The organism is Paractinoplanes brasiliensis, from assembly GCF_004362215.1.
GTDB lineage: Bacteria > Actinomycetota > Actinomycetes > Mycobacteriales > Micromonosporaceae > Actinoplanes > Actinoplanes brasiliensis.
In genome coordinates this window covers 969,207-1,081,203 of record NZ_SNWR01000002.1, presented here as the reverse complement: position 1 = coordinate 1,081,203, position 111,997 = coordinate 969,207, and the positions used below count along the sequence as shown (strand labels likewise).

Genomic DNA, 111,997 nt, shown 5'->3' with positions numbered 1-111,997 from the left:
GGTGTTCGCCGCCGGTTACCTGTACCAGGTGGCCCGGGCCCGGCGCATCCGCCACGGCGTACGCCCGCCCGGGCACACCGTGCGGACCTGGCTCGGCCTCGCCGGGCTGCTGGCCCTGTTCGGCCTGCAGGTCCCCGGCGCCGGTGACCACGCCCTGACCTGCCTGGTCTACATCGCCGCGCTGGCCATGGTGAACCTGCCGGTGACCCAGGGCGCCCCGTTCGCGCTGACCCTGTTCGCCGCCGCCGAGATCACCCCCCGGGTCGTGGGCGGGTGGAACGACGCCGGGTACGGCCTCGCCGTGCTGCTCGGGTCCCTCGCCTCGTACGGGATCCGGGCCGCCGTGGAACGCCAGGCCCGCCTGGCCGCCGCGCAGCAGGAACTCGCCGACCGGGCCGTGCAGGACGAACGGGCCCGCATCGCCGCCGACCTGCACGACATCCTCGGCCACTCCCTGACCGTGGTCACCGTCAAGGCCGAACTGGCGCAGCGGCTGCTCGACGTCGACCCCGCCCGGGCCCGTCAGGAACTCAACGACCTGGAGGGCCTGGCCCGCGACGCGCTCGCCGACGTGCGGGCCACCGCTCTGGGCGTACGGGGGATCTCCCTGCCCGGCGAGATCGCCGCCGCCCGGGAAGCCCTCACGGCCGCCGACGTGGAGGCCGACCTGCCCGGCGCCGCCGACGACGTGCCCAGCCGCAATCGGGACCTGTTCGCCTGGACCATCCGCGAAGCGGTCACCAACGTCGTGCGGCACAGCCACGCCCGCCACGTCGTTGTCACCCTCAGCCCGGCCGCGGTGGAAATCGTCGACGACGGGATCGGCCTGGCGCGAGCCGGGGCCTCCGGTTCGGGTTCCGCGGCGGCTGCTGCGGGGGCCGCCGGCGGTGCGGGCGCTGCAGGATTCGGCGGTGGGCAGGGGCTGGCCGGGCTGCGCAGGCGGGCGGAAACCGCCGGTGGCAGGCTCACCGCGGGCGCCCGCGACGACGACCAGCCCGGATTCCGGGTCCGCGTGGAGGTGCCCGCATGATCAAACTGTTGCTCGCCGACGACCAGGCCCTCGTCCGCGGCGCCATGGCCGCCCTGCTCGACCTGGAACCCGACCTCACCGTCGTCGCCGAGGTCGGCCGCGGCGACGAAGTGGTCGCCGCCGCCCGGGCCACCCACCCCGACGTCGCCCTGCTCGACGTCGAAATGCCCGGCCTCGACGGGGTCGCCGCCGCCCGCGCCCTGCTGGCCGCCCAGCCCGGCGTGCGGGTGCTGATGGTCACCACCTTCGGCCGGGCCGGCTACCTGCGCCAAGCCATGGCCGCCGGCGCCGGCGGTTTCGTCGTCAAGGACACCCCCGCCCGGCAACTCGCCGACGCCGTCCGGCGGGTCCACGCCGGCCTGCGCGTCGTCGACCCTGCCCTGGCCGCACAATCCCTGGCCCACGGCGACTCACCCCTGACCGAACGCGAAACCGGGGTGCTGCGCGCCGCCCGCGACGGCGGCACGGTCGCCGACATCGCCCGCGAACTGCACCTGAGCGAAGGGACCGTCCGTAACCACCTGTCCGCAGCCATCGGCAAGACCGGCGCCCGCACACGGGCCGAAGCCGTCCGCCTCGCCGTGGAGAACGGCTGGCTGCTCACCTGAGAACTTTTTCGTAGAGCAACCGATCAGCAACTCCACGTCACCGTTTCCCGCACCCGGCGCCCACAAAAGTCTCTCCCTGTCAGCACCGACAAGGGGGGAACCACCGATGAGCACCGTCACCCGCGACCAGGACACCCTGATCCGCGACAACATGGCCCTGGTCGGTCACATGGTCCGCGAAATGCTGTTCAAGGTCCCGCCGCACGTCCACCGCGACGACCTCGCCTCCGCCGGCTACACCGCCCTGGTCACCGCCGCCCGCGCCTACGACCCAGCCCGCGGCGTCCCGTTCGGCCGATTCGCCGCCCTGCGCGTGCGCGGCGCCCTGCTCGACGAGCTCCGCGGCCTGGACTGGGCCAGCCGCTCCGTACGCGCCCGCGCCCGCCGCGCCGAACAGGCCCGCCAGGAACTGACCACCCAGCTCGGCCGCACCCCCACCGACACCGAACTGGCCCAGCTGCTCGGCGTCGCCGTCAGCGAACTGGCCCACACCAACGACGACGTGCAACGCGCCGCCGTGCTCAGCCTGCAAGGCTTCACCACCGGCGCCGACGACATGATCACCGACCCCGCCCTCACCCCCGAGGAGATGCTGCTGCACCGCGAACGCATCGGCTACCTCACCGACGCCGTCGCCGTGCTGCCGGAGAAGCTGCGCCACGTCGTCGAAGCCTCCTACCTGCGCGAGCGGCCCCTGGCCGAGGTCGCCGCCGAACTGGGCGTCAGCGAGTCACGGGTGTCACAACTGCGCACCGAGGCCCTGGCCCTGCTCAAGGACGGCCTGAACACCCACATGAACCAGCAGGACACCGGCCGCGGCAAGGACGGCTGCGTCGCCCGCAAACGCGCCCTGTACGCCGCCAAGATCGCTGCCCGCACCACCATGGCCTCACGGCTGGCCGCCACCGACCTGCACGGGCTGCGCACCGCCGCCTGACCGCCCCACCGTCGCCCCACCCGCAGCTGTGACTGCCGCGGGTGGGTGCTCAGCCGTGCCGGGCGGGCCCACCGGACCGGGGGAGACCGGCCGGCCGGGTGATCCGACGCCCCGGCACGGGCGTGCGATCATTGCGGCCTTATGCAAAAACCCGCACCGACGACACCGCTGATGTGGCGGTTCATGCTCGCGCTGGCCCGGATCGTGGTGTTCCCGCTGTGCCGGCTGCGCGTCACCGGGAACGTGCCCGCCGAACTGCGGCACGGCCCGCTGATCCTGGCGGCCAACCACGTCAGCCCGTTCGACCCGATCGTCATGACCGCCGCGCTGCACAAAATGCGCCTCGCCCCCAAAATCCTGGCGACCGGGGGACTGTTCGACGCGCCCATCGCCGGCGCCGCCATGCGCCGGGCCGGGCACATCCGGGTCAGCCGCGGCAGCGCCCAGGTCGCCGACGCGCTGCCCGCAGCCGTCGACGCCCTCAAGAACGGGGCGATGGTGCTCGTCTACCCCGAAGGGCGCATCGGCCTCGACCCGTGGATGTGGCCGGAACGCGGCAAAACCGGCGTCGCCCGCATGGCCGCGGCCTCCGCAGCGCCGGTGCTGCCCGTCGCCCAGTGGGGCGCCCACGCCGTGCTGCCCTACACCACCCCCGAACACCTCGCCCGGTCACTGCTGCGCGCGATGCTGCGCCGGCCCGTCGTGCACGTCCGCTTCGGCACCCCGGTCGACCTGACCGGCCTCACCGGCACCGCCGGCGCCCAAGCCATGCAAGCCACCCGCCTGATCATGGACGGCATCCACGACACCCTCATGCCCCTGCGCACCGGCGAGATGCAGACCCCGCACCACGTCGACACCACCCGCATCCACGACATGTCCCGGGTACGGCCCCGGCGCCCCGCCGACGACCGCATCACCTCGTGAACCGCCAGGCAGGCGGCCCCACTCTCGCGGCCGCTCAGGCAACCACAGCGGGCACGGCCGGGGTGCACACCCAGGACGCGCTCGCCACGAGCCAAGGACCGCGGCACCAGGGCGGATCTACGCCCCGGCCGGAAACCCTGCCCCCACCCGGCTCACACGCGGTGCCTACGGCTTCTCGCCCAACTCCGCCAGACGTGCCTCCACCTCGGCCAGCTGTTCACGTAACCGGCGTGCCTGCTCCTCGGCCTCGGCCCGCTCGGCGGCCATGATCTGCTCGACGGCCTCCTGCACACCCGGCACGTCGACCAGCGCCACCATTCGCAACGCCTCAGCCGGGCGGATCACGTACGGCTTCGCCAGGGCCTTGGAACCCTGCGAGGCGGCCACCGTCCACTCACCCTCACCGTAGGCCAGGACGACCGTCAGCGCGGGCGCCGGTTTCTGCTTCGCCGCCCGCGCCGCCGGTTTCCGAGGCGCCGGAGCCGGCGCGCCCGGGGGAGCGGAGGAAACAGGCGCAGGGGCCGTCGATGAGGAACCTGACCGCGTCGCGGCCTTCCTCGCCGGCGCGGGTTGATCGAGCACGAACACCGGACCCGCCGGCGCCGGTTCCGGCTCGGGCGCCGGCGGCGGAACAGCCTTACGCGCCACCGCACCCTTCGGCGCCACCCGCAGATCACCGGGGGAGAAGGGCAACTCGTCACGCCCGAACCGCACCGTCACCCACTCGTCGGACTCGGCCGGATCACCCAGCCCCACCACCTGCCCGATCTGCCCCGCCACCTGCCCCGCAGCCTCGGTGAACTGCACCCGCGGCTTACGCCCGGACGCCAGCCCGTCCCGGATCACCTTGAGCTCGTCGGTGCTCAGCCCCGCCATCACGACACCTTCCGCCACGCCTTCGAACATCTGTATGACTCTTCTACCAGGTGCCCCCGACAGAACCGCGAACGGCCCCACCCCCACGGCGTGTTGCCCAGCCGCGCGGCCGCCTCGTCCGGGAACGGGCCTCAGACGTGGCGAAACGCGGTCAATGGAACAGTTTGAGCCCGACCACCCCGGCCACCACCAGCAACAACGACAAGATCCGCAGCACACCCGCCGACTCGCCGAGCAACACCATCCCGGCCACCGCCGTGCCGACCGCGCCGATACCGACCCACACCGCGTAACCCGTACCGATGGGAATGCTCTTCAAGCTGTAAGCCAGCCCCGCCATGCTCAACACCAGAGCCACCACGAAGACCACGCTCGGGACCAGGCGGGTGAAACCCTGCGAACGGCCCAAAGCCAACGCCCACACCGACTCCAGAACCCCGGAAACCACCAGAACGACCCAAGCCACGGCGACGCACCACCTTCACGCGGTCGTCTTCGCCTGCCGGGTACGACACGTCCTCGTCCGGGATAGCCGCTGCTGCGGTACCACCACCCACGCTAGCAAACCCACGGCGACCGCCCCGTGACGCAATACTCCCGCCCCGCCGGATCCCGCAACGTCGTCCAGTCACCCGGCACCCGCCGCACCACCACCGCCCCCAGCTCCTCGTGCCGGCGCACCTCCGCGTCGACGTCCGAGCACGCCAGGTCCACATGCACACCCGCCGGCCCCGCCCCGATCCGCTGCAGCAGCAACTTCAACGGCATCCCGTCACCACGCGCCAGATGCTCGAACTGCGGCAGATCCGACGGCCGCCGCTCCCACCCGGTCACCGCCGACCAGAACACCGCCTCACGATCAAAAACACTCCCCGGTACGTCGACACACAGCTGATCAACCGCACTGGCCTGCCCGCCCGGCCACGTCACCGGCTGCGGCCGCACCGACTCACCGGCCCAGCCCACCAGGCAGAACACCACCCCGGCGGGGGAGCGCAACACCACCAGACCGTCCTCGGCCGACACCACCGAAGCCCCCAGACCCACCACCTCGGCCGCCGCCGCCCCCACATCGTCCACATGCAGATCCACATGCGCCCGCGGGGGAGCACCCCGCAAAACCTGCACCCGCAGATACGCGTCCCCGGCCGCCGGCGCCAACGTCGCGAAGTCCCCCCGCCGCGGCGACAACACCGTGCCCGTCACCGCCACCCAGAACCCCTCCACATCCGCCGACGGCGAATCCAGGAACCCCGTGACCCACCGCACCTCCACCATCCGCCCCCTTGCGTAAACACCACCGGCCGACAGGGTAGAAACCAACAGCACCACGCCCCCGAGGAGCCCCCGCATGAAGTGGCCCACCCTGGCCGCCGCCATCACGTCCGAAGTCACCGCCAGCCTCGCCCTGCGCGCCGCCGTCGACCACCCCGCCTGGTACATCCTCGTCGTCGCCGGCTACAGCCTGTCCTTCGTGCTCCTGTCCGCCGTCCTGCGCCTCGGCATGCCCATCGGCGTCGCCTACGGCATCTGGGCCGCCACCGGCGTCGCCCTCACCGCCCTGCTCGCCGCCGCCATCTTCGGCGACCCCCTCACCTGGATCATGGGCGCCGGCTTCGCCGCCATCATCGGCGGCGTCCTCATGATCGAACTCGGTTCCCGGGAACAGGCCACCCCATGAGATGGCTCTTCCTCGCCCTGGCCATCACCCTCGAAATCAGCGCCACCATGGCCCTGCGCATCTCCGACGGCCTCCGCAACAAAAAATGGCTCGCCCCCATCCTCGCCGGCTACGCCCTGTCGTTCACCATGCTGTCGTTCTCCCTGCAAGCAGGCATGCCCCTCGGCATCGCGTACGGCATCTGGTCAGCCATCGGCATCGCCGGCACCGCCGTCATCGCCCGAGCCGCCTTCAACGACCCCCTCACCAAAACCATGAGCGCCGGCATCGTCCTGGTCATCACCGGCGTCCTGCTCGTCGAACTCGGCAGCCACTGACCCCCCGATCCGCCGGGCCGCCGGCACACTGCCGCTCAGTTCCGCGGCCCGGCGTTGCCCCCGGTCACCGACCTGCCCGACACCACCGAACACCTGACCGCCCGCGGCACCGGCCACCGTCGGCGCGCTCGAACAGCACCAGTAGGACGCCACACGCGAACCGCTGACCGCGAGCCGCCGATCCCGGGAGACAGGCCGGCCCGGCACCACACCGAAACGCCTCACCCTGGGCTCCGAGCCCTTTCAGCCCGGGAACCTGACCGTGGACGGCGACGGGGCGGGCCGGGGGAGAATCCGCGTAGGAGGATCCGGCCGGCCGGCCCCGCCGACACCCCACGATCACGCACATCGGACACGAGACGTGGCCACCGAGGCACGCGTTCGCCGGCCCCGGCCACATCGGGCCGGACGTCGACCACACCACAGCGGTCCCGGTCGGCCGTCCGAAGAAGTACTCGGGCGTGTGTCGTTGAGAAAGGACGGCCCGGCAACGTCTGGCTCGTCGTTCCATCGACCAAATCCCAGGTCGGTAAGACCGATTATGTTAACCTGAGAGCGAGCGGAGGTAGGCGACACACCCTTCGAGTAGCTCAGGATCGTCCTTGGCCGTGCCGATAACGCGGTTACAGCGAGAGCACAACAGCCCGCGCACCTTCATCGTGTCGTGGCAGTGATCGACCTGCAGCGGCAACGCGATTGCTTTCGTGCCGTCCTGTCGAAGCCGGCCACCGCTACGGGACACATCGATCTCGCTCTCGTGCGCCCCGCATGCTGCACATCGGTAGCCCTGGGCCGCGCGCAGCTCCTCATAGTCGGCGAGGCGCATCCGGTAGTGCCGCCACAAGTTGGCTTTGCGGTTGATCTCTGGCTCCTCCGACCGCTTCTTGCGCATGTACGCAGCATTGATCTTGCGTCGGCACTCCCGGCACAGAGCATCAGGTTTACCCGCACCCCACCCGAACTCTGCGTGCGGTTTCGACTCCCCGCAGCCGCGTTCCGGTGAACAGATCCTCGTAGGAATGTTCTTGAGCCGCCCTGGCTTGGCGTTGTGCGTCGGCATGACCAATGATGCACACATCCAACGTACCTACATAAGTTTGTATGCACATCATGTATAGTGTCGCATATGCATGAAAAACATGATGTTCCGGTCCTTGGTCTTGTTCAAGAGTTTTTGGCGGCGCGGGCCACGCGGAAGCCCTCGGTGCACACGCTCAAGGCGTACGAGCGGGATCTGACCTTGGTTGTCGGCCTGATGGACAAAGAAGCCGTCACTCTCGGTGACCTCTCCCCCCGCCTGCTGCGAGCAGCCTTCGCCCGTTTCGCGAGCACCCGGGCTCCGGCGTCGGTGGCGCGGGCGTGGACGAGCTGGAACGCGTTCTTCACGTTCCTGGTGACCGAGCAGGTGGTCCCCGGCAATCCGATGTCGGCGGTGGACAAGCCGCGTCCGGCGCCCCACTCCCCTAAGCCGTTGCGTGGTGAGGACACTCCCGAGCAGCTGTTGCGGGCGGTCAGCGCCAGGGATGACCGGCAGCGTGATCCGTGGCCGGAGCGGGATGTGGCGGTGCTGGCGCTGGCCCTGTGTGCGGGTTTGCGGTTGTCGGAGTTGCTGGCGCTGCGGGTGGGTTCGTTCCACGGGCGTCCGGGTGAGCGGCGGGTGGACGTGGCCGGTAAGGGTGGGCGGCCGCGGACGGTGCCGGTGGAGCCGGAGCTGGACGCGGTGGTGCAGCGGTATGTGGACAGCCGGCGGGTGCGGTTCGGGCGAGCGCGCGCGGATGAGGCGTTGCTGGTGGACCGTAAGGGCGCGCCGTTGCAGCGTGGGGGTTTGCAGTATTTGGTGAGTTCGTGTTTCCGGCGGGCCGGGATCAACGAGCGGGTGCCGCGGGGTGCGCAGTTGCATGCTTTGCGGCACACGTTCGCGACGCGGCTGGCGGAGGACGGGGCGAACGCGAGCGAGATCATGCGGTTGCTGGGGCATGCGTCGTTGGCGACGTCGCAGAACTACATCGAGGTGACGGCGGAGCAGCAACGCGCGGCCGTACGGGCGAACCGTACGAACCGCGCGTTGGGCGAGTTGGTGTAGCGGTCAGGCGACGGAGAGTTTGACTTCGATGTTGCCGCGGGTGGCGTTGCTGTAGGGGCAGACCTGGTGGGCGGCTTCGAGCAGTTCGAGGGCGGTGGTGTCGTCGACGCCGGCGAGTTCGGCTTCGATGGTGGCGGCGAGCTGGAAGCCGGGGGTGCCGTCGGCTTTGGGGCCGATGCTGACGTCGACGGTGATGGCGGTGTCGGTGAGGGTGACTTTCCGGTTGCGGGCGACGAGTTTGAGGGCGCCGTGGAAGCAGGCGGCGTAGCCGGCGGCGAAGAGTTGTTCGGGGTTGCTGAGGGCGCCGCCGGGGCCGCCCATTTCCTTGGGGACGGCGAGGTCGAGGTCGAGGACGCCGTCGCTGGAGCGGACGTGGCCGTTGCGGCCGTCGCCGGAGGCGGTGGCGGATGCGGTGGCGGATGCGGTGTAGAGCGCGGACATGGCAGGTCCTTTCGGTGGGTGCCGCGGGGTGCGGCCGGGAAGATCAGTGGGCGCCGCGGACGCGGCCGAGCAGGTGGATGAGCTGGTGGAATTCGTCTTCGGTCAGGTTCACGGCGCAGGCGATGCGTTCGGGCAGGTCGGCGAGGTCGTCGCGGAGGCGCATCGCGGAGGCGGCCGGGGTGACGGTGACGGTGCGTTCGTCGGTGTTGCCGCGGGTGCGGGTGACGTGGCCGGCGGTTTCGAGGCGTTTGAGCAGGGGCGAGAGGGTGCCGCTGTCGAGGTGCAGCTGCCGGCCGAGGTCGCGGACGGTGGTGGGGCCGTTTTCCCAGAGGGCGACGAGGACGAGTAGTTGCGGGTAGGTGAGGCCGTGGGGTTCGAGCAGGGGGCGGTAGATGGCCGTCATCGCGCGGCTGGCCGCGTAGAGCTGGAAGCAGACCATCTGCTCGAGCGCGGTGGAGGTGACCATGACATGGACGGTAGTGCGCAATTAGATTGTGCGCAACCGGTGTGTGGCGTTGATCGCAACTCTGTGTGATCCTTGCCGGCGTGCCGGACATCCGTTTCGTACAGCTCTCCCCCGCCGCGCTGACGGCGTTGATCAGTGGTGACCTGGTCGCGGCCAGCACGGCCGCGGGTGCTCCCCTGAGTCAGTTTCTCGTGGAGGAGGCCTGGTTGTGGCGTATCCGCCTGGCCGACATCGACACCGATCCGGCCGCCGCGGAATGGATCGCGCGGGCCGCTGTCGCCGAGCCGGAGGGTGTAACTGTCGGTCACGCAGGGTTCCACGGGCCGCCGGACGCCGACGGTGTGGTCGAGGTGGCGTACTCGGTGGATCCTCAGCACCGGCGCAAGGGGTACGCCAAGGCGATGCTGCGCTCGCTGCTGGAGCGCGCGGACGCCGATCCGCGGGTGACGGCCGTACGGGCGAGCATCCGGCCCGACAACACCGGGTCACGGGCCACGATCGCCGGGTTCGGTTTCCGCAAGGTCGGTGAGCAGTGGGACCCGGAGGACGGCCTGGAGGACGTGTACCTGCGGGTGAAGAAGGCTTAACGGTCGAGCTGGACGACCAGGGGCAGGTGGTCGGAGACGGGCGGGCGGGACGTGGCGACCTGCACGACCCGGCCGAGCCGGTCGAGGCCGCGGGGGTCGGCCAGGATGTGGTCGAGTTGGGCGCGGGGCATGGGGCTGGGGAAGGTCGCGGCCCGCCCGAGGGGCCGCCAGCCGCTGACGGCGCGTACGGGCCGGGCCGGCATGTTGAGGTCGCCGAGCAGAACCCTGGGCGCGGGCAGGGCGCGCAGGGTCCGTACGGCGTGACGTAGTTGCCGCAGGTTCCAGCCGGGCACGAACGACAGGTGGGTGGTGGCCACCGTCAGCGGCCCGCGGGGGGTGTCGAGGACGGCGGCGAGCAGCACGCGGGGTTCGTCCTTGAGCAGCCGCAGCCCGTTGTCGGGGTCGTAGATGGGTGAGCGCATGGGCGCGCCGGGCAGGGCGGTGATCTGCCAGGTGGTGACGGGGTAGCGGCTGACCAGGGCGATGCCGTAGAGGGGGTGTGCGTTGTCGTCGTCGCTGCGCCAGGGCTGCCACTGCTCCCCCGGTGTGCCGACGACGGCGGCGGCGAAGCGGTGGACCTGGGCGCCGAGGGCGTCGGCGGCGATGGCGGTGAGGTCGAGCAGGCCGCTGCGGGGCTGGGCCTTGTCGACCTCCTGCAGGCCGAGGACGTCGGCGTCGAGGTCGGCGATCGCTGAGGCGACCCGGTCGGCGTGTACCGTGCCGTCGGACAGCGATCGTCCGTGCAGCAGGTTGAAGGTGGCCAGGCGCACGAGATACGACCTTAGCCAAGTCGGAGGCGGGTGTGTTCATCAGAGCGTTGTGCTGCTCGGTGCTGATTTTCGTGGCGGTGGCCGCGCTGGGGATGTGGCTGCGGCGGCGGCGTGACCGGTGACGATAATGCGAGCATGACTCAGGATCTGATCGCCGAGCTGGAGGCCCAGGAGGCCGAGCTCGAGCTGACCCGTTTCGACAACGCCGACGCGTGGCGGCTGGGCAGCCTGCTGGTGGAACTGGCCTCGCAGCGGTCGCTGCCGGTGGCGATCGACATCCGGCGCGGCGCGCAGCAGCTGTTCCACGCCGCGCTGGCGGGCAGTGTGGCCGACAACGACCGGTGGATCGAGCGCAAGGTGCGGGTGGTGGAGCGGTACGGCGCCTCGTCGTTCCTGGTGGGCCGGCGTCTGGCCGCCAAGGGGCAGGAGCTGGACGCGGGCATGGGCGTGGACCCGGCCGACTACGCGGCGCACGGCGGGGCGTTCCCGATCCGGATCCGTGACGTCGGGGTGGTCGCGGTGGTGACGGTGTCGGGGCTGCCGCAGGCCGAGGATCACGCGCTGGTCGTGGAGGCTTTGCGGGCGTTCCGCCCGTAGGGCAGGGTCGCGGTATGAGAGTGCTGATCCTGGGCGGTTCCGGGTTCGTCGGGCGGGCAGTCGCCGACGAGGCCGTGCGCCGTGGCGACGACGTGACCGTGTTCAACCGGGGAACCAAGGCCCTCCCGTACGGGGTGAGGGCGCTGACCGGTGACCGTCTCGGTGACCTGGGCGTGTTGCGGACGGGCACGTGGGACACGGTGGTGGACACCTGGTCGGCGCGGGGTGACGCGGTGCGGCGTACGGCGGAGCTGCTCAGCGGCCGGGCCGGGCACTACGCGTACGTGTCGAGCCGGTCGGTGTACGCGGGAACCGGCCACGGCAAGGCCGAGCAGGCGCCGCTGGTCGGCCCGGACGACGACGGGTACGCCGGGGACAAGCTGCGCGGGGAGCTGGGCGCGGCCGTGTTCGACGGTCCGGTGCTGCTCGCCCGGGCGGGGCTGATCCTGGGCCCGTACGAGGATGTGGGCCGGCTGCCGTGGTGGCTGAACCGGCTCGCCCGCGGTGGGCCGACCCTGGCGCCGGGGCCGCGGGACCTGGGGTTGCAGTACATCGACGCCCGGGACCTGGCCGTCTTCCTGCTGGACACGGCGGCGCGGCGGGTCGCGGGGGCGTTCGACCTGGTCAGCCGGCCCGGGCACACCACCATGGGTGAGCTGCTCGACATCGGCAACGAGGTCACCGGCGGGCGGGCGCTGCTGCGCTGGGTGGACCCGGCGGTGATCGAGGCGGCGGGGATCGAGCCGTGGACCCAGCTGCCGATCTACCTGCCGCCCGGCGATCTGCACACGTTCCTGCACCAGGGCGACGTGTCCAAGGCGTACGGGGAAGGCCTGGTGTGCCGGCCGGTGCGCGAGACCGTCGAGGACACGTGGGCGTGGCTGCGGGGGTTGCCCGAAGGGGCGCCGCAACGTGCGGACCGGCCCCGGGTCGGCCTGGACCCGCAGATCGAGCAGAAGGTGCTGGCCGGTGACTTTGGCGCATGACGTTCACGGGTCCGGGCCCGAGGTGCTGCTGCTGCATTCCACGGTGGGTGACCGCCGCATGTGGGACCCGCAGATCGGCCGGTTGGGGGCGCGCCGGGTGATCCGTTGTGACCTGCCCGGGTACGGGGAGTCGCCGGTTGCGGCGGAGCCCGCCGACGTGGCCGCGCTGGTGCTCGAGCTGGCCGGGCCGCAACCGGTGGCGCTGATCGGGTCGTCCGGCGGCGGGCAGGTGGCGCTGGAGATCGCCGCGCGGTGGCCGGCCCGGGTGCGGGGCCTGGCCCTGCTGTGCGCGGCGGCGCCCTCGCTGGAGCCGTCGCCGCGGTTGCGGGCGATGTGGGAGCAGGAGGAAACGCTGCTGGAGGCCGGGGACGTCGAAGCCGCCACGGAGCTGATGGTCCGGTCGTGGGTGGGGCCGCGCGCCACCGGCGAGACCCGCGCCCTGGTGCGGCGGATGCAGCAGCACGCGTACGAGGTGCAACTGGCCGCCGCGGACGTCGACGACCTCGACACGGGCTGGTCGGTGGACACCGTCGCCGCGCCGGTGCTGCTGGTCACCGGGGCGCACGACCTGCCCGACTTCCACGACGTCGCCGCGGGCCTGGCCGCCCGGTTGCCGCGGGCCCGGCACGTGGAGCTGGACTGGGCGGGGCACCTGCCCAGCCTGGAGGACCCGGAACCGGTCAACCGGCTGCTGCGCGACTTCCTCGACTCGGTCTAGCGGCCCGGGACCGGGTCTCGGCTTCTGCTTCCCGGCGGCTCAGCGGAACCCCGCCTCGGCCACGTCGAGCCAATGCTCCACGGTGGCCTCGTCGTGGTGCCGGATCGACCAGTCGACCATGCGCAGGCTCATGTGCGCCCAGTACGCGTCGAACCGCCGGTCGGAGATCACGGCCAGGCGCTGGTCGACCGGGGCGAGCAGGTCCGGGTACACCCCGGCCAGCACGAACCGCAACGTGACCAGGTCGAAGTGGCGGTCGCCGCGGGTCGCGCCGTCCCAGTCGATCAGCCCGGTGACCCGGCCCTGCGCGTCGACCAGCACGTTGCCGGGGTGGTAGTCCATGTGCACCAGGTCGTCGCCGACCATCACCGAGCCCGCGGCGCCGACCTCGTGGACCCGCGCGAGCAGGGCCGCCGTGCGGGCCGAGTGCTCGGCCAACGGCTGATGCAGGCAGAACCCGGGGCCGTCACCGGTCAGGTACAGCTCGGCCGGTTTCGGGGCGGGCACGTCGGCCAGCAACCCGGCCAGCCGGTCGTTGAGGGTGAGCATCTGCCGCACCAGATGCGTGTCGGGCCGCTGCGGAGGTGCGCCGGGCAGGCGCTGCTGCACGATGACGCGGCGCCCGTCGACGTGGGCGGCGAGCTCGTGGCGGGCGGTGGGCACCCCGGCCTGGCGGGCCCGGTCGACCAGGGGGCCGCTGCGGGAACGGCCCTCGGTCAGCACCGAACGGCGCCCGTCGGGCCAGCGCACGTACGCGGCGCCGACCTCACCGCCGGGGGCCGGGCCCTCCAGTTCCAGCCGCACCCCGGTGATCTCGGCGATGCGTTCGAGGATGTGGGCGGCGTCCAGACGCGCCGATCGTGGCCAGGCACGGTGGACGGCTTCAGTCACTTCGGCCCCCGCCCGGTGACAGCAAACGCATAGCGAGCCGACCTTACCGCCCCGACGTCACCCGTTGGTGTCACAGATCCGTCAGTTTCTCCACCCGTACGGTCAGCTCGTCCACGGTCATCCCCGGCTGCACGTCGACGGTGGCCAGCCCCAGGGCGCGGGTCTCGGCGCGCAGCCGCTCGGTGAACAACCGGTCCCGTTCCAGCAGGTTCGCCAGCGCACGCGGCGGGTCGGAGGTCCGCGACGCGATCTGCCACGTCGACCCGCGACTGTCGAACGCTGCCCGCCGGAACTGCGATGCGGGCAGCAGCCACACCGCGCGGGCCGGGCGGGGCACCAGCGCGGGCAGCAACCGGAACCCCTCGGCGATCACGGGTTTCGGGTGGCGGGCGAGGTCGTCGAGGATCAGGTCGAAGCCTTCGCCGCGGAACCAGTGGAAAGTCTCCAGCATGACCTCGGGCGGGCGCAGCCACCGCTCGTCCATGGACATGCGCAGGAACGCCGCCAGATGCGGGCTGCTGACCGGGTCGCAGCGCGCCGCGTGGCCGGCCATCACCGCGTCGGTGTCGTACAGGTGCAGGCCGTGTTTCGCGGCGAGCCGCCGGGCGACGGTGGACTTGCCCGCGCCGCTGCCACCGCCGACCCAGATGACGTCGTCTGCCACGCGTACCGACACTACGCGGTATGAGCGAGATCCCCGCGCGGCTGTCCGTCGTGACCCTCGGAGCCCGTGATCTTCCCGCCCTGCGCGCCTTCTACGGCCGGCTCGGCTGGCGTGAGCGGGACGGCTCGAGCGACGAGTTCTGCTCGTACCTGCTGGGCGGGGTGCTGCTGGCGCTGTACCCCCTCGACGAGCTGGCCGCCGAGGCCGTCCCCGGCCCGCCCGGCCGGCCAGGCGCCTGGAACGGCGTCACCCTGGCCTGCAACGTGGACACCCGCGACGACGTCGACCCCGCGCCTCCGGGCTGCCCTGATCGCCGGCGCCACCGCGGTGGCCGAACCGGTCGACCGGCCGTGGGGCGGGCGTTCCGGCTACATCGCCGACCCCGAGGGCACCCGCTGGGAGATCGTCTGGAACGGCGGGGCCACGTTCGACGACCGCGGTGCGCTGCTCACCTTCTAGAGAGGGCCGGCTCGGCGCGGGCCCGCCGCCGTCCCCGGTGGTGGCTGACCGGCAACGCACCCGCCACCGGCGGCGTCGCCTGCAGAGTCACAGCTCGACGACTGCGGGGAAATCGAGACCGGGCCAGAACTCCCCCGCCGTCGCGCCTGCGGCCAGCAGGTCAGGGCCATGCCGTGGGCGCCGGCCACCAGCGGACGGCCACCGGTGAGCGCCGCGTGGCGGATCAGGGCCGCGTCGGACCGCGCCACCACCGACGAGTGCGGCTCCTGGCTCTGCTCGCGAGTTGTGGGCTCTGGCGCGAACACCGTGATTGATCTTGTGCGGGCGGGCGCGGTTATCGTGGTGCGGTGATCGACCTCCAGGTGCGCCGAGAGTCCCGCCAGATCGTGGCGCGTGCGCGTGGCTTCGAGTGGACTCAAGAGCTCATCGACCTCGATCCCGCAGCGTTTCCGATGGTCGCTGGGCTCTGTGCCTACCTCGACACGGTTTTCAACCAGCGCCAGATTCCCATCCTGCTGGCGGAGTTGGAGCGGCTCCCAACTGGGGTGATCCCTGAACCCGCCCGTGCCGAGGTCCGCCGGCTCGCGGCTCTGGTCGAGGAAGGTCAACATCTGTACTTGTGGTTCTGCGGCGACTGATCGGATGAACTCTTACTCGGCGACCAGAATCCGTTTACGGAGAAGATCGAATCCCGCTCGGCCATACATCTGACGCTTGATCATCTTGATCCGGTTGACGTTGCCCTCGACCGGGCCGGAGCTGAAGGGCAGGCTCAGCCCGGCGGTGACCGCGGCGAGGTCGGCGGTGAGGCCGCCAGCGAAGCGGCTGACTCCGGGTAGCGCGGCTTGTTCGGCCGCGGTGATCCACGCGGGGAGCCGTTCGCCGTGCAGGTGGGTCATCATGTCGGCGAACGAGCGCACCAGATCGACAGCGGAACGCAGCTCGGGGCACCGGTCGAGAATGCTCTGGAGCTGCTCGGCGTCGCGGCTGACGAGGTTGTCCGGATGCCGGCAGATCCAGCCGGTCACCTGCCGCACCGAGAGTGGGCGGGGCACTCTGGCCAGATCAGGTTTGCTGCGGTACTGCTCGACGAACTTGCGGACGATCTGGTAGTTGCCCATGAAACCCTGCACGGCGATCCCTCGATAGAGGACGCTGCCCTTGAGGCAGCCCTCACCGATGCGCCGGGCCAGGTAGGGCCTGAACGGATCGACCAGGCTCGGTCTGGGTTTCTGCCCGACCACCAGTTCCTGCCAGGTTGCGGCGTGGGCGTACTTGGATACCGTCCGGTGCGACCAGCCGAGATGTCGGGCGATCTGCCGGAAGCCAGCACCCTGTGCCAGCAGTTCGTGGACCAGGGCGTGATGGGCTCGGCGGCGTTCGGCCATCGCCCCGGTCGGCTCGGCAGTCTCCGTCTCGTCGGGCTCATCGAGAGTCGTGTCGGCGGGCTCGGCCAGACAGCTCTTATGCCGGGCGACGCACTTCTCCACGGCTGCGGCCAGGTTCTGCCAGAGGTGGAAGCGGTCCGCGACTTGTACCGCTTCCGGTGCCGCGCTGCGAGCTGCCTCCGCGTATGCCGAAGCCCGGTCCCGGCAGATCACCGCCGGCTTCGTGTGCTCCTGCAGCCAGGCCATCACTGGCTCGGCATCGCGTCCCACCAGTACATCCACGACTTTGCGCGTCTCGCAGTCGATCAGCACGGTGCCGTAGTTGTGTCCACGCTTGATTGCGAAATCGTCGACCCCGAGCACCGCGATGTCACCGACAGGCGGGTCGGGCAACGCGCGGACCAGGCGAAGAAGACGATCTCTTCCGGTCGCCACGCCCAACGTCCTGGCCAACCGGGCACCTGCCCGGCCGGCGAGCGCGAGTCCGATCGTCGCCAGCATCCGCCGGAGCCCTTCGCTCATGCGTGACCAGCGGCGAGTCAGGCCGTCGACCTGCTCGACGAAGGTCTTGCTCCGGCATTCGGGGTTATCGCAGAAGAATCGTCGCACTTTCAGCACGATCCGCACCCGCCGCCCAGCCATCGGCGCATCGCTCAACATCCGCCGATACCGCGAATGCAGAGCCCGAAACTCGCGGACATCGAATCCATACGATCGAGCGTCCACCTTCCGTGGTGTCGAAACAGGTGGATAAATCCCACGTCAGCGCCAGTCAGTTGGCTGTCAGGACAAGTCCCGGCTGGCAGTGAGGGATCGCCTGTATGCCTCCCAGAGTTCGTCTCCAGGGAGGGTGCGTTCGACCGCGCCACCATGATCCTGATCGGTAACCCGGGTTAGGGTGCGCCCATGAGCTTCGGGAAAGAGGCGAACCTGACGCTGTCCGACGGCCGAGCAATCGACTATCTCGATGCCGGCGATCCATCTGGACGTCCGATCTTCTTCCAACCCGGAAGCCCGAACACTCGGATCATGGGCAAGCTGTGGCATCCGGCGGCGCTGGTTGCAGGAGTCAGGCTTATCAGTGTGAGCAGGCCCGGCTATGGCGGGTCGACCGCGATCAGGCATCAGCCCATGCTGTCGACAGTAGGCCGCGACCTCGCCGAACTCGCCACCTTGCTCGGGCTTGACGAGTATGCCGTGATCGGCTCATCGGGAGGCGGACCTTACGCGGTGGCGGCCGCAGCCATCGACTCCCTGCGGGTGCGCGCCGTGGGCGTAGTTGCCGGCACCGGACCTTGGCGGGAACTCGCCGACCCATCGTCAGAGCCAGAGGAACGGGCGGTTCTGGCGTTGTTGGATAGAGGAGACCTGGCCGGTGCCCGAGCAGGCATGCGTCACCTTGTTGAGAACGTCTGGCAAGCGGACCTGCGCAGGCTCGACGGCGAGGCCCGCCTGAATGCGTGGCTCGGCGACGATCCGTTGGCCGCCGACGAAGCGTACCGAGCCATCATGGCCGACGCCCTGAGCGCGATCGTGGAAGGCACCGAAGGTGTGATCTTCGACGGGCTCGCTCACGGCGCCGGCTGGGACATCGATTTGCAGGCGGTACACGCTCCGGTCCTGCTCTGGTACGGAGGCGCGGATGAAAGCTGTCCCGTGACATACGGGCGCTGGTACGCCGAACAGATCACCCGCGCCAACCTCGTAGTCTTCTCCGAAGAGGATCACCTCGCCGTCGGTGATTCACACCGACCCGAGGTGCTGGCGGCCGTACTCGAGGCTTGGCAATAGCAACACATCCGCCGTCGAAGGCGGCAAGGCAGGCAACCTGGAACCAACCGCGAGCCGGACCGCGCGCCGCGTCGCGACGTAGTGGTGTCAAAAGTCGTGGACACACGATCCTCCGGTGATCAAGCGGTGCCCGAAGCGACGTTCAAACGGTGCCCAGAACCGCCGACGAAATCACGGCTCCGCACCCGGGTGGACGAGCCCGTCCACGTACGCGCGGGTCTGTTCGCGATGATCGTCGCGCCATGCGAAGGGGCGGCGCACCTCACCGGAACTCAGATCTCGGGGTACGGGCCGGTCGAAGGGCAGCGTCGGATCGGCCTGGGGTTCGCTGCCGGCCACAAGGGAGGCGCCGCGCGGGAAGGTGAGCGAGGAAGGGGCGGCCGGGCGCCACCGGTGCGGCGGGACGACCGGGTCGGTGACGGGCATCGCGTGCCGGATGAGGATCAGCTCGGTGGCGGCCGAGCCGGGTCCCGGGTGGATCAATGCTGGCGGGGCGGGGCGCCGCGCTGGCGCAGGTAGGCGAGGACGGCCTCGCGGGTGGTGCGCACCCCGAACAGGGCGCGCGCTTCGGCGATGCGGCGGTTGGCGGTGCGCAGGGACAGGAACTCGGCGGCGGCCGCCGCGGCGATGGTGTCGCCGGCGGCGAGACGGTCGAGCAGGGCCCGCTGCTCGGGGACGAGGTCGGCGACGGCGTTGTCACCGCCGGCCGGTTCGGCCGCGCCGTGCTGCACGGGGCCGAGGCGGGCCAGGTCGTCGAGGAGCGCGCGGCCCAGCGGCGACTCGGTGTCGCACACGGCGACGATCCCGGCGCCGCGGGCCGCGGCCAGCACCGCCAGTTGCAGGGTGTCGGGGTCGCCGATGCGGCCGTGCAGCACCAGGCGGCTGCCGGTCACGTCCCAGGCCGGATCGGGCAGGGCGAACCCGTCGCGGGCCACCCAGCCGTCCCGGGTGAGTCGGCGCAGCACGGTGTCGGCGTCGCCGGGGTTGGCGACGACGTGTCGGGGAGCGTCGGGCTGTCTGGTCACCGGCCATCCTTGAACGTGTCAGACATGTCATCGGGGGTGAGGTGGGTGAAGGCCAGGGCGGCGGCTTCCGTTCGGGTCCGGGCGCCGAGCTTGCGCATGCCGGCGCGGATGTGGGTGTCGACCGTCTCGGCGGAGATGCCGAGCTGGCCGGCGATCCGGCGAGTGGGTTCGCCGGCCGCGACCAGCCGCAGGACGTCGGTCTCGCGGCGGGTCAGCCGATCACCCGAGCGGGGGCTGCGGGTGTCGCGGTGCACGTTGTGGCGGCGCAGCCCGCGGCGGGCCCGGCCGGCCAGCACGGTCAGCCCGGCCGCGTCGGCGAGCTGTTCGGCCTGCAGCAGCGCCGCGACAGCCCGCCCCGGGTCGGTGTCGGTCACCCCGGCGGCGATCAGGCAGCGGATGCGTTCACGCAGGGCGACCGTTTTCCAGCCCTCGGCGGCGGCGGTGAAGCCGGTGCCGGTGGCCCAGGCGGTCAGCGTACGCCGGGCGGCCGCCGGGAGCCCGCCCGGCATCGGCGGGGCTGAATGGTCACCCAGGTCGTGGGCGGCCCAGCGGGCGGTGATGGCGTGCAACCCGGCGAGGAGCCCGTCCGCACCGGCGGGCGGGTCCAGGGCCCTGTCCGGTTGCCCGTCGAGCCACGCGGTCTCCTGCGCGACCCAGGCCGTGGCCGGGTGCGCCGGGGCGGCGTCCAGATGGGTGCGGGCCGCGGCGAGCAGCCCGCTGTCGGCCTCGATCAGCGCGGTCGCGGCGGTGGCATAACCCCGGGCCTCGTCCGGCACCGCCCGATCGGCAAGGTTGGCGGCCCGGCGCAGCACACCGTCAGCACCGTCCTCGGAAGGCGCCGCGCCGGCGGCCTGACCAAGAGCACCGTCCCCCGGACGCCCTGAGCCGGGACCACGAAGCGGAAAGCCGCTCCCGGGACCGGTCGAGCCAGGACCGGCCACGGAGCCCTCGATGGAGCCGCGCAAAGCCAAGGCCCAGTCGGCGGCCGCCGTGAACCGGGCCTGCCACCCGTACGCCAGGGCGTCCGCGCTTTCCCGGGCGGCGGCCAGGGCGGCGTCGGCCGACTCGGCCAGGCGCCCGTCGGCGGCGAGCTGCTCGACCAGCAGCCACGCCGACCACCGCCCGATCAGCGGATCGGCCGACCGGGCCGCCGCGGCCAGCGCCGTGTCCCAGCCCGGCGTGCGCAGCCGGGCCTGCACGGCGGCGAGGGCGGCCGCGACCCCGGGCGGCGGCTGCGGATGCCGCGCGGTGATCTTGCCGGCGAGGTCCTGCGCGGCGGACGGGTCGGCGGCCAGCTCGGCCAGCAGCAACACCCGGTCCCGGCCGGCGAGCACCGGCCCCGCCGCGGCGTCGGGCACCCCCCGGACGGCCGAACGGGCCCCCGCATGATCACCGGCCTGGAGCAGCGCCTCACCGCGCAGCACCTCGGCTTCCGGGCCCAGCGGTTCCGGGGCCGTGAGCACCCGGGCGGCGGCCGCGGCCCGGCCCGCCGTCAGCAGGGCGTCGGCCGCCGCGAGCCGTACGCGCGGGTCGACCGGCACGTCCAGTTCACAGGCGAACAGCAGCAGCGCCGCCCGGTCACCGCCGGAGGTCTGGTCGGCCGCGACCAGGGCCTTGCGGTGCGCGCCGGGCAGGTCACCGGCCGCGGCGAGGTGCCGGGCGGCCTCCGCCGGTGGGGTCAGCTCGGCCAGCCGGGTGTGCAGCTCGGCGCGGGCGGGGGCGTCGAGCAGCCCGGCCGCGGTCTCGGCCACGTACGTCGACACCGGCAGCAGCTCGTCACCGCCGGGCGCGGGCATGACCAGGCCGGCCGCGAGCAGGTCGGCCGCGCCGGGGCCGAGCAGCGCGGGCGGGGCGGCCCGGCCGAGCAGGCCCAGCGCGGCCAGGGCGGTGCGGGCCGGGCGCTGCAGGTCGGCCAGGGCGTTCGCGATCGCGTACGCCACCTGGTCGATGCCCGGCCCGGCGGCCGGCTTGGCCGCGGCTGCCTGCCGGGCCAGCGCGGTGACCGCGAGGGGGTTGCCGCCGGCCCGGTCCACGACGGCGTCGAGGATCGGCGGCTGCAGGTTGCCGGCGGTGCGCCGGGCCAGCTCGAGCGCGGCCGTACGGGTCAGGGGCGGCACCTCGGCCCAGGCGGCCGCGGCGGCCCGCAACGCGTCCTGCACCTCGCCCGGCAGCCGGTGCGGGGTGCGCAACGCGACCAGCACCCGGCAGAACCGGGCCAGGGCGGGCAGCGCGGCCAGGGTGGCCGGGTCGGCGTACTGCACGTCGTCGAGGACCAGCAGCCCACCCCGTACGCGGGAACGCACCGCCTCGGCCAGCAGGTGCACGTCGTGGGCGGGCAGCCGGGCCCGCACCGCCCGCGACAACGCCAGCGCGGGCACGGTCTGCAGCATCGCCAGCCCGCCGCCGGCGTGGACCGGGCCGGGCACGGCGGCCGCGAGCTCACGCAGCGCTGTGCTGCGCCCGCAGCCGGGCGGGCCGGTCAGCACGACAAGACCGGGACGGTGCAGCATGGTGGCGGCCTGATGCAGCGCTTCCGCCACCTGGTCCCCTTCCCCCGAGTTGCGTCGGTGTGCGTGGCACGAACACGGGATCCCCTGCTCGTGCGCTGTCCGTAGGCTGGACCCGCGGCGGGCGACCCTGGTGCCCGCCCCTTTTCGCGATGGGGAGGGTCTCAGTGACACCGGCCGTGGTCAGCACATTCTCCCCGACGATGTGCCCGGCTGACGAGTCATGGTGAGCGGCCCGCTGACCGCCAGCGTGGCTACGCTGTGTGATGAAATGGTCGCTCGGGTCGGTCTGGAGGCCGGTGGCCAGCTCATACAGATCCGCGACCGGCTCGGCGAACCGTTACGGGTAGCGATCGCCGGCCGCCTGAAAGCCGGAAAGTCGACACTCGTCAACGCGTTGATCGGGCGCCGGGTGGCCCCGACCGCGGTCGGTGAGTGCACCCGGGTGGTCACCCGGTTCCGGTACGGGCCGGCCGACCGGGTCGACGTGGTGTGCCGCGACGGCGAACGCCGGAGCCTGCCGCTGGACGACGACGGCATGATCCCGCAGCGGCTCGGGGTGCCCGCCTCCCGCGTCGCGTACGTCGACGTCACCCTCACCAGTGAGAAACTGCGCGACCTGACCGTGGTCGACACGCCCGGCCTGGCCTCGACCGACACGCTCGTCAGCGCCCGCGCCGAGGAAGCCGTGGGCACCTCGACCGCCCCGTTCGACGCCGACATCGACGCCGACTCGGCCGGTGAGGTCGCCGCCGCCGAGGCCGTGGTGTACGTGTTCACCCAGGCCGTACGGGCCGACGACCTGCGCGCCCTGGAAGCGTTCCGGGACGCGTCGGCCCGGCTCGCGTCCACCCCGATCAACGCGCTCGGGGTTTTCGGCAAGGTCGACACCCTGGTCGGCGGGGCCGGTGACCCCTGGCCGGTCGCGGGGCCCCTGGCCGACCAGCAGGCGGCGCTGCTGGCCCGTACGGTCTCCGGTGTCGTGCCCGTGGTGGGGCTGCTCGCCGAGACCGGTGAGGCGGGCCGGCTCACCGGCGCCGACCGTGACGCCCTGCAGCAGCTGGCCGGCCTGCCCGGCGCCCAGCTGAAGATCATGCTGGCGTCGGCCGACCTGTTCCGCAGCCGGCCTGCCCCGGTCGGCGCCGAGCAGCGGGAGCGGCTGCTGCAACTGCTCGACCTGTACGGCATCGGGTTCGCCCTGGCCCAGCTCGGCGCCGACCCGGGCGTGTCCACCGGTGAGCTGGTCCGCCGGCTGGTCGCCGCGTCCGGGTTCCCGCGGCTGCGCCACACCCTGGAAGAGACGTTCCGGTGGCGTTCGGACGCCATCAAGGCCGGCTGGGCGTTGTCGCGGCTGGAACGCCTGGCCGGGCACACCCGCGACGAACGGGACCGGGAACGGCTGCGCGACGGCGTCGAGCGGCTGCTGCGCGACCCCGCCTACCACCGGTTGCGGCTGCTCGACGCGGCCCAGCGGGTCGCCGCCGGCGCGGTGCCGCTGCCCGTCGAGTGGGAGCAGGAACTGACCCGGCTGGCCACCTCGGAGGACCCCCGCTGGATCCTGCGGCTGCCCGACGCCGGCCCGGGTGAGCTCGCCGCGGCCGCGGTCGCCGCCGCCAACCGGTGGCGGGTGTACGCGGTCGCCGGCGCCGGGCCGGCCCAGTCCCGGGTCGCGCAGGTCGCCCAGCGCGGCTTCCACATCCTCGCCCAGCAGGTACGCGCATGACGGATCTGACCCCGGTGCTCGACAGCACCGTCAAGGACACCCTGGCGTACGTGCGCACCCACGACCCCGACGCCGGGGCCGAACTGGCCGAGCTGCGCCGGCGCCGGCTCACCCGCCCCGAGGTGGTCGTCGTCGGCGAGACCAAACGCGGCAAGAGCTCCCTGATCAACGCGTTGCTCGGGGTGCCCGGCCTGTCCCCCGTCGACGCCGCCGTCGCCACCGCCACCTATCTGCAGTTCGTGCCCGGCAGCGAGCTGAGCGCGCGGGCATGGCTGCCCGGCGCGGCCGAACCGGTCACGATCGGCGACCTGACCGGGTGGGCCACCGGCGCGCAGCGGGCCCGCCGCATCGAGGTGACCCACCCCGCCCCGATGCTGCGCTACCTCAGCCTGCTCGACACCCCCGGCGTCGGCGGGCTCGACCCGGCCCACACCGCCGTCGCCCTGGCCGCGGTCGAACGGGCCACCGCCCTGCTGTTCGTGGCCGACGCGTCGGCGCCGCTGTCCAAACCCGAACTGGACTTCCTGGTGGCCGCCAGCGAGCGGGTCGACACGGTCGTCTTCGCCCTCACCAAGATCGACGGGTTTCCGGGGTGGCGGCGCATCCTCGACGACAACCAGGCCCTGCTGCGCGCCCACGCGCCCCGCTTCGCCGACGCGTCCTGGTTCGCCGTGTCCAGCGCCCTGGCCGAACTGGCCGTGCAGGCCGGCCCCGACGACGAGGCCGCCCTCGTCGAGGCGTCGAAGATCGCCGAGCTGCAGCACGCCCTGGTCGAACTGGCCGGCCGCGGGCACCAGCTGCAACTGGCCAACGTGCTGCGCGCGGCCCGCGGCGAGCTGGCCCGGCTCGAGACGGCCGCCGCTGATTCCGTACGGGCGGTGGAGGCCGACCCGGTCCGCACGGCGCAGCTACGGGCCGAACGCGCCGCCCTGGCCGCCCGCAAACGCACCGAGTCGCGGCAGTGGACGCTGCTGTTGTCCACCGAGACCCAGCGGGCCCGCGTCGAAACCGTCGGGCAGCTGCGCACCCGCGTCGCCGCCGTGCAGCAGGACTTCTCCGAACGCGTCGACAAGGGCCGCGGCGAGGCCCTGGCCCGACTGCCCGAGCAGCTCGACGCCGAGTTGCAGGCCGTCGCCGTGGAACTGTCGGCCCGGCTCGAGAGCACCTTCGCCGCCGTCGGTGAGAAGGTCCTCGCGTCGGTGTTCGACGACAGCGAACGCGCGGCCATGCTGGGCCGGCTCAACGCCACCCTGCGCCACGCCATGGACGCCGCCCCGCCCCGCGACGGTTCCGCCGACAACGTGCTGATCGCCCTGTCCGCCGGCGGGATAGCGTTCATGGCCGGGCGCGGCGCGATGCTCGGCGCGTCGGTGCTCGCCGTCGGCGGGGGGCTGCTCGTGCCGGTCGCCGGGATCGGGCTGGGCCTGGCCGCCGGCGGCTACGTGCTGTACCGCCGGCGGGTGCAGACCGACCGGCAGCAGGCCCGGATCTGGCTGCGTGACGTGCTCGGCGAGGCCCGCGCGGCCCTGGCCGACGAGATCGCCAACCGGTTCACCGACCTGCAGTACGCCCTGTCCGTCGCCGTCGACGACGCGGTGGAGAAAAGGCTGCGGGACCTCGACGCGCACATCGCCGAGATCGACGCGGCCGCCGCCGAGGACGCCGCGGGCCGGGCGAAACGACGCGCGAGCGCGCAACAGGAACTCGACGGGGTACGCGCGAAGCTGCGGACCGCCGATGCGGTGCTGGCCAAGGCCCGGGTGCTGACGCCCGTGCCGCACGACGAGGAGGACCGATGAGCGACCACCACGACTTCGGCGACCACGACGACTACCCGATCTTCGACACGCCCGAGGCGCACGACACGCACGACGATTTCGGCGCGCTCGACCCGATCGCGTACGACGATCACCACTTCGACACGCCCGAGTTCGACGTGCCCGAGGTGCACCACGACATCAGCGCCGACGAGACGCCGCCGGTCGACGAGCACACCGGCCTCGCCGCCGACGAGGTGGCCGCGGCCGAGCCGCTCGACGTGTTCCCGCCCGCCCTGGACGTCGGTGACCTGCCCGAACCCGTCGACGGCTTCCCGTGGATCGACACCGGCAGCCTCGGCGTCGTGCACGCCGCCGCTGCCGGGCACGCCGTTGATCCCGTACGCCCGGAGGAGCTCGCCGAGTACGCCGGGGTCGAGCTGAGCCCGGCGCAGGACCCGTGGGCCGCCCTCGCCGCCGACGAGGACCCGGCCACCAGCGCCCTGGCCCGGTGGTGGCAGGAAAACTGAGTATCCGGGCCCTCCCGTACCGCCGGTGGCAGGTGGCATAGTTTCGGCGCCAAGCAACGAGACCTGGAGCCGACCACATGGCCGCACCCGGCACCGCCTTCACCCCCGCAACCGGCCGCCGGGAGCGTACGGGCTGGTACTTCTACGACTGGGCCAACTCGGCCTTCTCCACCACCGTGCTGACCGTCTTCCTCGGCCCGTTCCTGACCACCACCGCCGAGATCGCCGCCGGTTGTGAGCTGGGCGCCGACGACTGCACCGGCCGGGTCCGCCCGTTCGGCCTGACCATCGCCGCGGGCTCCTTCTACCCGTACGTGGTGTCCTTGTCGGTCTTCCTGACGGTGTTCGTCCTGCCGATCATGGGGGCCGTGGCCGACCGTGCCCCCCGCAAGAAACCGCTGCTGGCCGGGGCCGCGTTCCTCGGCGCCGGCGCCACCATCGCCATGGTGTTCGTGACCGGCGACCGTTACCTGCTCGGCGGCCTGCTGTTCCTGATCGCCAACATCGCGTTCGGCGCCGCCATCGTGGTCTACAACTCGTTCCTGCCCCAGCTGGCCGGCCCCGACGAACGGGACAAGGTCTCCAGCCGCGGATGGGCCCTGGGCTACCTCGGCGGTGGCCTGCTGCTCGCCGCGAACCTGGTCGCCGTGATGATCCTGTCGGTCGACGGCGACGACCAGCGCACCATGGACATCGCCCGGTTCTGCATCGTCAGCGCCGGCGTCTGGTGGGCCGTGTTCACCCTCCTCCCGCTGCGCTGGCTGCGTGAACACCCCGCCGCCGACGCTGCCGCTTCCGCGCGGGGCAACGTGCTCACCGACGGGTTCAAACAGCTCGGGCACACCCTGCGCAACCTCAAGGCGTACCCGCTGACCCTGTTCTTCCTGCTCGCCTACCTGATCTACAACGACGGCATCCAGACCGTGATCGCGCTGGCCGCCCAGTTCGGCAGCGAGGAACTCGACCTCACCCAGTCCACGCTGATCGTCACCATCCTCATCGTGCAGTTCCTCGCGTTCGGCGGCGCGCTGATGCTGGGCGCGGTGGCCACCCGGATCGGCGCCCGCAAGACCGTGCTGCTCAGCCTCGGCCTGTGGCTGGTCGTCATCGCCGCCGCGTACTGGCTGCCCGCCGGCGAGCCGCTGCCGTTCATGCTGCTCGGCGCGGGCATCGGCGTCGTGCTCGGCGGCAGCCAGGCCCTGAGCCGCAGCCTGTTCTCCCAGCTCATCCCCGACGGCAAGGAAGGCGAGTACTACGGCTTCTACGAGATCAGCGACAAGGGCACCAGCTGGCTCGGCCCCCTGCTGTTCGGTGTGATCTTCCAGCTCACCGACAGCTACCGGCTCGGCATCATCAGCCTGGTCGTGTTCTTCGTCGTCGGTGGCGTCCTGCTCGCCCTGGTGCCGCTGCGCCGCGCCATCACCGCCGCCGGCAACACACCCCCCAGACTGATCTGATGAACATCACCATCGACCCGGCGTCGGCCACCCCGCCGTACGAGCAGGTGCGGCTGCGCATCGCCGAGCTGGCCGCCGCCGGGGAGCTGCCGGCCGGTCACAAACTTCCCCCCGTACGGGCCCTGGCCGCCGAACTGGGCCTGGCGGCGAACACGGTGGCCCGCGCGTACCGGGAACTCGAACTGGCCGGTCTGGTGCAGACCCGCGGCCGGCTCGGCACGGTCGTCACCGCCCGCGCGGCGGGCACCTCCGCGCAGGCGCAGCAGGCCGCCACCGCGTACGCGGAAAGGGTCAAAGCTCTGGGGGTGCCGCCCGAAACAGCGCTGGGGCTGGTCCGGGCGGCCCTGGGACTCTAAAGACCGTGGCGTTTGCCCAGCTCGGTGGGGGAATCGCCGGGCTGGGCGAACCACGGCGGGCCGTCCGGGTCGGCGGTGGTCTCGATGCGCAGCTTGGTCAACCCGCCCACCTCGGGCAGCTCGTCCGGGGCGAACCAGCCCACCTCCAAGGACTCGTCACCGTCCGGGCGGGCCTCACCACCCACCGCCCGGCACCGGAACCACACCGCCAGGTACTCGCACCTGTCACCGTTCGGGTACAGCGCCTCGTGCATCGCCACCCCGCCCAGCCGTTCGATCTCGGCGACCACCCCGGTCTCCTCGAAGATCTCCCGCAGCGCCGCCTCGGCCGGCTGCTCCCCCGGGTCGATCATCCCGGCCGGCAGCGACCACCGGCCGTTGTCGGAACGTTTGAGCAGCAGGATCCGGCCCTGGCCGTCGCGGACGACCCCGCTGGCGCCGGGCAGCAGCAACAGGTCGTGGCCGATGTGGGCGCGCAGCCCGGTGATGTAGGGCGAAATTGGCATGCCGTCACGCTGTCACACGGGCTCCACCGCCGGTGACTGGAGGACATGAAGCCCACAACCAAGGTGATCGTGATCGGCGGCGGCTACGCGGGCGTGATGGCCGCTAACCGGCTCACCCGGCGCGACGACCTGACCGTCACCCTCGTCAACACCCAGCCCGTGTTCGTCGAACGGATCCGCCTGCACCAGCTGGTGGCGCGCACCGGAACCGCCGCCGTCAACTACTCCGAGGTCCTCGCCCCGGCCGTACGGCTGGTGGTCGCCGAGGCCCGCACCATCGACGCTTCGGCGCAAACCGTCACCCTGTCCACCGGAGACACCGTCGGCTACGACTACCTGATCTACGCCGTGGGCAGTACCGGCGCCGCCCCCGGGAACACCCACGCCATCGCCACCCTGGCCGACGCCGCCCGCCTGCGCGACCTTCTCCCACCGGCGGCCGTCGGTCAACCTGGCCGCGTCCACCGACCCGCCGGCCCGGTGGACGACAGCGCCGGCACGGTGACCGTGGTCGGGGCGGGTCCCACCGGCATCGAAACAGCCGCCGAACTCGCCGAGCAGGGCCACACGGTCACCCTCATCGGCGAACTCGGCCCGTACCTGCACCCCCGCGGCCGCGGCAAGGTGGCTGCCACCCTCGACCGGCTCGGCGTGCGCCGCATCGACGCCCGCGTCACCTCAACCGGCCCCGGCGTGGTGCACCTGGACGACGGCCGCGCCCTGCCCAGCCCGCTGACCGTGTGGGCCGCTGGTTTCCGCGTTCCCGACCTGGCCGTGCGCAGCGGCCTGAAGACCGACCCCGACGGCCGCCTGCTCACCGACGAGACGCTGACCAGCGTGTCCTCACCCAGGATCGTGGCCGCGGGCGACGCCGCTTGCCCGTCCGGCCGTCCGCTGCGGATGAGCTGCCAGGCCGCAGGCCCCCTCGGGCTGCACGCCGCCGACACCGTGCTGGCCCGTGTCGCCGGCCACACACCGCGGCCGTTCGTCGCGGGTTTCCTCGGCCAGTGCGTCAGCCTGGGCCGGCGCGCCGGCATCTTCCAGTTCGCCCGCCGCAACGACGTGGCGGTCGGCGCGCACATCACCGGCCGGGTGGGCGCCACGGTGAAGGAGTTCGTCTGCCGCAGCACGGTGTGGCAGTTGTCGACGGCGGCCCGCCGCCCCGGCCTCTTCAGGATCCCGTCCTTCATCGGCGACCCCACCCGGCCCGGCCCGGCTGCGCCCTCGCCGCCCCCGCTCAGGATTCACGGTTCACAACCGAAGTAGGTATCGTGCCGGATCAGATGTTCCTGCTGGCGAATATCGTGATCACGTTCGCCTACGCGTCGATCACGGTGGCGATCCTCGTGCCGGTGACCCGGGCCGGGCAGCTGCGGACCAACAAGCTGGCCGTGGCCACCTCAATGATCTTCTTCAGCTGCGCGGTCGGACACGCCCTGCATGCGATCATGGCCTATCAGGCCGTCCTCCGCGGCCCAGGGACGCATCACCTGACCGATGACACGGCCGGCTGGTCGTGGACCTCAGCGTTGTGGGACGCCACCACCGCGGCGATCGGCGTCTACTACTGGACCTTGCGCCGCGGCTACGGGGTCCTGCTCGGCCCCGGCGGCATCTATGTCGACCCGTGGGGCCAGCACCGCCTCGACGAGGCGGCCGCCCGGGAACACGCCGCCCGTGATCTCGCCGAGGCCCAGCGCGCCACACTGGCCACCGTGGTCGAGCACAGCGACGACGCGATCGTCGGGCTCACCCCCGAGGGACTGGTCACCGCATGGAATCACGGCGCCGAGAAGATTTTCGGCTACACCGCCGCCGAGATGCTGGGCCGGCCCGCCGCCGTGCTCGCCGACCGGCAAGGAGCCGAGCACCAGGACGACGTACTCGCCGGCATCCGCCACGGTGGCGGCGGCCGCTCGTACGAGGCGCAGCGGTTACGCAAGGACGGCACCCCGGTCGATCTGGCGCTGACCGTCACCCCCATCCTGGATCAGGCCGGCACGGTGATCGGTGTCTCGGCGATCGCCCGGGACATCACCGCCGCCAAGGAGGCCGCCGAGCATCAACGGGCCGTGGAGGAACGCAGCCACCAGGCCCAGCGGATGGAAAGCCTGGGCAAACTCGCCGGCGGGGTCGCACACGACTTCAACAACATCCTGGCGATCATCGGCAACTACACCGACTTCGCGATCGAGGAGACCGTCGACAACCCACAGGTCCAAGCCGACCTCAAACAAGCGCGCGTCGCGGTCGACCGGGCCGGGAACCTGACCCGGCAACTGCTCACCTTCACCCGCGGCGACGCCATCCAACCCGCCGACATCGACCTGAACACCGCCATCGCCGAGGTCCACGGCATGCTGGAACGTACCATCGGTGAGCACATCACCCTGATCGCCGTGCCCGCCGAGCGGCCGCTGGTCGTGCACGCCGACCCCGGGCAACTCCAGCAGATCCTGCTCAACCTGGCCATCAACGCCCGTGACGCCATGCCCGAGGGCGGCACGATCGTGCTGGAGGCCAACACCGCCGTTCTCGACGGCGACGAGATCAACATGCAGCCGCCCGTGGCCGCCGGCACCTACGCCCGCCTGCTGGTCAGCGACACCGGCCACGGCATGTCCTCCGAGACCGCCGCCCGGATCTTCGAGCCGTTCTACACCACCAAGCCGCAGGGCAAAGGCACCGGCCTCGGGCTGGCCACCGTCTACGGCATCGTGACCGAGGCCGGCGGCAGCATCAACGTCTACTCCGAGCTCGACATCGGCACCACCTTCCGCGTCTACCTGCCCCTTGTGACCGCCGCCACCACGATCGATGCGGCCGCCGCCGCACCGCCGTCGCCGCACGGCGACGGCCGCACCGTGCTGGTCGTAGAAGACGAACCAGCCCTCGCCCGCGTCGTGGGCCGCATCGTCGGCAACGGCGGCTACCGCGCCCTCGTCGCCGCCAGCGGTCCCGAAGCTGTGAAGCTGTACGAACAGCACGGCTGCGATCTGCTGCTCACCGACGTGATCATGCCGGAGATGCCCGGCCCCCGGCTCGCCGAGATCCTGCGCCAGCACGACCCGGACCTGCCCGTGGTGTACATGTCCGGCTACAGCAACGGACTGCTCGGCAAGACCCACGTCCTCGACGAGGACATCACCTTCCTCGAAAAACCCTTCACCGCCGGCGACCTGCTCCACAAACTCGCCTCCACCCGCCGGACAGGCACCCACCACTGACCATCGCCAGGGCCCCGCCCGGCCGAACCGGATCCTGCGCCGCCGCGAGCGAAAGACGCTGGCCCAGGTTGTTCGGCGACATCGACGAGGCGGAGCTGCACCTCTGGGCCTCCGTGGCCCTAACGCAACGCCGTCTGCGGACCAGCCGTCCTTCGGAGGTGTTCGGTGAAGGAAGGCTGCCAGGTAGACCCTGGCGACAGGCGCTGAGCGCCGTCCAGCCCCGCGACGCGGAGGCTCCGGTGGCGCGGTCGACAGCCTGCTGCTGTTCGGTTCGGGCCAGTGCCCGCGCGTCCCCTACGTGGGCGTCGACGCCGGCCACGGTGAAGGCCGCTTCTCCAGGAGCCGTTCTCTCACGGTTTCCCACTCGGCCCAGTCCCGGTTGCAGAGGTCTCGCCACACCTCCAACCCGCCATAATTATCGGATTACCAATACCTGCAATCCGATAATCCCAGAACCGGGCATAACGCGGTTACACCATAATGACTGCTATGTTGTATCCCTATATTCGCGTAGGACTTGAACGGCAGGTAGCTCGCTGACGAGCACGAAGTCCGTCTCAGGAAGCTGCGTCCCGGGAGGGACCGCTTCCATAGCGAGGACCCTGCTCTGCATGCGGCGTTCTACCCGGACGTCATCGCGGCGGCGAGCCTTTCTGTCACACACCAATGGCAAGACGACGTCCTACAACCCGCGCCGTCGCGCGAAGGCATACGCCCTCCTCGGGGCGACGACTCGGGTGGACATTCCCTTCCGGCTGCGGCCGCAAGTCATCGCAACCCGCTCCACGACTGGATCGACCCCGAGGACCGCCGCGCACGCCTCAGCAGCGACCAACCCGATTTCGCTCCTATCAGGCACGGCGGAGCAACCGCCGGGTGGAAAGTCCGATCGATCCGATGAACCCAGCTCGACGGAGGTCAGCCGCGCGAACAGGACACCGAAATGCGGCTGCTACGCCACGGCCACTGAACTACGGTGCTCCGATGCAGACATATGAGACTGAGCGGGCAACACGGGCAGCCAAATCGAGCGCCACCTCTCTTGGCCTAACCGCCCACGACGCCGATGTCCTGCACAACTCCAACACGCTCACCCTGCGGTTGCAGCCCTGTGACGTGCTCGCCCGGGTGGCTCCGGCCGCGCACCAACGCGCCCAGCTTGAAGTGGATGTCGCTCAACGGCTGGCCAAAGCCGGAAGCCCGGTGGCCGCGCTCGAATCACCTCAGATATTTGTCCGAGGAGACTACGTTGTCACCCTCTGGACCTACTACGAACCAGCGTCTACTCAGCCGATCCCCGACGCGGAGTACGTCTCCGCGCTCGAACGTCTGCACGCCGGAATGCGTGGAATCGACTTGCCCGCCCCACACTTCACGGACCGGGTTTCCGCGGCCCAGACACTGGTGGCCGACCACGCCCGAACGCCGGAACTGGCTGCCCCGGACCGGGTCTTCCTCTCCAGCACGCTGAACCACATGCGACGAGCGGTCGCTGAGAGCGGTCGGGCCGAGCAACTCCTGCATGGCGAACCTCATCCCGGCAACCTGATCTCGACCCGGACCGGCCCTCTGTTCATCGATTTCGAGACGTGCTGCCGCGGGCCGATCGAGTTCGACCTGGCCCACGCGCCCGACGACGTCGGGGACCGCTATCCGGGTGCCGATCACCAGCTGCTCCGCGATTGCCGGGCCCTCATGCTGGCGATGATCACAGCGTGGCGCTGGGACCGCGACGACCAGTTCCCCGACGGCCGCCGACTCGGCATCAAGTGGCTGAGCCAGCTGCGGACAGCAACGGCCAATCTGGATGGGTAAGCCAACTCGCTTTATCGACAGAACGTCTGGCGGTCTCGTTCTGCCCTTATCAGATACAACGGGACAACAGTCGCGGGGACGCCCGATGGAACTGACGAATCCCAGCTCACAGGGGTGCCCACGTGTCATCTGAAACGGAACCGGACAGGGGGCGCCGGCAAGAAACGCGTCACCAGGTTCCATCGCCGGGCAACGTGAGCCTGGGGTCGATGCTCACTGCGATCCCCAAGCTGCGCGCAGCAGCGAGCATCGGTCGAGGGCACGCCCGCGTGGTTCTGCGCTACGGCGACGGCACTCGGTCACGGTCTTGTCGATCAGGATTCTTGGCCGAATCCGGCGGCGAGGGCCTTCGCGACGACCGCGGTTCGGTCCGGCACTCGGAGCTTCGTCAGGAGGGTTGACACGTGGTTGCGTACGGTCTTCTCGGAGAGGCCGAGTCGGCGCGCGATCTCACTGTTACGACTGCCGCGGGCGACCAGCTCGAGGACCTCACGCTCGCGGGCGGAGAGTTCAGGAAACACGCGAGCCAGGGACTCACGTCGAGCGCGGGCGAAGAAACCGCCGACGCGTTGGGCCACCGCCGGGTCGTAGACAGCGCCGCCGCGGGAGACGTCGATGATGGCGCGGACGATGTCGTCCCGCTCGGCTCTCTCTTGTGCAGGTAGCCACGAGCCCCGGCGGCGAGCGCACCCTCCACGCGTGCATCGTCGAGGTATTCGGTGAGGATCAGCACGCCTAGGCCTGGGTGGTGGGCGAGCAGCAGCTCGGTGGCTGCGATGCCGTCGAGGCCGGGCATCTGGATGTCGGTCAGCACAACGTCGGGCCGGTGGTGGTTGACCACGGCGAGTAGCTCACGCCCGTTGGTTGCCTCGCCGACGACCGTAACCTCGGCGACCGCCTTGAAGCTGGACCTCAGGCCTTCGCGGGCCACGAAGTGGTCGTCGGCGATGACAATCCGTATCGGTGTGGTCACGGCTCCTCCAGGCGTAGCGTCGCGGTCACTGTTGTGCCGGTGGGCCCGATGTCGAGGTCCAGCTTCCCGCCGGCGCCTGCCGCGCGTGACCGCATGGACGACAGACCGATTCCTTCGGGAGCCGAGCGGCCGCCGCTGCCGTCATCGCTGACGGTAAGGACGAGGTCGTCACCGTCGACGGCCAGCTCGACGTCGATCCGGCTCCCGTCGGCATGTCGGGCGGCGTTGGTCATTGCTTCGATTGCGATGTGGTAGGCGGCCTCCTCGACCTGCGGTGACAGGACCGGCAAGAGCTCGGCGGTCACCGTCACGGTTGGCCCCGACGCGGCGACGGTGTGACCGCGAATGGCCGGCACGAGGCCCCATTCGTCCAGTGCGATCGGCCTCTGAGCTGCCGCGATGCGCCGAGTCTCCTCGTTCGCGTCGCGGACCGCCGTTCGCATGGCCGCGAGCTGCGTACGTGCGGCATCGGAGTCTCCCGTGCGCAGGGCGTCGTCAACGCCGGTCAGCCCCATCCTGATGCCGAACAACCGGGAGAGCAGGCCATCGTGAAGCTCATGGCGTACGCGTTCACGCTCGGCGCGGGTGGCAGTGAGCACCCTCCGGTGTTCCACCTCGAGCGCGTCGGCCAACTCCAGCGCCCTGACCGCCACAGCGACAGGCGGAGCGAGCGCTGTCAGCAGGTGCCGGTCAGCGTCGGTGTAGGTCTCCCCGGGCCCGCGGGCCGACACTCGAAGCACACCGAGGTCACGCCCGCCCACCCGCAGCGGCAGGGACTCACCGTCCGGGCTCTCGGTGCCGATCACGCCGAGCCGGCGATCATCGGGCCCGACCACGCAGGCTCCGCGGCGTTCACCGCCTGCTGCACACCGGTCAGCAGCGCGGCCAGCAGGTCCGGCCCAGGTGCCACGGCCACATGATCGCCCAGTCGGGTCACCGCCTGGAGCGGATCGCGACGTTCCCCGTAGAGGAGACGGTCGGCGGCCCGTTGCAGCCACGCCCGGGCCGGCGCGAGACCGAGCGCCACAGCCAGTGCGGCCGCGATGCCAGGCCCCGCTGCTCTGCCGCTGAGCGCCACGCCCCCGAGGGCCGCAGCCATCAGGTAGAGCGCGGCGATGGCTGCGGTCAGTGAGCCATAGACCACCGACCTTCGGATGATCACGTCGATGTCGTACAGCCGGTACTTCAGGACGGCGACCGCGATAGCCGCGGCGAACGCGACGACCGTCAGGGGGGAGAGCAGCTCATGGATCCGGCTCGGAAGAAAGAAGCCACCGACGACGCCCTCGGCCGCCAGCAGAATCCCCGCAGCCGAAACCCACTTCAGCTGTTGGCGCTCGTCCCCGCGGGCCTGGCGGAGGCGTACCAGAAGGGCGGCGGCGCAGGCACAGCACAGGAGAGCGAACGATAAGCCGATCGCTATCACCACGACGGGCGGAACGAGCCCGGTGGGATTGCGGATGGTGGGGAAATACTCCAGCGGACCGAGGCGGAGCGGGCTCAGCACAACGAGGACCACTGCCGCCCCGGCGGCGGCCCAGCCGACCGGACGCCATCGCGGGGACGGTAGCCGGCCGTCCGGAAAGAGAAGGAACAGCAGCGGCAGGAGAGGGAAGGCGAGGGCGTAGTTCCAGGACGCGAACCAGCCGGTCGCCAGGCCTGCGGGCAGCGAGCCAGGCGCGTGCTCCAGGGCGTACCTCGCGTAGTGATGGGTGAAGTCGTTGGTGCTCCAGACGAACGCGACGCCGGTCAGCAGCCAGCCGATCGGGTTGGCCGGTCGACGGGTGGCGAGCAGAACCCCCACGATCGCCAGAGCCGCAGTGATCAACGAATTGTCGACCAGATTCAACAGCCACGAGTGGCTGGAGGTCGGGTCAGGGATCGCGCGAGTGAGGACGGCGAGGATCGCCGTACCGACAAGTTGGACGACGGTGAGGGCACAAAGGCCCCACGCGGTCCAAGTCCTGATGCCGCTGCTCATAGGTCCTACCCCGGGTCGCCATATCCGATCCAGTGTGAGGCCGCCCGTGTCCCGGACTCCACCGTGAATGTCCCGGCGGCTCCGGGCACAGTGTCCGGTCCCGCCAGGACATCAGCTCGGCCGGATGGGCCGCCGGATGCGTCACCTTCGAGATGCAGCCGGCGGCGTGCGCTACCGGCCAGCTTCGAGGGGAGAAACCCATGTCAGTGTCCGAGGAACAGCAGAGGACGGCCCAGGACCAGCAGCAGGATGGGGTCGGCGCCGCGCTGGACATCGTGTTCGACGTCGCGAAATGGCTCGTCCAGAACTCGGGTGCCGTCGGAGGCCTGTGGGCGCAGATGACCCACGGCGTCACCAACATCAAGGAGTGGGTCAACGAGACCAACTACGAAGTGGAGGTGTGGAAGCTCGACGGAGGATTCCGCCGTAAGGACCACTTCCGCATCCCGCCACGGCAAACGGTGCACGCTGAGCTGTGGGTCTCGTGGGCTGACAACGAGCAGCAGTACGCCGACCACCACGTGACCATCGTGGTGGGCGGGCAACCGCTGGCGTACCTGCACCAGAGCGGCAAGCTGGTGCGGTTCAACACCGTCGAGGAGTTCGCCGACGGCGCTGTCGGTGTCCCCGGAGCCTGCGGTGCAGGCGGGGACCGCCGCGCCGTAATCGGCGCTGACCCTCAGGGCCGGCGCGGCTTCATGATCAGCACCCTTTAGCGGCCAGCCGAAAGGAGGAGACATGACGTTGCCACTGAACCGGAAAAACGAGGGCGGGGTCGTCACGTCCGAAACGTTCAATCTGACCCGCATCACCACGGTCCTCACCGCTGTGGTCGCCGCGTTCGGCGCGACCGAAGTCGGCGGGCCCGAGGGGCTGAACTGGGCCGGCCTCGACTCGACCCAGCGAGTGGCACTCGTTGCCGCAGCGATCGCGGCAATCACGGTGATCACCTGCGCGGACATTCTCGGCAGGTCGATCGCATGCGGCAAAGCGGAGAACGCCCGGGTCCATTGCCTGTCCAAGGCCCATCCCGCGAAGATCATGGTCAACGACCGGCGGGTCGAAGGCCAGGTCCTCGCGATGCGGTCAAGCCCAACACCACAGGTTCTGTTCTGGGACCCGCATGAGCAGCCCGGCGAACAGCCCGGTGTCTCATGGAAGGACCTGAACGCGGTGCAGTTCTACGAGCGAAGGAACGGTTTGTGACACCACAGGCATCGAGTGGCTGACCCGACTACACCACAGACCGCGTGAACCGGCAGGCGACATTACGATGCGGCGTGGCTTTTACACCTCGAACGGCGTGGGCCGGCACGCCGGAACCCGTACGCAGGGCTGTCGCCGACGCGCTGGGGGCCGCGATCGTCGGGCACACCGACCTGCACGGTGGCATGTCACCCGGTCCCGCCGCCCACCTGCGCCTCGCCGACGGGCGGCAGGTGTTCGTGAAGGCCGTGTCGGCCGAGGTCCGGGAACACAGTCACCGCATGATCGCGCGGGAGTCCACGATCCTCGACGTCCTCCCGGTGACGGTGCCGGCACCTCGCCGGCTGGCCACCGTCGAACACGGGCCGTGGATCGCCATGGCCACCACCTGGGCCACCGGGCACACCGGCGAGCTGTGGACCGACACGTCGATCGCCCTGGCCGCGCAGGCCTGCCGGACCGCGAGCGGGCACGCGGCGCCGGTGAGCCTGCCGCCCGTGGCCGACCGGCTGTTCGACTTCGACGGGTGGGCCCGTCTGCTCGACATCGGCCCCGGCGACGAGTGGGAGGCAGCCCACGCCGAACAAGCCGCCGGCATGGTGGCGGGGTGGCAGGCGTGGACGGCCGGTGGTGCCCTGGTGCACCGCGACATCCGGCTCGACAACACGGCAGTCGACGCGGAGGCGGGAACGGCCGTGCTGCTGGACTGGGCGTACGCGGCGGCCGGCGCACCGTGGATCGACCTCGCTCAGCTGGCAGCGGATGTGGTCGCCACCGGACACGTCCTCGGTCCGGTGGCAGCCACCGGGCGCGCGTACCGGCTGTTGCGGACGTTGCCGCCCGAGGCCTCCCGCTTCGTCGCGGGGCTGGCCGGGATGTGGCGTATCCGTACGTCGCCGATCCCGCACATCACCGCCTGGCGGCGCGCCCGGGAGGCCGCGCTGCGCCCGCTGCTCACCCGCCTGATCGCCGACCTCCGGCAGGTTGCCTGAAGCCGCGGCTGTCTCCGACGGCGTGGAATTGCCGGCCGCGGACGCCCGGCGGATCTGGTTACGGGCTGAACGCCTCGACGAGCCGTCGCCGTGACCGACCTGAAAACCGACCATGGCCGCCGGGCAGTTGCCGGCGCGGCACCGGACGTGGACACCCGGCGGTGACGAGGTTCGGGCAATTCCTGTTGGCTCCTGTCACTTGAGCCCCAAGTCCGGCCGAAGCTGACCTGCGCGGCGGCGAACCCGAGGAACGTGAGCAGCATGGCTACGTTGCTGTACCGGGTGGGCCGGTGGGCGTTCGGCCACCGCGGGACCGTGCTGCTCGCCTGGCTGGGGGTGCTGGTCGCCGCCGTGACCGGCATGGTGCTGCTGCAGCAACCGGCCAGTGACGCGTTCAGCATCCCCGGCACACCCGCCCAGCGGACCGTCGACCTGATCGCCGAACGGTTCCCGCGGGCCGCGGCGCCGGCGTCGGGCGCCACCGCGCGGGTCGTGTTCGCCCAGCCGGGCGGGGGTGAACTCGACGACGACGCCGCGGCCCGCGCGGTCGACGCGCTCAAAGGCGCCCCGCTGGTCGCCTCGGTCACCGACCTGGCACCCAACGCCGACGGCACCGTCGCCTACACGCAGGTCACCTACAGCGTGCCCCCGGACCGGATCACCGGCGAGGCCCGGCAGGCCCTCGACGACGTGATCATGTTCGCGCGGGCCGACGGGCTGATCGCCGAGGTCGGCGGCGACGCCGTGCGAACCGCCGGGCACGCCCCGTTCGGGGAGGCGTTCGGCATCGTCGTCGCCGGTCTGGTGCTGCTGGCCATGTTCGCCGGCTCCGCCGCCGCGGCCGGGGTGCCGCTGCTGACCGCGGCCGCCGGGGTGGCGCTCGGCTACACCGGGATCGGCATCGCCACCCGTTTCACCGAGCTCCCCAGCGCCACCAGCACCCTGGCCATGATGGTCGGCCTGGCCGTGGCCATCGACCACGCCCTGTTCATCGTGTCGCGGTACCGCACCGAGCTGACCACCGGCCGCGACCGGCAGGAAGCAGCCGCACGGGCTGTCGGCACCGCGGGCAACGCCGTCGTGTTCGCCGGCCTCGCCGTGATCATCGCGTTGTCGGGGCTGGCCGTGACCGGCATCCCGTTCCTGACCCGGATGGGCGTGGCGGCCGCCGGCACCGTGGCCGTCGCCGTCGTCATCGCGTTGACGCTGCTGCCGGCGCTGCTCGCCTACGCGGGGGCAAGGATCACCCCGGCCCGCGTACGGGATCCTTACGCCCGTCCCCCGGCCGGGGTCCGCTGGGCCCGGCTGATCGCCCGCCGCCCCGTCGTGGCCCTGCTCGCGGCGGTGCTCAGCCTCGGCATCATCGCCATCCCCGCGTACGATCTGCGCCTGGGCCTGCCCACCGACGCCGCCGCCGTCGACGACACCACCCCACGCCGGGCGTACGACCTGCTCTCCGACGGTTTCGGGCCGGGCTTCAACGGGCCGCTCACCGTCGTCACCCGGCCCGGCACGTCGCTGGAGGGCCAGCCCGGCGTCGCCATGGTCATCCCCGGCGCCACCAACGACGCCGGCGACACCGCGATCCAGACAGTTGTCCCGGCCACCGGGCCCGAGGACGCCGCCACCGTCGACCTCGTGCACCGGCTCCGCGGGACGTACGGGGTGATGGGTGTCACCGGCACCACCGCCCTCAACGCCGACATCAGCGAGAAACTCGCCGACGCGCTGACGCCGTACCTGGCCCTCGTCATAGGTCTGGCGTTCCTGCTGCTCGCGTGGGTGTTCCGGTCACTGCTGGTGCCGTTGACCGCCACCGCCGGGTTCCTGCTGTCGGTCACCGCGACGTTCGGGGCACTGGTCGCCGTGTACCAGTGGGGATGGCAGGGGTTCCTGCTCGGCACCACCCAGACCGGCCCGATCATCAGTTACCTGCCGATCCTGCTCATCGGCATCGTGTTCGGCCTGGCCATGGACTACCAGGTGTTCCTGATGACCCGCATACGCGAGGACCACGTGCACGGCGCCCCCGCCCGCCAGGCCGTCGTCTCCGGTTTCGGCCACGGCGCCCGCGCCGTCACCGCCGCCGCGCTGATCATGACAAGTGTGTTCTTCGGGTTCATGCTCGGCCCCGAAGCCATCTTCAAACAGATCGGTTTCGCCCTCGGCGTGGCGGCCCTGTTCGACGCCGTCGTCGTCCGCATGACCCTGGTCCCCGCGGCGATGCTGCTGCTCGGCCCCGCCGCGTGGTGGCTGCCCCGCCCCCTCAACCGCCTCCTGCCCGACATCGACGTGGAAGGCGGAAAACTGGCCACCCCGACCCCGCCCCGCCACCAGCACGCCGAACCCCGCCTGCCCGACGAGGACAACACCGCCGAAACGGATGAGCCGGTGAGCGCCTCCGGCACCCGATGAACCGTCACAGCCACACGAGCTTCAGGTTGTCCCACCGACCTCGTCCAGGCGTTTGCGCAGATGGGCACGCTCGGGCTCGGTCACGGCCAGCTCCAGAGCCCTCCCGTACGCCACCACCGCCTCCGCGGCACGCCCGGCCCGCCGAAGCAGGTCCGCGCGCGCCGCGTGCAAAGGCGCGTAATCCCGTAAACGCTCCTCACCGCTCAAAGCGTCCACCAAACGGAGACCCGCAACCGGCCCGTCCCGCATCGCCACGGCGGCGGCCCGGTTGAGCGCCACCACCGGCGACGGGGTGAGGGCACACAACACGTCGTACAAGGCCACGATCTGCCGCCAATCCGTGGTCGCCACATCCACGGCCTCCACGTGCAACGCCGCGATCGCCGCCTGCACCCCGTACGGGCCCGCCGGGCCACCGGTCAACGCCCGCGGCACCAGAGACAACCCCTCGGCGATCATCGCCGTGTCCCAACGGCCCCGGTCCTGATCGTCGAGCAGCACCAACGCGCCGTCCGGGCCGACCCGCGCCTCCCACCGGGCATGCACCAGCAGCATCAACGCCAGCAAACCGGAAACCTCCCGCTCGGCCGGCAACAACCGCCGCAGGATCCGCACCAGCCGGACAGCCTCCTCAGCCAGGTCGGCCCGCTGCGTCGCATACCCCTCGGTGAAAATCGAGTACAGCGTCTGCAAAACCCCCGGCAGACGCTGCGGCAACTCGTCGGCACCCGGCACCCGGAACGGGATCCGCGCCTCCCGGATCTTCCGCTTGGCCCGCACGATCCGCTGCGCCATCGTCGCCGCCGGCACCAGATACGCGCGGGCCACCTCCGCCGTGCTCAACCCGGCCAGGCACCGCAACGTCAACGCGCCCCGCGCCTCCTCGGGAAGGGCCGGATGCGCGCATGTGAAGAACAACTGCAACCGGTCGTCCGGGAAGTCCGCCCCCTCCGGCAGCTCGGTCACCGAGTCCACCCGCATCAGGGCCAGCTTCGCCGCGTACACCCGATCACGCCGCAACCGGTCCACGGCCTTACGCCGCGCCGTCGCCATCAGCCACGCCCCCGGCCGCTCCGGCACCCCGTCAACCGGCCAATGCGCCAACGCCGCCTCAACCGCCGCCGACGTCACCTCCTCAGCCAGATCAAGATCGCCGAAGCGGCGCACCAGGGCAGCGAGCAACCGGCCGTGCTCCTCCCGGAACACAGCCTCCACCACCCCGGCAGCCGCCCGCATCGTCACGCGCCGAAATCAGCCACGGGCCGCACCACCACCGAGCCGCCACCCCACGACCCCGGGCACCGGGCCGCCCACTCCAACGCCGCGTCCAGATCCGGCACGTCGATCACGTAGAACCCACCGAGCACCTCCCGCGTCTCCGCGAACGGACCGTCCACCACCGTCCGCGTCCCGTCCCCGGCCACACTCACCGTCGTCGCCGTCACCAGATCGGCCAGCGACTCCCCCGACACGAAGATCCCCGCCTCCCGCACGGCCTTGTCGAAAACCTGCCAATCCTCGACCTCACACACCGGCTCCGCCCCACCGGCGACCCCAGCGTTGATCAGCAGCATGTACTTCACGATCACCCTCCAGCAATTCCCGCACGGCCCGTCGCCGCACACCCTCACGACGGACGGCGCCACCCGCCATCGACACCCGGCCCCAACTTTTTTCTCGAACAGAAGCACACCCCCGATCCCGTACGCCTCGTCGCCGCCCCCAACCGCACCAACCCCGCACCCGCGGCACCTCGCGACCCAGGCGGGGCGAAAGCCCCGTAACGCGAGCTCCGGCCGTGGTGCCACAAGAACACACCACCCGGCTCGCCGAAGGAAATGGGTTGTTGACAACGACCGGGGGAACGCAGGATCGGGGCATGATGCGACCGGAAATCCTCGACTACTACCAGCAAGGCGGCGAACGGCAACGGCTCACAGCCGGCACCGGGCGGCTCGAGTACCTGCGTACCCGCGACGTCCTGGCCCGGACCCTGCCCGCCGCTCCCGCAACGGTGCTGGACGTCGGCGGAGCCACCGGGGTCTACGCACAACCGCTCGCCGAAGCCGGCTACCAGGTCACCGTCGTGGACCCCGTACCGCAGCACGTGGCCGTCGCCCGGACACTCGACGGCGTCGACGCCCTCGTCGGGGACGCTCGGGACCTGCCCGCACCCGACGCGAGCGCCGACGTGGTGCTGCTCCTCGGACCCCTCTACCACCTGCAGGAACGACCCGACCGGGTAGCCGCCTGGCGCGAAGCCGCACGCGTGCTCCGCCCCGGCGGACTGGTCGTGGCCGCCACGATCAGCCGGTTCGCGTCACTGTTCGACGGGTTCGTGAAAGGCTTCTTCGACAACCCGGCGTTCCGGCCCATCGTGGAACAGGACCTGGCCGACGGACGGCACCACAACCCCGACGACGTGCCACGCTGGTTCACCAGCGCCTACTTCCACCGGCCCGACGAAACGGCCGGCGAAGTGGCCGACGCCGGCCTCACCCTGCGACGCGTCGTATCAGTGGAAAGCCCGCTGTGGATGTCCCCCACCGCCCTCGAGAACTTCCTCGACGAACCCACACTCCTGCTCGAAATGCTGCGACACGTCGAGGACGAACCTAGCCTGCTCGGCGCCAGCAGCCACCTCCTGACCGTGGCGGTCCGCTGAACTGTCGCAGGGTTATGGCAAACTCCCGGCCGTGGCTGACGACAAGGGTGGGCTCGAAGCCCGGGCGTTGATCGCGGTGGACGGTGGCAGCTGGTCCGGGCTGCTGTTCGACAACCCGGTGATCGGGCTGCCGGCGGCACTGACATGGGCGTGCGTGCTGCCCCTGGCGCCCATCGACGGCGAACCGGCAACACTCGACCTGGAATGGCTGCCGCTGCCCGTGTCCGACTGGCAGAGCGTCACCGGACTCGAAGTGACCGGCGCCTCGTTCGCCGAACCCGTCGAAGCCTCCGTACGGTTCCGCGGCCACCACCGCTACGACCGCGTCACCGTACGGGTCACCGAACAGGACGGCCCCCGCATCCGCATCACGGCAACACTCGCCGGCGACCTCGACGGGCTCGGACCGGACGAGTTCACCGTCGACGCCTGGCTCGCCTTCGCCGGCATCACCGTGCAGCTCAACGACGTCACCTCGGCCACGGCAGCACTCGAACGACTCGCCGGATTCGTCGACACCACCGCCCTGACCGAGGTCGACGATCCCCGAGGCATCGCGTTCCGGTTCCAGCCCCGCTAGCGTCTGCGCATGGCCGACGCCGTAGTGATCCCCGGAAGCAGACACGGCAGCGCCGCGGGCCTGCTCACCTACGCGGGAGACGTGCCCGCGTTCCGGGGCGCCACCGTGCACCGCCACGACTGGAACGAGCAACACCCGGCCGAACTGTTCGAACCCGCCACCGAAACCTGGGTGTGCTCCCAGGTACGGCCCGTGCTGGACACCCTGACCGGCCAACCACTGCTCATCGGCAAATCCCTCGGATCGTTCGCCGCGGGCCTCGCCGCCGAACGCAGCCTGCCCGCCGTCTGGCTGACACCCGTGCTGACCGTCCCCTGGGTGCCCGCGGCCCTGCACCGCGCAACCGCACCGTTCCTGCTGGTCGGCGGCACAGCCGACAAACTGTGGGACAGGAGCCTCGCCCGCCGCCTCACCCCGTACGTGGTGGAGGTACCCGCAGCCGACCACGGCATGTTCGTACCCGGACCACTGACCGACACCATCGCCGTGCTCGCCCGCCTCGTCGTCGCCATCGACGAATTCCTCGACGAGATCGGCTGGCCCTGAGTAAACCGGTTTCGCCCCGCCCCGCCGGAGCCGATACTGACCCGCGGCACCACCACGACGAAGGGTGAAAAACATGAGCCGCGCCGTCCGCGTCACCGTACGAGGCAGCTTCGACGGTCTGTCGGCCGAACAGATGGCATCGCTGATCGCGGTCGCCGCCGACCACGACTTCATGAACACCCAATACACCACCGACGGATACCTCTCGTACGACCTGCCGGCCCGGCCCTTCTTCACCTTCCGTTTCGCTGAACAAGCCGCCGACGCCGACGAAGTGCCACAAGCCGCGATGCGCGCACAGATCAAAGCCGAGGACTGGATGGCCGAACACGGCTACCCCATCAAGAACGTGACCACCCAAGCCGTCGACATGGCCGAAATGCCCCTCGGCAAACGAGGCCGGCGCGAAGCATCACGCAAATAACCCAGGCGCGGTCGCCCCCTCCCCGGTGACCATGTCGGGGTCGGGCACATCTCAAAGCCGATGGAGCACGATGCGCTTGCTGCTGTCCGCCGGCAATGACCAGGCACGCTCGACGTCGTGCAGCGGGACAGGGTCGGGCTCCACCGCATACGCGCCGTCAACGATGGCGGCGGCAACAGCGGGGATCTCGGCAGTCATGGTGACGCCGGTCAGCGATCCCTGGCCACTGCCGAGGACCTGAAGCCTCGTCGAGCGCAGCGCGCCGGCCGGCAACGTCATTCGCGGCCCGGCCATCTCGCCCAGGTTCACCCAGGTAAGCAGGCGCGCCGGGTCGGCCCGGTTCGACACCATCGCAGCCATCGCCTCGGCTGCCGGCTCTCCCCAGAGGAAATCGAGCACGATGTCGATCCCGGCGCCGATCCCGGCGATCGTCTCCACATCACCGGTCACGGCGGTCGCGGTAGCGCCGGGCAACGCCGCGAGCCGTTCCGGATCCCGGCCCACAGCAACCACCTGATCCGCGCCAAGCCGGCGGGCCACCCGCACCGCCATCCGTCCGGTGCCACCGGTAGCCCCCAGGACCAGCACATTCTGTCCGGGCCGCATCGAGATCCGCTGGGTGAGGGCCAGCCAGGAGGCGATCACACAGTTCAACGTCGCAGCGATGGCCAACGGGTCGGCGTGGGCGGGCAGGACGACGCTGCGCCGCGTGTCGATGACCGCCCGCTCGGCCATCGAGCCGTACCTGCCGTTCAGCGACATGAAGTACCAGAGCCGGCCGCCGGCGTCACGGCCGACGCCATCGATGCCCGGCACAAGCGGCAGGCCCGAACCGGCACTGGTGTAGTGCGACCCGCCGGCCTGCATGCGGACCCGAGGATGCAACCCGGCAGCCAGCACCTCGACGACGATCTCGTGCGCGCCGGCCGGCTTCGGGTCGGGGAACTCCAGGTACCGAGGGGCTGCGCCGTATGCGGTGACGACCGCGGCCCTCATGACAGGTCCGCCTTCTCCAGCAGCGCGGCCAGATCAGCCGCGGAGGCGGGGCGGCCCGGCGCGGCGAACATGCCGTCCGGATCGAGATGGGCCAGTTGGGCGGGCGTACCCGGCGCGAACCGGCGGCTCTCGGCGAGCGGTCCCACGTCGTACGCGTCGAAGCCGAGCGAGTCGATCAGGACGGCGACCGCCGCCTTGGCCGTTGCCGAGTCACCCGCGATGGGCACGGCGCTGCGGCCGGGCGCGCCGGACGGGCGGGCAAGTTGCGGCAGGTGCCGGAAGAACACGGTGCTGAACGCCTTGACCACGTACGCGTCCCGCAGGTGAGCCTGCAAGAGCAGGTACGGCGGGATGCCGCCGGCCTCGATCTCGGGGACGACGCCCTGGCGCGCCGGGTCGTAGTTGAGCGTGTCGATGACGACCCGGCCGTGCAGCGCCTCGACCGGCACCTGCCGGTAAGCGCGAATCGGGATGGTCACGACGACCACATCACCGGCCCCCGCCGCCTCGGTGGTGGTCGCCGCGCGGGCCCGGGAACCCAGCCGGGCCGCCGCCTCCCGCAGGCTGTCCGGACCGCGGCTGTTGCTCAACACGACGTCGTGCCCGGCCGCGACGGCCAGCTGCGCGAGCGCGCCACCGATCCGTCCGCTGCCGATAAAACCGATCGTTGTCATGATCCGAATCTAGGCCGCCCCGGCCGTACCTTCTATGCTGGAAAATCCGCCGTTTGTTCGCGATCGTCCGGAGGCATGGTGGACCCGCTCAGCGAGATACTGGCGCTGCTCAAGCCGCGCAGCTACATCACCGCCGGATTCGACGCCGGTGGCGACTGGGCGCTGGAGCTCGACGACCTGGCCGGCCGGATCAAGTGCTACGCGATCGTCAAAGGTTCCTGCTGGCTCACGATCGACGGCGCCGCCCCGGCGCCGATCCCGGAAGGCGCCTGTTTCGTGCTGCCCACCGGCCGGACCGCCGTCATCGGCAGCGCACCGGACATCGCACCGGCGCGTTCCTCCGTGGTGCTCGATCCCCACCGCAGCGGCGAGATCGTCACCTACAACGGCGGCGGTGACGTCTACCTGGTCGGCAGCCGCTTCGAAGCCGGCAGCCCGCACGTCGAACGGCTGCTGCACACCCTGCCCCCGCTCATGGTGGTCAGGACCGCCGACGACCGGGCCCGGCTGCGCTGGTCGATCGAGCTGATGATGGAGGAGTTCCGCGAACCCCGCCCCGGCTCGGCCCTGATAGCCCAGCAACTCGCGCACATGATGCTGGTCCAGGCGCTGCGCCTGTACCTCGCCGCGCCGGCCCGCGACGACGTCGGCTGGTTCGCCGCGCTCGCCGACCCACAGGTGCATGCCGCGCTCGCAGCGATGCACGCCGACCCCGCCCGCTCCTGGACCGTACGGGAACTCGCCACGACCGCCGGCATGTCCCGCACCACCTTCGCCGAACGATTCCGAGCACGCGCCGGCGAAACCCCGATCGCCTACCTGGCCCGGTGGCGGATGATGCTCGCCGCCGAGCGCCTCCAGCAGGGCAACGACACCATCGCCCGGATCGCCGGCTCCGTGGGATACGAGTCCGAGCACGCTTTCAGCACCGCGTTCAAACGCATCATGGGTATGCCCCCGCGACGCTACGCCGGATCCGTTCAGCTGTAACGGCTCCGCCGGAAAAGCGCTGAGCGCCGAACGAGACGCGACGGCCCGGAACAGACGCTGATCAACGCTCAGTCCTCAGCGTTGCCTTCGGTCTGAACAACGGACGGCCGCAGGCCCGCCCGATCAACGACACGCTCGCCAGCCGCCACCCAGCAGCCGCGACGTCAGCATCGGAGGCGGCTGAGCTTGTTTTGTCTGGTCGGGAGCGAGAGCGGCCCGGAGGGTCGCTCTTCGTCTGTGCTCTTGATCTCTGTGTGTAGGGCATCCTAGGAAGATAGGATGTTAGAAGGAGCCTGGGGAGCCATGTCGTCCGACAGGCCGGTCCGCCTCGCTGGTCTGCAACGGTGCCCAGCGAGGCACAGGCATCGGGATATCCCCGCCGTTTCATGTCGGGGCCGGTCGAAGGACAGGGTCTGATCGACCCTGGAAGCTCACAACGTGCACCGGCAGGGGTGCCCTGGCCAACCGGAGCGGCGGTGCGTGGACGACAAGATCACCGCGGCCTCACGTGGGGCAGCAACTCCCGGAGATCAGTGACCACATAGGTGGGCCGCGCCGACGGCGGCACCGGCCGGCCCGTACGGTTGACGTAGGCGGTCGCGATCCCCAGCGCCGCCGCCCCCGCCAGGTCGGAGTCCGGGTTGTCGCCCACGTGCAGCACATCGGCGGCGGCCAGCCCGAGCAGCGACAACGCCATCCGGAACGGCTCCGGCCGGGGTTTGTAGGCCCGCGCGTCCTCGCTGGTCACGACGTGGTCGGCGGTCACGCCCAGCGAGCGGAGCAGCCCGGACAGGTGGTCGCGGTCGGCGTCCGACACCAGGCAGACGGGCACTGTGAGGGCGGCCAGGAACGGCGCGGCGTCAGGGAAGAGCTCGTACGACGACACGGGCGCGCCGGGGAGGCGTACGCGGAAATGGTCCTCGGTGGCGGCCAGCGCGGACGCCTCCAGGTCGGCGAGCGTGCGGAACGCCGGGCCGTGAGCGCCGTCGGCCAGGGCCCACAGGTGTTCGTCGTAGACCCGGGCGACCTCCGAGACGGGCACGCCGGCGAACGAGGCGAACGGCGATATGTCGGCGACGTCGACGACAAGTGTGCCGAACACATCAAGCAGAACCGCTTTGAACACCGGCCGATCCTAGGGCACGGTGAAGGACGTGAAGACCTTCAAGGAAGCGACCGCGGTGGTCGCCAAGGACGGGGCCCTGGAGGCCGAGCTCGACGCCGTCTGGGCGGTCGGCGACAAGCTGCACGGCGGCTACCTGATGGCCGTGCTGGGCCGGGCCGTCGAGACCCGCGCCGAGCATCCGCACCTGGTGGCGATGACCACGACGTTCCTGCGCCCGCCTGCGGCCGGCCGCGCCACCGTCACCGTCGAGCTGCTGCGGGCCGGGCGCACCGCGGGGCAGTACCGCGCGCGTCTCGAGCAGGACGGGCAGCCGTGCGCCGAGGCGCTGGTCACCCAGGGTGTGCTCGACGCGTCGGCGCCCTGGTGGGGCCGGGCCGAGCCGCCGGCGCTGCCGCCCGAGGACGAGTGCATGCTCCTGCCGTCGCAGGCCGCCGGCACGCCGTTCCCGGTGCCGCTGCTGGACATCGTGGAGCACCGGCTCGACCCGGCCGTGCTCGGGTTCGCGGCGGGCCGGCCCTCACAGCAGGGACGTACGGCGGGGTGGGTGCGGTTCGCCTCGAACGAGGACTGGGACCCGCTGAGCCTGCTGATCGCCGCCGACCCCGCTCCCCCGATCTCGCTGACGCTCGGGTTGACCAGCTGGGCGCCGACGCTGAGCCTGACCGCGTACGTGCGCCGCCTGCCCGCCCCGGGCCCGGTGCGCTTCACCATGCGGTCCAGCGAGATCACCTCGGGGCGCATGGACGAGATCGTCGAGGTGTGGGACTCGGCCGACACGCTCGTGGCCCAGGCGACCCAGCTCGCGGCCGTACGGGTCCCGGACCCGGCCGCGTGACGCGCGGGACAGCACCGGATTGCGAGATCGTTCAGGGTTCCTGCTTCGCACACCGGGGGGATTCTTGAAGCGCTACGCACCGGCCCTGCTCGCGGCCGGGTGTGGTGTCCCGTCGGTGGGCATCCGCGCCGCGGGCGGAACCGGCGCGCCGCAGGCGGGTGCACCTGAACATGGCGAAGCTGAAGAGCGCGGGTTGTCGAAATCGGTGGGCCGGGTCCGTTCCTCCGGGTGACAAGACCGTACGAGCAATGGAGCCGCGCATGCCGAAGTACATCCTCATCGTCGACCACCGTCCCGGCGCCGTGGACACCCCCATGGAGCAGTGGGAGCCGGACGACGTCAAGGCGCACATGGACTACTACGCCGCGCTGCGCCGGCAGCTGCTCGACTCGGGCGAGCTGGTCGACGAACAGGCGCTGACCGGCCCCGAGCACGCCAGGGAGGTCACCAGCGACGGCGGCCCGCCCGTGGTCACCGAGGGCGTGTTCCCCGAGTCCAAGGAGTTCCTGGCCGGGTTCCAGATCGTCGAGGTCGCCGACGAGCAGCGCGCCTTCGAGATCGCGGCCAAGGTGTCAGCCGTACCCGGACCGGGTGGGGTGCCGTTGCGGCAGCCCATCGGCGTACGCAGGGTGATGGACGCCGACGACTTCCGGCAGCTGCACCCGGAGTTGTGAGCCCGGCCGGCCCGGTCGACGACCTGCTGCGCGCCCTCGCGCCGCGGGTCGTCGGCGTGCTCACCCACCGCTGCGGCGACTTCGAGGCGGCCGAGGACGCCGTGCAGGAAGCGCTGATCGTCGCGCACACGCGCTGGACGGCCGACGGTGTGCCCGAGAGCCCGCGCGGCTGGCTGCTGCGGACGGCGTCGCGCAAGCTGCTCGACCAGCTGCGCGGCGACCAGGCCCGGCGGCGGCGCGAGATGCAGGCCGCGCTTCGTGAACCGGGCGGGGAGGCGTACGACCGGGACGACACGCTCGACGTGCTGATGCTGTGCTGCCATGCGGCCCTCAACGACGCCGCGGCGGTGGCGCTGACCCTGCGCGCGGTCGGCGGCCTGACCACGGCCGAGATCGCCCGCGCGTTCCTGGTGCCCGAGCCGACCATGGGTCAGCGGATCAGCCGGGCCAAGCAGCGCATCCGCGGGGTGCCGTTCGACGCGGCGGCGCAACGGCTGCCGGCCGCGCTGCGGGTCCTGTATCTGATCTTCAACGAGGGGTATGCGAGCGGCGGTGACACCGTGCACCGGGTCGAGTTGTCGGCCGAGGCGATCCGGCTCACCCGCATGGTGTCCGCCCGCCGGCCCGGCGACGCGGAGGTGTCCGGGCTGCTGGCGCTGATGCTGCTCACCGACGCGCGGCGGCCCGCCCGCACCGGGCCGGACGGTGAGCTGGTGCCGCTGGCCGAGCAGGACAGGTCGCGGTGGGACCGGGAGCTGACGGCCGAGGGCACGGCGATCCTCGACGCGGCGTTCCGGCGCGGGCAGGTCGGCGAATACCAGCTGCAGGCGGCGATCGCGGCCCTGCACAACCGGGCGCCATCGGTCGGCGCGACGGACTGGCCGCAGATCCAGGCCCTGTACGCGATCCTGGAGCGCATGACCGCAAGCCCGGTGGTCACGCTGAACCGGGCGATCGCGGTGGCCATGGTCGACGGCCCGGCGGCGGGGCTGCGGCTCGTCGACACGGTCGCGGCACAGTTGCCGGGGCATCACCGGGTGGCGGCCACCCGCGCGCACCTGCTCGAACTGGCAGGCGACCGCGACGGCGCCTTCGGGCAGTACCGCATCGCCGCGGCCGCGACCACGAGCGAGCCGGAAAGGCGGTACCTGACCTTGCGGGCGGCGCGCCTGCACGCCCGTACGGGGAAGCGGTCTTGACCTTGACCTTGGGGCAAGGGCCAGCGTGGGGCGTGCCGGTCGCGGTGACCGGCACGAGGAGGACGTCGCCGTGGGTCTGCTGACGATCGGAGCGTTCGCGCGCGCGGCCGGGCTGACACCCAAGGCGCTGCGGCTCTACGACCAGATGGGGCTGTTGCCGCCCGCCGCCGTGGACGCGGAGTCGGGTTACCGGTTCTACGACGAGGCGCAGCTCGCGCGGGCCCGGCTGGTGGGGCGGCTGCGCGGAATAGGGATGCCGCTGGCCGAGATCCGGTCGGTCTGCTCGCTGCCGCCCGCCGAGGCCGCCGACGCGGTGACAAATTTCTGGCGGCGGGTCAGCGCGGACACCGCAACCCGGGCCCGGCTGACCTCCGACCTCGTTCAGCACCTGTCCGGAAAGGACACCAGCATGAACGACTTCCGTTTCGCGGCGGCGATCGACCCCGGCACCGCGCGCGACAGCAACGAGGACCGGGCGTACGCGGACTCCGGGCTGGTCGCCGTGGCCGACGGCACTCGGGGACCGTACGGCGGGCACGCGGCCGAGGCGGCTATCGAGGCGTTGAGAGGACTCGCGGGGACGTCCCTCGGCGAGGTCGAGAACGCCGTGGAGGCCGCCGACCGGGCTGTCCGGGCCCTTCCCGCCGACGATCAGCCGGTGACGACCTTGACCGCGCTGGTGCGGCACGGCTCCCGGCTGGTGCTGGCGCATGTCGGCGACACCCGCGCCTACCTGCTGCGCCACGGGGAGTTGACGCTGCTCACCCACGACCACACGTGGGTGCAGGCTCAGGTCGACCGGGGCGAACTGGACCCCGCGGCCGTCGCCGGCCACGAGAAGCGGGCGTTGCTCGTACGGGCCCTGGGCTGGGGTGAGCACGTCGAAGCGGACCTGGCACTGCGGACGGTGCTGCCGGGTGACCGTTATCTGCTCTGCTCGGACGGGCTGCACACCGTCGTCACGCGCGCCGAGATGAGGGAGGCGATGGCCGGTGAGCCGCGGGAAGCCGTCGACCGGCTGATCGCCGCGGCCCGGCGGGCGGGGGCCCTCGACAACCTGGCCTGCGCGGCATACTTCAGCGTTGCTTAACAATAGCCGAGCGCAATTAAATGGACCTTACCCGTACGGGCTGACACCGTGGCCGGCATGATGCTGAGTGGCCTGTACGTCCGTTGATCACCCCGTTCGCCGCCGACGGTTCGGTCGCCCTCGCGGCCCTGGAGCAGCTGGCCCACGATGTGCTGGACGGCGGCGCGGCCGGATTGGTGGCCCTCGGCACGACCGCCGAGCCGTCCGCGCTGTCCCCGGCCGAGCAGTCGGCGGTGCTGGAGTTGCTGGGCCGGGTCAGCCGCGACCGCTCGGCCCAGCTGATCGCCGGCGGCCCGGTCACCCCGGAATCGGCGACGGCCGCGCTCACCCTGGTGCCGCCGTTCGTGCGGCCCGGTGAGGACGGGGTGGTCGCGTACCTCGCGTCGGTGGCGCGGCGCAGCCCGGTGCCGCTGGTGGTGTACCACGTCCCGTACCGCACGGCGCAGCCGCTGTCGGCCGGGGCGCTGCGGCGGATCGCGGCCCTGCCCGGGGTGGCCGGGATCAAGCTGGCCGCCGGGGGCATCGACGCCGACGTGATCGCGCTGATGGCCGACCCGCCCCCCGGCTTCGCGATCCTCGGCGGCGACGACGTGGTCATCTCCCCGCTGCTGGCCCTCGGCGCGCACGGCGGGATCCTGGCCTCGGCCCACATCGAGACCGGGGCGTACGCGTCGCTGATGTCCGCATGGGAGCCGGAGCTGGGGCATCGGCTGGCCCGGTTGTCGGCGGCCCTGTTCGCCGAGCCCAACCCGACCGTCATCAAGGCCGTCCTGCACGCCCAAGGCCGCGTCCCCACCCCGGACGTACGGCTGCCGCTGCTGCCCGCCGCGCGCGAGTCCCTCGCGGCCGTCCCGTTCCCGTCGCCACCCGCCTGATGCCCCCTGAAGCCGAGCCGGAGTTCGAGGGGTTCACCACCAACCAGGCCGGCTACGGTGTCAAGAAGGTGGGTCTGTAGCAGCGGCCGGGTTACCTGCGGACGCGTAGCCGGATGGTCGGGACGGGGCCGGTGGTGGACGAGATCTCGTCGAGCGCCACGAACGTGCCGCCAGGGTGGCGGAACAGCGGGGTGCCGTCGCCGAGCAGCACGGGGGCGACGAAGACCAGGATCTCGTCGAGCAGGCCGGCGGCCAGGCACTGGGCGGCCACGTCGGCGCCGAGCACACACGCGTAGAGGTCGCCGGCGGCCGCCAGGGCGGCGTCGACGGCCGTGGGCAGGTCGGTCACGAACGTGACGCCCGGCGGGGAGGTGGCGGGCGGGTTGTGGGTCAGCACGAACTCGGGACCCGACCATTGGCCGTTGAAAGCGCCCTCCTGGTCGGTGCCGGCGTTCGGGTCGTCACCGCCGTAGGTGCGCGCGCCGGTCAGCAGCGAGCCGACCTGCTTCCACAGGCCGTCGGCCGTCTCGTGCGGGCCGGTCTCGGGCAGCCGGGTCATCCAGCTCATGTCGCCGCCGGGGCCGGCGATGAAACCGTCGAGGGACATCGTCGCGGAGTACAGAAGTTTCGCCATGGTCATTGAGACGGTACCGGCGGCGGAACCTCATCGGTCGGGTTCGAGCGGCAACCGGAACCCGGAGAACAGCGCAGTGGTGTGGAAGGCATCGATCTCGGTGAACCGGCCATCCGCGCAGGGTGGGGGCGGCGGGCTGACCGTGCGAGCAGTGCACGGTCAGCCCGCCGCGGTGACGTCATCCGAGGCGGCGGCGCCGGGTCAGCAGCAGTGCGCCCGCGCCCAGCGCGAGCAGGGCCAGGCCCGCGCCGGCCACCGCGAGGGCCGGAGCGCCGGTGACCGGCAGGCCGCCGCCCTCGCCGCCGTCGCCGTCGCCGGGCGCCGGGGCCGCGGTGCCGCCGCCCGTCGACGGCTTGCCGGTGAAGTCGAGCTCGAACTGCACGACGTTGTTGGACGGGTCGCCGCCGACGCCCGGCGGGTAGTCGAACACCGATGCCGTCATCGTGACCTTCTTGCCCCAGAGCTCGCTGTCGGCCGGCACGGCCAGCTCGCGGGTCGCGCGGGTCTCCTGCCCCGGGGCCAGCTTGGTCTCGGTGCCGCAGAACATCGGGCCGGTCGTGTCCTGGAAGCAGCTGACCTTGGCCGGTTTGAAGCCGTAGAGCCCGAGCCCGGACGGCTTGCCCGACTCGAAGAACACGGCGTTGCCCGCGGCCACGTCCAGCGGGCCGTAGTTGTGGAGGACGTACGTGTACCTCACGACGTTCTTCGGGCCGGACGGGCCGGAGATCTTCTCGACCTTGATGCCGACGTCGCTGGACTGCACAATCCGTACGGTGGTCTCGCTGTTCGCGCTGACCTGCGTGCCGTCCTGCTTCTCGGCGGTGGCGGTCGTGCTGATCGTGACCCGGCTCCCCACGGCCCCCTGCACCCGCAGGAGCAGGTTGAAGGCGTAGCTCGGCTCCCGGGTCGGTGCGGCCACGGCCACGGCGCAGGTCACGGTGGAGGCGGCTGCCTCGCAGGGTCCGTCGGGGCAGGCGGCGTTCCCGTCGGGCCCGCATTCGGTGCGCTCGAAGGTGACACCCTGGGGCAGCGTCGTCACGACCCGGATGCTCTGCGGGACGATGTCCTGGTCGGCGCCGATCAGGATCGAGGCCGACAGGGATTTGCCGCTGGGAATCTGGTCGGAACTGGTGATGAACGCCGTCAGCCCGTCGGCGGCGTGCGCCGGGGCGGCCAGCCCTGTCAGGGTCAGCGCGAACGCCGCGACAAGAACACCGATCCTCCGCAGGGCGCTGCCGGCAGCCCTCCGCTGCTGCCGGTCGCGCCCACGGGTCTCGGCTCCGCTTTCCATGATCATGGCGCGGGACGATAACACCGTTTCCCGGCCGACGCCGCCCGCAAATCGGGCAGCCGCCGCGGGCTCCGTCACATACCGCCCCGGCACCCGGGCTCTGAAGCCGAAATGAAACACCGCCCGCCTCTCATCGCGCCGCCTGGAGTCGATCAACAGGACGACCGTGCGTCCCAAGGGGGCCGGTCTCGTCGGGCGGCGCGAACACGGCCGCCCCATAGAAGACCCCGGCCGGTCCGATCCGGGCGATTTGCGGATAGTCGCGAATGACGGATCCGGCCGGCGCTCAAGTTTCGCCCCCATGACAACGGGGTTACGGTCCGGGGCGTGGCGATGAAAGCGCTTTCAAAGGCGACCATCTATCAGGTCGCCCAGCTCGCGGGCGTCTCGATCGCCACCGTGTCGCGTGCTCTGCGCGACTCCGACCTGGTCACGCCGGAGACGCGGGAGCGGGTGCGGGCCGCCGCCGAGGAGCTGCGGTTCACGCCGAGCCGGCCCGCCCGGTCGCTCGCCGAGGGGCGGCACGCGGCCAACGGCATCGTGTTCCCCGACCTGGTCGGGCCCTACTACGCCGAGGTGGTGCTCGGCTACGAGGCGGCCGCGGCGGCGCTGGGCAGCAGCGTGCTGATCCTGGCCACCAACGGGCGCCGCGACCCGGCCGCCGCCGTCCGCGAGCTGGCGGGGCGGGTCGACGGGCTGGCCGTCATGGGCCGCACCGTCGACGACGACGTGGTCACCGGCATCGCGAGCACCGGGCTGCCCGTCGTGCTGCTCGCGCGCGACCCGGTCGACGGGGTGGACACCGTCCGCACGGGCAACACCAACACCGCCCGCGCCCTGGCCGAGCACCTTCTCGGCCACGGGCATCGCGCGATCACGTTTCTCGGGGACCCGAGTTCCTCGCCCGACGTGGCCGGGCGATTTTCCGGCCTCAAGGCGGCGCTCGCGTCGAAACAGGCCCACCTGACCCTCGTACGGGGAACCGGGCTTGATCTTGATGCGGGGTGTGCGGCCGCGCCGGAGGTGCTGGCGAGCGCGCCCGACGCCGTGGTCTGCGCGAACGACGAAATGGCGCTGGGTGTGCTGCTCGCTGCCGAGGAAGCCGGGCTGCGGGCGCCGCAGGACCTGGCCGTGACCGGGTGGGACGACCTGCTGGCGGCACGTTTCGCCGGGCTGACCACCGTACGGCAGCCGATGCGGGAACTCGGCGCCACCGCCGCCCGCTGGCTGGACAAACGCATCAACGAACCCCCATCTCAACGGACCGCGGCGCGCCGGCGGATCCTCGCCACCGAGGTGGTGATCCGGCGCAGCTGCGGCATGCACGAGGAGGTGCATCCATGAGACATCGATGGCTGGCCGTCGCCACGAGCGCGGCCCTGGTTGCGGGCGTGACCGCGGGATGCGGACGCGACTCCGGCGGCGGCGAGGAAGCCGCGCGGGAGGTCGCCGCGGGCAAGGCCACCGGCGAGATCACCGTGTGGGCGATGGGCACCGAGGGCGAGAAACTGGGCGAGTTCGCCAAGGCCTTCACCGCCGAGAACCCCGAGGCCAAGGTCAGCGTGACCGCGGTGCCGTGGGACTCGGCCGGACAGAAGATCACCAGCGCGATCGCGGCCAAGGCGACCCCGGACGTGTCGATGATCGGCACCACGATGCAGGGTGAGATCGCCAAGACCGGCGCGCTCGACCCCACCCCGGCCGACCTGTTCGCGAAGGAGTCGTTCTTCCCCGGCGCGTGGGACACCACGGTTGTCGACGGCACCGCGTACGGGGTGCCGTGGTACGTCGAGACGCGCGGCATCTTCTACCGCACCGACCTGGCGCGGAAGGCCGGGTTCCCGGACGGGCCGAAGACGTGGGACGACCTCAAGGCCATGGCCAAGGCGATGCAGACCAAGGCCGGCGCGAAGTGGGGCATCAACCTGCAGCCCGGCAAGACCGGCAGCTGGCAGTCGATCCTGCCGTTCGGCTGGTCCAACGGCGCCGAGATCGCCGGCGACGGCAAGTACACCTTCGACACCCCGCAGATGACCGAGGCGCTGACGTACTACCAGTCGTTCTTCACCGAGAAGCTGTCCCCGGACGACCTGCCGCAGGGCGCGCTCGAGCCGGCGTTCGCCAAGGGCGAGATCGGCTCGTTCATGTCCGGGCCGTGGCACGTCGGGATCCTCAACGACCAGGGCGTCAAGGGCAAGTTCGCGGTGGCGCCGATGCCGTCGAAGCAGTCGTCGACGTCGTTCATCGGCGGCAGCAACATCGCCGTGTTCAAGGACGCCAAGAACCGCGACGCCGCCTGGAAGTTCATCCAGTGGCTGAGCAAGCCCGACGTGCAGGCCAAGTGGTATCAGGCCGTCAGCGACCTGCCCGCCGTCCGGTCGGCGTGGGACGACCCGGCCCTGAGCGGCGACGCGATGCTCAAGGTGTTCGGCGAGCAGCTCAACTCGGCCAAGGCGCCGCCGTCGTTCCCGACCTGGACGCAGGTGGCGGCGGCCTTCGACGTCGAGGCCGAGAAGGTGTGCGTCGGCGGGTCGGATCCCGCCGCGGCGCTCAAGGCGGTGCAGAGCCAGGCTGATTCCATCGGTACGGGCTCGTGACCGCGGTCCTCACGGAGCGTTCGTTGAAACCAGCCGCACCGGATAAAACGGGCAGGAAGCGGCGTAGGTGGATCGGCTGGGCCTTCGCCGCCCCGTTCACGGTGCTGTTCGGAGTGTTCGCGCTCCTGCCGGTGGTGGCCTCACTGGTCATGAGCGTCACCGACATGCGGGCCACGGACCTGCGTACGCCGCTGGCGGTCGACTTCGTGGGTCTGGACAACTACACGAGGCTGTTCTCCGACGACCTGTTCCTGCGCTCGGCCGTCAACACGCTCGTGTTCGTGGTCGTCGGGGTGCCGTTGACGGTCGTGGCCGCCCTGGCCGCGGCGAACGCCCTGAACTCGGGCCTGATCCGGTTCCGGGCGGTGTTCCGGGTCGGTTTCTACCTGCCCGTGGTCACCAGCATCGTCGCCATCGCGGTGGTCTGGCGGTTCCTGCTCGACCCCGAGGCCGGCCTGGTCAACAACCTGCTCGGCGTGATCGGGATCGACGGGCCGAACTGGCTGGGCGACACCCGCACGTCGCTCGGCTCGATCATCGTGATGGCGGCGTGGCGCAACTTCGGTTCCCTCATGGTCATCTTCCTGGCGGCTCTGCAGAGCATTCCCACCACCCTGTACGAGGCGGCCACGCTCGACGGCGCGGGCCGGTGGCAGCAGTTCCGGCGGATCACCATCCCGCTGATGCGCCCGGCTCTGCTGTTCGGGGCGGTCATCACCGGCATCGGTTACCTGCAGCTGTTCGAGGAGCCGCTGGTGATGACGCAGGGCGGGCCGCTGAGCTCGACCCTGTCGGTCAGCTACCACATCTACAACCAGTTCGGGTTCGGCAACTACGGCTACGCCGCCGCGGCCTCGTACGTGCTGTTCGTGGCCATCGTCGCCCTGTCGGTCCTGCAGTTCCGTCTGCTGGGGAGGCGCGAATGACCAGGGACAGAATCGCCAAGCTTTCCCTGTACGCGATCCTGTGCGCGGGTCTGCTCGTGGTGGTCGGCCCGTTCCTGTGGATGCTGCTGTCGTCGTTCAAACCCGAGGCCGACATCCGTGCGGTGCCGCCGACGTGGTGGCCGTCGACGTGGACGTTCGACCACTACCGTGACCTGTTCGCCCGGCTCGACTTCCCGCGGTACTTCGCCAACTCGGCGATCGTCGCCGTGCTGGTGACCGCGGGCAACCTGCTGTTCTGCTCGCTGCTCGGGTACGCCCTGGCCAAGCTGGACTTCCCCGGGCGTAAGGCGCTGTTCCTGACGGTGCTGGGCATGCTGATGGTGCCGGGCATGGTGACCTTCGTGCCGCAGTTCGTGCTGGTCAGCAACATGGGCCTGGCCAACACGTACGCGGGTCTGGTGTTGCCGTTCCTGGCCGGGCCGTTCGGGGTGTTCCTGATGCGGCAGTTCCTGCTGGCCATCCCGGACGACCTGATCGAGGCGGCCCGGGTCGACGGCGCCGGCGAGTGGCGGATCTTCTGGCGGGTCGTGCTGCCGCTGTGCAAGCCGGCCCTGGCCACGCTGGGGATCCTGACGTTCCTGGCGTCGTGGAACAACTTCCTGTGGCCGCTCGTGGTGGCCACGACCGACGACAAGTACACCCTGCCGGTGGCGTTGGCCCTGTACGCCATCGGGCAGAACCGCATCTACTACGGCCTGCTGCTCGCCGGGGCGGTCGTGGTGGTGCTGCCCGTCCTGATCGTGTTCCTGGTCCTGCAGCGCCACTTCATGCGGGGCATCGCCACCACCGGACTCAAGTGAGGTGATCCCATGAGACGTCTGCTCGTTCCCGTTGTCTCCCTGCTCCTGATCCTGACCGCCGCGCCCGCGCACAGCGCCCCCGACCCGCTGCGCACCTACGCCAAGGACACCTGGCGCTCCCTGACCGCCATGACCGACCCCGCCACCGGGCTGGTCGCCGACAACATCCCCGGTGACCTGTCCGCCCCCGCCGCGTACACGTCACCCACCAACATCGGCGGCTACATGTGGTCGGCCGTCGTCGCGCGCTCCCTGGGGATCATCGAACCCCGGGAGGCCGAGCAGCGCGTCAGCCGGACCCTCGACACGCTCGCCACCCTCGAGCACCACGACGAGTCGGGCATGTTCTACAACTGGTACGACCCGCACACCGGCGCCGTGCTGACGGTTCTGCCCGACGGCTCGGCGGTCACGCCGTTCCTGTCCAGCGTCGACAACGGCTGGCTCGCCGCCGGTCTGCAGGTCGTCCAGGGCGCCTTCCCGTCCCTGCGTACGAAGGCAGCCCGGGTTCTGGACCGGATGAACTTCGGCTTCTACTTCAACCCGGCCGCCACCTCCCCGATCGGGTCGCGCGGGCTGATCCGGGGCGGGTTCTGGGACACCGAGCCGCCCGGTTGCTCGGTGCCGCAGGACGGCGTGTGGTTCACCTGCAACCACTACGACATCACCGTCACCGAGCCGCGGATGGCCACGTACCTGGGCATCGCGCAGGGACAGATCCCGGCCACCGCGTACTTCGACACCATGCGCACCCTGCCCGACAGCTGCGACTACGCGTGGCAGGAGATGCAGCCGCGCGGGTTCACCACCACCCATCTGGGCCGCACGGTCTACGAGGGCTCGTACCGGTACCGCGGCATCACGTTCGTGCCGTCGTGGGGCGGTGACATGTTCGAGGCGCTGATGCCCGACCTGTTCGTGCCCGAGGCGCAGTGGGGTCCGCGCAGCTGGGGCCGCAACCACCCGGCGACCGTGGCCGCGCAGATCGAACACGGGCTGGCCGACGCCAAGTACGGCTACTGGGGGTTCTCGCCGGCATCGAACCCGTTCGGCGGGTACGGGGTGTACGGCGTGGACGCCATGGGCATGGACACCGACGGATACCCCTCCGACGTCGAGGGCGGCAAGTACGACGCCGGGTTCGGTGACTGCCGTCCACCCGGGCCGCCCGCTGTCTACGGCGACGGGGTGGTCACGCCGCACGCCGCGTTCCTCGCCCTGCCGTACGCGCGTGGCCCCGTCCTGGCCAACCTCGCCAGGATGAAGAGCAACCTCGACGCGTACGGGCCGGGCGGGTTCTACGACGCGGTGGCCGTGCGCTCCAAGACCGTCGCCAAGCGGTACCTGTCCCTCGACCAGTCCATGATCATGGCGGCTGTCGGGAACGAGCTCGCGCACGACGTGGTGAAGAAGGCCTTCGTGTCACCGGGGTTCGAGCGGGCGGTGCGGCCCCTGCTGGCGCGGGAGACGTTCAACGTGCCGGCCGGGCAGCGGCTGCCGCAGCTGGGCGGGCGCTGATGACGATCGAGGACCAGGCACGTTCCAGCTGGGCGGCGCTGATGGGCGGCGGGGGCGCCCAGGACCGTACGCCCGGAAAACCGCAACAATCGCAGCTGCCCGCACCCGCGGGCGTGACGGCGGTGACCGGCCGGGGGCTGGTGACCGTGAACTGGGAGCCGGTGCCGGGGGCCATCGGGTACGCGGTGCACCGCTCGTCGTCGCCGGACGGCCCGTTCGAAGTCGTCGATCATGGCGGCGGTGATGTGCTGGCCGTCCCGCACGGTCCGTATGCCGACACCACGCCCGGGCGCGGAGGCTGGTATGCCGTGGCCGCTCTGGAGACCGTGACGGCAATCGGGCCCTTGTCGGTGCCCGTTCCGGCTTCGGGCGGCGATGTGTCCGGAGTGGCTGTCGTCACGTTGGGTGATCTGGAGGCGCCGCTCCCCCGCGTCTGGGAGGCGATGGTGGGCTCCGAGCACCTGTCCCACCTGCTCTCGACCGACCAGACCGGCGGGCACGTCATCGGTCCCGACCTGGCCGCGGCGCTGCGACGGGTCGCCTCCGAACTGGGCGTCCGCACGGTCCGCGCCCACCACATCCTCGGCGACGACAACGGCGTCTACCGGGAGGTCGACGGGGAACCCGTGTACGACTTCACCCGGGTGGATCAGATCTTCGACCTCGTACGGGATCTGGGTCTGACGCCTGTCGTCGAGTTCGGTTTCATGCCGCGTGACCTGGCCCGCGACCCGTCCCGGACGGTCTTCACCTATCAGGGGATCATCTCGCCGCCGCGCGACTGGGACCGCTGGGGTGACCTGATCGGCGCGTTCACCCGGCACGTCGTGGACCGTTACGGCCTCGACGAGGTGCGGGAACACTGGTGGTTCGAGGTGTGGAACGAGGCCAACCTGTCGGTGTTCTGGTCAGGCACGCCGGACGAGTACTGGCAGCTCTTCGAGGTCACCGTGGCCGCCGTCAAGGACGTCGACCCGGGACTGCGGGTGGGTGGCCCCGCGACGGCGGCCGTGGGCTGGGTCGAGGACCAGCCCGGCGGTGACTTCCTGTCCACCCACGTGTACGGGACCGTGCCGCTCGACCTGCGGCCGCTGGCCGGCGGGCGGGCGCTGCTGTGGACCGAATGGGGCGTCACCGCCACCCACGGCAGCCGGATCAACGACAGCGTGTTCGCGGCCGCTTTCCTGCTCAAGGGGATGCGTTCCGCGGCGGGCCGGATCGACGCCCTGGCGCCGTGGGTGGCCAGCGACCACTTCGAGGAACTGGGCCGCCCGCAACGGCTGCTGCACGGCGGGTTCGGGCTGCTCACCGTGGGCAACCTGGCCAAGCCGAAGTTCTGGGCGCTCGCGCTGGCCGCCCGGCTCGGGCCGGTCGAGCTGCCGGTGACGGTCACCGGGGACGGTCTGGTCGAGGCGTGGGCTTCACGCTACGACGACGGCGGCACGGGGATCCTGCTCTGGAACAGCACCCTCGACCACGGCCAGGTCAACGGCAGCGCTGCGCTTTCCCGTACGGTCGTGGTCCGCCCCGGATCAGCGGCACCGCACCGGTTGCGGGTGTGGCGGGTCGACTCCACCCACGGCGTGATCGACTTCGACGGGGAGTGGCCGACACCTTCGCAGTGGCAGGCTCTACGGGCGGCAGACCGTCTCGACGAGGCGGAACCCGCCCGCCGCCTCCCACCCGGCGCGGACGTGACCATCGAGCTGCCCAACCCGGGGATCGCCTTCCTGGAGCTGCGGCCCCTGTGACCGGAAGCCTGGCGCTCACTCTTTCCACGAAAGGGTGAGCGCCAGGTTCTCCTGCCACTTCTTACGGGCGGCGGCGGGCCCGTTCCGGAAGCGTTCCACCATGGCCTCACACTTGGCGGCGGCTGCGTGCCGTCGTCGCGCCCAAGCCGGCCGCACACCGTAGCCGCCGAACAACTCATCCAGCGCGTCGACGTGCCGCGGGTGGTGCCGCCGCACGATCCACTCACACCAGGCGACGTCCTCGATCCGGTCGCCCGGGTGCGCCCACTCCCAGTCGAGCAGCGCCGTCACCCGGAACGTGTCCTGGTCGAACAGCATGTTGTTGGGCCCGTAGTCGCCGTGCACCACCACCCAGCCCGTGCCGGCCGCCGTGTCCGGGAAAACCGTGCCCACATCGATCTGCTGCAACCGGCGCAGCAGATCCCCGCACTTACGCAGCACCGGCCGGGCCAGCCCCTCGTCGATCAGGTCCTGCCCATGCATGCCGCCGAGCTGCTCGAGCTCGATCGCCCCGTCGGGCACCCCCAGCACCCGCGGCACCGGCAACCCCGCCGGCAACCGCTCGAGCACGCTGAGCTCCGTCCCCCGGCGCAACGCCTCGTCGATGCCGCCCTGATACCGCTTGACCACCACGGCCCCGTCCCCGCGGGTGTCGTTGGTGTACCCGTGCCGAAGTGGCCGCATCGCCGTCGCCTTCACCGCTGCTCTCGCCCATGACCGGCTCAGTCCCCGCCGCAGTGCTTGCCCGGGGGCCCGCCCTGTCCTCACCAGGCCGGTCTCACCGCTGCTCTTGCCCGCGGCCGCCCCGGTCCCCGGCGGTCCGGTCTCGCCGCTGTCCTCAACCGGGGCCGGCTCGGTCCTCACCGGTCGGTCTCGCCGCAGCTCCCGCCCGTGACCGGCCCAGTCTCCGCCGGTCCGACCCTGCCGTTGATCCGGCCCTACGTGTACAACTCCTGCCCAGGGCCCCTCCTACCCAGGGCCCACCCTCCCGGGGGCCTCCATCCTAGGTGATCGACCAACAGCCGTTTCGGCTTGTCCACAGTGCAGATTAGCCGCCCGAAAGCAAGCCCGGAAGTTATCCACAGCCCCACCGACGACCATCCCGACTCCGGTAGCTCACCCCCGTTCGGCAGACCCCACCCCGGAGTTGACAGTCATCGCCGCACCCTCCCGAGCCGCACTGCCCACGTTTCGACGACACGGTGGCCTGGCCGAGTAACGAGCGTGGCGAATCCGGGCGCGCGGACGCAGGCGGGCGAACACACAGAGACGCGCCCACGGGGCGAGGGCCCGGGCGCGGCGGTTCAGTCAGGGTTGCCTGTGGTGGCCGGGTGCCAGCCGCGGCGGCGGCCCTGGCGGACGACGACCGCGACGATGCCCAGCAGCAGGACCAGCCCGATGCCGACGCCGGCGAAGATCAGCGCCGTGGTTTGTGAGCGCTCGCGCCGGGCCTCGAGTGCCGCCGCGGCCGGGTCGTTGAGGTTCACGTCCTGCGGCGGGGGCGCCGGGCCGGCCGCCGGGGCCAGGTTTTCGGTGAGCGCACGATACGGGTTGAGCGCGCCGGCCCCGTAGTCGTCGGTGCGCGGCCCGCCGCCCGGGGCCGGGTCGGCCGTGGCGGTCAGCCGCCGCTCCACGCCGGCCGGGGTGATGTTGGGGAAACGTTGTCTGAGCAGGGCCGCGGTGGCCGCCACGAACGGCGCCGAGAAGCTCGTGCCCTGCACCGACGTGTGCCCGGAGATCAGGGCGGCGGCGGTCACGGGGGCGCCCATGGCGACGATGTCGACGTACTCGCCGCGTTGGGAGAACGGCGCCCGCACCCCGTTGGCGTCGATCGCGCCCACCCCGATCACGCCGTCGTAGATCGCCGGATAGGGGTCCGGGTTGCCTTCCTCGGCCTTGTTGCCGGCCGCCGCCACAACCACGACCCCGCCGGCCACGGCACGCCGGACCGCCCGCCGTACGGCGTCGTTGTCGTCGGTCATCACCAGCGACAGGTTGATCACGTCGGCGTCGCCCTGCTCGACCGCCCAGTCGATCGCGTCGGCGAACTGGGCCGGTGTGCCGCGGTCACCGACCGCCTGACCGTCGATCTCCTGCTGTTCGCTGATACGCACCGGCACGATGACCGCGTCGGGGGCCAGGCCCTGGAACCCTGTGCCAGCGGCCGGCGTCGCCCCGATGATGCTGGCCACCGCCGTGCCGTGGCCGTTGCAGTCCTGCCGGCCGGAGCGTTCGCCGTGCAGGAGGTCCGTTCCCTGAGCGACGTGGCCGCGCAGCTGCGGATGGGTGGCGTCCACCCCGGAGTCGATCACAGCAACCCGTACGCCGGCGCCGGTCGCGAACGGGGCGAGGCGCTTGGGGTCGTACACCTGGCCCTCGACCGGCACCCCGGAGACGACCGGTTTCGGCTGGGCGACACTCTGGCACACCACCGCCGCGCGGGCCGGCGCGGGAACGGTCAGCAACGAGGCGGCGATCATCGAGGCGGCCCCCCACCGACGCCACGCCATCACACACCCCCGAACCAACGATTGGCCTGGATGGTATCGACCGGGTGCGACAGTTCCGCCGCGAGCCCTTGACCAGCCCCTGCCGGGCTGTCACAGCACGGTCTCCGCCCAGTGGGCCACCACCCGCAGCACCGGGGCGCGACCGGCCAGCATCTCCTCGACGCCGCGCCGGTCGTAGTTCGCCGTCCGGCTCGACCCGTTCGCCGCGGCCGTCACCATGCGCGGGGCCAGCCAGAAATACTTGGCCGCGCCGCACGTCCGGATCGCCCGGCGCACCGTGTCGTCATCGACAGCCCCGTCCAGCCCACGGCGGTACTGCTCGGCCACCTCGGCGAGCACGTCGTCGAGCAGTCCGATCGGGATCAGCCCGTCGAAGAACGTGTCCAGGGCCAGGTTCGCCGCGTCCTCCCCGATGGCCCCCGGCCCGCAGTACGCCCAGTCCAGCAGCACCGGACCGGTCGCCGCGAGAATCAGGTTCATCGGCCAGACGTCGTGGTGGCACTGCGTACGGGGAAGGGTGTCGGTGGCCGCAAGGATCTCCGCCCGCCGCTCCCACAACCGGCGCAACCCGGAGCGCAGCGACGGCTCCCACACCGACGCCACCACCGGATGGTCCCAGTCCGGCTCGACGTCGAACGCGTTGGCCGTCGTGTAGTCGCGCAGCCAGTCCCGCGCCAGCCACGGCTCGGCCGGCGGTTGTCCCAGCCGGCTTGCCTGCGCACCACCGAGCCGGAAGGCCACGTCACCCAGCTCGGCCACGCCGGCCGTCGTCCCGGCCGCGCCGGGCACGTCCTGCAGCCACATCTCCACCGAACCGTCGGGGCGCTCCACCTCCTCGAAGAACTGCGGCCCGGGCAGGCCGGGCAGACCGGTCGCGGCCAGCCCCGACGCATACGCCGCGGGCTCACGCCGCCAGTAGTTGAAGTGACCCGGATCGTCGCTCGCCGCCAGGTGCGCGGCGGCGCCCTCTCTCCTCGGCGTCGCGACCTTGCAGATCGCCGAACCGCCGTCACGATGGACCCGCCAGACCCCTCCGGTCACCTCGTTCGCTGTGCTGTGGACAAGTTCTTCGACTCTCCACCCGGGACGGAACAAGTTATCCACAGGTCGACGATATCGCCGAGAAAATGTCGGCGGGGCCCGCTACCTTCTCCGGCCATGACCACATTCCTGCCCGGCGTCGAGCTGTCCCGTCTCTACTACTTCGAGGCCGTCCGCCCGCTGCTGGGCGATCGCCCGCACGCCGCCGCACGTCTCGGGCCCGGCTCCGACGTGCTCGGGTTCGACACACCCAGATCCACCGACCACGACTGGGGTCCACGGCTCGAGCTGTTCGTCGACGCCGACATCGGCGAGCTCGACGCGATGCTCCGCGCCAGGCTGCCCAAACGGTTCCGGGGCTGGTCCACCCACTTCGAGCCGCCCGGAGCGCGGGTCCGCACGATGGCCGACACCGACGGCCCGGTCGATCACTACATCACGATCAGCCCGTGGCCCGACTGGTGCCGCGACCTGCTCGGCTTCGACCCCGCGGGCGGCCTCACCACGGCCGACTGGCTGTCCCTGCCGTGGCAGCGCCTGGCCGAGCTCACCGGCGGCGCAGTCTTCCACGACCCCGATCGAACCCTTTCCTCCGTACGGGGCAGCCTGCGCTGGTATCCACCCGACCTCTGGCGCTACGTGCTGGCCACCCAGTGGCAGCGCCTGGCCGAGGAGGAGCCGTTCCCCGCCCGCGCCGCCGAGCTCGGTGACGAACGCGGCGCCCAGGTGCTCACGGCACGCCTCTGCCGCGAGGCCGCGCGCCTGATGCTGCTGCTGTCGCGCCGCTGGCCGCCGTACTCGAAATGGCTGATGGCGAGCCTGCCGCCCGGACCCGCCGCGTGGCACCTGGCCAACGCCTTGCGGGCCGGCAACGCCCGCGACCGTGAGGACGCGTTCTGCACGATGCTCGAGATCCTCGCCGAGACGCAGAACGAGCTGGGCCTCGCCGCCGAGCTGCCCGCAACCCGGCGTGAGTTCTTCGACCGGGGCTGCCAGGTGCTCGGCGCCGGCCGGTTCGCCGGCGCGCTGTGCGAGGCGATCACCGATCCGGGGCTGCGGGAGCGCCCGCTGACCGGCTCGATCGACCAGATCAGCGACAGCGTTGCCGTGCTGACCAGCCCGCCGGTCTGCCGTGCGGTGACCGCCGCCGCCCACCCCATCCGACCATGATTCCGCTCTAGACAATATTTCTTTTCGGTGGGAGGGTGTGGCCCATGGAGGAAGTCGCCGTCATCGAAGACCCGGCCGCGGCCGAGATATCACTCGACCCCATCCGCAACCGGCTCCTCGCCGAGCTCGCCCGGCCCGGCTCGGCCACCATGCTCGCCGCCAAGGTCGGCCTGCCCCGCCAAAAGGTCAACTACCACCTGCGCGCCCTCGAACAACACGGCCTCGTCGAACTCGTCGAGGAACGCCGCAAAGGCAACGTCACCGAACGCATGATGCAAGCCACCGCCGCCTCGTACGTCATCTCCCCCAACGCCATGGCCGCCGTCGCCCCCGACCCCGACCGCGCCCCCGACCGGCTCTCCGCCCGCTGGCTGCTCGCCCTCGCCGCCCGCCTCGTCCGCGAAGTCGGCACCCTCATCACCGGCAGCGCCCGAGCCGAACAGCGCGTCGCCACCTTCGCCCTCGACGGCGAGATCCGCTTCGCCACCCCCGCCGACCGCGCCGCCTTCGCCGAAGAGCTCACCAGCGCCGTCAGCGACCTGATCAGCCGCTACCACAGCGAAACCGGCCGCAAACACCGCCTCGTCGTCGCCGTCCACCCGGCACTCGACTCGGCCGCCCCCACCCCGAAGGACACCTGAGCATGGGCAAGGACTACGAGGTCCACCTCGAAGCCACCGTCCCGGCCGACCCCGAACAGGTCTGGGACGCCATCACCACCAGCACCGGCGTCTCCTCGTGGTACATCGGCCGCACCGAGATCACCGGCTCCACCGTGCGCACCGCCTTCGGCCCGGCCCAGTTCCCGCCGTCCACAGTCACCGCCGACGACCGCCCCCACCACTTCACCCACCGCACCGAAACCGCCCCCGACGGCCGCTTCCAGGCGTTCGAGTTCCTGATCGAGGGCAACGACCACTCCGCCACCGTGCTACGCGCCGCCACCAGCGGCTTCCTGCCCGGCGACGACTGGGCCGACGAGTTCGAGGCGATGGGCCACGGCCTCACCCTGTTCCACGCCACCCTCGTCGCCTACCTCACCCACTTCACCGGCCGCACCGGCACCCCCGTCACAGCCTTCGGCCCCCCGATTCACAACTGGCCCTCAGCCTGGGAAAAGCTGCACCACACCCTCGGCCTCAGCCGCAACCCCGAACCGGGCGACACCACCCACGACGGCGGCGACGTCTACCACGTCAACCCCCACACCCTGGGCCTGCGTACGCCCGAAGGCCTGTTCCGCTACATCCGCGGCTTCCACGGTTCCATGGTCGCCGCCCACGTCGTCTTCCCGCCCGCCGACCCTGCCCCGGCCCGCTGGGAGACCTTCCTGCACACCCTGTACGCCCACTGAGGAGCCCCGATGCCCACCATCACCTCCGCCGACGGCACCACCATCGCCTACGAGACCACCGGCCACGGCCCAGCCCTCATCCTGGTCGACGGCAGCCTGTGCCACCGCGGCTTCGGCCCCGCCCGCGACCTCGCCGGCCACCTGTCCGACACCTTCACCGTCCACCTGTACGACCGGCGCCACCGCGGCGACAGCGGCAACACCCCGCCCTGGTCACCCGAACGCGAGATCGACGACCTGGCCGCCCTGCTCCAAGCCGCCGGCGGCAAGGCCTGCCTGTTCGGCGCCTCCTCCGGCGCGGTCCTCGCCGCTGACGCCGCCAACCGCCTGCCCGGCATCACCCGCCTCGCCCTTTACGAACCGCCGTTCATCGTCGACAACACCCACGAACCCCGCCCAGCCACCCTCGTCACCGACATCGAGGCCCTGCTCGCCCGCGGCGACCAGTCCGCCGCCCTCAAGACGTTCTTCACCGACGTCGGCGTCCCCGCCCCCGTCGTCACCATGATGAAACTCACCCCGAACTGGAAGAAGCTCAAGAACGTCGCCCACACCCTCCCCTACGACCTGCACCTGCTCGGCGATACCAGCCGCGGCGTACCCCTCGACCGCACACGCTGGTCCTCAGTCACCGCACCGGCGCTGGTCATGGACGGCGGCAAAAGCCCCGAATACATGCGCAACGCCGCCCGAGCCCTCAGCGATGCCCTGCCCAAAGCCGAATACCGGACGATCCCCGACCAGACCCACATCATCAACGCCGCCGCGCTCGCCCCGGCTGTCAAGACATACCTGGCCGGCTGACCGTCGACTGGTTCCGCCATGAAACCGCTCGCCACCTAAGGCCCCTCGCTGGTCGGGGGCCCGCCGACCCACCAGTCGCGGACAGGCCCGGCCGCGAGGGGACCCGGACTGCGTCCCCTCGGAACAGCCGCCCGACGACGGTCCCGGCTTACTGTCCGGCCGGCGCCGAGGCCTGTTCACGAATCTGCTCAACCCCGAGATGGGCGCCTTCTATGTAGCTCTGCTTCCCTGGTTCATCCCACCCGGCGCCAGCCGCTCCTGTTCGGAATCCTGCTCGCCGGCGTTCACGTCTTGCTCGGCCTGGCCTGGTCCACGGTTCCCGTCACGGCCGCCCTCCGCCCACGGGAACTACTGCGACGCCCGAGCGCCAGCCGCCCGCTCGGCCGCATCGCGGGCCTGGTCATCGTCGGCTTCCGGGTACGGCTGGCTATCGACACCCGCTGACCCCGCCGTTGCCGTTGCCGTTGCCGTTGCCGTTGCCGCCCGCCCGCCCGTTGCCGCCCGCCTGTTGCCGCTCGCCCGCCCGTGGGCAAGACCCTCAGCAACCCCCGAACAACTCTTCGCCGCGCCTGACCTACCGCTGAGGCACGTCTCGCTGACGCCCGGCACCCCGTCCGCTAGCCACGGTCTTCTCCGGCACGCCGAAAATCAAGAGTTGGTTGCCGTTGATTCCTGTGGTTTTCAGTCGTCACCAGCGCGGAGCCGCCAGCGTTGCGAGGGAGTGCACTACCGCTAATGCATCCTAGGATACTAGTTTGCAGGTGCTGGATCGAGGACGACGGCGGAGAGTGGGCTAGGGCGCCGCTGGTGCCTCGGCCTCGGAACTGCTGACAGACCGACCGACGTCCAAGCCGCCGGACCACACCGGACAGATCCCCCAATACCGCGATAAGACGCCCTCACCAGCGGACAACCTGTCCATCGCAGGCTCACTCGAGAACGAACGCATCCCGTCCGAACCGACCACTGTCAGAACGACCCGTGGTCAAAACAGCCCGAGGTCAAAGCAGCCCGAGGTCAAAACGGAGCGGCTTCGAGCGGAGCGACCACGGGGTGAGTGGGGGTCCGCCTTGGGGTCGTGTCGTGGCGGGGAAAAGCGGGGCCGCCCGCCTAGGGTTCGGAGACGATGAACGAGAACGACGTCACGACCGAGACCAGGCCCTGCGCGCACTGTGGGCGGCCCGTGCCTCAGCGGAACTCCGCCGGGCGGCCCTTCCGGTACTGCCGGGACAACGACGGCGAGTGTCAGCGGGCCTCGCGCAACGTGCGGATGCGGCACCGGTCCTCCCCCGGGCTGGCCGGCCAGGTGGCCCGCACGTGGGAGGTCGTCGACCGGCTCGATCAGCTCGTCGGGTCGTTGACCGAGGCCCTGCACTCCGAGCTGTCGCCGGCCGGGGTGGAGCGGCAGGTGGCCGAGATCCGGGCCGAGACGTCCGGGCAGATCGCGGCCGCGCACACCGAACGTGATGACGCCCGCCGTGACGCTGAGCGGGCGGCGGCAGCAGCAGCCACGGCGCAGCAACTCGCGGCCGCGGCCGCGGCGGAGCGGGACGAGGCGCAGCAGCGGGCCGAGGAGTCCGCACGTAACGCCGAGAACGCCGCGGCACGGGCCGACGAGGCGCACGCCGCCAGGGAGGAAGCCCAGCGTGCGGCGACGGCGGCGGCAGCATTGCGGGAACGGGCCGAGGCCGACCGGGACGCCGCCCGTGACGAGCTGGCGACGGCGCGGGCGGAGATCACCGACGTACGGAGGGATCGGGAAGCCACCGAGCGGGAGCTGGCAGCGGCGCTACGTGACGCGGAGGCCGTTGCCGCCCGTAACGAGGAACTGCGCGGCGAGCGGGACGTTGCCCGTGAGGAGGCCCAGAAGAGCCGGGCCGACTTGCAGAAGGCGCAAGCCGAGCTGGCCGATCAGCGGGAGACAGCCGAGCAGACCCTCCAGCGTGTACGGCGGGACGCCGCGGCCGCCCAGGAGTCGGCCGGCGCCGAGATCGACCGGCTCACCCGGGCATTGTCCGAGGCCGTGTCCGAACGGGACGGGCTCCTGCGTACGCGGGAAGAGCTGGAACGCGCCCACCGCGACCGCGCCGACCTGGAACGCCGGCTGGCCGCGGCGCAAGCGGAGGCGGAGGCCGCGCAAACCCGCGCCGCTCAACTGTCGTCGCAGGTCAGCGACCTGGCGTCGGCTTTGGCCAGCCTCGGAACCACCCGCCCGCCGGCCCAGCCAGGCCCCGCCGACACGCGTGCCCGCACCTGACGGGCACGCCCGGACGTCCGTCCATATCAACCCCTGGTTGGATTCCGCGCCGCCCGGACCCCGGTACATTGCTCGGCATCCGGCATCCGGCATCCGGCATCCGGCAGCCGGCAGCCGGCAGCCGCACGCCAGCCGGCATCCGGCAGCCGCACGGCAGCGGGAACGGGCAACTCCGAGGAGGTATCGGGGTGCGCTTCGCCCGTCTCATCGTGCTGATCACGGCGATCGGCGGGTGCACGACGGGCGGCGCCGGCAAACCGCAGCCGGTCGCGCCCGGCGAGGCCGCCGCCCCGACCGGCCTTCCACCCCCGGGCCGGCGTGAGGACAAACCTGCCGCTCGACCCGTATCTGCTCGAACCGGCCGAGGCCAACGACCTCGACGTTGTCGTCGACCGCCTCACCACCGCCTGCATGCGGCGCTTCGACCCGACATGGCCCGGTGACGCGCGCAATGTGGCCAAGGCCGACGCGCCGCCCGGCGATCACCGGTCGCCGGCGCCCGGCGGCGAGAAGCCGCTCCCGCCGGGCACTGGCGCACCGAACATGCACGGGCGTGACACGCGGGCCGAGAGCGAGAAGCCACTCTGTCGGGCAACCCGAGCACCGAACACGCACGGACGCGACACGCGGGCCGAGCCGCGGGCACGGTCACGCCGGACGCCGTGGTCACCATCCCCACCGGGACGGCGGCAAGCCACACCCTCGGGCAACCCGAGCACCGAACGCGCACGGAGCGACACGCGGGCCGAGTCGGACGTGTGATTCTGCTCAGTTTGGGCATTCAGCTGACGAACAGGCCTGGTGCGGAGCCGGATGCGGCGGCGATATGTGGGACTTGTCGCCTGAGTGACCGAGATCGCATCAAGTGGAGGACTCGCAAAAACCGTAAAGTGGACCAAGGTCCACTTCGATGGGGGTGCGAGGTGCCGGGTAAGGGCCACGGGCGGTTACGCTCGTAGCGTTAACACTGCCGTCACAACGGCAGCGACAGAGTCTCGGCGACCGTAGGAATCCGACGGCCGCCCCTTTCGTTACACCAACGAGAGCAGCACCACGAGCGAGGGGAAGCCACCATGGGCGAACGCATGCTGCGCGGCAGCCGTCTTGGCGCAGTCAGCTACGAGTCCGACCGCAACACCGAGCTGGCGCCCCGGCAGACCCGAGAGTACCTGTGCGTGAAGGGTCACCAGTTCGAGGTGCCGTTCGCCGTCGACGCCGAGGTGCCCACCACCTGGGAGTGCAAGTTCGACGGCAGCGTCGCCCGACTGGTCGACGGCAACGAGCCGGAGCAGAAGAAGGCCAAGCCGCCACGGACCCACTGGGACATGCTTCTCGAGCGGCGGTCGATCTCGGAGCTGGAGGACATCCTCAACGAGCGGCTCCAGGAAGTCCGCACCCGCCGGGGTCGCTGACCCGGACCGAGAGCAGCAAACGCGAAAAGGCCGCCCCCAACGGAGGGGGCGGCCTTTTCGCATGCCGCGGAAGCTCACCCGCAAGCTGAGGGCGCGGCGTGGTCAGCGGAGGATTTCGCCCTCGATCACTTCGCCTTCGATGGCTGCGGTGGGGGTGCGCTGCGACGGCCGGCCCGGTTCCTCGTCGATGACGACCGGGTCGCCGGTGTCGACGCGGACGTGCCGGGCGCCGAACAGGTCGCCGGCCACCGCGCCGCCCATGCGGCGTTCGGTGTAGCGCTCGACCTGGCGGCGGGCCAGCTGGCGGCCCGGGGGCAGCACCAGCAGCAGCCCGGCCACGGCCGTGACGAAACCGGGCACTGTCAGCAGCAGGGCGCCGAGCAGGCCGACCAGCGAGTTCGACACCTGCGGGCCGGGCGGGCGGCCCTCGACGGCGGCGGCCTGGAAACGGCGCCAGCCCTTGATGCCCTCACGGCGCAGCAGCACCATGCCGGCGATGCTGGCCGTGCCGCCGAGCAGGATCGCCCACCCGAACCCGATGGCGTGGGCCACCGAGATGAAGGCGACGATCTCGGCGAACGCCAGCAGGGGCAGAACCAGGGGCAGCAGGGCGATGCCGCGACGACGCATGGGGTCCCTCCGTGTCAGGTTGACCTCCTCAAGCATGACACGGGTTGACACCTTCACGGCCAGGTGGAGCCCTCGGCGGCCCGCTTGCCGAAGCGCTTGCGGACCGCGTCACGCCGGGCCTGCACACCCCACAAAGTGACCCTGAGCAGCTGTTCCTTGAAAATGTTGCCGCTCATCTTGCTCACGCCGTGTTCGCGCTCGGTGAACGTGATAGGCACTTCGGCGATGCGGAAACCGGCCCGGTAGGCCCGCCAGGCCAGTTCGACCTGGAACGAGTAACCGGTCGACGCCACCGTCTCGAAGTTGATGTCGTCGAGAACGGCCATCCGGTACGCCCGGTAACCGCCGGTCGCGTCCTTGAACGGCATGCGCAGCGCCATCCGGATGTAGATGTTGCCGCCGCGCGAGAGCAGCAGCCGGTGCACCGGCCAGTTGTGCACGCTGCCGCCGGGGATGTAGCGGGTGCCCAGCACGGCGTCGGTGTCGCCCAGCGCGTCGAGCAGCTTGGGCAGTTCCTCGGGGGCGTGCGAGCCGTCGGCGTCCATCTCGACGACGGCGTCGTAGCCCTTGTTCTTGGCCCAGGCGAAACCGGCCTTGTACGCCGCCCCGAGCCCTTCCTTGCCCGCCCGGTGCAGCACGAAGATGTGGTCGTCGGCCTCGCTCAGCTCGTCGGCGATGCGGCCGGTGCCGTCGGGCGAGTTGTCGTCGGCGACGAGGATGTCGACCGCGGGCACGGCGCGGCGGACCCGCTCGGTGATCAGGCGGATGTTGTCCGCCTCGTTGTAGGTCGGGATCACCACCAGGACCCGCCCCACCCCGGGGTAGCCGCCTTCCGACTCGCTCACCGTGCCTCCGCATCGTCGTTCGTGGTACGCCGGCGGCGACGCAGCGGTAGCGCGCCGGCCAGGGCGACGACCGCCAGGGCGACCATCGCCGTCTCGGGCCAACGGCCCAAACGAGTCGCCAGCGTAGTCGTTGCCCCGAGGCGCATGTCACGCACCATCACCGCGGCCACGTTGAAACCGCTGGCGTCGTGGACGCGGCCGTCGGTGCCGACGAACCCGGAGACCCCGACGGTGGACGCCATCAAGGCTTCCCGGCCGTGCTCGACCGCCCGCAGCCGCACCATGGCGAGCTGCTGGCGAGCCTCGGCCTCGTTGAAGGTCGCGTTGTTCGTCTGGACGGCGAACACCTGTGCCCCTGAAGTCACAGTGTCGCGGACGATGCCGTCGTACGCCACTTCGAAGCAGATCACGTCGCCGACGGTGACCGGGCCGGCCCGCAGGATGCCGGGGTGGTCACCGGCGAGCATGTTGCGCACCAGGTCGACCTTGTCGGTGACGAGCCGGGCGACCGGTCGCAGCGGCATGTACTCGGCGAACGGCACGGGGTGCTGCTTGACGTATTTCTGGTCGAGGTCGGGGCCGGTCACCGGGTTCCACAGGATGCCGGCGTTCTCGATGTCGCCGGGCTTGTCGGTGCGCAGCACGGTGCCGACCAGGATCGGCGCCTTGATCAGGTCGGCGGCGCGGGAGATCACGGCGGCCGCGTCGGGGTTACGGATCGGGTCGATGTCGCTGGAGTTCTCGGGCCAGACCACCAGGTCGGGCTGTTTCTGACGGCCGGCGGCGACCTCGGCGGCCAGTTTCTCGGTGCCGGTGACGTGGTTGTCGAGCACGGCGCGGCGCTGGGCATTGAAGTCCAGACCGAGCCGGGGCACGTTGCCCTGCACGATCGCGATCGTCGCGGTCTCACCGCCCGGCTGGGTGATCGGGGCCAGCAGCGGCCCGGCGATCAGCGCGGCGGCGGCCAGCGCGAACCCGAGGACCGGGGCGAGCGGGCGCCGGACGCGGGGCGTGGGCCGCCACGCGCGCCACGCCAGCGCGACCAGGGCGCCCCCGGCGGCGGCGACGGCGAACGTGACCAGCGGCGCGCCCCCGTACGCGGCCAGGCGCAGCGCGGGTGCGTCGTCCTGGCTGAAGGCGAGCCGCCCCCACGGGAACCCGCCGAACGGGGCCCGGGAGCGGCCGGCCTCCATGGCCACCCAGAGCAGCCCGGCCACGATCGGCCAGGCCCACCGCCGCCGGTCGACCAGCGGCGACACCCAGGCGAAGGCCAGGCCCATCAGGCCCATGAAGGCGGCCTGGGCGAACGACAGCAGCATCCAGGGCAGCCAGCCGGCCGAGAAGCTGGTCCACACCAGCAGCGGCACGAACAGCACCAGCCCGGCCAGCGAGCCGATCCAGAACCCGGAGCGCAGGCGGCGCCGGTGCACGGCCGCGGCGAACAGCGCCACCCCGGCCGGGGCGAGCCACCACAACCCGTACGGCGGGAGGGCGACCAGCAGCGCCAGCCCGGCCAGGACCGCCATCGGCAGCGCCACGCGCAGGCCCAGCGGGCGGGGGGCCGGGGACTGCGCCGCGACCTGCGGCGTGGCGGGCTCCAACGTCATTTCCACCCGCGAGAGGCTACCTGGCGGCGCATGGCCACAACCGGACAGTGCGGGCGACCGCCCGCATCGAAAGCAGAACAATTCTCGCAGCCCGCGGGGCGAACGGCCGGACGAGTCGGAACAGCAGGAGAGGCGCGACCCCGACGGGCCGCGCCTCTCGTTTGCTTCCACGTCTCCCGGGCACGGCCGGTGGGCCGTACGGATGTCGCGATCGCCTTCGGACCGACGTGCTCCGCGCCGGCTGCGCGGGTCACGCCGTTGTCTACTGGCGCCGTTCGATCCTCGAGCCCACCGCGGGCGCGACCTGTCCGCGCCGCCCCGCCGACCCCCACCCCCTGGACCTGGCTGAACGCGCGACCCCTGCGAGGACTGCGGGCCAGTGGGCGGAGGAACGGAACGAACTGTGCCGCTCGCCGTGCTCAGGCTTGGACGACGGTACGTCTGTCCCCCGCAGTCCTGTCAACTGCCACCCCCGCTTCCGGGCGTGTCGCGCCGTCCGCGTGTCCCGCGGTGCACCCGTTCGGGCTACAGGCTGTTCATCAGGGCCGCCGCGACGTCACGATGATCAATGGACAACATGCCGGCGGCGGCCAGCACGTACCGCGAGTCGATCACCGTACGGGCCTGGGACGGCGCCGCCCAGCCGCCGGCATGGTCCGACAGCACCGCGTCCAGCACATACGCGCCGCCGCCGTGCCGCAGCACCCCGCCCGAACCCACCACCAGCCGGACGTCACGCAGGTCGCGCCCGCCCGTACGCGGCTGACCAGGAGCGGACGCGTGACCGCGGGCGTGCCGCCGCAACGCCACCGTCGCCGCCTGCGCGGCTAACTGAACGTCACCTGGAACCCGCCCGGATAACGGAACTGCCAATTTCTCGGCCGCCGCGGCGGCTCGGGTCCCGTCGGCACCGACAGCGACGCCGAGGTCACCCTCCACGGTCCGCGACCGCCACAGCGTGCCCGCCACGTCGCGGCGCGGCCCCGACTCGGCCTCGGCGTCGGGCACCAGCGCCGAGTACACGTCGGTGGTCGCGCCGCCGACGTCCACGACCAGCACCCCGTAACCCGTCAGATCGGCCAGCAGCTCCACCCCGGCCAGAACCGCGTCCGGGGTGGCCGCCCGCACCAGCGACGCGAACCGGGGTCCCCGGGACAGCCGCTTGCCGCCGATCACGTGCCGCAGGAACACCGACCGGATAGCGGCCCGCGCCGGGGCGGGATCGAGCACCCCGATGCGGGGCAGCACGTTGCCCGTGACGGTCACCGGAACCCGGCGTCCGGCCAGCCGGGCCGCGGCCTCGTCACGTACGTCGGCGTTGCCCGCCACCACCACGGGCACCCGCAGCCGGGAGGTGGCGAGCCGGTGGGCGTTGTGCAGCAGCACCTCGCCGTCCCCGCCGTCGGTGCCGCCGACGAGCAGGATCACATCCGGTCGGGACTCGCGCAGCGCCGTTACCCCGCGACCGTCCAGCGGCCCCGCCGCCACGTGCACCACGCTGGCGCCCGCGGACAGGCCGACCCGGTGCCCGGCCTCGGCGGTGACCAGCGACTCGTAGCCGACCACGGCCAGCCGCAGACCGCCGCCGGCCGACGAGCACACGTACAGCTCGTCGCCGCCGCCGACCTCGGCCACCGCCTGCTCGAGACCGGTCAGCACATCGGTGGCGGAGGTTGTCGGCACCTCGGCCCGCCGGATCAGTTCCCCGCCGCCGAGGTCGACCAGGGCCGCCTTCGTGTACGTGGACCCGACGTCCACGCACACAGCAGTCTTCACGGCTGGGTTCACAGTCGGCGGGCCCTCCTGGCCCTACGCCCGCTGCCGCCCGCTGCGGTGCAGTGGCTCATGCCGCAGGGGGGACGACCACCGTGCCCGTGGCGGTCACCGCGACGATGGGCTCGTCGAGGACGGCCGCGGCCGACCCGCCCGTGCCCCGGCACACGACCCGCGACTCGAACGCGATCTTGCGGCTGCGGGTGCCCATGCGCACGACGGTGGCCTCGATCTCGAGCACGTCACCGGCCTGGACCGGCGCCTTGAACTGCACGTCGTCGTACGAGGCGAACAAACCCTCGTCGCCGTCGAGCCGGATGCACACCTCGGTCGCGACGTCGCCGAACAGGCCGAGCGAGTACGCCCCGTCGACCAGGTTGCCCGCGTAGTGCGCGTGCGAGTACGGGACATAACGGCGGTGCGTAACAGTGATCAAGACGGGCTCCCAGCGAGTGCGTGAACGAGGTACGAGGCGACTTCCCGCGGGGTGGTGCCGCGGGTGAAGATCCGGTCGACGCCGAGGTCGGCCGCCATCAGCTCGTCGAAACGGGGGCCGCCGACGATCAGAAGCGGACGTTTCCCGGCCGGCAGAGCCTCCCGGAAGGCGGCCGACATGGCCCGGGTGTTCTGCAGGTGCGCGTCGCGCTGGGTGACGACCTGGGAGACCAGCACGGCGTCGGCCTTGCGTTCCCGGGCGGTCTCGACCAGATCCGGCACGGAGACCTGGGCGCCCATGTTGGTCACCGACAACTCGGTGTAGGACTCCAGGCCCTTCTCCCCCGCGATGCCCTTGAGGTTGAGGATCGCATCGATGCCGACGGTGTGCGCGTCGGTGCCGATGCACGCCCCGACCACGTTGAGCCGCCGCCGCAGCCGCCGCTTGATGACGGCGTTGACCTCCTTGGCGCTCAGCAGCGGATAGTCCCGCTCGACGACCTGCACCTTGTCGGTGTCGACGAGATGGTTGACGCGTCCGTAGACGACGAAGAACGTCAGGCCGCCCATCGGCTTGGCGTGCACGAGCAGCGCGGGGTCCATGCCCATCTTGTTGGCCAGCTGGATCGCGGCGCCCTCGGCCCGCTTGTCGTGCGGCAGGGGCAGGGTGAACGAGAGCTGCACCATGCCGTCGCCGGTGGTGTCCCCGTACGGGCGAACGATGCTCATGCCTCCAGGGCCTCCGTCACCGGGTTGTAGTAGTCCTCGTCGTGTTTCGCCACGCCGTCGAGGCCCTTGCCCCGGTCGGCGGGCCGCTTCATGATCCCGAACGTGCCGTCGGCGATGGCGTCCAGCAGCGAGTCGTCGACGATCTTCTCCAGCAGGTCGACGGCCTCGCCGAGCACCTGGTGGGCGCGGCTCTGGACGAAGCCGCCCGGGGCGGGCACGAAGTCCTCGTGCAGGTTGCCGGCGCCGTTGAGGACGTACCGCACGTTCTGCAGGGCGATGTCGCGGTCGCTGAGCCACGGCGTCACCACCGCCTCGGTCATCATGCCGACCAGCAGGATGCCCTGCCCGGTCAGCGCCCCGGCCAGGTTGAAGAACCCGTCGAGCAGGTTGCCGCGGAACACGTCGCCGGTCATGTGCTTGGTCGGCGGCATCCACTTCAGCGGCGCGTCCGGGAAGAGCTCGCGGGCCAGCAACGCGTGCGCCAGCTCCAGGCGGAACGACTCCGGCAGGTCCGGGTTGATCTCGAAGGCGTGCCCGAGGCCCAGCTGCCGGTCCTCCAGCCCCGCCTCGTGCGCGAAGAACTCGTTGAGCAGCTGCGAGACCGTCACCGTGTGGGCCGCCTCGACCGCGTCGGCCGTGGTCAGGTAGTTGTCCTCGCCGGTGTTGATGATGATGCCGGCGCGGGCGTGGACCTGCCGCGAGAACCGCTGGTCGACAAACGTACGGATGGGGTTGATGTCGCGGAACAGGATCCCGTACATGCTGTCGTTGAGCATCATGTCGAGCCGTTCCAGGCCGGCCAGCGCCGCGATCTCGGGCATGCAGAGCCCGGACGCGTAGTTGGTCAGCCGCACGTACCGGCCCAGCTCCTTGGACGTCTCGTCCAGCGCGGCCCGCATCAGCCGGAAGTTCTCCTGCGTCGCGTACGTTCCCGCGAAGCCCTCCCGGGTAGCGCCCTCGGGCACGTAGTCGAGCAGCGACTGCCCGGTCGAGCGGATCACCGCGATCACGTCGGCGCCGGCCCGCGCGGCCGCCTGCGCCTGCGGGATGTCCTCGTGGATGTCGCCGGTCGCCACGATCAGGTAGATCCACGGCCGCTGCTCCGGATCCCCGTACCGCTTGATCATCCGGTCCCGTTCGGCCCGGCGCCGGTCCACGATCTTGAGCCCGGCGCCGGTGGCCTTCTTCGCCGCCCGCCGGGCCGCGGTCGTCTCGGCCCGCCCGGACGGCAGGTCGAAGCGGACCGCGCCCGCGGCGGCCTTCTGCGCGAGGAGGGTGATGTCGTCGAGCCCGGTGCTGCGCATCGCGTGGAACACCGGCACCGCGACGCCGTGCCCCAGCCCGATGTCCGAGCGCACCGCGTCGACCAGCCGGTTCACCCAGGGAATCCCGTCGGGGTCGGCCCCGTGCACACCGGCCAGCCGCAGCACCGCCCGCTCCACCGACACGGTGGTGTGCGAACGGGCCAGGTCGACCACCGGCTGCCCCGCCTTGGCCGCGAGCCGGCGCGCCCGGCGCACCACCCGCGGATCCAGATCAAGCTTCCCCGCCACCCCTGCTCCTCGCTTACGCCTCGTAGATCGTTTCGCCGTGCAGAACAGTCCGCCGGCACACCGGCCGACGCGGGAACACGCCCTCGATGTCGGGCAGAAGATCAGGCAGACCTTCCCGTACGCCGCCAGGGGTGTCCCACACCGCGAAGGTCGCCGCCCGGCCCGGCGCCAGCACCCCCGCGTCGTCGACCAGCGCCGCCTTCCACCCGCCGCGCGTCGACGCCGCGAACGCCGCCCGCACACTCATCCGGTACACCGGGTTGCGCGGCGCCGCGGCCGCCACCACCACCGCCCACGGGTCCAGCGCCGTCACCGGCGAGTCCGACCCGAACGCCAGCTGCACCCCGGTCGCGTGCATCGCGCCGATCGGGTTCGACGCCATCGCCCGCTCGACGCCGAGCCGCTGCGCGTACATCCTGTCCGGGCCGCCCCACAGCGCGTCGAACACCGGCTGCACCGAGGCCACCACCCCGAACTCGACCATCCGCGCGATCATCGCCTTGTCGATCAGCTCGACGTGCTCGACACGGTGCCGGCCCTGCCGCACGACGTCGACCCCGACCGACTTGGCGGCCAGCGCGAACCCTTCGAGCACGGTCTCGATGGCGGCGTCGCCGATCGCGTGGAAACCGCCCTGCACGCCCACGGTGACACAGTCGAGCAGGTGCTCGGCGGCCTGTTCGGCGGTCACGAACGCCTCACCGCAGCCGCCGTGGCCGTCCCGGAAAGGCTCACGGACACTGGCCGTACGGGAGCCGAGCGCGCCGTCCGCGTACAGGTCACCGGCCGCGCCGACCGCGCCCAGCTCCTTGGCCTTGAGGGCGCCGCCCAGCTCACCCCAGTAGCCGAACACCTGCGGCAGCCCCTGGCCGCTGAGCGCCAGCACCGAGGTCAGGTCGGCCTCGCTGGACGTGCCGGGGCCACCGCACTCGTGCACGGCGGCGATCCCGAGCGACGCCGCCCTGGTCAGGGCCGCTCGCTGCGCCGCGGTTCGTTGCTCGGGGGTCAGGTCGTCGAGGGCCAGAGCCCGTACGGCGTGGTGGTCCTGTTCTTTGACCAGGCCCTCGCCCGTGGGCAGTCCGGCCGCGTCCAGCAGCGCCGGGGAGGCCAGCGCGGAGTGCACCGACGCCTGCGACAGGTAGACACGGCGGCCCCCGGCGGCGCGGTCGAGCTCGGCGACACTCGGCACGCCCTGGTCGGCCCAGGTCGACTCGTCCCAGCCGTGACCGTGCACGACACCGCCCGCCGGGCGTGTCGCGGCGAAGGCCGACACCGCGTCCAGCAGCTCGGCCCTCGATCGCACGGCGGAAAGGTCGAGGCCCTCGATGGCCAGGCCGGTGTCGGTGGCGTGCAGATGGGCGTCGACGAAAGCGGGGGTGACCAGGGTTTGCTCGAGGTCGACTCGCCGGTCCGCGGACGGCGCGTCGCCGCTGTCGCCGAGCCAGGCGATCCTTCCGTCGCGGACCAGCATGGCGGTGGCCCGCGGCTCGGCGGCGGAATAGAAGCGGCCGTTGTCGTACAGGACCGTGGGGGTGTGTGTCATGGGCGTCAGTGTCCCGCGACTCGTGCCTCGAAAAGGGACCGGACCGCCGGGACACGACGGAGAAGGTCGACGGCGAACTCCGCGTGACCCGGCACGTACCCGTTGCCGATCAGCATCGTGACGTCGGCGGCAAGCCCTTCGGCGCCCAGGGCGGCGGCGGGGAAGCTGGTCGCCATCGAGAAGAAGATCACTGTTCCGCCGGGGGCGGTGGCCAGGATCGCGCCGTGCTCGCAGCCGGGGACGTCGACGCAGACGACCGTGATCGTGGCGGGGTCGCCGACGGCATTCGCCACCTCGACCGGGTTGCGGGCGTCTGCGACGGCCACCTCGTCGGCCACTCCGGCCTGCGTCAACACCGCGCGCTCCCGCTCGTTCCGGACGATTCCCATTGTTCGGGCACCCGCCAGGCGGGCGGCGGCCAGGGCGAGGGAGCCGCTCTTGCCGGCGCCGCCGAGAACAGCGACGCGCGTCTCGGGAGCCGCGCCCAGCTTGTTGGCGCCGGCCACCCGCGCGTCCTGATATTTGCGGACAATGCGGTCGGTGAGGGCGGGGGCGCCGCAGACGTCGTAGACCGCGAGGGCCAATTCGGGCGCGAGGTCGCCGGGGAGGACGCCGACGATCGAGCGGCCGAACAGGATCGCGGTTCCCTCGGCGGGCACCTGCTCGGACTTGCCGTCCCAGCCCCCGAGGCCGTCGGAGATGCGCAGCGGGGTCAGGGTCAGCGAGACCAGCGTGGCGACACGGTCACCCTTCTTGACGCCGAGCGGCGAGCGCGGGCCGACCTCGTCCACGACGCCGATCAGCATGCCACCCGAACCGGTGACGGGGTTGTGCATCTTGCCGCGCGTCTCGACGATCTCCAGGACCTCGGCGCGGATCGCGTCACCGTCGCCGCCGTGCTTCTCGGCCAGCTGGCGGTAACTGGCGGCGTCCAGGTTCAGGCGTTCCACCCGTACGCGAATCTCGTCGTCCTTGATCTCGGGGCTCGCATCCAGTCGCCAGGCCGCCTGCGGCAGCACCCCGGCGGGCTCCAGCACCCGGTCAAGTCCGGCAGAAGACGTCATTCGCCCCACCCCTAACAAGAAATCAAGGGCCTCGCCCTCGGTGCCACCGTAAATCCTTCGGTTGACTGTTTACCAGACAGCAAATTCTCCAGTACGTTGGAGCCGTCCGAACGATCGATCAGGGAGCCTGAAGTGACGACCCAGCCCGCCGGACAGCCGTACGAGTACCACCGCCGCACCCTGGTCGAACCCGACTGGACGCGGTTCCCCGGCTGGCGCGACGTGACCGAGTCGCAATGGCAGTCCGCCCAGTGGCAGCGGGTCAACTGCGTCAAGAACGTCAAGCAGCTGCGCGCGGTCATGGGCGAGCTGCTCGACGAGAGCTTCTACACCGACCTCGAGACCGACCAGAGGCGCCTGGCCACGATGTCGATGCTGATCCCGCCGCAGATGCTCAACACCATGGTCCCCAACCAGGCGCCGACGACGGAGACGTTCTACGCCGACCCGATCCGCCGTTACATGCTGCCGGTGGCCACCGACCGTCACCTCGACTGGCCGTCACACCCGCACGCCACCCGCGACTCGCTGCACGAGCACGACATGTGGGTCGCCGAGGGCCTCACCCACCGCTACCCCACCAAGGTCCTGGCCGAACTGCTGTCGACCTGCCCCCAGTACTGCGGCCACTGCACCCGCATGGACCTCGTCGGCAACAGCACTCCCACGGTCGACAAACTCAAGCTCACCCTCAAGCCCGTCGACCGCTACGACGCGCACCTGGCCTACCTGAAGGCCCACCCCGGCGTACGGGACGTGGTGGTCAGCGGCGGCGACGTGGCCAACGTGCCGTGGAAGCAGCTCGAGGCGTACCTGATGGGCCTGCTCTCGGTGCCCACGGTCCGCGACATCCGGCTGGCCACCAAGGCGCTGATGGGCCTGCCCCAGCACTGGCTGCAGCCCGACGTCGTCGAGGGCCTGCACCGGGTGGCCATCACGGCGCAGCGGCGCGGGGTCAACCTGGCCGTGCACACCCACGTCAACCACGTGAACTCGCTGACCCCACTGGTCGCGCGCGCCGCACAGACCCTGCTCGAAGTGGGCGTACGCGACGTCCGCAACCAGGGCGTGCTGATGCGCGGCGTCAACGCGACCACGGCCGACCTGCTCGACCTGTGCTTCGGGCTGCAGGGCGAGGCGGGGATCCTGCCGTACTACTTCTACATGTGCGACATGATCCCCAACGCCGAACACTGGCGGGTCCCGGTGTGGCACGCCCAGCAGCTGCAGCACGACCTGATGGGCTACCTGCCCGGCTACGCGACCCCGCGCATCGTCTGCGACGTGCCGTTCGTGGGCAAGCGCTGGGTGCACATGATCGCCGAGTACGACCGCGAGCACGGCATCTCGTACTGGACCAAGAACTACCGCACGTCCATCGAGCAGCACGACGACGAGGCCTTGTCGAAGCTCTACGCGTACTACGACCCGATCGACACGCTCCCGGAGTCCGGGCAGGACTGGTGGCGCAAACAGGAAGCCGCTGCCTGAGCGTGGAACGGCCCCCGGGGATGTGCGTTCCCGGGGGCCGTCTCCTTGGATCCCTCGCGCGTCGTCCTGCTTCGCGCTCGGAAACTTCTGGTCAGCTGAACGCGTCGCGCACGTCCTTACCGGCGTCCTTCACGTGTTCGCCGGCCTTCTTCGCGTGGGCGGCCGTCTCCTGAGCCTGCCCCTCCGCCACGAGACGCTCGTTGTCGGTGGCCCGTCCCACGGCCTGCTTGGCCTTGCCGGTCAGTTCCTCGGCCTCGTTCTTGACCTTGTCGGTGAAGCTCATCGCTCAAAACCTCCGTGGAAGTGTGGCTCTCTCCTGCTTTGCCCGGTCGCCGCTCCCCCAAAACCCCGCGCCACACCCTCTAGACCGTCCTAGGATCCTGGTACGGTTCCTGGAATAATTGGAGGCGCTGCCCGACGGCCTGGTCGTTCTGGCCTCAGCGGTTGTCGCCGCTGCCGTTCAGCACGCCGCGGTCCTGACGGTCGGCCAGCTTGGCCAGGTTCGCCGTCGCGATGTCGTCGAGCGACAGGTCGAGATAGTCGGCCAGCACCGCCAAATACCACAGCACGTCACCGAGCTCCTTGGTGATGCCGGCCCGGTCGAGCTGTGACTCGTCGCTGTCGAGGTCGCGGATCCACTTCTTGAACTTCTCGGCGACCTCGCCGGATTCGCCGACCAGTCCGAGGACCAGGTGGAGCAGCTCGTTCTTCTTGTCACGCGGAGCAGCTGTTCGGAGCGCGCCGCGCTGGTACTCGTCAAGATCCATGGCGCACGATTATCGCCGGGCCCTCCGGCGACCCCGCCCCACAGCACCACGACGCTTCCGGCGTGCGGAAAACGCAGGCGTCGGCCGGAACGGCGGCAGCACCCTCGTGCGCTGGTCGTGCTGAGCGGACCGAATGGATGTACGCCGAGTCACCTGGGACGAGCCGCCGGCGTCTGCCCGTGACGGCGAAGAATGTGTTTGATCGTTAAGGTCGTCGACATGAGCGATCGCGCCGCGCATGCCAGCTCGTTCGGGCCGGCTGCCGAGATCTACGAGCGGGGGCGGCCGTCGTATCCGGCAGCGGCTCTCGACTGGCTTCTGCCGGCGGGCACGCCCCGCGTGGTCGACCTGGGAGCGGGCACGGGGAAGCTGACCCGGCAGATCCGGGACCGGGGTCTGAGCGTCACCGCGGTGGAGCCGTCGGAGGGGATGATCGCCCAGCTCAAGCGGTCCGTCCCGGACGTTGCGGCCCTGCTGGGCAGCGCCGAGAGCATTCCGCTGCCGGACGGGTCCGCCGATGCCGTGCTGGTGGCTCAGGCCTGGCACTGGATGGACCCGGAACGGGCCGCGCCGGAGATCGGGCGGGTGCTGACGCCGGGCGGGCGGCTCGGACTGCTCTGGAACCTGCGTGACGAGCGCTCCAACTGGGTGCGGCGGCTCGGCGAGATCATCGGCAGCCAGGAGTCCGATCGGGAGACCGCGGTGGGTGCGCCGTTCGGGCCGTTGGAGATCACGCACTTCGAGTGGACCGAGACGATCGGGCCCGAGCGGCTGATCGACATGGTGGCTTCGCGCAGCCACGTGATTCTGCTGGACCCGGGCGACCGGGCAGCGCTGCTCTCGGAGGTGCGCCGGCTGATGGCGACCCACCCCGACCTGGTCGGACGCACCGAGTTCGAGCTGCCGTACATCACGGAGTGCGTTCGCACCACGGTCCGGCCCTGACCGGCCCGGCGTGCGCAACCACCCACCACGGCCGGAGCCCGCGGCACGGACCGTGACCGGCGATGAGCTCGCGAGGAACCTCGGGTACGGGCCTGGTGCTTGTGGGGGCGGTGACGAGGCGTACGGGATGAGGGGTTACACGGCGAGACGAGGCGGGCGGTTCTCGTAGGGGGTGGACAGCACGACTGTCGTCCGGGTGGTGACGTTCGCGGCGGTGCGGATCTCCTGCAGCAGGCGCTCGAGGTCGGCGGGGCTGGCGACGCGCACGAGGAGCATGTAGAAGTCCTCGCCGGCCACCGAGTAGCACGAGTCGATCTCGGAGAGGTGGGCCAGCCGTTCGGGGGCGTCGTCGGGCTGGGACGGGTCGAACGGGCGGATCGCCACGAACGCGGTCAAAGGCAGCTGCAGAGCCTCGTACGAGACCTTCGCCGTGTACCCGGAGATCACGCCGCGCTGTTCGAGGCGCCGGACCCGCTGGTGCACGGCTGACACGCTCAGCCCGACCCGCTCGGCCAGGTCCGTGTACGACAGGCGCCCGTCGGCGGTGAGGGCGCCCACGATCGCCCGGTCGATCTCTTCCACGGCGACACCCTACCGGTTACGACGCGTCCTTCCCGGCGTCGGCGTTCTCCATGCCGTCACCCTCTCACCAGCGCGCGGCTGATGACCAGGCGCTGGATCTGATTGGTGCCCTCGACGATCTGCAGGACCTTGGCCTCGCGGAACCAGCGTTCGGCCGGGTGGTCGCTGACGTAGCCGGCCCCGCCGAGCACCTGCACCGCGTCGGTGGTCACGCGCATGGCGACGTCGGTGGCGAACAGTTTGGCCTTGGCCGCCTCGGTGGAGAACGGACGGCCGGCGTCCTTGAGGCGGGCGGCGGCGAGCAGCAGCGCACGGGCCGCCGAGATCTGGGTGGCCATGTCGGCCAGCAGGAAGCCGACGCCCTGGAACTCGGCGATCGGGCGGCCGAACTGCTCGCGTTCACGGGCATAGCCGACCGCATGGTCGAGCGCCGCCTGGGCCAGCCCGACCGCGCAGGCGGCGATGCCGAGGCGGCCGGCGTCGAGGGCTTCCATGGCGATGGTGAACCCGGCGCCCTCGGCGCCCACGAGACGGTCGGCGCTCAGCGTGCAGTTGTCGAAGAGGACCTGCGAGGGGGCCGACGCGCGCAGGCCCATCACGTTCTCCGCCTTCTGCGGCTCCAACCCCGGGGTGCCCGCGTCGGCGAGCAGGCAGGAGATGCCGCGGGCGCCCGCTGCCCCCGTACGGGCGAAGATGTTGTAGAAATCGGCGTCGCGCCCGTGGGTGATCCAGGCCTTGGCGCCGTTGACGACCCAGCGGCCCTCGGCGTCACGGGTGGCCCGGGTGGTCAGCGCCGCGGCGTCGCTCCCGCCCTGCGGCTCGGAGAGGCAGTACGCCCCGAGCAGTTCGCCGCCGAGCATGTCGGGCAGCAGCTTGCGCAGCGCCTCACTGCCGTGGGCGTACACGGGGTAGCAGGCCAGGGTGTGCACGCTGACCGCCTCGGCGATCGCCAGCCAGCTGCCCGCGAGCGTCTCCAGGACCTGCAGATAGACCTCGTACGGCTGGGCGGCGCCGCCCACCTCTTCCGGGTACGGCAGGCCGAGCAGCCCGGAACGCCCGATCGTGCGCAGCACCTCCCGCGGGAACTCGCCGCGCGCCTCGAAATCCGCGGCCTTGGGCGCCAGTTCGCGCTCGCACAGCTCACGGGTCAGGTCGAGCAGGTCATGGGCTTCGGCGGTGGGGAGCATGCGTTCAACCGTCACAACAGTCAGCTTAACGGTCGTTAGGGCAGCGGTGCGACAGGCTGCCGTTAAGGTGGCACGGTGACCGCACAGCCGCTGCTCGCCGTCGACGCCCCCAGCCTCTACTTCCGCGCCTTCCACGGCATCCCCGAGAAGGCCGCGCAGACCAGCGCCGGCGAGCCGGTGAACGCGATCCGCGGGTTCATGGACATGATCGCCCAGCTGGTGCGCACGCGGCGGCCCGATCGGCTGGTGTGCGCGCTCGACGCGAGCTGGCGTCCGGCGTGGCGGGTCGAGCTGGTGCCGTCGTACAAGAAACACCGGGTCGCCCACGGTGACGTCGAAGTGGTGCCGCCGGCGCTCGAGAAGCAGATCCCGGTGCTGCTCGAGGTACTCAAGGCGGTGGGCATCCCGGCGTTCGGGGTCGAGGGGTACGAGGCCGACGACGTGCTCGGCACCCTGGCGGCCACCCAGCCCGCCCCGGTCGAGGTCGTCTCGGGTGACCGCGACCTGTTCCAGCTGGTCGACGACGAGCGCGGCACCCGGCTGCTCTACTGCGGACGCGGGGTGGCCAAGCTCGAGGACGCCGACAACGCGCTGGTCGAGACCAAGTACGGCGTGCCCGCGAAATGGTATGCCGACTTCGCGGCGATGCGCGGGGACGCCAGCGACGGCCTGCCGGGCGTGCCGGGCGTGGGCGAGAAGACGGCCGCACGGCTGATCATGCGGTACGGCGGGGTCGAGCAGATCCTGGCGGCGCTCGACGACCCGGAGGCCGGGTTCGCGCCGGGCGTGCGCACGAAGCTCGACGCCTCCCGCGACTACCTGGCCGCGGCGCTGCCGGTGTGCAAGGTCGTGCTCGACGTGAAACTGCCCGGCTTCGACCCGGCGATTCCCCGCTCACCCCAGGACCCGGACGCGCTGATCGCCCTGGCCGAGCGGTGGAACCTGGCCAACTCGGCGAAGCGGCTGGTCGACGCCCTCGCGGGCTAGAGCTCCCGGGCGTACGTCCGGCCGTTGAGCTCGCCGGCGCCGAAGCCCTCGTGCGGCTCCTCCTTGATGAGCTCGAATCCGCGCGATATGTAGAGAGCGGTCGCGGCCTTCTGCAGATCAGTGGTCCACAGCTTCATCCGGACGTATCCGTTTTTTCGCGCGAAGTCCAGGCAGGTGTCGACGAGCTGTCCGCCGAAGCCGTGTCCCCGGGCGGCCGGATCCACGAGGAGAACCCGCAGCACGGCCGTGTCATCCCCGCCGTCGACACACAGCACACAGCCAACACGCCGCCCGTCCGTCTCGGCGATCCAACCCCTTTCCCGTACGGGGTCACGCCCGCCCGCGAAATCAGCCATGATCCGAGCGACCAGCGCCTCGAACGACGTGTCCCAGCCGCACTCGCGCGCATACAGCTCGCCGTGTGCCATGACCACCCAGCCCAGGTCGCCGGGCCGCCCCAATTCCCGGATCATCGCCGCCTCCGCCCACTGAAACAGTCGTTTCAGTACAGGATAGTATCCCTGTCGTGGCGCACGGGCGACGGGAAGAGCTGCTGGAGAAGGCTTACGCCTACGTACGCGAGTCCGGCATTTCGGAAATGTCGCTCAGGCCGCTGGCGGCGGCGATCGGCACCAGCCCGAGGGTGCTGCTGTTCCTGTTCGAGAGCAAGGACGGGCTGATCAGGGCGTTGCTGACTCGGGCTCGTCGCGACGAACTGTTGGCCCTGGACGGTGTCCTCCCCCGCGGGGTCGACTCGGCCGGCCTGGCGATCTGGGAGTGGCTGTCCGACCCGGCCAACGCCTCAGTGCTGCGCCTGTGGGTCGAGGCCTACGCCCGCTCGCTGGGAGCGGTGGACGGGCCATGGACGGGGTTCGCCGCCGAGACCGTGGCCGACTGGCTCGACCTGCTGTCCCGCGCCGAGCCCGGCTCGTCCCCGGCCCACCGTACGGCCGTGCTCGCGGTGCTACGCGGGGCGCTGCTCGACGTCCTGGCCACCGGCGACGTCGACCGGGTCACGGCCGGGGTCCGCCGCGTGCTTGCGTCCTGAGAGCACGTCGGCCAGCGCGGCCGCCAGGGCCACGGCCACGAAGCTCACGGTCAGCCACAGCGCGCCCCGGAAGGCTCCGCCCCAGTCGCCCTGGCCGGCGGCCAGCCGGTTGAAGAAGAACGCGCCCACGGCGGCGATCCCCATGGCCGTGCCGATGCGCTGACCGGTCTGCAGGACGGCCCCGGCGCTGCCCGCCCGCGCCACCGGCACCTCCGACAGGGTCAGGGTCTGGTTCGGACTGATCACGAAGCCGCTGCCCAGCCCGGCCACGAGCAGCGGGAGGGCAGCCGCCCAGCCGCCGCCGGAGCCGGGCACGAGCCGCAGGCTGACGTCGGTGGCGGCCAGACCGGCGACGACGGCGACAAGCCCGCCGACCACCATGTGCCGCCCGAACCGCTGCACGAACCGGCCGCCGATCGCCGACGCGACGGCCGAGCCGACCGCGAACGGCGTGATCGCGAGGCCGGCCTCGAGGGCGGAGTACCCCAGGCCGCTCTGCAGATAGAGGGTGTAGATGAAGAAGATGGTGGTGAACCCGGCGAAGTACAGCAGCCCGATCAGCGCGCCGAGGGCGTACGAACGCACCTTGAACAGGCCCAGCTCGATCAGCGCGGTGCGGGTACGCCCGTACGACCGTTCCCACCGCCAGAAGCCGGCCAGCACGAGCACGCCCGCCACCGCGACAAGCCACTTGCCCGAACCCTGCCACTCGCGTTCCTGCACGAGCGGGAGCAGCAACAGCACCACGCCGAGGCCGAGCAGCCCGACGCCGGCCGGGTCGAGGCTCTCGCGGCGTTTTCCGGCCACCGCGGGGATCCACCGCATGCCCAGCCAGACCGCGACGACGCCGATCGGCACGTTCAGATAGAAGATCCACCGCCAGCCCTCGCTCGGGCCGATCAGGGCGATGAGCAGGCCGCCGAGCAGCGGGCCGACCGCGGTGGAGACGCCGATGGTCGCGCCGAGCAGGCCGAACGGGCGTCCTCGCTCCTTGGGCTCGAACATCTGCTGGATCAGCCCGGAGACCTGCGGGTTGACGATGCCGGCGGCGGCGCCCTGCACGAGCCGGGCCACCACCAGCCACAACGCCGACCGGGCGAGCCCGGCGGCCGCGCTGGCCAGGGTGAACAGGATCAGACCGGCGACGAAGGCGTCCCGCCGGCCGCGGGCGTCGCCGAACCGGCCCGCCGGCACCAGCAGCAGACCGAAGGTCAGGGCGTACCCCGACAGCACCCACTGCAGCTCGGCCGGGCTCAGGCCCAGCTCGTCGCGGATCGAGGGCAGGGCGACGTTGACGATGCTCACATCGAGCAGCGTCATGAACCCTGCGACCAGGGCAACCGTGAGCGCTTTCCAGCGCGTCGACTGTTCGGGTGTCACGCCCGACCGGTTCCCCGCTCGATCCGGGGTCAACCCGGGATCTAGTGTGTGCCGCATGACGTCGTTCGCGGTGGTGGGCTCCGGGTGGCGGGCCGAAATGTTCTGGCGGCTCGGTGCGGCTCTGCCCGGCCTCGAGTGCCTCGGCGCGGTGGTGCGCACGCCGCGCGATCTGCCGGTGCCGACGTTCTCCTCGCTCGACGAGATCCGGCCCGATTTCCTGGTGACGGCCGTGTCGTGGAGCGCCAGCCCGTCCGTGATCGTCGAAGCGGTTGAACGCGGCCTGCCGGTGCTGGCCGAGACGCCGCCCGCGCCCACCGCCGAGGGGCTGGCCGAGCTGTGGCGGCGCACCGGCGACACCGGGCTGGTGCAGGTGGCCGAGCAATACCTTCTCGTCCCGGCCCACGCGGCGCGCCTGGCCGCCGTGCGGGCGGGGGTTATCGGTGAGCCGACGCAGGTGCAGGTGTCGTCGACGCACATGTATCACGCGATCTCGATGATGCGCGGCTTCCTGGGTGTCGGCCGCGGCCAGGTGACCGTCCGGGCCACCCGGACGACGGCCCCGCTGGTCGACCCGCTGACCCGTGACGGCTGGACCGATGACCCGGAGCCGAAGCCTGCCACCACGACGATCGCGACCGTCGACTTCGGCGACGGACGGTCCGGGCTGTACGACTTCACCGTCAACCAGTGGCACAACCAGCTGCGGTTCCGCCGGCTCGTGGTCCGCGGCACCCACGGCGAGTTGCGCGACGACGAGGTCGTACGGCTCCTCGAGCCCCGCACGATCGTACGCTCGCCGCTGGTGCGCCGGCAGACCGGGTACGACCTCGACCTGGACGGCTTCGACACCGACACCATCACGCTGGGCGACCGGGTATTGTTCCGCAATCCGTTCCCCGGTCTTCGGTTCAGCGACGAGGAGATTGCGATCGCCACGCAGCTGCGGCAGATGGCCGACTGGGTACGCGGGGACGGGCCGCCGCCCTATCCCCTGGCCGACGGCGCGCACGACCATCTCGTCGCCCTGGCCGTGGAGGAATCGGCCGATACCGACCGTACGGTGACGATCGACGCACCGGCCTGGCGGTAGATCCGACTATTCCCTCAGGCCGCGACCCGGCCGCCCGATGGAAAGACAGGACCAGCTGCACGCGCAGGCGGAGGAGGGCCGATGACGACGCGAGCCGTTCGCGCCGCTTTCGGCGCGTGGATCGTGGCGCTGTCCGCGATCTACTACGCCTTCCCCGGCGCCCACCTGGTGACGTGGGCCCTGCTGGGTTACTCGTGCGCGGCGATGGTCCTGGTGGGCGTCCGCCTGAACCGGCCCGCCCGCCGCCTGCCGTGGTATCTGATCTCGGCCGCGCTGGTGTTCTTCACGACCGGCGACACCGTCTACAACCTGATCCTGTTCCTGGGCCGCGAGCCCGTCTTCCCCGGCCCGGCCGACCTGCTCTACCTGATGGTCTACCCGCTGCTGACCGGGGCCTTCCTGCTGTTCGTACGGGCCCGCGGCGGCGCCAGCAACCGGGCCGCGCTGCTCGACGCGCTGGTGCCCACGGTCGGTCTCGGGCTGCTCTCGTGGGTGTACTGGATCGCGCCGTTCACCCGTTCGCACGAGCTCACCCTCATGCAGAAGCTCGTCTCGATCGGCTTCCCGTTCGGCGACGTGATCGCCCTGGCCCTGACGCTGCGCATGCTGACCAGCCCGGGCCGCAAGCCGCGGGCGCTGGTCGCGATCGTCATCGCCATCGCCGGGCTGCTGGTCAGCGACATCTTCTACGGCCAGAGCCAGCTCAACAGCGCCTGGTCGCTGGGCGGGCCGGTCGACCTCGGCTGGATCGTCTTCTACGCCGCCACGGCCTGGACGGCGCTGATGCCGTCGATGAGCCGGCTCACCGAGCAGCTCCCCCAGGCCACCGGCACCGACCTGCGGTCCGCGCGGCTCGCCCTGATGGCCGCGGCCGCCCTGATCGCCCCGGCCGTGCTCTACGTCGAGTGGATGCACGGCAAGGACGTCGAGGTGGCCCGCGGCGGTGTCGTCGACGCGCCCGTCATCGCCGGCGCCGCGGCCCTGATGTTCGTGCTCGTGCTGGCGCGGGTCAACGGCCTGGCGGTCGACCAGCGTCAGGCGCGGGCCCGCGAGCGGGCGCTGCACCAGGCGGGCACGGCCGTGTTCGAGGCCACCACCGAGCGCGAGGTCGCGCAGGCGCTGCGCAACGCCGTCGAGAAGCTCATGCCCGCCGGGGAGCCGTCCCGCCTCGACTTCACCACCGACGCCCCGACACCCCACGAGCCGGGTCTGCGCCTGCTCCCGGGCTCGGAGCTGCCCAAGGGCATGCCGCACGGGGATTTCGAGCATTTCCTGTACGCCACCATGCCGCTGCCCGGGGAGGGCCGCGTCGCCGCCGGCGTGCTCGGAGCCCCGGCCACGGTGCTGCGCGAGATGAAGCCGACCTTCGAGGCGCTGCTGGGCCAGGTCGAGGTCGTCCTGCAGCGCATCGGCCTGACCGGCGAGGTCAACCGCCGCAACAGCGAGGCCTACTTCCGCACGCTGATCCAGAACGCGTCGGACGTCATCCTCATCGTCGACGGCGACGACACCATCACGTACGCGTCCCCGTCGGCCGACACCGTGCTCGGCCACCCCGACCTGGCCGGCACCCCGCTCCCGGCGCTGATCGCGGTCAGCCACCACACCGCGCTGAGCGAGGCCCTGGCCGCCGTCAAGTCCGGCCGCGACCAGGCCGAGGCGACCGACCTGGCCGTGCTGTGCGAGGACGGCCGGCTGCTGCAGATCGAGTGCACCGGCCGCGACCTGCGCGACGACCCGACCGTGGGCGGGCTGGTCCTGACCATGCGCGACGTCACCGAACGCCGCCGCCTCGAGGACGACCTGTCCCACCTGGCCTTCCACGACGGCATGACCGGGCTGGCCAACCGGGTGCTGTTCCGCAACCGGCTCGAGCAGGCGTTCTCGGTGGCCGAACGCGACGACGCGGTCATCGCCGTGCTCTTCGTCGACCTCGACGACTTCAAGGACGTCAACGACACCCTCGGGCACGCCGTCGGCGACCAGCTGCTGGTCAGCGTGGGCGAGCGGATCTCCCAGGTGGTCGGGGTCGCCGACACCGCGGCGCGGATGGGCGGCGACGAGTTCGCCGTGCTCATCGAGCAGAGCCACGACGCCACCCGGGCCGAGGAGATCGCCGAGCGCATCGTGCAGGCCCTGGCCGAACCGGTGGAGCTGCCCGACGGCCTCGGCGGCAGCCACATCGTCAGCGGCGCGGCCAGCGTCGGGGTCGCCACCAACCGCGGCGCCGCCTCGGGCACCGAACTGCTGCGCCACGCCGACCTGGCCCTCTATCAGGCCAAGGGTGAGGCCAAGGGCACCTGGCAGCGCTACCAGAGCGACCTGCACACCGCGATGGTGCAGCGGCTCGAGACCCGGGCCGCGCTGCACGAGGCCATCGACAACGAGCAGTTCGCCGTCATGTACCAGCCGATCGTCGACCTCGGCTCCGCCGAGACCGTCGGCATGGAGGCGCTGGTGCGCTGGCAGCACCCGACCCGGGGCCTGCTCGGGCCGTACCACTTCATCGAGGCGGCAGAAGAGAGCGGGGCCATCGTCGAGATCGGGCGGTGGGTGCTCTGTGAGGCGCTGCGCGAGATCGCCCGGATGCACGCGGCCGAACCGGACACCACGCTGCGGTACGTCAGCGTCAACGTCTCGGCCCGCCAGTTCCGGACGCCCGGGTTCGTCGACCAGGTGCGTGAGGCGCTGGCCGACAGCGGCGCCGACCCGCAATGGCTGCTGCTCGAGATCACCGAGAGCCTGCTGCTGCGCGACGCCGACCAGGTCCGCAACGACCTCGGCGAGCTGCGGGCCCTCGGCGTACGGATCGCGATCGACGACTTCGGCACCGGGTACTCGTCGCTGAGCTACCTGCGGCAGATGCCGGTCGACGTGCTCAAGGTCGACAAGTCGTTCATCGACGACATCCTCGGCAGCGAGCAGCAGCGGGCCCTGGTCGACGCGATCGTCACGCTGGCCCGCAACCTCGACCTGGCCGTGGTCGCCGAGGGCATCGAGGACGAGGGGCAGCGCGCCGAACTGATCGCGATGGGATGCCCGTACGGGCAGGGCTACCTGTTCTCGAAACCGGTGTGGCCGCACGAGATCGCGGCCGGCCGCCGGTCCTCCGAGGAAGCCCGGGATCTCTCGGCGGCCTGAATTTCGGGTTATTCGCTGGCGGTCATGGGCGGCAGGCGGCAGGCTCGGAGGGGTGCTGGAGAATCCCGTGTGGGCCGCCCTCTCCGGGCCGCAGGCCTGCTTCGCCGAGGCGTCCGGTGACGCCGCCCGTTTCCTCTCCGACGTCGGGCCGTGGTGCGCCGTGGCCGATCCCGGTGACCGCCGGGGCTGGGCCGACCTCGCCGAGCTGACCGACCGTGCGCTGCTCAGCGCCCCGGCGCTGCACGCGCCCGCGGGCTGGGAGCCGGTGTCCGTGACACCCGGCGTGCAGATGGCCGGTCACACCATGACAGGGGTGCACGACCCCGAGACCGTCGAGCTGAGCGAGACCGACGTGCCCGAGATGCTCGACCTGGTCGAGCGGGCCCAGCCGGGGCCGTTCGGCAAACGCACCATCGAGCTCGGCCGCTACGTGGGTCTGCGGCACGAGGGCCGGCTGGTCGCCATGGCCGGCGAACGTTTCCGTCTGCCGGGGTGGACGGAGGTCAGCGCGGTCTGCACCGACCCCGCCTTCCGCGGCCAGGGCCTGGCCGCCCGCCTGACAATGGCGGTTGCGGCCGGCATCCTCGAACGCGGGGATCTGCCGTTCCTGCACGTGTCGGCCGAGAACGCGGCCGCCATCCGCCTCTACGAACGGCTCGGCTTCCAGGTCGACCACGAGGTGGTGTTCGCGACCTACCGCCGCGCGGGGTGACTTCTTGTCGTACGGCGGTGGCATGCTCTCGCGCATGGTTGACGACTCAGCGCTCAAGGCCGATCTGCTCAGCTACCTGCAGCACGCGCGCGACGCGCTGCTGTGGAAACTCGACGGCCTCTCCGAGTACCACGCGCGCCGGCCGTTGGTGGCCAGCGGCACCAACCTGCTCGGGCTGGTCAAACACTGCGCCGGGGTGGAAGCGGGCTACTTCGGCGTCACGTTCGGCCGGCCGTTCCCCGAGCCGATGCCGTGGATGGAGGACGACGCCGAGTTGAACGCGGACATGTGGGCCGATGCCTCCGAGACCCGCGAGGGCATCGTCGGGCTCTACCGGCGGGTGTGGGCGCACGCCGGCGCGACGATCGAGTCGCTGCCGCTCGCCGGCCGGGGCGCGGTGCCGTGGTGGTCGCCCGAGCGGCGTGAGGTGTCGCTCGGGCTAGTGCTGGTGCACGTCACGGCCGAGGTGCAGCGGCATGCGGGGCACGCCGACATCGTGCGCGAGCTGATCGACGGGTCGACCGGGCTGAGCGCAACGATCAGCAACATGCCCGAGGAGGACGCCGCTTACTGGGCGGCGCATCGGGAACAACTGGAGAAGGTCGCGCGCAACTTCTAGGAGCCTCGCGCGTGGGCTTTCCGCCGGTCGGCATGCCCACGCGCCCGGCTGCCCGTGTTTGCCGAGCAGCCGGGCGCGGCGAGCCCGAGTCCCCGCCCGGCCGACGGCGCCGCCCTGGGCTTCTAGGACGGGCGGGCGCGGCGGGCCCGGGGTGGGAGCTGCACGCCGGCCAGGGTTCGCAGGGCTGCGGGGCCGCGGGAGCGCCTCGGGCCGGTGCGTGACCCGGGCCGGGTGCGGCGGCCTCCGCTGTAGGCGAGCAGGTCGATCGTGTCGCGCTGGGCGGCGGGGTCCGGCGCCGGCCGCTGGGCGTATGCCGACTCGTCGACCTCCTCGAAGTACGTCGGCGCGGGCTCCGGTCCGGGCTCCTCAGCAAGCGGCTCGGCGGGCCGGAAGATCGTGAACCGGTCGGCCATGGCCACCGCCCGTTCGGGGCCGGCCAGCACGAACGCGGCGGCCACGTTGGCCACGGCGAACGGCAGGGCGATCAGCACCAGGCTGGGCGAGGTGCGGATCGAGAGGACGGCGAGCAGCGCCGCGGCGACCGCGGTGCCCGCCGCGGCCAGGGTGCCGGCCCGGCGGATCGAGTAGGCGCCGAAACCGGACAGCCGGATCACCGCGGCGGCGCAGGCGGCGGCCAGCAGCACGGCCAGCAGCCAGCCCGCCGCGTACGGCCACAGACGCTGCCAGGTGCCCTCCTCGTCGCCGAAGACGAACATCAGGAACGGCACGCCGATCACAGCGATCACCAGCAGCAGCACGGCATCGACGGTGAGCACGATGGCGGCGGCCGCGATCGCGTCGATGCGGTGGCCTCGCGCCTCGACCACATCCGTGTCGGCCATCGTCATGCCACCCTCCCCGGTAGCCTGCCGCCGCAAGCATGGCGGCGCTCGACGCAGCACGGTAACGCATCACGCACCCGGGCGCGTCGTCAGGGACGCAGAGTCTCGAAATAGGCCTTCATCGACGGGTAGTAGTCCTCGAAGACCGGCTGCGGAGCGCCCTCGCGGGCCGCGACCAGCATGTCCAGGTAGTACTCCCAGCCCGGCCCGACGTCGCCGATGCCCTCGGAGGAGTCGAGATGGTGGATGAGCCGCAGCTCGGTGCGCTCGCCGGTCGCGGTCAGCTGCACCTCGATCCGCCAGCCGTCCTCCGTTCCGGTCACGGCCAGGCGGTGCGGCGGCTCGCAGGCGTCGATGCGCATCTCCGTCCAGGGGGCGTTCTCCTCGTACGCCATCTGCACCTTGATCGTGCGGCCAGGGCCGGGGTCGTCGCCGGTCCAGCGGCCGAACCAGCGGGCGCTGCGCTCGGGCTCGGTCACACTGGCCCACACGTCGTCGATGCCTGCCTGGAACGAGCGGGTCAGCACCAGGTCGGGCCCTCGGGGCGTCGTTTCAAGTCGTCCGGTCGGCGGATTGGTCATGCGATGTCCTCCTGTCGTGCGGTTCGCGTCTTCATTCCGGCGTCCTGGGCTGGAATTCCGGCGTCCTGCGCCGTGTTCGTCGCGGGGTCTCCGGAGCCCGCCCGGGTGTTCGTCGCCGTTTCTCCGGCGCCCCGGGCCGCGTTCTTGGCGTCGCGGCGGTCGCGCCGGGTGCGGTGCACCTCGGTCTCGAGCGCGTCGAGCCGCTGACTCCAGAGCCCGGCCACCGGCGCGCCGAACCCGGCGATCCACTCGGCCACCTCGGTCAGCGGGCCGGTGTCGAGCCGATACATCCGCTCGCGGCCGACGAGCGTGTCGTGGACCAGCCCGGACTCGCGCAGCACCCGCAGGTGCCGGCTCACGGCGGGCCGGCTGATCGGGAACCGCTCGGCGATGCGGCGCGCGGGCAGTTCCCCGTCGCGCAGCATCGCGAGGATGTGCCGCCGTACGGGATCGGCGATAGCAGCCGCCGTCCGGTCCATGCCGGAAGCGTAACCTACTAGTTACGGATCAGACCAGTAGGCTCGGCCGTATGAAGGCACGGTTCAAGGCCCTGCACGAGGCGGGCACGTTCGTCATGCCGAACCCGTGGGACGTCGGATCGGCGCGGATCCTCGAGGGGCTGGGGTTCCCGGCCCTGGCCACCACGTCGTCCGGGCTGGCCGCCACGCTGGGCAAGGCCGACCAGCAGGTGACCCGAGACGAGCTGGTCGCCCACGTGCGCGCGCTGACCGCGGCGATCGGCGTGCCGCTCAACGTCGACGCCGAGCGCTGCTTCGACGACGTCACCGCAACCGTCGAACTGCTCGCGCAGGCGGGCGCGGCGGGCATCTCGATCGAGGACTACGACCCGGCACGGGAACGGATCGAGACCGTCGAGGAGGGTGCGCGGCGGGTCGCGCTGGCCAAGGAGGCCTGCGCCCGGCACGGGGTGGTGCTGACCGCACGGGCCGAGAACCTGCTGTACGGGCACGACGACCTGGACGACACGATTCGGCGGCTGCGCGCCTACCGGCAGGCCGGGGCAGACGTCGTGTACGCGCCGGGGCTGCGCGCGCCCGAGGACATCGCCCGGGTGGTGGCCGAGGTCGCGGCGCCGGTGAACGTGCTGGCCGTGGCCGGGGCGCCGCCGGTGGACGAACTGGCGAAGCTGGGCGTACGGCGGGTGTCCACCGGCGGCGCGCTGGCCTGGGCGGCGTACGGGGCCTTGCGCGACGCCGCCCGGGAACTGCTCGATCTCGGGACCACCACGTTCCGGTCCCGGTCGCTGACAGGTGAGGAGATCGCGGCTATAGCTGACCGTGGACAGGCGGCTGCGGCTTCGTCATGAGTCGCCGGGAAGGGCACGCCGACGAGCCTGGTCAGCCGTTCAGCAGATCGAGGGTGCGCTGGTCGGGGCCGTCGTAGAAGTGGTCGATGACCTGCTGGAACAGGGCCGGGTCGTCGGCCGCCGCGGCGAACAGCGTCATCGAGGAGCGCAACTTGAGATCATCCGGGTAGCCGAAGATGTCACTGGCGCTTCTGTCGGCTCTCACCAGGATATCGGCGGCCGTACGGAGGCGTGGGCCGAGAACGGGGTGGGCCAGGTACTGCCGCGCCTCGTCGAGGTCCCTGATCGCGTACGTGCGGGCTGTTGAACTCGAGCCGAGGCCGGCGAGCTGGGGGAAGACGAACCACATCCAATGTGTGCGTTTGCGGCCCGCCTCCAGCTCGGCCATCGCGTCGTCGAACACGCCCTCCTGGGCCCGCACGAACCGATCGAGGCTCACTTGCGCGATGCCCGCTTGTTCGCCTTCTGGATGGCCTCGACGAGCTCGGCCTTGGTCATGCGGGACCGGCCGGTCACATCGAGCCGCTTGGCGACGTCGAGCAGATGCTCCTTGCTGGCGTTGGCGTCCACCCCGCCGGCAGTCTTCGCCTTCGTGCCCCGCCCGCCGGCGGCCTTGGAGTCGCTGGGACCCTTCTTCGACTTGGGTTCCCAGTGGTCGCCGACCTTTTCGAACGAGTGCTTGACGGCCGAGAACGCGGTGCGATGCGCGCGCTCCCCCTCGCCGTACTGCTCGACGGCCGAGTCGTGCGTTTCCGCGTACGTGTCCTGGGCCTTCTTCGGCGACCGCTTGAGCGTCGCCGGCATGTCGTCGCGTGCTGGCATGACCTTTTGCGTTCCCGCTCCGCCCGGACGCAAACACGCCTAAAGTAGATCGACCCCCCGCCCGCATTCTTCGTGAAAGAAGGCTCTCATGCGTGCGGTAATCTCTGTTGCCATCCTCGTCGCGGCCCTGCTCGCACCGGCCGGACCCGCCCAGGCCGCCACGACCGGGCTTTTCATCAGCGGCCACGACGGCCGTTGCCTGGACGCCGACATCGCGACCCCGACCCGCAACGGCACCAAAGTGCAGGGGTGGCAGTGCATTCCGGGCAATCGCAACCAGCGCTGGACCCATTTCGGCGACGGCACGATTCGCAGTTCCTGGGACGGGCGATGCCTCGACGAGGACATCGCCGGCGGCGTCCGCAACGGCACCAAGGTGCAGTTGTGGGACTGCAACGGATGGCTCAACCAGAAATGGGACGTCCACGCCAACGGCGCCATCACCAGCCGGCACGACGGCCGCTGTCTCGACCTGGACATCGCCGGCGGCACCCGGAACGGGACGAAGGTGCAGGTTTGGGACTGCAACGGTTGGCTGAACCAGAAATGGCACCGATAACATCCTGAAACAGACGAGAATGGCCTGATGTCGGACGCCGAGTTCCTCGCGTACGCCGGGTCACTGGCCGCCGCCGGGCTGCTGTTCCTCATCCTCGCCGTGCTCGGGCTGGGCCAGGGCGTCGTGCTGCGCGTGGTCGACGTGCTGCTGGGGCTGGCCTTCCTCGGCTACGCCGGCTACCTGATGGTGGCGGCGCCCGACGACCCGTTCGTGACGTGGCTGGTCTTCGTGACCCCGGTGATCGGGCTGGTGGTCGCGGTGACGGCGCGGCGCCGGGCCCGGGCCAGGCTGAGGAGGCTCGAGGAGGAGCACAGCACCAAGCCGTACGTGGGTCCGGAGGCCACCGTGGAGCGGCAGCCCTACCCGTCGCCGCCCGCGCCGCTCGACCCGTCCGCGCCCGCGCCGGCGCGGATGCCGCCGGGGCCGGGTGGCCGTACGGGGGGAATGCCGTCCGGGTTGCCGGACGCGCCGCCGACGTCCGGGCTGGGGCAGAGTCCGCAGGAGGCCGCGCCCCGGCCGCCACGTCCGTCCGGGTTGCCGCAGATGCATGCGGAGCCGCGGGAGCCTGTATGGGACGCTCCCCCGCGGCCCGGCTCCGCTTCGAACCCGCCGTCCTTCGGTGCACCCTCGCCGCGTTATGACGCCGCCCCGCCGCCTTTCGATGCGGCCTCGCCCTTCGGCGCGGCCCCACCGTCGTTTGATGCGGCCCCACCGTCGTTTGATGCGGCCTCGCCGTCCCGGAGCATGTGGCCGCCGCCCGCGCATCCTGCCCCCGCCCATGCCGAACAAGCCGACGCGGGGTATCGGGCCCGCCACGGCGCGGTGGACGACCAGACGGCGCACCACAACTACTCGGGCGGACGGCACCGCGCCGACGGTGACAACTGACCCGGACGACGGCTCTGGCTAGATTGTCGGGGTGGATTACCGCCGGACGTACCGCTCCGCCGCCGTCACCTTCGTCGACCTGGTCGACCGGGTCCCCGCCGACCGTCTGGACGGTCCCGGTCTCGGTGACTGGACCCTGCGCGCCCTGATCGGGCACACGCTGAGCTCGGCGCTGATCCAGGTCCCGCCGGTGCTGGCCACTCCCGCGAAGTCGGTCAACGTCGCCGCCGCGGAGGGCTATTTCGCCTTCGTACGGGATGTGCCCGCCGACGTGTACGCGGCCGCGGTCGCCGCCTCCGACGCCGACGCCCAGGAGTCGGCCGCCGCGCTCGACGACGCTGGCGCCCTGGCCGGCCGCGCGACCCAGGCCCTGGCCACGGTCGCCGACGACGACGTGGTGTCCACCCCGGTGGGCGGCATGCGGGTCCGCGACTGGCTGCCCACCCGTACGTTCGAGCTGGTCGTCCACGGTACCGACGTGGCCGCCGCGGCCGGTGTGCCCGTCGAGTTCGACCCCGCCGCCGTGGCCGGGGCCACCCTGCTGGCCGCCAAGATCGCGGTAGTCCTGGGCGACGGCGCGGTGCTGCTGCGGGCGCTGACGGGCCGTTCGTCCCTTCCGTCCTCGTTCTCGGTGGTCTGAACCTGAGGGTTTCCGCCCACTCTCACCGAACTGCAACCGTCCTGCACTCGGCCCGGCCCCACCCCGCCCGAACAGAGGGGTATGACCGACACGATGATCATCGAGCTGGGTCTGGGCGCCATGACGATCGCGGCCAAGATGTCCGCCCCGATTCTGATCACCGCGCTGGCCGTCGGTTTCGCCATCTCGCTGTTCCAGTCGGTGACCCAGATCCAGGAAGCCACCCTGTCCTTCGTCCCGAAGGCCGCCGCGGTCTGCGCGGCCCTCCTCTTCTCGGGCAACTGGATGCTCCACGAAATGGTCAACTACACCACCCAGCTCTTCACCCGAATCCCCGAACTGATTGCCGCCTGACCCCCAGCCACTGTTCGCGGACGGTGGATTCTCGGTGCTCTACGACCAGCTTTCGCAGGCCGCCGAGTGTCGACAGGAGCGAAGCACCCTCAGCGTCCCACCACCAGCCCTCCCAACCCGCGAACCGTCGACACGAGCGAAGCATCCCCAGCGCTTTTGTATCCGGCAGGAGCTGTGGATCCTCAGCGCCCGACGATCAGCTCTTGGAGCCTGCGGAGAGCGTCGGCGCGGGCACCGCTCAGTGACGGTTCGTCATCCACAGACGCGGCACGCACGTGCACGGCCCGTGGCAGCTGCGACGTCTCCCGCCGAATCTCGTCGATCAACGCGGTTCCCCACCGTCCACCGATCACCACGGTCTCGGGGTCCATGAGCGTGGCGAGGGCCGCGACCAGCCCGCCCACCGCGGTGACCACCTCCCGCGGACGCTCCGCGAGCAGCCGGTCGACATCGATCGCCGTCCCACCACCGGCCCTGCGCAGCCCCAACTCCCCGAACACCTCGATCAACGGCATGGCGCGTCCACCCGGCCCCACCGTGATCAGGTGCGCCACCTCGCCGGCAAGACCGTGATGCCCCCGCCGAACCTCGCCGTCACTGACGATCGCGCAACCCAGCCCCTCATCCAGATACACGTACGCGAAGTCGTCCAGAGGGTTGGCTCTACGCTCAGCCTGCGCGGCCCAGTTGACGTCGTTGTCAACATGGACAGGCCCATCAACACGACCGGACAGCACCGCCACCGGGTCGATCTCTCCCAGCAGAAATGGCGCATCCGGCAACTGCACAAGCCGCCCGCTGTGCCGATCCACCGGATCCGCCGCGCTGACAACAGCCAGCCTCGCCCGCACAACGTCCGTACCGACCGCCCGCGCCCCACCGGAACCAGGTACGCCCTCCCCACCCCAGCCAGCCGCCCTGCCTCCACCCGAACCAGCGACCAGCGCCCCACCAAAACCAGGCACACCATCCCCACCCCAGCCAGCCGCCCTGCCTCCACCCGAACCAGCGACCAGCGCCCCACCCGAACCAGGCACGCCCTCCCCACCCCAGCCAGCCGCCCTGTCCCCACCGGAGCCAGACACCGCATCTCCACCCGAGCCGGGCCCCGACTTTCCTGCGGAACCAGCCGCTCCGCCCGGGTAGGAAGCGACCGGCCCAACGCCGCCGGAGCCCTGCTCAGCAACAGCGCTGAACGTCCCCGCCGGGCCCAGAACCCCAGCGTTCCCGCCGGCTCGCGCGGTGCTGCATGCTGCATCAACAGCTCGGGCCAGGGCTGCGGCAACATCGTCTGGGCGGGCCGGGCGGCCGACCTCGACTTCGACTCGGGCCATCAGGTCGCCGTAGGCGTCGATGTGTTCGGCCACTACGCCTTCCGGGGCGATGCTCACCGCCAACGCCGTGCCGATCCCGGGCGCCAAGGCGTAGTACGAACCGACCCGCCCCTTGCCCCGTCCGCCGGGCGTGCGCTGACCCGTGTCCACAACGAGGCCGGCTTCGGTCAGGCGACGCACACTCTCGCCCGCTGTGGGTTTCGAGATGCCGGTCTCTGTGGACAACTCGGCCCGCGTCAGCAGGCGATGGCGCATCAACGCGCGTAACACGTGCTCGTCGGTGAGCGTCCGCAAGATCTCCTGCGAGGGCTTGGCCGGATCCACAACGCCATTCTAGTCAGGAGCCTTGCCTAGAAGGCGCCACGGGGCTTACCGTCTTTCTAGTCAAGGGACATGACTAGAAGGAGGCCCACCATGCCGCTCCCCCACTGGGAGGAGACGCCCGTCGACCTGACCGGCGCGATCCGCGAGGTCAAGGCCGCTCTGCGTGCTCAGATCGCCACCTCCGGCCGTACGGTGGAAGAGGTTTTCGCCGTTGTCGAACGGGACATGGCGGCCGAGGTGGCCGACGTCGCCGCGGCCAAAGCGCGCGGCGAGACGGTGTGGCCGGTCATCTCCTACGACGACATCGAGGCCGGCACGGTCAACGCGGCCGACGTCGCCAAGCTGCGCAAACGGGGTTGCCTGGTGGTGCGCGGCCACTTCCCGCGCGAGCAGGCCCTCGCTTGGGACGCGGGCATCGTCGACTACGTGGAGCAGAACCAGTTCTTCGAGAACTACCGCGGCCCCGGCGACGACTTCTTCGGCAGCGTCGGCTCGAAGCCCGAGATCTACCCGATCTACTGGTCGCACGCGCAAATGGAGGCCCGGCAGAGCGACCGCATGGCCCGCGTGCAGGCGTTCCTCAACAGCCAGTGGAAGCACACCTCGGACGACGGCACCCAGTGGTTCGACCCGGAACGCGACTCGCTCTACCCCGACCGCATCCGCCGCCGTCCCGAGGGCGCCGACTCGGCCGGCCTGGGGACCCACCTCGACCCTGGCACCCTCGACCTGTGGATGACGCAGGCTTATCAACAGGCCTTCCGCCACCTGTTCGACGGGTCTGTGGAGAAGTACGACCCCTGGGACGCGGCCTACCGCACGTCCGGCCCGCAGTATCCCGGCTCCACCATGTGCTCGGCGTTCCGCACGTTCCAGGGCTGGACGGCGCTCTCCGACATGGCCCACGACCAGGGCGTCCTGCACACCGTCCCGATCCCCGGCGCGATGGCGTACCTCATGTTGAGACCCTTGCTCAACGATGTACCGGACGACGACATGTGCGGCGTCACCGTCAACCAGGTGTTCCCGGCCACCGACAAGTGGCACGGGCTGCTGATGGAGGCGTTGGCCGGCATCCCCGACGTGCAGGCGGGTGACTCCGTCTGGTGGCACTGCGACATGATCCACAGCGTCGCCCCGGTCCAGGACCAGAAAGGCTGGGGCAACGTCATGTACATCCCCGCGGCCCCGTGGTGCCCCCGCAACGAGGCATACGCGGCGTCGGTGCGTGAGGCCTTCCTGACCGGTTCGAGCCCGTCCGACTTCCCGGCCGAGCACTACGAACGCGACTGGAAGAACCGCTTCACCGAGGCCGGCCTGAACGAGACCGGTCGCCGCGGCCTGGGCCTGGCCTGACAGAACTCGCAGCCCACGCGCCCACTCCGCCACAACGAGATCGCGGGCGGCCGAGCGGGCCGACCGCCTCGCCGACCCAGGCCACAACAGTCACCCCGCGCCAGCCCGCTCCCCGCCGCCCACCCGCGCCGACCCATCAGTCTGCGCCCTGCGTGCAGGTCCCGCCCTGCGCCCACGGCTCGGCCTGCTCCCAGGGCTGAACCGGCTCGCCGTTGGAAACCCGCGCCGGCCCGCTCCCGGCCGCCCACCCGCGCCGGCCCGTCAGTCTGCGCCCCAGCGTGCAGGTCCCGCCCTGCGCCCACGGCTCGACCTGCTCCCAAGGCTGAACCGGCTCGCCGCTGGAAACCCGCGCCAACCCGCTGTCCCGCCCGCTCGCGCCTGCCCCGACGACGTGCGGCGCCCGGCTCATTGACGCTGGGCGCCTCCCGTCAAGCCTTGTCAACGCCGTCAATATTGACTGTCCGCATCAAGACGTCAGGTCATAGTGTCAACACATGATCAACGTACGGCGGGCCACCGTCGACGACGCTGCCGAGCTGGTCAGGTTGCGGGGAATCCTGTTCGGCCTGCCCGACGGCTCCAATGACGGCAACTGGCGCGAGGCATCCCAGAGAATCCTGCTCCGCCGCCTGGCCGAGCCGTCGCCCACCATGGCCGGTTTCGTCGTCGACCAACCGCTCGAACCCGTCAGCGACCGTCCCGCCATCATGAACCCGTCTTCGGCTGAGACCGCCAGATGGGTGCGGGCCGTGGCGAGCAGCGGGAATCGGCTGGCCGCGGGCGCGGTCGGCATTGTCGAGGAACGTCTGGGCGGCCCGGGCAACCCGCACGGCCTGGTCGGCTACATGTTCAACGTGGCCACCGACCCGGCCCACCGCCGGCACGGGTATGCCCGGGCGTGCACCGCCGCGCTTCTCGAATGGTTCACCACCGAGGGCGCGAACACGGTCGATCTGCGTGCCACAGCCACCGCTGAGCCGCTTTATGCGTCCCAGGGCTTCGTCCGAACCGCTGACCCGGCAATGCGATTGGTACGGCCACCCCAATAACCACCGATCAGCCGGACAACTGGGCCGCCACCATTTCGAGCAACGCGGAATGCGTATCGGAGTCCGCAGCCGCGACAAGTCCCTGCGATCCGGAGTGCAGCGGCCCGCCGTCCAGCGCGGTGACGACACAACCAGCCGCTTGGCACAAACCGATCCCGGCCGCGAAATGCACACTGTCGCGCAAATCCCCATCGGTGACATAGGCGGCCCGCCGTCCGGCCGCCACCCAGGCCACAGCCAGTGTGCTCGAGACGACGCGAGGCTTGAAACGCGCGACGAAACGGTCGTCCAGCAGCAACCGGGCCGCCCGGAACCGCGGCGCGTTGAGAAACGGCGGATCGAGGTTCAGGTCAACGATTCCGCTGGTGTCATCCGGTTGGAGCCGCTTGTCTCCGCTCTCCGGTTGACCGTTCGTTTCCCGTACGCGGGCCATCACGCCATCGGTCCAGAAAACCTCACCCGCGAACGGGTCGGCCGAGGCCGCTGCCACGATTCGTTGCCCATCGCGTAGAGCAACATTGACCGACACCAACATCGTGTTGACCGCATAGTTGAGCGTCCCGCAGAGCGGATCAACAAACCACTCCCGCTCGCCCGGACCGCCGGCGTTGCGTCCGCTCTCCTCCCCCACGAACGCGTCGCCCGGCCGCGCCGCCCGGAGCATTCCCAGGATCGCTTCCTCAGCCGCCAGATCCGCCTCGGTGGCGAAGTCTCCGGGTGCCTTCTCGAAGTGGGCAAGCTCTGTGCCGTAATGCTCTCGGACAACCGTAGCCCCGGCCACGGCCGCGGCCACCGCCAATTCAGCGTCATCGACCACCATCGGTCGATGATAGAGATCCCAGCCGGGCGGTCGTGCCCAGACGGCCGCGGAGATGGCTGACCCTGATCTGGATGGCAGAAGGGCTGGAACTGACGACTGGGCGAGAGGGCCGGGACTGACTCCAAGGCGGGCACTGGAACCGAGGGCTGCTGCAAGAGCTGCGCGCAACGGCTGCCACGAGGGCTGGGACCAAGGGGCTGCGGCGGGGCCTGACGACTGCGGCGGGAGGGCTGGGACTGATCACCAAGGCGTCTGCTGGAACCAAGCGCTGGGACGAGGACTGAGCCTGACTGCGGCGGGTGCTCGGACCGAGGGCTGCAGCAAGGACTGCCCTGACGGCCGCGACGAGGGCCGCGACCAGGGGCTGCGGCCGGGGTAAGGGCCGAGGGCTGAGGCAACCGGTCGCCGGGATTGCCGGGAATTGTACGCGCAGCGGCTGCGGGGGCTCCGGCGTTGATCTTCAATGGGGTGTTCACATCGCGGTTCGATATTTGGGGGTTCGGTGAACCTGGAGGAGCAACGTCAGCACATGTTGACGGGGGCGATGTATGACGACCTGACCGCCGAGTTGCTGGCGGCGCGGCAGCGGACCGTGCTGTTGACCAGCGAGTACAACGCGAGTTTCGGGCAACCGCAGGAGGTCCGGGAGGCGATTCTGCGGCGCCTTCTGCGGGCGGTCGGCGAGGGGTGTCATTTCGAGCCGACGTTCCGGTGCGAGTTCGGGTTCAACATCAGCGTCGGTGACCGGTTCTACGCGAACTTCGACTGCGTGATGCTGGACGGCGGGGGCATCACGATCGGTGATGACGTGCTGTTCGGGCCGCGAGTCGGCATCTACACCAGCAACCACGCGATCGATCCGTTCGAGCGGGCAGCCGGCGCGTGTCATGCCAAGCCGGTGACCATCGGCGACCGCGTGTGGATAGGCGGAGATGTGACGATCAACCAGGGCGTCAGCATCGGGGACGGCTCGATCGTGGGGTCGGGCAGCGTAGTGACACGTTCCGTGCCGGCGGGCGTCATTGCGGTGGGTAACCCGGCACGCGTCCTACGCGAGATCAGCGACGCGGACAAGACCGGGTTCAACCGCGCTCCGTAGGATGATGATCAAGGTGCTGCGCCCCGGCTGCCAGATAGCCGCGTACGCACCGGCCTGTGGCTGACAGAGAGGGCGGTCAGTGGTGTCGCGTGTCGGGGTCATGGTGCCGCGGGATCTGCCTGTGGACGAGGTACTGGGTTATGCACAGCGGGCCGAGGAGCTCGGGTTCGACGAGCTGTGGGTTGTGGAGGACCTCGGGTTCCGCGGTGGGGTCGCCCAGGCCGGCGCGGTGCTGGCACGGACGTCGAGGATCACGGTGGGGATCGGAATTCTGCCGGCCGGCGCCCGTAATGCGGCGTTCGCGGCGATGGAGCTGGCGACATTGGCGCAGCTGTTCCCGGGCCGGGTGATCGCGGGGATCGGGCACGGCATGCCGGACTGGATGCGGCAGGTGGGCGCCTGGCCGGCCAGCCCGTTGACGTTGCTGGAGGAGTACACGATCGCGGTGCGCACGCTGCTGCGCGGCGAGCCGGGGCCGGCCTCGGGACGGTACGTCAAGGTCGAGGGTGTCGTGATCGGCGAGAAACCGCTGGTGGCGCCGCCGGTCGTGCTGGGCGTGCGCGGGCCCAGGTCGATCACGGTGGCCGGGCGGGTCGCCGACGGGGTGCTGCTGGCGGAACCAGCGGCGCCGCCGTACGTCGAAGCGGCTGTGCGGCAGATGGGCGGCGGCACGCGGCCGGCCGGGGCCGGGCGACCGTCGGATGCTGGCCAAGGTGAGCGTGAGCTTGAGGTGATCACGTACGACGCGGCAGTGGTCGGGGACGACGGGCGGGCCGCTCGTGACCTCGTACGGCCGGGGCTGGCCTGGATCGGCGAACCGGACTGGGCTCCGCACCTGGCCGCCATGCCGTTCGCCGAGGATCTCGCCCGCCACCGCCGGGCGTCGGCGGGCCCGGAGGAGTTCGCGGCCACGATGCCGGACGAATGGGTGCGCGAGCTGGCGTTGGCAGGAACCGCCGACGACGTACGGGCTCAGATCGCGGCCCGGCACGCAGCCGGCGCGACCAGCGTCGTGATGATCCCGGCGGAACCCGACCGCCTCGACTCGTTGAACTGCCTCGCGCGGGTCCTCCCCCATTGAATCCGGCACCGTCCCCCGCGAACCCGCCCCGGCCCATCAATGTTCACGAGGGTGGCCCCACCACTCGGTCAACGCTGACGACGACCCCACCAGCCGGTCAACGTCGACGGGGACCCCCACCAGCCGGTCAATGTTGACGAAGGCGTAGACAACTCGGTCAACGTCGACGAAGGCGGCCACCAGCGGGTCAACGTTTGGCGAGGACGTCCACCAGCGAATCAACATTGATGCAGACGTGGATCGACCGATCAATGTTGACGCCGCTGTGCAACAGCCGGTCAACGTTGACGAAGGCGCCCACCGCTCGGTCAACGTTGACGAGGGCGGCTACCAGCCGTTGGATGTTGACGTGGCGTCTGCTGGCCGATCGACGTTGCAGGGGCGGCGAAAACGGTTCAGGGCGGCGCCGGCTTCGGCCGTGTGAGGGTGCGCAGGGCCTTCACGTAGCGGCCGGTTGCGTAGCGTTGACCCAGGCGGGCGATCGGGCCGCCGAGACGGGTCAGCAGGGTTGCGGGGCGGCTGAAGGCCCGGATCTGGAAGCGGACCTCGTCGTCAGGGGTCAGCACGACGATGAAGGCCTCCTCGCCGCGCTCGGGGTGGCCGGGCAGCGTGCCGTAAGCGAACCCAGCACGGTTCGGCTCGTCCACGACGTAGACGACCCGGCACGGCACCGTCATGCCGTAGAACCGCAGGACGATGTCCACACCCTCGGCGGCTCGTTCTCCCCCGCGAACGATCCGGAAACCTGCCGCCCTGTGCATGTGCCAGCCGCGGAGCGCGTCCACAGCCCGCTCGTACGCCGCCCGGCCGCGCCCGATGACCTCGTCGCGCACAACGTGCGTGTAACCCGGCGGCATCGGCTCCTTGCGGGTGGCGCCCACCTCGGCGTACGTGAGGAGTGGTTCCGTCATCGCTCAGCACCTCGCCGTCGCAGTAATCCCCGGACCGAGGCACGTGAGAAGCAATCCCCACCGCTCAGCACCTCGCCGCAGCAGCAATCCCCAACCGAGGCACGTGAGAAACAACCCCCACCACTCAGCACCTCGCCATCGCAGCAATCCCCGACCGAGGCACGTGAGAAGCAATCCCCATCGCTCAGCGCCTCGCCGCAGCAGCGGTCCCCATCGCTCGGCCCCTCGCGGAAACGGCAGCTCCTGACCGGCGTACGTCTGAAGTGGTCTTGTCATCGGCCGGTCCCGCGCAGGCGGAGGAGTTCCTGGCGGGCGTGGGCGACTCGGGGTGTCTCCTCGCCCCGCGCCGCGGCGAGTTCTTGGGCCAGGTCGCCCGCGCTCTCGATCAGGAGGGCGGCTCGGTGGCGGTTGTGGACAAGTTTGCGGAAGTGCCGG

General features: G+C 71.2%; 115 protein-coding genes and 4 pseudogenes (2 of these 119 only partly in view). 66 read left to right on the top strand and 53 right to left on the bottom strand.

Going from position 1 to position 111,997, the window contains the following annotated elements; all coding sequences use genetic code 11:
• The 4 genes from C8E87_RS37030 to C8E87_RS37015 all read left to right on the top strand — a co-directional run.
• Positions 1–1,030, top strand: partial view of a sensor histidine kinase gene (locus tag C8E87_RS37030; RefSeq protein ID WP_239080098.1) — the 3' portion only. It extends 155 nt beyond the left edge of the window; 1,030 of the gene's 1,185 nt are visible here — the last part of the coding sequence; its start codon lies beyond the left edge, outside the window; its stop codon occupies positions 1,028–1,030.
• Entirely contained in the window at positions 1,027–1,638 is a 612-nt protein-coding gene (locus C8E87_RS37025; protein WP_133878038.1) for a response regulator transcription factor, read from the top strand. The genes C8E87_RS37030 and C8E87_RS37025 overlap by 4 nt, the downstream gene beginning before the upstream one ends.
• Before the next feature lie 106 nt (positions 1,639–1,744).
• Entirely contained in the window at positions 1,745–2,575 is an 831-nt protein-coding gene (locus tag C8E87_RS37020; protein WP_133878037.1) for a sigma-70 family RNA polymerase sigma factor, read from the top strand.
• A 141-nt stretch (positions 2,576–2,716) separates the two neighbouring features.
• Positions 2,717–3,502, top strand: a complete 786-nt coding sequence (locus C8E87_RS37015) for a lysophospholipid acyltransferase family protein (protein WP_239080097.1) — start codon at positions 2,717–2,719, stop codon at positions 3,500–3,502.
• A gap of 165 nt (positions 3,503–3,667) precedes the next feature.
• Here C8E87_RS37015 and C8E87_RS37010 read toward each other — a convergent pair whose 3' ends face one another.
• The 3 genes from C8E87_RS37010 to C8E87_RS37000 form a co-directional block, all read right to left on the bottom strand.
• Positions 3,668–4,408, bottom strand: a complete 741-nt coding sequence (locus tag C8E87_RS37010) for a hypothetical protein (protein WP_133878036.1) — start codon at positions 4,406–4,408, stop codon at positions 3,668–3,670.
• A 121-nt stretch (positions 4,409–4,529) separates the two neighbouring features.
• A complete protein-coding gene (gene sugE, locus C8E87_RS37005; RefSeq protein WP_133878035.1) occupies positions 4,530–4,844 on the bottom strand; it encodes a quaternary ammonium compound efflux SMR transporter SugE in 315 nt (104 codons plus the stop codon).
• Between the two features lie 92 nt (positions 4,845–4,936).
• A complete protein-coding gene (locus C8E87_RS37000; RefSeq protein WP_239080096.1) occupies positions 4,937–5,656 on the bottom strand; it encodes a VOC family protein in 720 nt (239 codons plus the stop codon).
• 73 nt (positions 5,657–5,729) lie between these two features.
• Between C8E87_RS37000 and C8E87_RS36995 the strand changes: the two genes are divergently transcribed.
• Together C8E87_RS36995 and C8E87_RS36990 are read left to right on the top strand one after the other, a co-directional pair.
• Positions 5,730–6,059 (top strand): DMT family transporter, encoded by a 330-nt coding sequence (locus tag C8E87_RS36995; protein ID WP_133878034.1) that lies wholly within the window; start codon positions 5,730–5,732, stop codon positions 6,057–6,059.
• Complete coding sequence (locus C8E87_RS36990) at positions 6,056–6,376, top strand: DMT family transporter (protein ID WP_133878033.1); 321 nt, start codon at positions 6,056–6,058, stop codon at positions 6,374–6,376. Before C8E87_RS36995 ends, C8E87_RS36990 begins: the two co-directional genes overlap by 4 nt.
• Positions 6,377–6,920: 544 nt before the next feature.
• Here C8E87_RS36990 and C8E87_RS36985 read toward each other — a convergent pair.
• Positions 6,921–7,268: an endonuclease VII domain-containing protein gene (locus tag C8E87_RS36985; RefSeq protein ID WP_166661400.1), complete on the bottom strand. Its 348-nt coding sequence runs from the start codon at positions 7,266–7,268 to the stop codon at positions 6,921–6,923.
• 234 nt (positions 7,269–7,502) lie between these two features.
• On the opposite strand from C8E87_RS36985, the gene C8E87_RS36980 reads away from it, so the two are divergent.
• Positions 7,503–8,459: a tyrosine-type recombinase/integrase gene (locus C8E87_RS36980; RefSeq protein WP_133878031.1), complete on the top strand. Its 957-nt coding sequence runs from the start codon at positions 7,503–7,505 to the stop codon at positions 8,457–8,459.
• 3 nt (positions 8,460–8,462) lie between these two features.
• Here C8E87_RS36980 and C8E87_RS36975 read toward each other — a convergent pair whose 3' ends face one another.
• Together C8E87_RS36975 and C8E87_RS36970 are read right to left on the bottom strand one after the other, a co-directional pair.
• The gene (locus C8E87_RS36975) at positions 8,463–8,900 is read right to left on the bottom strand and encodes an organic hydroperoxide resistance protein (protein WP_133878030.1); all 438 of its coding nucleotides are present in this window, start codon (positions 8,898–8,900) and stop codon (positions 8,463–8,465) included.
• 43 nt (positions 8,901–8,943) lie between these two features.
• Positions 8,944–9,366 carry a MarR family winged helix-turn-helix transcriptional regulator gene (locus C8E87_RS36970; protein ID WP_133878029.1) on the bottom strand — a complete coding sequence of 141 codons (423 nt, stop codon included), beginning with the start codon at positions 9,364–9,366 and terminating at the stop codon, positions 8,944–8,946.
• 80 nt (positions 9,367–9,446) lie between these two features.
• Here C8E87_RS36970 and C8E87_RS36965 point away from each other — a divergent pair, with 80 nt between their 5' ends.
• Entirely contained in the window at positions 9,447–9,953 is a 507-nt protein-coding gene (locus C8E87_RS36965; RefSeq protein ID WP_133878028.1) for a GNAT family N-acetyltransferase, read from the top strand.
• Here the strand turns inward: C8E87_RS36965 and C8E87_RS36960 are convergent.
• Positions 9,950–10,723: an endonuclease/exonuclease/phosphatase family protein gene (locus tag C8E87_RS36960; RefSeq protein ID WP_133878027.1), complete on the bottom strand. Its 774-nt coding sequence runs from the start codon at positions 10,721–10,723 to the stop codon at positions 9,950–9,952. The two genes, C8E87_RS36965 and C8E87_RS36960, sit on opposite strands and share 4 nt — an antisense overlap.
• A 135-nt stretch (positions 10,724–10,858) precedes the next feature.
• Between C8E87_RS36960 and C8E87_RS36955 the strand changes: the two genes are divergently transcribed.
• The 3 genes from C8E87_RS36955 to C8E87_RS36945 are packed head-to-tail and all read left to right on the top strand — an operon-like array spanning position 10,859 to position 13,024.
• Positions 10,859–11,320: a heme-degrading domain-containing protein gene (locus C8E87_RS36955; protein ID WP_133878026.1), complete on the top strand. Its 462-nt coding sequence runs from the start codon at positions 10,859–10,861 to the stop codon at positions 11,318–11,320.
• Between the two features lie 14 nt (positions 11,321–11,334).
• Positions 11,335–12,306 (top strand): Rossmann-fold NAD(P)-binding domain-containing protein, encoded by a 972-nt coding sequence (locus C8E87_RS36950; protein ID WP_133878025.1) that lies wholly within the window; start codon positions 11,335–11,337, stop codon positions 12,304–12,306.
• Positions 12,290–13,024, top strand: a complete 735-nt coding sequence (locus C8E87_RS36945) for an alpha/beta fold hydrolase (RefSeq protein WP_133878024.1) — start codon at positions 12,290–12,292, stop codon at positions 13,022–13,024. The genes C8E87_RS36950 and C8E87_RS36945 overlap by 17 nt, the downstream gene beginning before the upstream one ends.
• A gap of 39 nt (positions 13,025–13,063) precedes the next feature.
• Here the strand turns inward: C8E87_RS36945 and C8E87_RS36940 are convergent, their stop codons facing one another.
• The gene (locus C8E87_RS36940; protein WP_133878023.1) at positions 13,064–13,915 is read right to left on the bottom strand and encodes a phosphotransferase; all 852 of its coding nucleotides are present in this window, start codon (positions 13,913–13,915) and stop codon (positions 13,064–13,066) included.
• A 70-nt stretch (positions 13,916–13,985) separates the two neighbouring features.
• Positions 13,986–14,579, bottom strand: a complete 594-nt coding sequence (locus C8E87_RS36935) for a shikimate kinase (protein WP_203720578.1) — start codon at positions 14,577–14,579, stop codon at positions 13,986–13,988.
• 327 nt (positions 14,580–14,906) lie between these two features.
• On the opposite strand from C8E87_RS36935, the gene C8E87_RS46540 reads away from it, so the two are divergent.
• Both C8E87_RS46540 and C8E87_RS46020 read left to right on the top strand, forming a co-directional pair.
• Positions 14,907–15,038: a VOC family protein gene (locus tag C8E87_RS46540; protein WP_275409041.1), complete on the top strand. Its 132-nt coding sequence runs from the start codon at positions 14,907–14,909 to the stop codon at positions 15,036–15,038.
• 347 nt (positions 15,039–15,385) lie between these two features.
• Positions 15,386–15,676, top strand: a complete 291-nt coding sequence (locus C8E87_RS46020; protein WP_133878021.1) for a hypothetical protein — start codon at positions 15,386–15,388, stop codon at positions 15,674–15,676.
• Between the two features lie 12 nt (positions 15,677–15,688).
• On the opposite strand, the gene C8E87_RS36920 is transcribed toward C8E87_RS46020, so the two are convergent.
• Positions 15,689–17,152 carry an ISL3 family transposase gene (locus C8E87_RS36920; RefSeq protein WP_275409040.1) on the bottom strand — a complete coding sequence of 488 codons (1,464 nt, stop codon included), beginning with the start codon at positions 17,150–17,152 and terminating at the stop codon, positions 15,689–15,691.
• 180 nt (positions 17,153–17,332) lie between these two features.
• Between C8E87_RS36920 and C8E87_RS36915 the strand changes: the two genes are divergently transcribed.
• Positions 17,333–18,217 carry an alpha/beta fold hydrolase gene (locus C8E87_RS36915; RefSeq protein ID WP_133878019.1) on the top strand — a complete coding sequence of 295 codons (885 nt, stop codon included), beginning with the start codon at positions 17,333–17,335 and terminating at the stop codon, positions 18,215–18,217.
• 171 nt (positions 18,218–18,388) lie between these two features.
• Here the strand turns inward: C8E87_RS36915 and C8E87_RS36910 are convergent, their stop codons facing one another.
• From C8E87_RS36910 to C8E87_RS36900, 3 genes are read right to left on the bottom strand one after another with little or no spacing between them, the layout of a single operon-like run.
• Entirely contained in the window at positions 18,389–18,700 is a 312-nt protein-coding gene (locus C8E87_RS36910) for a hypothetical protein (RefSeq protein WP_133878018.1), read from the bottom strand.
• Entirely contained in the window at positions 18,697–19,242 is a 546-nt protein-coding gene (locus C8E87_RS36905) for a LuxR family transcriptional regulator (RefSeq protein WP_133878017.1), read from the bottom strand. Before C8E87_RS36905 ends, C8E87_RS36910 begins: the two co-directional genes overlap by 4 nt.
• Positions 19,239–21,782 (bottom strand): LuxR C-terminal-related transcriptional regulator, encoded by a 2,544-nt coding sequence (locus C8E87_RS36900; RefSeq protein ID WP_239080095.1) that lies wholly within the window; start codon positions 21,780–21,782, stop codon positions 19,239–19,241. The genes C8E87_RS36905 and C8E87_RS36900 overlap by 4 nt, the downstream gene beginning before the upstream one ends.
• A 238-nt stretch (positions 21,783–22,020) precedes the next feature.
• On the opposite strand from C8E87_RS36900, the gene C8E87_RS36895 reads away from it, so the two are divergent.
• The 5 genes from C8E87_RS36895 (at position 22,021) to C8E87_RS36875 (ending at position 27,572) form a co-directional block, all read left to right on the top strand.
• On the top strand, positions 22,021–23,472 hold the full coding sequence (locus tag C8E87_RS36895) for a dynamin family protein (RefSeq protein ID WP_239080094.1): 1,452 nt from the start codon (positions 22,021–22,023) through the stop codon (positions 23,470–23,472).
• Positions 23,469–25,271 carry a dynamin family protein gene (locus C8E87_RS36890; RefSeq protein ID WP_133878015.1) on the top strand — a complete coding sequence of 601 codons (1,803 nt, stop codon included), beginning with the start codon at positions 23,469–23,471 and terminating at the stop codon, positions 25,269–25,271. The genes C8E87_RS36895 and C8E87_RS36890 overlap by 4 nt, the downstream gene beginning before the upstream one ends.
• The gene (locus tag C8E87_RS36885; RefSeq protein ID WP_133878014.1) at positions 25,268–25,759 is read left to right on the top strand and encodes a hypothetical protein; all 492 of its coding nucleotides are present in this window, start codon (positions 25,268–25,270) and stop codon (positions 25,757–25,759) included. The genes C8E87_RS36890 and C8E87_RS36885 overlap by 4 nt, the downstream gene beginning before the upstream one ends.
• A gap of 77 nt (positions 25,760–25,836) precedes the next feature.
• Entirely contained in the window at positions 25,837–27,216 is a 1,380-nt protein-coding gene (locus tag C8E87_RS36880; protein ID WP_133878013.1) for an MFS transporter, read from the top strand.
• Positions 27,216–27,572, top strand: a complete 357-nt coding sequence (locus C8E87_RS36875; RefSeq protein WP_133878012.1) for a GntR family transcriptional regulator — start codon at positions 27,216–27,218, stop codon at positions 27,570–27,572. Before C8E87_RS36880 ends, C8E87_RS36875 begins: the two co-directional genes overlap by 1 nt.
• On the opposite strand, the gene C8E87_RS36870 is transcribed toward C8E87_RS36875, so the two are convergent.
• Positions 27,569–28,078, bottom strand: a complete 510-nt coding sequence (locus tag C8E87_RS36870) for an NUDIX hydrolase (protein ID WP_133878011.1) — start codon at positions 28,076–28,078, stop codon at positions 27,569–27,571. The two genes, C8E87_RS36875 and C8E87_RS36870, sit on opposite strands and share 4 nt — an antisense overlap.
• Before the next feature lie 45 nt (positions 28,079–28,123).
• On the opposite strand from C8E87_RS36870, the gene C8E87_RS36865 reads away from it, so the two are divergent.
• The 3 genes from C8E87_RS36865 (at position 28,124) to C8E87_RS36855 (ending at position 33,120) form a co-directional block, all read left to right on the top strand.
• Positions 28,124–29,344 (top strand): NAD(P)/FAD-dependent oxidoreductase, encoded by a 1,221-nt coding sequence (locus C8E87_RS36865; RefSeq protein ID WP_133878010.1) that lies wholly within the window; start codon positions 28,124–28,126, stop codon positions 29,342–29,344.
• A gap of 5 nt (positions 29,345–29,349) precedes the next feature.
• Positions 29,350–31,305, top strand: a complete 1,956-nt coding sequence (locus C8E87_RS36860; protein ID WP_133878009.1) for a PAS domain-containing hybrid sensor histidine kinase/response regulator family protein — start codon at positions 29,350–29,352, stop codon at positions 31,303–31,305.
• Positions 31,306–32,289: 984 nt separating this feature from the next.
• Positions 32,290–33,120 carry a phosphotransferase family protein gene (locus C8E87_RS36855; RefSeq protein ID WP_133878008.1) on the top strand — a complete coding sequence of 277 codons (831 nt, stop codon included), beginning with the start codon at positions 32,290–32,292 and terminating at the stop codon, positions 33,118–33,120.
• Positions 33,121–33,434: 314 nt separating this feature from the next.
• Here the strand turns inward: C8E87_RS36855 and C8E87_RS36850 are convergent, their stop codons facing one another.
• The 4 genes and pseudogenes from C8E87_RS36850 to C8E87_RS44020 all read right to left on the bottom strand — a co-directional run bounded on the left by C8E87_RS36850 (position 33,435) and on the right by C8E87_RS44020 (position 36,074).
• Positions 33,435–33,641, bottom strand: coding sequence for a response regulator transcription factor (locus C8E87_RS36850; protein ID WP_275409039.1), 207 nt, complete (start codon positions 33,639–33,641; stop codon positions 33,435–33,437).
• 188 nt (positions 33,642–33,829) lie between these two features.
• Positions 33,830–34,051 (bottom strand): annotated as a pseudogene (locus tag C8E87_RS46015) (response regulator); the annotation flags it as partial.
• A 38-nt stretch (positions 34,052–34,089) separates the two neighbouring features.
• Positions 34,090–34,746: a sensor histidine kinase gene (locus C8E87_RS36840; protein WP_166661399.1), complete on the bottom strand. Its 657-nt coding sequence runs from the start codon at positions 34,744–34,746 to the stop codon at positions 34,090–34,092.
• A gap of 149 nt (positions 34,747–34,895) precedes the next feature.
• Positions 34,896–36,074, bottom strand: coding sequence for a hypothetical protein (locus tag C8E87_RS44020; RefSeq protein WP_166661398.1), 1,179 nt, complete (start codon positions 36,072–36,074; stop codon positions 34,896–34,898).
• Positions 36,075–36,274: 200 nt separating this feature from the next.
• Between C8E87_RS44020 and C8E87_RS36835 the strand changes: the two genes are divergently transcribed.
• The 4 genes from C8E87_RS36835 (at position 36,275) to C8E87_RS36820 (ending at position 40,687) form a co-directional block, all read left to right on the top strand.
• On the top strand, positions 36,275–36,790 hold the full coding sequence (locus C8E87_RS36835) for a hypothetical protein (protein ID WP_133878005.1): 516 nt from the start codon (positions 36,275–36,277) through the stop codon (positions 36,788–36,790).
• Between the two features lie 22 nt (positions 36,791–36,812).
• Positions 36,813–37,280, top strand: a complete 468-nt coding sequence (locus C8E87_RS36830; protein ID WP_133878004.1) for a hypothetical protein — start codon at positions 36,813–36,815, stop codon at positions 37,278–37,280.
• A 74-nt stretch (positions 37,281–37,354) separates the two neighbouring features.
• The gene (locus C8E87_RS36825; protein WP_133878003.1) at positions 37,355–38,272 is read left to right on the top strand and encodes a phosphotransferase family protein; all 918 of its coding nucleotides are present in this window, start codon (positions 37,355–37,357) and stop codon (positions 38,270–38,272) included.
• A gap of 261 nt (positions 38,273–38,533) precedes the next feature.
• Complete coding sequence (locus C8E87_RS36820; protein WP_133878002.1) at positions 38,534–40,687, top strand: MMPL family transporter; 2,154 nt, start codon at positions 38,534–38,536, stop codon at positions 40,685–40,687.
• 21 nt (positions 40,688–40,708) lie between these two features.
• Here C8E87_RS36820 and C8E87_RS36815 read toward each other — a convergent pair whose 3' ends face one another.
• Entirely contained in the window at positions 40,709–41,923 is a 1,215-nt protein-coding gene (locus C8E87_RS36815; protein WP_133879188.1) for an RNA polymerase sigma factor, read from the bottom strand.
• A 2-nt stretch (positions 41,924–41,925) separates the two neighbouring features.
• Positions 41,926–42,261 (bottom strand): YciI family protein, encoded by a 336-nt coding sequence (locus tag C8E87_RS36810; RefSeq protein ID WP_239080124.1) that lies wholly within the window; start codon positions 42,259–42,261, stop codon positions 41,926–41,928.
• Positions 42,262–42,566: 305 nt separating this feature from the next.
• On the opposite strand from C8E87_RS36810, the gene C8E87_RS36805 reads away from it, so the two are divergent.
• The 4 genes from C8E87_RS36805 (at position 42,567) to C8E87_RS36790 (ending at position 44,902) form a co-directional block, all read left to right on the top strand.
• Positions 42,567–43,352: a class I SAM-dependent methyltransferase gene (locus C8E87_RS36805; protein ID WP_133878000.1), complete on the top strand. Its 786-nt coding sequence runs from the start codon at positions 42,567–42,569 to the stop codon at positions 43,350–43,352.
• A gap of 31 nt (positions 43,353–43,383) precedes the next feature.
• Positions 43,384–43,932 (top strand): hypothetical protein, encoded by a 549-nt coding sequence (locus tag C8E87_RS36800; RefSeq protein ID WP_133877999.1) that lies wholly within the window; start codon positions 43,384–43,386, stop codon positions 43,930–43,932.
• 9 nt (positions 43,933–43,941) lie between these two features.
• Positions 43,942–44,478, top strand: a complete 537-nt coding sequence (locus C8E87_RS36795) for an alpha/beta hydrolase (protein WP_133877998.1) — start codon at positions 43,942–43,944, stop codon at positions 44,476–44,478.
• Between the two features lie 73 nt (positions 44,479–44,551).
• A complete protein-coding gene (locus C8E87_RS36790; protein ID WP_133877997.1) occupies positions 44,552–44,902 on the top strand; it encodes a DUF6204 family protein in 351 nt (116 codons plus the stop codon).
• Positions 44,903–44,953: 51 nt separating this feature from the next.
• Here the strand turns inward: C8E87_RS36790 and C8E87_RS36785 are convergent, their stop codons facing one another.
• Complete coding sequence (locus C8E87_RS36785) at positions 44,954–45,802, bottom strand: NAD(P)H-binding protein (protein ID WP_239080093.1); 849 nt, start codon at positions 45,800–45,802, stop codon at positions 44,954–44,956.
• 92 nt (positions 45,803–45,894) lie between these two features.
• A complete protein-coding gene (locus tag C8E87_RS36780) occupies positions 45,895–46,572 on the bottom strand; it encodes an NADPH-dependent F420 reductase (protein ID WP_133877995.1) in 678 nt (225 codons plus the stop codon).
• A gap of 78 nt (positions 46,573–46,650) precedes the next feature.
• Between C8E87_RS36780 and C8E87_RS36775 the strand changes: the two are divergent.
• Positions 46,651–47,623, top strand: a pseudogene (locus C8E87_RS36775) (AraC family transcriptional regulator).
• A gap of 432 nt (positions 47,624–48,055) precedes the next feature.
• Here C8E87_RS36775 and C8E87_RS36770 read toward each other — a convergent pair.
• Entirely contained in the window at positions 48,056–48,688 is a 633-nt protein-coding gene (locus tag C8E87_RS36770) for an HAD family hydrolase (protein ID WP_133877993.1), read from the bottom strand.
• Between the two features lie 28 nt (positions 48,689–48,716).
• Here C8E87_RS36770 and C8E87_RS36765 point away from each other — a divergent pair, with 28 nt between their 5' ends.
• The 5 genes and pseudogenes from C8E87_RS36765 (at position 48,717) to C8E87_RS36745 (ending at position 53,361) form a co-directional block, all read left to right on the top strand.
• On the top strand, positions 48,717–49,523 hold the full coding sequence (locus tag C8E87_RS36765; protein ID WP_133877992.1) for a thioesterase family protein: 807 nt from the start codon (positions 48,717–48,719) through the stop codon (positions 49,521–49,523).
• A 260-nt stretch (positions 49,524–49,783) separates the two neighbouring features.
• The gene (locus C8E87_RS36760) at positions 49,784–50,197 is read left to right on the top strand and encodes a YciI family protein (protein WP_133877991.1); all 414 of its coding nucleotides are present in this window, start codon (positions 49,784–49,786) and stop codon (positions 50,195–50,197) included.
• Positions 50,194–51,396, top strand: coding sequence for an RNA polymerase sigma factor (locus C8E87_RS36755; protein ID WP_133877990.1), 1,203 nt, complete (start codon positions 50,194–50,196; stop codon positions 51,394–51,396). Before C8E87_RS36760 ends, C8E87_RS36755 begins: the two co-directional genes overlap by 4 nt.
• A 25-nt stretch (positions 51,397–51,421) precedes the next feature.
• A complete protein-coding gene (locus C8E87_RS36750) occupies positions 51,422–52,486 on the top strand; it encodes a MerR family transcriptional regulator (RefSeq protein ID WP_239080092.1) in 1,065 nt (354 codons plus the stop codon).
• A 57-nt stretch (positions 52,487–52,543) separates the two neighbouring features.
• Positions 52,544–53,361 (top strand): annotated as a pseudogene (locus C8E87_RS36745) (dihydrodipicolinate synthase family protein).
• Positions 53,362–53,452: 91 nt separating this feature from the next.
• Here the strand turns inward: C8E87_RS36745 and C8E87_RS36740 are convergent.
• On the bottom strand, positions 53,453–53,995 hold the full coding sequence (locus C8E87_RS36740) for a dihydrofolate reductase family protein (RefSeq protein ID WP_133877988.1): 543 nt from the start codon (positions 53,993–53,995) through the stop codon (positions 53,453–53,455).
• Between the two features lie 178 nt (positions 53,996–54,173).
• The gene (locus C8E87_RS44750) at positions 54,174–55,292 is read right to left on the bottom strand and encodes a hypothetical protein (RefSeq protein WP_203720577.1); all 1,119 of its coding nucleotides are present in this window, start codon (positions 55,290–55,292) and stop codon (positions 54,174–54,176) included.
• 327 nt (positions 55,293–55,619) lie between these two features.
• Here C8E87_RS44750 and C8E87_RS36730 point away from each other — a divergent pair, with 327 nt between their 5' ends.
• From C8E87_RS36730 to C8E87_RS36705, 6 genes are read left to right on the top strand one after another with little or no spacing between them, the layout of a single operon-like run.
• Positions 55,620–56,630: a LacI family DNA-binding transcriptional regulator gene (locus C8E87_RS36730; protein WP_133879186.1), complete on the top strand. Its 1,011-nt coding sequence runs from the start codon at positions 55,620–55,622 to the stop codon at positions 56,628–56,630.
• Complete coding sequence (locus C8E87_RS36725) at positions 56,627–57,883, top strand: sugar ABC transporter substrate-binding protein (protein ID WP_133877987.1); 1,257 nt, start codon at positions 56,627–56,629, stop codon at positions 57,881–57,883. The genes C8E87_RS36730 and C8E87_RS36725 overlap by 4 nt, the downstream gene beginning before the upstream one ends.
• A 23-nt stretch (positions 57,884–57,906) precedes the next feature.
• Positions 57,907–58,809: a carbohydrate ABC transporter permease gene (locus C8E87_RS36720; RefSeq protein WP_239080091.1), complete on the top strand. Its 903-nt coding sequence runs from the start codon at positions 57,907–57,909 to the stop codon at positions 58,807–58,809.
• Positions 58,806–59,630 (top strand): carbohydrate ABC transporter permease, encoded by an 825-nt coding sequence (locus C8E87_RS36715; RefSeq protein ID WP_133877985.1) that lies wholly within the window; start codon positions 58,806–58,808, stop codon positions 59,628–59,630. Before C8E87_RS36720 ends, C8E87_RS36715 begins: the two co-directional genes overlap by 4 nt.
• Positions 59,631–59,639: 9 nt before the next feature.
• Complete coding sequence (locus C8E87_RS36710) at positions 59,640–61,148, top strand: glucoamylase family protein (protein WP_133877984.1); 1,509 nt, start codon at positions 59,640–59,642, stop codon at positions 61,146–61,148.
• Positions 61,148–62,899, top strand: a complete 1,752-nt coding sequence (locus C8E87_RS36705) for a GH39 family glycosyl hydrolase (protein ID WP_133877983.1) — start codon at positions 61,148–61,150, stop codon at positions 62,897–62,899. The genes C8E87_RS36710 and C8E87_RS36705 overlap by 1 nt, the downstream gene beginning before the upstream one ends.
• Before the next feature lie 15 nt (positions 62,900–62,914).
• Here the strand turns inward: C8E87_RS36705 and C8E87_RS36700 are convergent, their stop codons facing one another.
• The 3 genes from C8E87_RS36700 to C8E87_RS36690 all read right to left on the bottom strand — a co-directional run bounded on the left by C8E87_RS36700 (position 62,915) and on the right by C8E87_RS36690 (position 66,450).
• Entirely contained in the window at positions 62,915–63,583 is a 669-nt protein-coding gene (locus tag C8E87_RS36700; RefSeq protein ID WP_133877982.1) for a phosphotransferase family protein, read from the bottom strand.
• Positions 63,584–64,203: 620 nt separating this feature from the next.
• Positions 64,204–65,409 (bottom strand): type VII secretion-associated serine protease mycosin, encoded by a 1,206-nt coding sequence (mycP, locus tag C8E87_RS36695; RefSeq protein ID WP_133877981.1) that lies wholly within the window; start codon positions 65,407–65,409, stop codon positions 64,204–64,206.
• Between the two features lie 90 nt (positions 65,410–65,499).
• Entirely contained in the window at positions 65,500–66,450 is a 951-nt protein-coding gene (locus tag C8E87_RS36690) for an aminoglycoside phosphotransferase family protein (protein ID WP_239080090.1), read from the bottom strand.
• Positions 66,451–66,567: 117 nt separating this feature from the next.
• Here C8E87_RS36690 and C8E87_RS36685 point away from each other — a divergent pair, with 117 nt between their 5' ends.
• The 7 genes from C8E87_RS36685 to C8E87_RS36655 all read left to right on the top strand — a co-directional run bounded on the left by C8E87_RS36685 (position 66,568) and on the right by C8E87_RS36655 (position 73,447).
• On the top strand, positions 66,568–67,620 hold the full coding sequence (locus tag C8E87_RS36685; protein ID WP_133877980.1) for a DUF4037 domain-containing protein: 1,053 nt from the start codon (positions 66,568–66,570) through the stop codon (positions 67,618–67,620).
• Between the two features lie 44 nt (positions 67,621–67,664).
• The gene (locus tag C8E87_RS36680; RefSeq protein ID WP_133877979.1) at positions 67,665–68,261 is read left to right on the top strand and encodes an ArsR/SmtB family transcription factor; all 597 of its coding nucleotides are present in this window, start codon (positions 67,665–67,667) and stop codon (positions 68,259–68,261) included.
• A gap of 2 nt (positions 68,262–68,263) precedes the next feature.
• On the top strand, positions 68,264–68,974 hold the full coding sequence (locus C8E87_RS36675; protein ID WP_133877978.1) for an SRPBCC family protein: 711 nt from the start codon (positions 68,264–68,266) through the stop codon (positions 68,972–68,974).
• Between the two features lie 9 nt (positions 68,975–68,983).
• Positions 68,984–69,778, top strand: a complete 795-nt coding sequence (locus tag C8E87_RS36670) for an alpha/beta fold hydrolase (RefSeq protein ID WP_133877977.1) — start codon at positions 68,984–68,986, stop codon at positions 69,776–69,778.
• 1,126 nt (positions 69,779–70,904) lie between these two features.
• The gene (locus C8E87_RS36665; RefSeq protein WP_133877976.1) at positions 70,905–72,035 is read left to right on the top strand and encodes a coiled-coil domain-containing protein; all 1,131 of its coding nucleotides are present in this window, start codon (positions 70,905–70,907) and stop codon (positions 72,033–72,035) included.
• A gap of 318 nt (positions 72,036–72,353) precedes the next feature.
• Entirely contained in the window at positions 72,354–72,797 is a 444-nt protein-coding gene (locus C8E87_RS36660; protein ID WP_133877975.1) for a hypothetical protein, read from the top strand.
• Between the two features lie 311 nt (positions 72,798–73,108).
• Complete coding sequence (locus C8E87_RS36655) at positions 73,109–73,447, top strand: RNA polymerase-binding protein RbpA (RefSeq protein WP_133877974.1); 339 nt, start codon at positions 73,109–73,111, stop codon at positions 73,445–73,447.
• Between the two features lie 102 nt (positions 73,448–73,549).
• Here the strand turns inward: C8E87_RS36655 and C8E87_RS36650 are convergent, their stop codons facing one another.
• The 9 genes from C8E87_RS36650 to kdd all read right to left on the bottom strand — a co-directional run bounded on the left by C8E87_RS36650 (position 73,550) and on the right by kdd (position 83,626).
• Positions 73,550–74,077: an FxsA family protein gene (locus C8E87_RS36650; protein WP_133877973.1), complete on the bottom strand. Its 528-nt coding sequence runs from the start codon at positions 74,075–74,077 to the stop codon at positions 73,550–73,552.
• A gap of 53 nt (positions 74,078–74,130) precedes the next feature.
• The gene (locus C8E87_RS36645; protein WP_133877972.1) at positions 74,131–74,922 is read right to left on the bottom strand and encodes a polyprenol monophosphomannose synthase; all 792 of its coding nucleotides are present in this window, start codon (positions 74,920–74,922) and stop codon (positions 74,131–74,133) included.
• On the bottom strand, positions 74,919–76,529 hold the full coding sequence (lnt, locus tag C8E87_RS36640) for an apolipoprotein N-acyltransferase (RefSeq protein ID WP_133879184.1): 1,611 nt from the start codon (positions 76,527–76,529) through the stop codon (positions 74,919–74,921). Before lnt ends, C8E87_RS36645 begins: the two co-directional genes overlap by 4 nt.
• A 525-nt stretch (positions 76,530–77,054) precedes the next feature.
• Complete coding sequence (locus C8E87_RS36635; RefSeq protein WP_133877971.1) at positions 77,055–78,305, bottom strand: glutamate mutase L; 1,251 nt, start codon at positions 78,303–78,305, stop codon at positions 77,055–77,057.
• Positions 78,306–78,372: 67 nt separating this feature from the next.
• The gene (kal, locus tag C8E87_RS36630; protein ID WP_133877970.1) at positions 78,373–78,738 is read right to left on the bottom strand and encodes a 3-aminobutyryl-CoA ammonia lyase; all 366 of its coding nucleotides are present in this window, start codon (positions 78,736–78,738) and stop codon (positions 78,373–78,375) included.
• Positions 78,735–79,466: a lysine 5,6-aminomutase subunit beta gene (gene kamE / locus C8E87_RS36625; RefSeq protein ID WP_133877969.1), complete on the bottom strand. Its 732-nt coding sequence runs from the start codon at positions 79,464–79,466 to the stop codon at positions 78,735–78,737. The genes kal and kamE overlap by 4 nt, the downstream gene beginning before the upstream one ends.
• On the bottom strand, positions 79,463–81,019 hold the full coding sequence (gene kamD / locus C8E87_RS36620) for a lysine 5,6-aminomutase subunit alpha (RefSeq protein WP_133877968.1): 1,557 nt from the start codon (positions 81,017–81,019) through the stop codon (positions 79,463–79,465). The genes kamE and kamD overlap by 4 nt, the downstream gene beginning before the upstream one ends.
• A gap of 13 nt (positions 81,020–81,032) precedes the next feature.
• Positions 81,033–82,562, bottom strand: a complete 1,530-nt coding sequence (locus C8E87_RS36615) for an amidohydrolase (protein ID WP_133877967.1) — start codon at positions 82,560–82,562, stop codon at positions 81,033–81,035.
• Positions 82,563–82,567: 5 nt separating this feature from the next.
• Positions 82,568–83,626: an L-erythro-3,5-diaminohexanoate dehydrogenase gene (kdd, locus tag C8E87_RS36610; RefSeq protein ID WP_133877966.1), complete on the bottom strand. Its 1,059-nt coding sequence runs from the start codon at positions 83,624–83,626 to the stop codon at positions 82,568–82,570.
• A gap of 132 nt (positions 83,627–83,758) precedes the next feature.
• Between kdd and C8E87_RS36605 the strand changes: the two genes are divergently transcribed.
• On the top strand, positions 83,759–85,117 hold the full coding sequence (locus C8E87_RS36605) for a KamA family radical SAM protein (protein WP_133877965.1): 1,359 nt from the start codon (positions 83,759–83,761) through the stop codon (positions 85,115–85,117).
• Between the two features lie 91 nt (positions 85,118–85,208).
• On the opposite strand, the gene C8E87_RS36600 is transcribed toward C8E87_RS36605, so the two are convergent.
• Complete coding sequence (locus tag C8E87_RS36600) at positions 85,209–85,400, bottom strand: CsbD family protein (RefSeq protein ID WP_133877964.1); 192 nt, start codon at positions 85,398–85,400, stop codon at positions 85,209–85,211.
• 154 nt (positions 85,401–85,554) lie between these two features.
• Complete coding sequence (locus C8E87_RS36595) at positions 85,555–85,884, bottom strand: nucleoside triphosphate pyrophosphohydrolase family protein (RefSeq protein WP_133877963.1); 330 nt, start codon at positions 85,882–85,884, stop codon at positions 85,555–85,557.
• A gap of 219 nt (positions 85,885–86,103) precedes the next feature.
• On the opposite strand from C8E87_RS36595, the gene C8E87_RS36590 reads away from it, so the two are divergent.
• Complete coding sequence (locus C8E87_RS36590; RefSeq protein WP_133877962.1) at positions 86,104–86,829, top strand: class I SAM-dependent methyltransferase; 726 nt, start codon at positions 86,104–86,106, stop codon at positions 86,827–86,829.
• Positions 86,830–86,964: 135 nt separating this feature from the next.
• Here C8E87_RS36590 and C8E87_RS36585 read toward each other — a convergent pair whose 3' ends face one another.
• Together C8E87_RS36585 and C8E87_RS36580 are read right to left on the bottom strand one after the other, a co-directional pair.
• Positions 86,965–87,411 (bottom strand): Lrp/AsnC family transcriptional regulator, encoded by a 447-nt coding sequence (locus C8E87_RS36585; protein ID WP_133877961.1) that lies wholly within the window; start codon positions 87,409–87,411, stop codon positions 86,965–86,967.
• A 56-nt stretch (positions 87,412–87,467) separates the two neighbouring features.
• Entirely contained in the window at positions 87,468–88,613 is a 1,146-nt protein-coding gene (locus C8E87_RS36580) for an acyl-CoA dehydrogenase family protein (RefSeq protein ID WP_133877960.1), read from the bottom strand.
• Positions 88,614–88,673: 60 nt separating this feature from the next.
• On the opposite strand from C8E87_RS36580, the gene C8E87_RS36575 reads away from it, so the two are divergent.
• Positions 88,674–89,585 (top strand): 5'-3' exonuclease, encoded by a 912-nt coding sequence (locus C8E87_RS36575; protein WP_133877959.1) that lies wholly within the window; start codon positions 88,674–88,676, stop codon positions 89,583–89,585.
• Here the strand turns inward: C8E87_RS36575 and C8E87_RS36570 are convergent.
• Positions 89,582–90,058 (bottom strand): GNAT family N-acetyltransferase, encoded by a 477-nt coding sequence (locus tag C8E87_RS36570; protein ID WP_133877958.1) that lies wholly within the window; start codon positions 90,056–90,058, stop codon positions 89,582–89,584. The two genes, C8E87_RS36575 and C8E87_RS36570, sit on opposite strands and share 4 nt — an antisense overlap.
• 53 nt (positions 90,059–90,111) lie before the next feature.
• Between C8E87_RS36570 and C8E87_RS36565 the strand changes: the two genes are divergently transcribed.
• Positions 90,112–90,633 carry a TetR/AcrR family transcriptional regulator gene (locus C8E87_RS36565; RefSeq protein ID WP_239080089.1) on the top strand — a complete coding sequence of 174 codons (522 nt, stop codon included), beginning with the start codon at positions 90,112–90,114 and terminating at the stop codon, positions 90,631–90,633.
• Here C8E87_RS36565 and C8E87_RS36560 read toward each other — a convergent pair.
• The gene (locus C8E87_RS36560; RefSeq protein ID WP_133877957.1) at positions 90,550–92,070 is read right to left on the bottom strand and encodes an MFS transporter; all 1,521 of its coding nucleotides are present in this window, start codon (positions 92,068–92,070) and stop codon (positions 90,550–90,552) included. The genes C8E87_RS36565 and C8E87_RS36560 overlap by 84 nt on opposite strands.
• On the opposite strand from C8E87_RS36560, the gene C8E87_RS36555 reads away from it, so the two are divergent.
• The 4 genes from C8E87_RS36555 to C8E87_RS36540 all read left to right on the top strand — a co-directional run bounded on the left by C8E87_RS36555 (position 92,069) and on the right by C8E87_RS36540 (position 97,575).
• The gene (locus tag C8E87_RS36555; RefSeq protein ID WP_133877956.1) at positions 92,069–93,103 is read left to right on the top strand and encodes a Gfo/Idh/MocA family protein; all 1,035 of its coding nucleotides are present in this window, start codon (positions 92,069–92,071) and stop codon (positions 93,101–93,103) included. The two genes, C8E87_RS36560 and C8E87_RS36555, sit on opposite strands and share 2 nt — an antisense overlap.
• 81 nt (positions 93,104–93,184) lie before the next feature.
• Positions 93,185–96,244, top strand: a complete 3,060-nt coding sequence (locus tag C8E87_RS36550; RefSeq protein ID WP_133877955.1) for a putative bifunctional diguanylate cyclase/phosphodiesterase — start codon at positions 93,185–93,187, stop codon at positions 96,242–96,244.
• Between the two features lie 52 nt (positions 96,245–96,296).
• On the top strand, positions 96,297–96,956 hold the full coding sequence (locus C8E87_RS36545; protein ID WP_133877954.1) for a GNAT family N-acetyltransferase: 660 nt from the start codon (positions 96,297–96,299) through the stop codon (positions 96,954–96,956).
• A gap of 34 nt (positions 96,957–96,990) precedes the next feature.
• Positions 96,991–97,575: a DinB family protein gene (locus C8E87_RS36540; protein WP_133877953.1), complete on the top strand. Its 585-nt coding sequence runs from the start codon at positions 96,991–96,993 to the stop codon at positions 97,573–97,575.
• Positions 97,576–97,697: 122 nt separating this feature from the next.
• Here the strand turns inward: C8E87_RS36540 and C8E87_RS36535 are convergent, their stop codons facing one another.
• The 3 genes from C8E87_RS36535 to C8E87_RS36525 form a co-directional block, all read right to left on the bottom strand.
• Positions 97,698–98,423: a hypothetical protein gene (locus C8E87_RS36535; protein WP_133877952.1), complete on the bottom strand. Its 726-nt coding sequence runs from the start codon at positions 98,421–98,423 to the stop codon at positions 97,698–97,700.
• Positions 98,424–98,506: 83 nt separating this feature from the next.
• Entirely contained in the window at positions 98,507–98,998 is a 492-nt protein-coding gene (locus C8E87_RS36530; protein ID WP_133877951.1) for an SRPBCC family protein, read from the bottom strand.
• Entirely contained in the window at positions 98,995–99,477 is a 483-nt protein-coding gene (locus C8E87_RS36525; RefSeq protein ID WP_133877950.1) for a metalloregulator ArsR/SmtB family transcription factor, read from the bottom strand. Before C8E87_RS36525 ends, C8E87_RS36530 begins: the two co-directional genes overlap by 4 nt.
• A 50-nt stretch (positions 99,478–99,527) precedes the next feature.
• On the opposite strand from C8E87_RS36525, the gene C8E87_RS36520 reads away from it, so the two are divergent.
• Complete coding sequence (locus tag C8E87_RS36520) at positions 99,528–100,325, top strand: isocitrate lyase/PEP mutase family protein (RefSeq protein ID WP_133877949.1); 798 nt, start codon at positions 99,528–99,530, stop codon at positions 100,323–100,325.
• A gap of 31 nt (positions 100,326–100,356) precedes the next feature.
• On the opposite strand, the gene C8E87_RS36515 is transcribed toward C8E87_RS36520, so the two are convergent.
• Positions 100,357–100,764 carry a DUF1810 domain-containing protein gene (locus C8E87_RS36515; protein ID WP_203720575.1) on the bottom strand — a complete coding sequence of 136 codons (408 nt, stop codon included), beginning with the start codon at positions 100,762–100,764 and terminating at the stop codon, positions 100,357–100,359.
• A complete protein-coding gene (locus C8E87_RS36510) occupies positions 100,761–101,147 on the bottom strand; it encodes a ChaB family protein (protein WP_133877948.1) in 387 nt (128 codons plus the stop codon). The genes C8E87_RS36515 and C8E87_RS36510 overlap by 4 nt, the downstream gene beginning before the upstream one ends.
• 88 nt (positions 101,148–101,235) lie before the next feature.
• On the opposite strand from C8E87_RS36510, the gene C8E87_RS36505 reads away from it, so the two are divergent.
• From C8E87_RS36505 to fliQ, 4 genes are all read left to right on the top strand, one after another.
• Complete coding sequence (locus C8E87_RS36505) at positions 101,236–101,706, top strand: RICIN domain-containing protein (RefSeq protein ID WP_133877947.1); 471 nt, start codon at positions 101,236–101,238, stop codon at positions 101,704–101,706.
• Positions 101,707–101,733: 27 nt separating this feature from the next.
• On the top strand, positions 101,734–102,594 hold the full coding sequence (locus tag C8E87_RS36500; protein ID WP_133877946.1) for a hypothetical protein: 861 nt from the start codon (positions 101,734–101,736) through the stop codon (positions 102,592–102,594).
• Between the two features lie 31 nt (positions 102,595–102,625).
• The gene (locus C8E87_RS36495) at positions 102,626–103,234 is read left to right on the top strand and encodes a maleylpyruvate isomerase N-terminal domain-containing protein (RefSeq protein WP_133877945.1); all 609 of its coding nucleotides are present in this window, start codon (positions 102,626–102,628) and stop codon (positions 103,232–103,234) included.
• Between the two features lie 81 nt (positions 103,235–103,315).
• Positions 103,316–103,588, top strand: coding sequence for a flagellar biosynthesis protein FliQ (gene fliQ / locus C8E87_RS36490; protein WP_133877944.1), 273 nt, complete (start codon positions 103,316–103,318; stop codon positions 103,586–103,588).
• A 182-nt stretch (positions 103,589–103,770) separates the two neighbouring features.
• Here fliQ and C8E87_RS47035 read toward each other — a convergent pair whose 3' ends face one another.
• Together C8E87_RS47035 and C8E87_RS47030 are read right to left on the bottom strand one after the other, a co-directional pair.
• Entirely contained in the window at positions 103,771–104,400 is a 630-nt protein-coding gene (locus C8E87_RS47035) for an ROK family protein (RefSeq protein WP_243755207.1), read from the bottom strand.
• 681 nt (positions 104,401–105,081) lie between these two features.
• A pseudogene (locus tag C8E87_RS47030) lies at positions 105,082–105,246 on the bottom strand (winged helix-turn-helix domain-containing protein); the annotation flags it as partial.
• 90 nt (positions 105,247–105,336) lie between these two features.
• Between C8E87_RS47030 and C8E87_RS36475 the strand changes: the two are divergent.
• Positions 105,337–106,602 carry a DUF1479 domain-containing protein gene (locus C8E87_RS36475; protein ID WP_203720574.1) on the top strand — a complete coding sequence of 422 codons (1,266 nt, stop codon included), beginning with the start codon at positions 105,337–105,339 and terminating at the stop codon, positions 106,600–106,602.
• Positions 106,603–107,096: 494 nt separating this feature from the next.
• A complete protein-coding gene (locus C8E87_RS36470; RefSeq protein WP_133877942.1) occupies positions 107,097–107,651 on the top strand; it encodes a GNAT family N-acetyltransferase in 555 nt (184 codons plus the stop codon).
• Between the two features lie 7 nt (positions 107,652–107,658).
• On the opposite strand, the gene C8E87_RS36465 is transcribed toward C8E87_RS36470, so the two are convergent.
• Positions 107,659–108,471, bottom strand: coding sequence for an inositol monophosphatase family protein (locus C8E87_RS36465; RefSeq protein WP_133877941.1), 813 nt, complete (start codon positions 108,469–108,471; stop codon positions 107,659–107,661).
• Between the two features lie 529 nt (positions 108,472–109,000).
• Between C8E87_RS36465 and C8E87_RS36460 the strand changes: the two genes are divergently transcribed.
• The gene (locus C8E87_RS36460; RefSeq protein ID WP_239080088.1) at positions 109,001–109,570 is read left to right on the top strand and encodes a sugar O-acetyltransferase; all 570 of its coding nucleotides are present in this window, start codon (positions 109,001–109,003) and stop codon (positions 109,568–109,570) included.
• A 100-nt stretch (positions 109,571–109,670) separates the two neighbouring features.
• A complete protein-coding gene (locus tag C8E87_RS36455; protein WP_133879180.1) occupies positions 109,671–110,651 on the top strand; it encodes an LLM class flavin-dependent oxidoreductase in 981 nt (326 codons plus the stop codon).
• 395 nt (positions 110,652–111,046) lie between these two features.
• On the opposite strand, the gene C8E87_RS36450 is transcribed toward C8E87_RS36455, so the two are convergent.
• Both C8E87_RS36450 and C8E87_RS36445 read right to left on the bottom strand, forming a co-directional pair.
• Complete coding sequence (locus tag C8E87_RS36450) at positions 111,047–111,562, bottom strand: DUF1990 domain-containing protein (protein WP_133877939.1); 516 nt, start codon at positions 111,560–111,562, stop codon at positions 111,047–111,049.
• 272 nt (positions 111,563–111,834) lie between these two features.
• Positions 111,835–111,997, bottom strand: the 3' end of a protein-coding gene (locus C8E87_RS36445) for a PrsW family intramembrane metalloprotease (protein WP_133877938.1). 1,004 nt of this gene lie beyond the right edge of the window; 163 of the gene's 1,167 nt are visible here — the last part of the coding sequence; its start codon lies beyond the right edge, outside the window — the gene reads right to left on this strand; its stop codon occupies positions 111,835–111,837.

Coding starts and splice junctions, on each gene's coding strand:
- C8E87_RS37025 (WP_133878038.1), top strand. CDS start 1,027: ATGATCAAACTGTTGCTCGCCGACGACCAGGCCCTCGTCCGCGGCGCC.
- C8E87_RS37020 (WP_133878037.1), top strand. CDS start 1,745: ATGAGCACCGTCACCCGCGACCAGGACACCCTGATCCGCGACAACATG.
- C8E87_RS37015 (WP_239080097.1), top strand. CDS start 2,717: ATGCAAAAACCCGCACCGACGACACCGCTGATGTGGCGGTTCATGCTC.
- C8E87_RS37010 (WP_133878036.1), bottom strand. CDS start 4,408: ATGTTCGAAGGCGTGGCGGAAGGTGTCGTGATGGCGGGGCTGAGCACC.
- C8E87_RS37000 (WP_239080096.1), bottom strand. CDS start 5,656: ATGGTGGAGGTGCGGTGGGTCACGGGGTTCCTGGATTCGCCGTCGGCG.
- C8E87_RS36995 (WP_133878034.1), top strand. CDS start 5,730: ATGAAGTGGCCCACCCTGGCCGCCGCCATCACGTCCGAAGTCACCGCC.
- C8E87_RS36990 (WP_133878033.1), top strand. CDS start 6,056: ATGAGATGGCTCTTCCTCGCCCTGGCCATCACCCTCGAAATCAGCGCC.
- C8E87_RS36985 (WP_166661400.1), bottom strand. CDS start 7,268: ATGCGCAAGAAGCGGTCGGAGGAGCCAGAGATCAACCGCAAAGCCAAC.
- C8E87_RS36980 (WP_133878031.1), top strand. CDS start 7,503: ATGCATGAAAAACATGATGTTCCGGTCCTTGGTCTTGTTCAAGAGTTT.
- C8E87_RS36975 (WP_133878030.1), bottom strand. CDS start 8,900: ATGTCCGCGCTCTACACCGCATCCGCCACCGCATCCGCCACCGCCTCC.
- C8E87_RS36970 (WP_133878029.1), bottom strand. CDS start 9,366: ATGGTCACCTCCACCGCGCTCGAGCAGATGGTCTGCTTCCAGCTCTAC.
- C8E87_RS36955 (WP_133878026.1), top strand. CDS start 10,859: ATGACTCAGGATCTGATCGCCGAGCTGGAGGCCCAGGAGGCCGAGCTC.
- C8E87_RS36950 (WP_133878025.1), top strand. CDS start 11,335: ATGAGAGTGCTGATCCTGGGCGGTTCCGGGTTCGTCGGGCGGGCAGTC.
- C8E87_RS36915 (WP_133878019.1), top strand. CDS start 17,333: ATGAGCTTCGGGAAAGAGGCGAACCTGACGCTGTCCGACGGCCGAGCA.
- C8E87_RS36895 (WP_239080094.1), top strand. CDS start 22,021: ATGGTCGCTCGGGTCGGTCTGGAGGCCGGTGGCCAGCTCATACAGATC.
- C8E87_RS36890 (WP_133878015.1), top strand. CDS start 23,469: ATGACGGATCTGACCCCGGTGCTCGACAGCACCGTCAAGGACACCCTG.
- C8E87_RS36885 (WP_133878014.1), top strand. CDS start 25,268: ATGAGCGACCACCACGACTTCGGCGACCACGACGACTACCCGATCTTC.
- C8E87_RS36880 (WP_133878013.1), top strand. CDS start 25,837: ATGGCCGCACCCGGCACCGCCTTCACCCCCGCAACCGGCCGCCGGGAG.
- C8E87_RS36875 (WP_133878012.1), top strand. CDS start 27,216: ATGAACATCACCATCGACCCGGCGTCGGCCACCCCGCCGTACGAGCAG.
- C8E87_RS36870 (WP_133878011.1), bottom strand. CDS start 28,078: ATGCCAATTTCGCCCTACATCACCGGGCTGCGCGCCCACATCGGCCAC.
- C8E87_RS36865 (WP_133878010.1), top strand. CDS start 28,124: ATGAAGCCCACAACCAAGGTGATCGTGATCGGCGGCGGCTACGCGGGC.
- C8E87_RS36855 (WP_133878008.1), top strand. CDS start 32,290: ATGCAGACATATGAGACTGAGCGGGCAACACGGGCAGCCAAATCGAGC.
- C8E87_RS44020 (WP_166661398.1), bottom strand. CDS start 36,074: ATGAGCAGCGGCATCAGGACTTGGACCGCGTGGGGCCTTTGTGCCCTC.
- C8E87_RS36835 (WP_133878005.1), top strand. CDS start 36,275: ATGTCAGTGTCCGAGGAACAGCAGAGGACGGCCCAGGACCAGCAGCAG.
- C8E87_RS36830 (WP_133878004.1), top strand. CDS start 36,813: ATGACGTTGCCACTGAACCGGAAAAACGAGGGCGGGGTCGTCACGTCC.
- C8E87_RS36820 (WP_133878002.1), top strand. CDS start 38,534: ATGGCTACGTTGCTGTACCGGGTGGGCCGGTGGGCGTTCGGCCACCGC.
- C8E87_RS36815 (WP_133879188.1), bottom strand. CDS start 41,923: ATGCGGGCGGCTGCCGGGGTGGTGGAGGCTGTGTTCCGGGAGGAGCAC.
- C8E87_RS36810 (WP_239080124.1), bottom strand. CDS start 42,261: ATGCTGCTGATCAACGCTGGGGTCGCCGGTGGGGCGGAGCCGGTGTGT.
- C8E87_RS36805 (WP_133878000.1), top strand. CDS start 42,567: ATGATGCGACCGGAAATCCTCGACTACTACCAGCAAGGCGGCGAACGG.
- C8E87_RS36795 (WP_133877998.1), top strand. CDS start 43,942: ATGGCCGACGCCGTAGTGATCCCCGGAAGCAGACACGGCAGCGCCGCG.
- C8E87_RS36790 (WP_133877997.1), top strand. CDS start 44,552: ATGAGCCGCGCCGTCCGCGTCACCGTACGAGGCAGCTTCGACGGTCTG.
- C8E87_RS36780 (WP_133877995.1), bottom strand. CDS start 46,572: ATGACAACGATCGGTTTTATCGGCAGCGGACGGATCGGTGGCGCGCTC.
- C8E87_RS36760 (WP_133877991.1), top strand. CDS start 49,784: ATGCCGAAGTACATCCTCATCGTCGACCACCGTCCCGGCGCCGTGGAC.
- C8E87_RS36740 (WP_133877988.1), bottom strand. CDS start 53,995: ATGGCGAAACTTCTGTACTCCGCGACGATGTCCCTCGACGGTTTCATC.
- C8E87_RS44750 (WP_203720577.1), bottom strand. CDS start 55,292: ATGATCATGGAAAGCGGAGCCGAGACCCGTGGGCGCGACCGGCAGCAG.
- C8E87_RS36730 (WP_133879186.1), top strand. CDS start 55,620: ATGAAAGCGCTTTCAAAGGCGACCATCTATCAGGTCGCCCAGCTCGCG.
- C8E87_RS36725 (WP_133877987.1), top strand. CDS start 56,627: ATGAGACATCGATGGCTGGCCGTCGCCACGAGCGCGGCCCTGGTTGCG.
- C8E87_RS36715 (WP_133877985.1), top strand. CDS start 58,806: ATGACCAGGGACAGAATCGCCAAGCTTTCCCTGTACGCGATCCTGTGC.
- C8E87_RS36710 (WP_133877984.1), top strand. CDS start 59,640: ATGAGACGTCTGCTCGTTCCCGTTGTCTCCCTGCTCCTGATCCTGACC.
- C8E87_RS36705 (WP_133877983.1), top strand. CDS start 61,148: ATGACGATCGAGGACCAGGCACGTTCCAGCTGGGCGGCGCTGATGGGC.
- C8E87_RS36700 (WP_133877982.1), bottom strand. CDS start 63,583: ATGCGGCCACTTCGGCACGGGTACACCAACGACACCCGCGGGGACGGG.
- mycP (WP_133877981.1), bottom strand. CDS start 65,409: ATGGCGTGGCGTCGGTGGGGGGCCGCCTCGATGATCGCCGCCTCGTTG.
- C8E87_RS36685 (WP_133877980.1), top strand. CDS start 66,568: ATGACCACATTCCTGCCCGGCGTCGAGCTGTCCCGTCTCTACTACTTC.
- C8E87_RS36680 (WP_133877979.1), top strand. CDS start 67,665: ATGGAGGAAGTCGCCGTCATCGAAGACCCGGCCGCGGCCGAGATATCA.
- C8E87_RS36675 (WP_133877978.1), top strand. CDS start 68,264: ATGGGCAAGGACTACGAGGTCCACCTCGAAGCCACCGTCCCGGCCGAC.
- C8E87_RS36670 (WP_133877977.1), top strand. CDS start 68,984: ATGCCCACCATCACCTCCGCCGACGGCACCACCATCGCCTACGAGACC.
- C8E87_RS36665 (WP_133877976.1), top strand. CDS start 70,905: ATGAACGAGAACGACGTCACGACCGAGACCAGGCCCTGCGCGCACTGT.
- C8E87_RS36655 (WP_133877974.1), top strand. CDS start 73,109: ATGGGCGAACGCATGCTGCGCGGCAGCCGTCTTGGCGCAGTCAGCTAC.
- C8E87_RS36650 (WP_133877973.1), bottom strand. CDS start 74,077: ATGCGTCGTCGCGGCATCGCCCTGCTGCCCCTGGTTCTGCCCCTGCTG.
- lnt (WP_133879184.1), bottom strand. CDS start 76,529: ATGACGTTGGAGCCCGCCACGCCGCAGGTCGCGGCGCAGTCCCCGGCC.
- kamE (WP_133877969.1), bottom strand. CDS start 79,466: ATGAGCATCGTTCGCCCGTACGGGGACACCACCGGCGACGGCATGGTG.
- C8E87_RS36615 (WP_133877967.1), bottom strand. CDS start 82,562: ATGACACACACCCCCACGGTCCTGTACGACAACGGCCGCTTCTATTCC.
- kdd (WP_133877966.1), bottom strand. CDS start 83,626: ATGACGTCTTCTGCCGGACTTGACCGGGTGCTGGAGCCCGCCGGGGTG.
- C8E87_RS36600 (WP_133877964.1), bottom strand. CDS start 85,400: ATGAGCTTCACCGACAAGGTCAAGAACGAGGCCGAGGAACTGACCGGC.
- C8E87_RS36595 (WP_133877963.1), bottom strand. CDS start 85,884: ATGGATCTTGACGAGTACCAGCGCGGCGCGCTCCGAACAGCTGCTCCG.
- C8E87_RS36590 (WP_133877962.1), top strand. CDS start 86,104: ATGAGCGATCGCGCCGCGCATGCCAGCTCGTTCGGGCCGGCTGCCGAG.
- C8E87_RS36570 (WP_133877958.1), bottom strand. CDS start 90,058: ATGATCCGGGAATTGGGGCGGCCCGGCGACCTGGGCTGGGTGGTCATG.
- C8E87_RS36555 (WP_133877956.1), top strand. CDS start 92,069: ATGACGTCGTTCGCGGTGGTGGGCTCCGGGTGGCGGGCCGAAATGTTC.
- C8E87_RS36560 (WP_133877957.1), bottom strand. CDS start 92,070: ATGCGGCACACACTAGATCCCGGGTTGACCCCGGATCGAGCGGGGAAC.
- C8E87_RS36550 (WP_133877955.1), top strand. CDS start 93,185: ATGACGACGCGAGCCGTTCGCGCCGCTTTCGGCGCGTGGATCGTGGCG.
- C8E87_RS36540 (WP_133877953.1), top strand. CDS start 96,991: ATGGTTGACGACTCAGCGCTCAAGGCCGATCTGCTCAGCTACCTGCAG.
- C8E87_RS36535 (WP_133877952.1), bottom strand. CDS start 98,423: ATGACGATGGCCGACACGGATGTGGTCGAGGCGCGAGGCCACCGCATC.
- C8E87_RS36530 (WP_133877951.1), bottom strand. CDS start 98,998: ATGACCAATCCGCCGACCGGACGACTTGAAACGACGCCCCGAGGGCCC.
- C8E87_RS36525 (WP_133877950.1), bottom strand. CDS start 99,477: ATGGACCGGACGGCGGCTGCTATCGCCGATCCCGTACGGCGGCACATC.
- C8E87_RS36520 (WP_133877949.1), top strand. CDS start 99,528: ATGAAGGCACGGTTCAAGGCCCTGCACGAGGCGGGCACGTTCGTCATG.
- C8E87_RS36510 (WP_133877948.1), bottom strand. CDS start 101,147: ATGCCAGCACGCGACGACATGCCGGCGACGCTCAAGCGGTCGCCGAAG.
- C8E87_RS36505 (WP_133877947.1), top strand. CDS start 101,236: ATGCGTGCGGTAATCTCTGTTGCCATCCTCGTCGCGGCCCTGCTCGCA.
- C8E87_RS36500 (WP_133877946.1), top strand. CDS start 101,734: ATGTCGGACGCCGAGTTCCTCGCGTACGCCGGGTCACTGGCCGCCGCC.
- fliQ (WP_133877944.1), top strand. CDS start 103,316: ATGACCGACACGATGATCATCGAGCTGGGTCTGGGCGCCATGACGATC.
- C8E87_RS36475 (WP_203720574.1), top strand. CDS start 105,337: ATGCCGCTCCCCCACTGGGAGGAGACGCCCGTCGACCTGACCGGCGCG.
- C8E87_RS36470 (WP_133877942.1), top strand. CDS start 107,097: ATGATCAACGTACGGCGGGCCACCGTCGACGACGCTGCCGAGCTGGTC.
- C8E87_RS36465 (WP_133877941.1), bottom strand. CDS start 108,471: ATGGTGGTCGATGACGCTGAATTGGCGGTGGCCGCGGCCGTGGCCGGG.
- C8E87_RS36460 (WP_239080088.1), top strand. CDS start 109,001: ATGTTGACGGGGGCGATGTATGACGACCTGACCGCCGAGTTGCTGGCG.
- C8E87_RS36455 (WP_133879180.1), top strand. CDS start 109,671: ATGGTGCCGCGGGATCTGCCTGTGGACGAGGTACTGGGTTATGCACAG.
- C8E87_RS36450 (WP_133877939.1), bottom strand. CDS start 111,562: ATGACGGAACCACTCCTCACGTACGCCGAGGTGGGCGCCACCCGCAAG.